Origin of the sequence: Qipengyuania sp., from assembly GCF_964227205.1 — a bacterium.
GTDB lineage: Bacteria > Pseudomonadota > Alphaproteobacteria > Sphingomonadales > Sphingomonadaceae > Qipengyuania.
In genome coordinates this window covers 504,950-616,667 of record NZ_CAXQVB010000002.1, presented here as the reverse complement: position 1 = coordinate 616,667, position 111,718 = coordinate 504,950, and the positions used below count along the sequence as shown (strand labels likewise).

The 111,718-nt window shown below is 63.9% G+C and carries 110 protein-coding genes and 4 tRNA genes (2 of these 114 cut by a window edge); 74 read left to right on the top strand and 40 right to left on the bottom strand.

From position 1 onward, the window contains the following. Together lon and ACEQZ0_RS04915 are read left to right on the top strand one after the other, a co-directional pair. Positions 1-2,261, top strand: the 3' portion of a protein-coding gene (lon, locus tag ACEQZ0_RS04920; RefSeq protein WP_370188951.1) for an endopeptidase La. It extends 127 nt beyond the left edge of the window; the window shows 2,261 of its 2,388 coding nt (coding positions 128-2,388); its start codon lies off the left edge, out of view; the stop codon is at positions 2,259-2,261. A gap of 254 nt (positions 2,262-2,515) precedes the next feature. Further along, positions 2,516-2,788 (top strand): HU family DNA-binding protein, encoded by a 273-nt coding sequence (locus ACEQZ0_RS04915; RefSeq protein WP_219956023.1) that lies wholly within the window; start codon positions 2,516-2,518, stop codon positions 2,786-2,788. Positions 2,789-2,890: 102 nt separating this feature from the next. Here ACEQZ0_RS04915 and ACEQZ0_RS04910 read toward each other — a convergent pair whose 3' ends face one another. Both ACEQZ0_RS04910 and rlmB read right to left on the bottom strand, forming a co-directional pair. Next, positions 2,891-3,730, bottom strand: coding sequence for a hypothetical protein (locus ACEQZ0_RS04910; protein WP_370188949.1), 840 nt, complete (start codon positions 3,728-3,730; stop codon positions 2,891-2,893). Between the two features lie 31 nt (positions 3,731-3,761). After that, entirely contained in the window at positions 3,762-4,550 is a 789-nt protein-coding gene (gene rlmB / locus ACEQZ0_RS04905; protein WP_370188947.1) for a 23S rRNA (guanosine(2251)-2'-O)-methyltransferase RlmB, read from the bottom strand. 142 nt (positions 4,551-4,692) lie between these two features. On the opposite strand from rlmB, the gene ACEQZ0_RS04900 reads away from it, so the two are divergent. Next, positions 4,693-4,778, top strand: a tRNA-Tyr gene (locus ACEQZ0_RS04900). A gap of 189 nt (positions 4,779-4,967) precedes the next feature. On the opposite strand, the gene ACEQZ0_RS04895 is transcribed toward ACEQZ0_RS04900, so the two are convergent. Beyond that, a complete protein-coding gene (locus ACEQZ0_RS04895) occupies positions 4,968-5,678 on the bottom strand; it encodes a Crp/Fnr family transcriptional regulator (protein WP_370188945.1) in 711 nt (236 codons plus the stop codon). A gap of 99 nt (positions 5,679-5,777) precedes the next feature. On the opposite strand from ACEQZ0_RS04895, the gene ACEQZ0_RS04890 reads away from it, so the two are divergent. From ACEQZ0_RS04890 to ACEQZ0_RS04880, 3 genes are read left to right on the top strand one after another with little or no spacing between them, the layout of a single operon-like run. Beyond that, positions 5,778-6,920: a beta-ketoacyl-ACP synthase III gene (locus tag ACEQZ0_RS04890; protein WP_370188943.1), complete on the top strand. Its 1,143-nt coding sequence runs from the start codon at positions 5,778-5,780 to the stop codon at positions 6,918-6,920. A 39-nt stretch (positions 6,921-6,959) separates the two neighbouring features. Next, positions 6,960-7,712, top strand: coding sequence for a phosphatidylserine decarboxylase (locus ACEQZ0_RS04885; protein WP_370188942.1), 753 nt, complete (start codon positions 6,960-6,962; stop codon positions 7,710-7,712). After that, positions 7,709-8,521, top strand: a complete 813-nt coding sequence (locus ACEQZ0_RS04880) for a phosphatidylcholine/phosphatidylserine synthase (protein ID WP_370188940.1) — start codon at positions 7,709-7,711, stop codon at positions 8,519-8,521. The genes ACEQZ0_RS04885 and ACEQZ0_RS04880 overlap by 4 nt, the downstream gene beginning before the upstream one ends. Here the strand turns inward: ACEQZ0_RS04880 and ACEQZ0_RS04875 are convergent. After that, positions 8,505-9,044 carry a hypothetical protein gene (locus ACEQZ0_RS04875; protein WP_370221224.1) on the bottom strand — a complete coding sequence of 180 codons (540 nt, stop codon included), beginning with the start codon at positions 9,042-9,044 and terminating at the stop codon, positions 8,505-8,507. The two genes, ACEQZ0_RS04880 and ACEQZ0_RS04875, sit on opposite strands and share 17 nt — an antisense overlap. A 53-nt stretch (positions 9,045-9,097) precedes the next feature. Here ACEQZ0_RS04875 and rpsB point away from each other — a divergent pair, with 53 nt between their 5' ends. The 12 genes from rpsB (at position 9,098) to rpmE (ending at position 20,428) form a co-directional block, all read left to right on the top strand. Then, positions 9,098-9,850 (top strand): 30S ribosomal protein S2, encoded by a 753-nt coding sequence (gene rpsB / locus ACEQZ0_RS04870; RefSeq protein ID WP_370188937.1) that lies wholly within the window; start codon positions 9,098-9,100, stop codon positions 9,848-9,850. A gap of 116 nt (positions 9,851-9,966) precedes the next feature. Further along, positions 9,967-10,893, top strand: a complete 927-nt coding sequence (gene tsf / locus ACEQZ0_RS04865; RefSeq protein ID WP_370188935.1) for a translation elongation factor Ts — start codon at positions 9,967-9,969, stop codon at positions 10,891-10,893. Positions 10,894-11,088: 195 nt separating this feature from the next. Further along, positions 11,089-11,814: a UMP kinase gene (gene pyrH / locus ACEQZ0_RS04860; protein WP_370188933.1), complete on the top strand. Its 726-nt coding sequence runs from the start codon at positions 11,089-11,091 to the stop codon at positions 11,812-11,814. 12 nt (positions 11,815-11,826) lie between these two features. Continuing rightward, entirely contained in the window at positions 11,827-12,384 is a 558-nt protein-coding gene (gene frr / locus ACEQZ0_RS04855) for a ribosome recycling factor (RefSeq protein ID WP_370188931.1), read from the top strand. Between the two features lie 25 nt (positions 12,385-12,409). Beyond that, positions 12,410-13,093, top strand: coding sequence for a polyprenyl diphosphate synthase (gene uppS, locus ACEQZ0_RS04850; protein ID WP_370188929.1), 684 nt, complete (start codon positions 12,410-12,412; stop codon positions 13,091-13,093). Next, positions 13,080-13,793, top strand: a complete 714-nt coding sequence (locus ACEQZ0_RS04845) for a phosphatidate cytidylyltransferase (protein ID WP_370188928.1) — start codon at positions 13,080-13,082, stop codon at positions 13,791-13,793. Before uppS ends, ACEQZ0_RS04845 begins: the two co-directional genes overlap by 14 nt. Further along, entirely contained in the window at positions 13,793-14,941 is a 1,149-nt protein-coding gene (gene dxr, locus ACEQZ0_RS04840; protein WP_370188926.1) for a 1-deoxy-D-xylulose-5-phosphate reductoisomerase, read from the top strand. Before ACEQZ0_RS04845 ends, dxr begins: the two co-directional genes overlap by 1 nt. An 8-nt stretch (positions 14,942-14,949) precedes the next feature. Next, positions 14,950-16,086 (top strand): RIP metalloprotease RseP, encoded by a 1,137-nt coding sequence (gene rseP / locus ACEQZ0_RS04835; protein ID WP_370188925.1) that lies wholly within the window; start codon positions 14,950-14,952, stop codon positions 16,084-16,086. 171 nt (positions 16,087-16,257) lie between these two features. Continuing rightward, a complete protein-coding gene (bamA, locus tag ACEQZ0_RS04830; protein ID WP_370188923.1) occupies positions 16,258-18,960 on the top strand; it encodes an outer membrane protein assembly factor BamA in 2,703 nt (900 codons plus the stop codon). Continuing rightward, a complete protein-coding gene (locus ACEQZ0_RS04825) occupies positions 18,960-19,631 on the top strand; it encodes an OmpH family outer membrane protein (RefSeq protein ID WP_370188920.1) in 672 nt (223 codons plus the stop codon). The genes bamA and ACEQZ0_RS04825 overlap by 1 nt, the downstream gene beginning before the upstream one ends. Positions 19,632-19,653: 22 nt before the next feature. After that, complete coding sequence (gene fabZ, locus ACEQZ0_RS04820) at positions 19,654-20,106, top strand: 3-hydroxyacyl-ACP dehydratase FabZ (protein WP_370188919.1); 453 nt, start codon at positions 19,654-19,656, stop codon at positions 20,104-20,106. Between the two features lie 94 nt (positions 20,107-20,200). Continuing rightward, positions 20,201-20,428 (top strand): 50S ribosomal protein L31, encoded by a 228-nt coding sequence (gene rpmE / locus ACEQZ0_RS04815; protein ID WP_370188917.1) that lies wholly within the window; start codon positions 20,201-20,203, stop codon positions 20,426-20,428. A 65-nt stretch (positions 20,429-20,493) separates the two neighbouring features. Here the strand turns inward: rpmE and ACEQZ0_RS04810 are convergent, their stop codons facing one another. The 3 genes from ACEQZ0_RS04810 to ACEQZ0_RS04800 form a co-directional block, all read right to left on the bottom strand. Further along, positions 20,494-20,811: a TraR/DksA family transcriptional regulator gene (locus ACEQZ0_RS04810; RefSeq protein ID WP_370188915.1), complete on the bottom strand. Its 318-nt coding sequence runs from the start codon at positions 20,809-20,811 to the stop codon at positions 20,494-20,496. Between the two features lie 76 nt (positions 20,812-20,887). Then, positions 20,888-21,304, bottom strand: coding sequence for a GFA family protein (locus tag ACEQZ0_RS04805; protein ID WP_370188913.1), 417 nt, complete (start codon positions 21,302-21,304; stop codon positions 20,888-20,890). A gap of 1 nt (position 21,305) precedes the next feature. After that, positions 21,306-21,941 carry a prolyl hydroxylase family protein gene (locus ACEQZ0_RS04800; protein WP_370188911.1) on the bottom strand — a complete coding sequence of 212 codons (636 nt, stop codon included), beginning with the start codon at positions 21,939-21,941 and terminating at the stop codon, positions 21,306-21,308. Positions 21,942-22,133: 192 nt separating this feature from the next. Here ACEQZ0_RS04800 and ACEQZ0_RS04795 point away from each other — a divergent pair. From ACEQZ0_RS04795 to ACEQZ0_RS04750, 10 genes are all read left to right on the top strand, one after another. After that, a tRNA-His gene (locus tag ACEQZ0_RS04795) sits at positions 22,134-22,210 on the top strand. A 53-nt stretch (positions 22,211-22,263) separates the two neighbouring features. Beyond that, positions 22,264-23,328 (top strand): Leu/Phe/Val dehydrogenase, encoded by a 1,065-nt coding sequence (locus ACEQZ0_RS04790; protein ID WP_370188909.1) that lies wholly within the window; start codon positions 22,264-22,266, stop codon positions 23,326-23,328. Positions 23,329-23,386: 58 nt separating this feature from the next. After that, positions 23,387-24,109, top strand: a complete 723-nt coding sequence (gene ccmC, locus ACEQZ0_RS04785) for a heme ABC transporter permease CcmC (RefSeq protein WP_370188907.1) — start codon at positions 23,387-23,389, stop codon at positions 24,107-24,109. Further along, the gene (locus ACEQZ0_RS04780; RefSeq protein WP_370188905.1) at positions 24,109-24,249 is read left to right on the top strand and encodes a hypothetical protein; all 141 of its coding nucleotides are present in this window, start codon (positions 24,109-24,111) and stop codon (positions 24,247-24,249) included. The genes ccmC and ACEQZ0_RS04780 overlap by 1 nt, the downstream gene beginning before the upstream one ends. Next, positions 24,246-24,716: a cytochrome c maturation protein CcmE gene (gene ccmE / locus ACEQZ0_RS04775; RefSeq protein ID WP_370188903.1), complete on the top strand. Its 471-nt coding sequence runs from the start codon at positions 24,246-24,248 to the stop codon at positions 24,714-24,716. The genes ACEQZ0_RS04780 and ccmE overlap by 4 nt, the downstream gene beginning before the upstream one ends. Continuing rightward, entirely contained in the window at positions 24,713-26,668 is a 1,956-nt protein-coding gene (locus tag ACEQZ0_RS04770) for a heme lyase CcmF/NrfE family subunit (protein WP_370188901.1), read from the top strand. The genes ccmE and ACEQZ0_RS04770 overlap by 4 nt, the downstream gene beginning before the upstream one ends. Beyond that, a complete protein-coding gene (locus ACEQZ0_RS04765; RefSeq protein ID WP_370188899.1) occupies positions 26,665-27,189 on the top strand; it encodes a redoxin family protein in 525 nt (174 codons plus the stop codon). The genes ACEQZ0_RS04770 and ACEQZ0_RS04765 overlap by 4 nt, the downstream gene beginning before the upstream one ends. Next, a complete protein-coding gene (locus ACEQZ0_RS04760; RefSeq protein WP_370188897.1) occupies positions 27,186-27,593 on the top strand; it encodes a cytochrome c-type biogenesis protein in 408 nt (135 codons plus the stop codon). The genes ACEQZ0_RS04765 and ACEQZ0_RS04760 overlap by 4 nt, the downstream gene beginning before the upstream one ends. Beyond that, positions 27,590-28,240: a tetratricopeptide repeat protein gene (locus tag ACEQZ0_RS04755; RefSeq protein ID WP_370188895.1), complete on the top strand. Its 651-nt coding sequence runs from the start codon at positions 27,590-27,592 to the stop codon at positions 28,238-28,240. Before ACEQZ0_RS04760 ends, ACEQZ0_RS04755 begins: the two co-directional genes overlap by 4 nt. 104 nt (positions 28,241-28,344) lie before the next feature. Continuing rightward, positions 28,345-30,291 carry a potassium transporter Kup gene (locus ACEQZ0_RS04750; RefSeq protein WP_370188893.1) on the top strand — a complete coding sequence of 649 codons (1,947 nt, stop codon included), beginning with the start codon at positions 28,345-28,347 and terminating at the stop codon, positions 30,289-30,291. Here ACEQZ0_RS04750 and ACEQZ0_RS04745 read toward each other — a convergent pair. From ACEQZ0_RS04745 to ACEQZ0_RS04715, 7 genes are all read right to left on the bottom strand, one after another. Then, complete coding sequence (locus ACEQZ0_RS04745) at positions 30,288-30,737, bottom strand: SRPBCC domain-containing protein (protein ID WP_370188891.1); 450 nt, start codon at positions 30,735-30,737, stop codon at positions 30,288-30,290. The genes ACEQZ0_RS04750 and ACEQZ0_RS04745 overlap by 4 nt on opposite strands. 56 nt (positions 30,738-30,793) lie before the next feature. Then, complete coding sequence (locus ACEQZ0_RS04740) at positions 30,794-31,099, bottom strand: GNAT family N-acetyltransferase (protein WP_370188889.1); 306 nt, start codon at positions 31,097-31,099, stop codon at positions 30,794-30,796. Between the two features lie 187 nt (positions 31,100-31,286). Continuing rightward, complete coding sequence (locus ACEQZ0_RS04735; RefSeq protein ID WP_370188887.1) at positions 31,287-31,934, bottom strand: inner membrane-spanning protein YciB; 648 nt, start codon at positions 31,932-31,934, stop codon at positions 31,287-31,289. After that, entirely contained in the window at positions 31,934-32,860 is a 927-nt protein-coding gene (gene ftsY / locus ACEQZ0_RS04730) for a signal recognition particle-docking protein FtsY (protein ID WP_370188885.1), read from the bottom strand. The genes ACEQZ0_RS04735 and ftsY overlap by 1 nt, the downstream gene beginning before the upstream one ends. Continuing rightward, positions 32,857-34,032, bottom strand: a complete 1,176-nt coding sequence (locus ACEQZ0_RS04725; protein ID WP_370188883.1) for a MiaB/RimO family radical SAM methylthiotransferase — start codon at positions 34,030-34,032, stop codon at positions 32,857-32,859. The genes ftsY and ACEQZ0_RS04725 overlap by 4 nt, the downstream gene beginning before the upstream one ends. Beyond that, positions 34,029-34,838 carry a diaminopimelate epimerase gene (gene dapF, locus ACEQZ0_RS04720; RefSeq protein ID WP_370188881.1) on the bottom strand — a complete coding sequence of 270 codons (810 nt, stop codon included), beginning with the start codon at positions 34,836-34,838 and terminating at the stop codon, positions 34,029-34,031. Before dapF ends, ACEQZ0_RS04725 begins: the two co-directional genes overlap by 4 nt. 47 nt (positions 34,839-34,885) lie before the next feature. Continuing rightward, positions 34,886-36,577 (bottom strand): putative bifunctional diguanylate cyclase/phosphodiesterase, encoded by a 1,692-nt coding sequence (locus ACEQZ0_RS04715; protein ID WP_370188879.1) that lies wholly within the window; start codon positions 36,575-36,577, stop codon positions 34,886-34,888. A 147-nt stretch (positions 36,578-36,724) separates the two neighbouring features. Between ACEQZ0_RS04715 and ACEQZ0_RS04710 the strand changes: the two genes are divergently transcribed. Both ACEQZ0_RS04710 and ACEQZ0_RS04705 read left to right on the top strand, forming a co-directional pair. Beyond that, on the top strand, positions 36,725-37,132 hold the full coding sequence (locus ACEQZ0_RS04710) for an EVE domain-containing protein (RefSeq protein WP_370188877.1): 408 nt from the start codon (positions 36,725-36,727) through the stop codon (positions 37,130-37,132). 117 nt (positions 37,133-37,249) lie between these two features. Continuing rightward, positions 37,250-37,432 carry a CsbD family protein gene (locus ACEQZ0_RS04705; RefSeq protein ID WP_370188875.1) on the top strand — a complete coding sequence of 61 codons (183 nt, stop codon included), beginning with the start codon at positions 37,250-37,252 and terminating at the stop codon, positions 37,430-37,432. A gap of 71 nt (positions 37,433-37,503) precedes the next feature. Here ACEQZ0_RS04705 and ACEQZ0_RS04700 read toward each other — a convergent pair whose 3' ends face one another. Next, positions 37,504-39,171, bottom strand: a complete 1,668-nt coding sequence (locus tag ACEQZ0_RS04700; RefSeq protein WP_370188873.1) for a thiamine pyrophosphate-binding protein — start codon at positions 39,169-39,171, stop codon at positions 37,504-37,506. Positions 39,172-39,286: 115 nt separating this feature from the next. On the opposite strand from ACEQZ0_RS04700, the gene ACEQZ0_RS04695 reads away from it, so the two are divergent. Next, positions 39,287-39,505: a hypothetical protein gene (locus ACEQZ0_RS04695; protein WP_370188871.1), complete on the top strand. Its 219-nt coding sequence runs from the start codon at positions 39,287-39,289 to the stop codon at positions 39,503-39,505. A 3-nt stretch (positions 39,506-39,508) separates the two neighbouring features. Here ACEQZ0_RS04695 and ACEQZ0_RS04690 read toward each other — a convergent pair whose 3' ends face one another. Next, complete coding sequence (locus ACEQZ0_RS04690) at positions 39,509-40,846, bottom strand: MFS transporter (protein ID WP_370188869.1); 1,338 nt, start codon at positions 40,844-40,846, stop codon at positions 39,509-39,511. A 114-nt stretch (positions 40,847-40,960) separates the two neighbouring features. On the opposite strand from ACEQZ0_RS04690, the gene pgsA reads away from it, so the two are divergent. Continuing rightward, positions 40,961-41,554 (top strand): CDP-diacylglycerol--glycerol-3-phosphate 3-phosphatidyltransferase, encoded by a 594-nt coding sequence (gene pgsA / locus ACEQZ0_RS04685; RefSeq protein WP_370188867.1) that lies wholly within the window; start codon positions 40,961-40,963, stop codon positions 41,552-41,554. Positions 41,555-42,450: 896 nt separating this feature from the next. Continuing rightward, complete coding sequence (locus tag ACEQZ0_RS04680; RefSeq protein ID WP_372529833.1) at positions 42,451-44,352, top strand: putative bifunctional diguanylate cyclase/phosphodiesterase; 1,902 nt, start codon at positions 42,451-42,453, stop codon at positions 44,350-44,352. Positions 44,353-44,431: 79 nt separating this feature from the next. Here the strand turns inward: ACEQZ0_RS04680 and ACEQZ0_RS04675 are convergent, their stop codons facing one another. After that, positions 44,432-45,328 carry a LysR substrate-binding domain-containing protein gene (locus tag ACEQZ0_RS04675; RefSeq protein WP_370188862.1) on the bottom strand — a complete coding sequence of 299 codons (897 nt, stop codon included), beginning with the start codon at positions 45,326-45,328 and terminating at the stop codon, positions 44,432-44,434. 145 nt (positions 45,329-45,473) lie between these two features. Next, a complete protein-coding gene (gene rnd / locus ACEQZ0_RS04670; protein WP_370188860.1) occupies positions 45,474-46,676 on the bottom strand; it encodes a ribonuclease D in 1,203 nt (400 codons plus the stop codon). Between the two features lie 181 nt (positions 46,677-46,857). Here rnd and aspS point away from each other — a divergent pair, with 181 nt between their 5' ends. Continuing rightward, positions 46,858-48,675, top strand: coding sequence for an aspartate--tRNA ligase (aspS, locus tag ACEQZ0_RS04665; protein WP_370188858.1), 1,818 nt, complete (start codon positions 46,858-46,860; stop codon positions 48,673-48,675). A gap of 53 nt (positions 48,676-48,728) precedes the next feature. Here aspS and ACEQZ0_RS04660 read toward each other — a convergent pair whose 3' ends face one another. Further along, a complete protein-coding gene (locus tag ACEQZ0_RS04660) occupies positions 48,729-49,160 on the bottom strand; it encodes a PA2169 family four-helix-bundle protein (RefSeq protein ID WP_370188856.1) in 432 nt (143 codons plus the stop codon). Positions 49,161-49,325: 165 nt separating this feature from the next. Here ACEQZ0_RS04660 and ACEQZ0_RS04655 point away from each other — a divergent pair, with 165 nt between their 5' ends. From ACEQZ0_RS04655 to ACEQZ0_RS04630, 6 genes are all read left to right on the top strand, one after another. Beyond that, positions 49,326-49,562 carry an acyl carrier protein gene (locus ACEQZ0_RS04655; RefSeq protein ID WP_006834437.1) on the top strand — a complete coding sequence of 79 codons (237 nt, stop codon included), beginning with the start codon at positions 49,326-49,328 and terminating at the stop codon, positions 49,560-49,562. 95 nt (positions 49,563-49,657) lie between these two features. Continuing rightward, positions 49,658-50,917, top strand: a complete 1,260-nt coding sequence (gene fabF / locus ACEQZ0_RS04650) for a beta-ketoacyl-ACP synthase II (protein WP_370188854.1) — start codon at positions 49,658-49,660, stop codon at positions 50,915-50,917. Between the two features lies 1 nt (position 50,918). Then, positions 50,919-51,890, top strand: a complete 972-nt coding sequence (gene mltG / locus ACEQZ0_RS04645) for an endolytic transglycosylase MltG (RefSeq protein ID WP_370188852.1) — start codon at positions 50,919-50,921, stop codon at positions 51,888-51,890. Further along, positions 51,887-52,417 (top strand): 2'-5' RNA ligase family protein, encoded by a 531-nt coding sequence (locus ACEQZ0_RS04640; protein ID WP_370188850.1) that lies wholly within the window; start codon positions 51,887-51,889, stop codon positions 52,415-52,417. The genes mltG and ACEQZ0_RS04640 overlap by 4 nt, the downstream gene beginning before the upstream one ends. 27 nt (positions 52,418-52,444) lie before the next feature. Beyond that, on the top strand, positions 52,445-53,128 hold the full coding sequence (locus tag ACEQZ0_RS04635) for a Crp/Fnr family transcriptional regulator (RefSeq protein WP_370188848.1): 684 nt from the start codon (positions 52,445-52,447) through the stop codon (positions 53,126-53,128). A gap of 81 nt (positions 53,129-53,209) precedes the next feature. After that, positions 53,210-53,286, top strand: a tRNA-Met gene (locus tag ACEQZ0_RS04630). 34 nt (positions 53,287-53,320) lie between these two features. Here the strand turns inward: ACEQZ0_RS04630 and ACEQZ0_RS04625 are convergent. Beyond that, positions 53,321-53,707: a winged helix-turn-helix transcriptional regulator gene (locus ACEQZ0_RS04625; RefSeq protein ID WP_370188845.1), complete on the bottom strand. Its 387-nt coding sequence runs from the start codon at positions 53,705-53,707 to the stop codon at positions 53,321-53,323. Positions 53,708-53,840: 133 nt separating this feature from the next. Here ACEQZ0_RS04625 and ACEQZ0_RS04620 point away from each other — a divergent pair, with 133 nt between their 5' ends. From ACEQZ0_RS04620 to ACEQZ0_RS04605, 4 genes are all read left to right on the top strand, one after another. Next, entirely contained in the window at positions 53,841-54,440 is a 600-nt protein-coding gene (locus ACEQZ0_RS04620; protein ID WP_370188843.1) for an NAD(P)H-dependent oxidoreductase, read from the top strand. 22 nt (positions 54,441-54,462) lie between these two features. After that, the gene (locus tag ACEQZ0_RS04615; protein WP_370188841.1) at positions 54,463-54,822 is read left to right on the top strand and encodes a cupin domain-containing protein; all 360 of its coding nucleotides are present in this window, start codon (positions 54,463-54,465) and stop codon (positions 54,820-54,822) included. After that, on the top strand, positions 54,815-55,531 hold the full coding sequence (locus ACEQZ0_RS04610; protein WP_370188839.1) for a glutathione S-transferase family protein: 717 nt from the start codon (positions 54,815-54,817) through the stop codon (positions 55,529-55,531). Before ACEQZ0_RS04615 ends, ACEQZ0_RS04610 begins: the two co-directional genes overlap by 8 nt. A gap of 66 nt (positions 55,532-55,597) precedes the next feature. Continuing rightward, a complete protein-coding gene (locus tag ACEQZ0_RS04605; protein ID WP_370188837.1) occupies positions 55,598-56,413 on the top strand; it encodes an SDR family oxidoreductase in 816 nt (271 codons plus the stop codon). 1,072 nt (positions 56,414-57,485) lie between these two features. Here ACEQZ0_RS04605 and ACEQZ0_RS04600 read toward each other — a convergent pair. The 3 genes from ACEQZ0_RS04600 to ACEQZ0_RS04590 all read right to left on the bottom strand — a co-directional run bounded on the left by ACEQZ0_RS04600 (position 57,486) and on the right by ACEQZ0_RS04590 (position 61,555). Further along, complete coding sequence (locus ACEQZ0_RS04600; RefSeq protein ID WP_370188835.1) at positions 57,486-57,917, bottom strand: response regulator; 432 nt, start codon at positions 57,915-57,917, stop codon at positions 57,486-57,488. Then, positions 57,917-60,427, bottom strand: coding sequence for a GAF domain-containing protein (locus ACEQZ0_RS04595; RefSeq protein ID WP_370188834.1), 2,511 nt, complete (start codon positions 60,425-60,427; stop codon positions 57,917-57,919). The genes ACEQZ0_RS04600 and ACEQZ0_RS04595 overlap by 1 nt, the downstream gene beginning before the upstream one ends. 324 nt (positions 60,428-60,751) lie before the next feature. Then, positions 60,752-61,555, bottom strand: a complete 804-nt coding sequence (locus tag ACEQZ0_RS04590) for a hypothetical protein (protein WP_370188832.1) — start codon at positions 61,553-61,555, stop codon at positions 60,752-60,754. A 60-nt stretch (positions 61,556-61,615) separates the two neighbouring features. On the opposite strand from ACEQZ0_RS04590, the gene ACEQZ0_RS04585 reads away from it, so the two are divergent. The 5 genes from ACEQZ0_RS04585 to ACEQZ0_RS04565 all read left to right on the top strand — a co-directional run bounded on the left by ACEQZ0_RS04585 (position 61,616) and on the right by ACEQZ0_RS04565 (position 68,453). Then, the gene (locus ACEQZ0_RS04585) at positions 61,616-62,803 is read left to right on the top strand and encodes a CaiB/BaiF CoA transferase family protein (protein WP_370188830.1); all 1,188 of its coding nucleotides are present in this window, start codon (positions 61,616-61,618) and stop codon (positions 62,801-62,803) included. Next, positions 62,800-63,666: a crotonase/enoyl-CoA hydratase family protein gene (locus tag ACEQZ0_RS04580; RefSeq protein ID WP_370188828.1), complete on the top strand. Its 867-nt coding sequence runs from the start codon at positions 62,800-62,802 to the stop codon at positions 63,664-63,666. The genes ACEQZ0_RS04585 and ACEQZ0_RS04580 overlap by 4 nt, the downstream gene beginning before the upstream one ends. Positions 63,667-63,677: 11 nt before the next feature. Continuing rightward, positions 63,678-65,303 (top strand): acyl-CoA dehydrogenase family protein, encoded by a 1,626-nt coding sequence (locus ACEQZ0_RS04575; RefSeq protein ID WP_370188826.1) that lies wholly within the window; start codon positions 63,678-63,680, stop codon positions 65,301-65,303. Continuing rightward, on the top strand, positions 65,300-66,058 hold the full coding sequence (locus ACEQZ0_RS04570; protein WP_370188824.1) for a crotonase/enoyl-CoA hydratase family protein: 759 nt from the start codon (positions 65,300-65,302) through the stop codon (positions 66,056-66,058). Before ACEQZ0_RS04575 ends, ACEQZ0_RS04570 begins: the two co-directional genes overlap by 4 nt. A gap of 307 nt (positions 66,059-66,365) precedes the next feature. Beyond that, positions 66,366-68,453, top strand: coding sequence for a putative bifunctional diguanylate cyclase/phosphodiesterase (locus tag ACEQZ0_RS04565; RefSeq protein WP_370188823.1), 2,088 nt, complete (start codon positions 66,366-66,368; stop codon positions 68,451-68,453). Between the two features lie 416 nt (positions 68,454-68,869). Here ACEQZ0_RS04565 and ACEQZ0_RS04560 read toward each other — a convergent pair whose 3' ends face one another. Beyond that, entirely contained in the window at positions 68,870-69,658 is a 789-nt protein-coding gene (locus tag ACEQZ0_RS04560) for an N-acetylmuramidase domain-containing protein (RefSeq protein WP_370188821.1), read from the bottom strand. A gap of 200 nt (positions 69,659-69,858) precedes the next feature. On the opposite strand from ACEQZ0_RS04560, the gene moaC reads away from it, so the two are divergent. Continuing rightward, entirely contained in the window at positions 69,859-70,341 is a 483-nt protein-coding gene (gene moaC / locus ACEQZ0_RS04555; protein WP_370188820.1) for a cyclic pyranopterin monophosphate synthase MoaC, read from the top strand. Between the two features lie 19 nt (positions 70,342-70,360). Here moaC and ACEQZ0_RS04550 read toward each other — a convergent pair whose 3' ends face one another. Then, positions 70,361-71,866 (bottom strand): acetyl-CoA acetyltransferase, encoded by a 1,506-nt coding sequence (locus ACEQZ0_RS04550; RefSeq protein ID WP_370188818.1) that lies wholly within the window; start codon positions 71,864-71,866, stop codon positions 70,361-70,363. 221 nt (positions 71,867-72,087) lie between these two features. On the opposite strand from ACEQZ0_RS04550, the gene ACEQZ0_RS04545 reads away from it, so the two are divergent. Then, positions 72,088-74,061 (top strand): putative bifunctional diguanylate cyclase/phosphodiesterase, encoded by a 1,974-nt coding sequence (locus ACEQZ0_RS04545; RefSeq protein WP_370221230.1) that lies wholly within the window; start codon positions 72,088-72,090, stop codon positions 74,059-74,061. A 138-nt stretch (positions 74,062-74,199) separates the two neighbouring features. Here ACEQZ0_RS04545 and ACEQZ0_RS04540 read toward each other — a convergent pair whose 3' ends face one another. Genes ACEQZ0_RS04540 through ACEQZ0_RS04530 form a run of 3 tightly spaced genes read right to left on the bottom strand, consistent with a single transcriptional unit; the run spans position 74,200 to position 77,827 of the window. After that, the gene (locus tag ACEQZ0_RS04540; protein WP_370188814.1) at positions 74,200-76,380 is read right to left on the bottom strand and encodes a thioredoxin family protein; all 2,181 of its coding nucleotides are present in this window, start codon (positions 76,378-76,380) and stop codon (positions 74,200-74,202) included. 5 nt (positions 76,381-76,385) lie between these two features. Continuing rightward, a complete protein-coding gene (locus ACEQZ0_RS04535) occupies positions 76,386-77,081 on the bottom strand; it encodes a thioredoxin domain-containing protein (protein WP_370188812.1) in 696 nt (231 codons plus the stop codon). Between the two features lie 2 nt (positions 77,082-77,083). After that, positions 77,084-77,827, bottom strand: coding sequence for a prolipoprotein diacylglyceryl transferase family protein (locus ACEQZ0_RS04530; protein ID WP_370188811.1), 744 nt, complete (start codon positions 77,825-77,827; stop codon positions 77,084-77,086). Positions 77,828-77,972: 145 nt separating this feature from the next. Here ACEQZ0_RS04530 and ACEQZ0_RS04525 point away from each other — a divergent pair, with 145 nt between their 5' ends. Next, entirely contained in the window at positions 77,973-78,644 is a 672-nt protein-coding gene (locus tag ACEQZ0_RS04525; RefSeq protein WP_370188809.1) for a response regulator, read from the top strand. Continuing rightward, the gene (locus ACEQZ0_RS04520) at positions 78,641-79,963 is read left to right on the top strand and encodes a histidine kinase dimerization/phospho-acceptor domain-containing protein (RefSeq protein ID WP_370188807.1); all 1,323 of its coding nucleotides are present in this window, start codon (positions 78,641-78,643) and stop codon (positions 79,961-79,963) included. The genes ACEQZ0_RS04525 and ACEQZ0_RS04520 overlap by 4 nt, the downstream gene beginning before the upstream one ends. 93 nt (positions 79,964-80,056) lie before the next feature. Here the strand turns inward: ACEQZ0_RS04520 and ACEQZ0_RS04515 are convergent. From ACEQZ0_RS04515 to yghU, 3 genes are all read right to left on the bottom strand, one after another. Beyond that, positions 80,057-80,131 (bottom strand) — tRNA-Gln (locus tag ACEQZ0_RS04515). 14 nt (positions 80,132-80,145) lie between these two features. Then, entirely contained in the window at positions 80,146-81,555 is a 1,410-nt protein-coding gene (locus tag ACEQZ0_RS04510; RefSeq protein WP_370188805.1) for an MFS transporter, read from the bottom strand. Positions 81,556-81,630: 75 nt separating this feature from the next. Further along, positions 81,631-82,482, bottom strand: coding sequence for a glutathione-dependent disulfide-bond oxidoreductase (yghU, locus tag ACEQZ0_RS04505; protein WP_370188803.1), 852 nt, complete (start codon positions 82,480-82,482; stop codon positions 81,631-81,633). 95 nt (positions 82,483-82,577) lie between these two features. Between yghU and ACEQZ0_RS04500 the strand changes: the two genes are divergently transcribed. From ACEQZ0_RS04500 to ACEQZ0_RS04485, 4 genes are all read left to right on the top strand, one after another. Next, the gene (locus ACEQZ0_RS04500; RefSeq protein ID WP_370188801.1) at positions 82,578-83,579 is read left to right on the top strand and encodes a DNA topoisomerase IB; all 1,002 of its coding nucleotides are present in this window, start codon (positions 82,578-82,580) and stop codon (positions 83,577-83,579) included. Positions 83,580-83,721: 142 nt separating this feature from the next. Beyond that, the gene (locus ACEQZ0_RS04495; protein WP_370188799.1) at positions 83,722-84,738 is read left to right on the top strand and encodes a sensor histidine kinase; all 1,017 of its coding nucleotides are present in this window, start codon (positions 83,722-83,724) and stop codon (positions 84,736-84,738) included. A 277-nt stretch (positions 84,739-85,015) separates the two neighbouring features. Further along, on the top strand, positions 85,016-87,085 hold the full coding sequence (locus ACEQZ0_RS04490) for an NAD(+) synthase (RefSeq protein ID WP_370189935.1): 2,070 nt from the start codon (positions 85,016-85,018) through the stop codon (positions 87,083-87,085). 2 nt (positions 87,086-87,087) lie between these two features. After that, a complete protein-coding gene (locus tag ACEQZ0_RS04485) occupies positions 87,088-87,975 on the top strand; it encodes a DMT family transporter (RefSeq protein ID WP_370188797.1) in 888 nt (295 codons plus the stop codon). On the opposite strand, the gene ACEQZ0_RS04480 is transcribed toward ACEQZ0_RS04485, so the two are convergent. Together ACEQZ0_RS04480 and ACEQZ0_RS04475 are read right to left on the bottom strand one after the other, a co-directional pair. Further along, on the bottom strand, positions 87,976-89,058 hold the full coding sequence (locus ACEQZ0_RS04480) for a branched-chain amino acid aminotransferase (RefSeq protein WP_370188795.1): 1,083 nt from the start codon (positions 89,056-89,058) through the stop codon (positions 87,976-87,978). 516 nt (positions 89,059-89,574) lie between these two features. Next, positions 89,575-90,123 carry a hypothetical protein gene (locus ACEQZ0_RS04475; RefSeq protein ID WP_370188793.1) on the bottom strand — a complete coding sequence of 183 codons (549 nt, stop codon included), beginning with the start codon at positions 90,121-90,123 and terminating at the stop codon, positions 89,575-89,577. 34 nt (positions 90,124-90,157) lie between these two features. Here ACEQZ0_RS04475 and ACEQZ0_RS04470 point away from each other — a divergent pair, with 34 nt between their 5' ends. The 11 genes from ACEQZ0_RS04470 to ACEQZ0_RS04420 all read left to right on the top strand — a co-directional run bounded on the left by ACEQZ0_RS04470 (position 90,158) and on the right by ACEQZ0_RS04420 (position 101,063). Continuing rightward, positions 90,158-90,895, top strand: coding sequence for a TlyA family RNA methyltransferase (locus ACEQZ0_RS04470; protein ID WP_370188791.1), 738 nt, complete (start codon positions 90,158-90,160; stop codon positions 90,893-90,895). A 54-nt stretch (positions 90,896-90,949) separates the two neighbouring features. Then, positions 90,950-92,482, top strand: coding sequence for an acyl-CoA carboxylase subunit beta (locus ACEQZ0_RS04465; protein ID WP_370188789.1), 1,533 nt, complete (start codon positions 90,950-90,952; stop codon positions 92,480-92,482). Then, entirely contained in the window at positions 92,482-92,760 is a 279-nt protein-coding gene (locus ACEQZ0_RS04460) for a hypothetical protein (protein WP_370221232.1), read from the top strand. Before ACEQZ0_RS04465 ends, ACEQZ0_RS04460 begins: the two co-directional genes overlap by 1 nt. Positions 92,761-92,857: 97 nt before the next feature. Continuing rightward, on the top strand, positions 92,858-93,154 hold the full coding sequence (locus ACEQZ0_RS04455) for a GIY-YIG nuclease family protein (protein WP_370188785.1): 297 nt from the start codon (positions 92,858-92,860) through the stop codon (positions 93,152-93,154). A 101-nt stretch (positions 93,155-93,255) separates the two neighbouring features. Next, entirely contained in the window at positions 93,256-93,723 is a 468-nt protein-coding gene (gene mce, locus ACEQZ0_RS04450; RefSeq protein WP_370188783.1) for a methylmalonyl-CoA epimerase, read from the top strand. A gap of 80 nt (positions 93,724-93,803) precedes the next feature. Continuing rightward, complete coding sequence (locus ACEQZ0_RS04445; RefSeq protein ID WP_370188781.1) at positions 93,804-94,433, top strand: glutathione S-transferase family protein; 630 nt, start codon at positions 93,804-93,806, stop codon at positions 94,431-94,433. Positions 94,434-94,519: 86 nt separating this feature from the next. Beyond that, positions 94,520-95,305 (top strand): enoyl-CoA hydratase-related protein, encoded by a 786-nt coding sequence (locus ACEQZ0_RS04440; RefSeq protein WP_370188779.1) that lies wholly within the window; start codon positions 94,520-94,522, stop codon positions 95,303-95,305. A gap of 177 nt (positions 95,306-95,482) precedes the next feature. Continuing rightward, positions 95,483-97,639, top strand: coding sequence for a methylmalonyl-CoA mutase (scpA, locus tag ACEQZ0_RS04435; protein ID WP_370188777.1), 2,157 nt, complete (start codon positions 95,483-95,485; stop codon positions 97,637-97,639). After that, positions 97,636-97,875: a hypothetical protein gene (locus tag ACEQZ0_RS04430; protein ID WP_370188775.1), complete on the top strand. Its 240-nt coding sequence runs from the start codon at positions 97,636-97,638 to the stop codon at positions 97,873-97,875. The genes scpA and ACEQZ0_RS04430 overlap by 4 nt, the downstream gene beginning before the upstream one ends. After that, positions 97,872-98,882 carry a biotin synthase BioB gene (gene bioB, locus ACEQZ0_RS04425; protein WP_370188773.1) on the top strand — a complete coding sequence of 337 codons (1,011 nt, stop codon included), beginning with the start codon at positions 97,872-97,874 and terminating at the stop codon, positions 98,880-98,882. Before ACEQZ0_RS04430 ends, bioB begins: the two co-directional genes overlap by 4 nt. 129 nt (positions 98,883-99,011) lie before the next feature. Further along, positions 99,012-101,063: a biotin carboxylase N-terminal domain-containing protein gene (locus tag ACEQZ0_RS04420; protein ID WP_370188771.1), complete on the top strand. Its 2,052-nt coding sequence runs from the start codon at positions 99,012-99,014 to the stop codon at positions 101,061-101,063. Positions 101,064-101,072: 9 nt separating this feature from the next. Here ACEQZ0_RS04420 and ACEQZ0_RS04415 read toward each other — a convergent pair whose 3' ends face one another. The 5 genes from ACEQZ0_RS04415 to ACEQZ0_RS04395 form a co-directional block, all read right to left on the bottom strand. Beyond that, positions 101,073-101,528 carry a GNAT family N-acetyltransferase gene (locus ACEQZ0_RS04415; protein ID WP_370188768.1) on the bottom strand — a complete coding sequence of 152 codons (456 nt, stop codon included), beginning with the start codon at positions 101,526-101,528 and terminating at the stop codon, positions 101,073-101,075. 2 nt (positions 101,529-101,530) lie between these two features. Then, positions 101,531-102,301 carry a cyclase family protein gene (locus ACEQZ0_RS04410; RefSeq protein ID WP_370188766.1) on the bottom strand — a complete coding sequence of 257 codons (771 nt, stop codon included), beginning with the start codon at positions 102,299-102,301 and terminating at the stop codon, positions 101,531-101,533. Next, the gene (locus ACEQZ0_RS04405; RefSeq protein WP_370188765.1) at positions 102,298-103,698 is read right to left on the bottom strand and encodes a peptide MFS transporter; all 1,401 of its coding nucleotides are present in this window, start codon (positions 103,696-103,698) and stop codon (positions 102,298-102,300) included. Before ACEQZ0_RS04405 ends, ACEQZ0_RS04410 begins: the two co-directional genes overlap by 4 nt. Before the next feature lie 117 nt (positions 103,699-103,815). Next, positions 103,816-104,925 carry a 3-dehydroquinate synthase gene (gene aroB / locus ACEQZ0_RS04400; RefSeq protein WP_370188763.1) on the bottom strand — a complete coding sequence of 370 codons (1,110 nt, stop codon included), beginning with the start codon at positions 104,923-104,925 and terminating at the stop codon, positions 103,816-103,818. Continuing rightward, positions 104,916-105,482 carry a shikimate kinase gene (locus ACEQZ0_RS04395; protein ID WP_370188761.1) on the bottom strand — a complete coding sequence of 189 codons (567 nt, stop codon included), beginning with the start codon at positions 105,480-105,482 and terminating at the stop codon, positions 104,916-104,918. Before ACEQZ0_RS04395 ends, aroB begins: the two co-directional genes overlap by 10 nt. A gap of 75 nt (positions 105,483-105,557) precedes the next feature. Here ACEQZ0_RS04395 and ACEQZ0_RS04390 point away from each other — a divergent pair, with 75 nt between their 5' ends. From ACEQZ0_RS04390 to ACEQZ0_RS04370, 5 genes are all read left to right on the top strand, one after another. Further along, a complete protein-coding gene (locus tag ACEQZ0_RS04390) occupies positions 105,558-105,692 on the top strand; it encodes a hypothetical protein (RefSeq protein ID WP_370188760.1) in 135 nt (44 codons plus the stop codon). After that, positions 105,689-107,545, top strand: a complete 1,857-nt coding sequence (locus ACEQZ0_RS04385) for a hypothetical protein (protein WP_370188758.1) — start codon at positions 105,689-105,691, stop codon at positions 107,543-107,545. The genes ACEQZ0_RS04390 and ACEQZ0_RS04385 overlap by 4 nt, the downstream gene beginning before the upstream one ends. Before the next feature lies 1 nt (position 107,546). Continuing rightward, the gene (locus ACEQZ0_RS04380; protein ID WP_370188756.1) at positions 107,547-108,437 is read left to right on the top strand and encodes a tyrosine recombinase; all 891 of its coding nucleotides are present in this window, start codon (positions 107,547-107,549) and stop codon (positions 108,435-108,437) included. A gap of 10 nt (positions 108,438-108,447) precedes the next feature. Further along, positions 108,448-109,392, top strand: coding sequence for an acetyl-CoA carboxylase carboxyltransferase subunit alpha (locus tag ACEQZ0_RS04375; RefSeq protein WP_370188754.1), 945 nt, complete (start codon positions 108,448-108,450; stop codon positions 109,390-109,392). 122 nt (positions 109,393-109,514) lie between these two features. Next, entirely contained in the window at positions 109,515-110,993 is a 1,479-nt protein-coding gene (locus ACEQZ0_RS04370; protein WP_370188752.1) for a M48 family metalloprotease, read from the top strand. Between the two features lie 78 nt (positions 110,994-111,071). On the opposite strand, the gene ACEQZ0_RS04365 is transcribed toward ACEQZ0_RS04370, so the two are convergent. Then, the gene (locus tag ACEQZ0_RS04365; protein WP_370188750.1) at positions 111,072-111,245 is read right to left on the bottom strand and encodes a Flp family type IVb pilin; all 174 of its coding nucleotides are present in this window, start codon (positions 111,243-111,245) and stop codon (positions 111,072-111,074) included. A 124-nt stretch (positions 111,246-111,369) separates the two neighbouring features. Beyond that, a complete protein-coding gene (locus tag ACEQZ0_RS04360; protein ID WP_370188748.1) occupies positions 111,370-111,549 on the bottom strand; it encodes a Flp family type IVb pilin in 180 nt (59 codons plus the stop codon). Between the two features lie 89 nt (positions 111,550-111,638). Here ACEQZ0_RS04360 and ACEQZ0_RS04355 point away from each other — a divergent pair, with 89 nt between their 5' ends. Next, positions 111,639-111,718, top strand: partial view of an NUDIX domain-containing protein gene (locus ACEQZ0_RS04355; RefSeq protein WP_370188746.1) — the beginning only. It continues 337 nt past the right edge of the window; 80 of the gene's 417 nt are visible here — the first part of the coding sequence; it begins with the start codon at positions 111,639-111,641; the stop codon falls past the right edge of the window.

Sequence of the window (111,718 nt, the reverse complement as noted above, 5' to 3'; positions counted from 1 at the left end):
ACATCTTCCTGCTGGCCCAGCTCGATCCCGGTTGCGACGATCCGGCGCGTGACGATCTGTATGACGTCGGCGTGATCGCGCAGGTGCTCCAGCTGCTCAAGCTGCCCGACGGCACGGTGCGGGTGCTGGTCCAGGGCACCAGCCGCGCATCGCTCGAGGAACTCACCCCGCGCGGCGTGCATGTCGAAGCCGGCGTGTCGGTCATCGAAACCGTGACCTCCTCGGGCAGCGAGGTGGTCGCCATGATGCGCCAGGTGGTCGAACAGTTTGGCGAATATGCCAAGCTCAACAAGAAGCTCGGTGAAGAAGCTGTCGAGCAATTGGGCGAAATCGACGATGCCGGCGAGCTGGCCGACGCGATCGCCGCTGCCGTGAATGCCAAGGTGTCCGACAAACAGGCGCTGCTGGTGGAGAAGGATCCGCTCAAGCGCCTCGAGATGGTTATGTCCTTCATGGAAGGCGAACTGTCGGTGCTGCAGGTGGAGCGTCGCATCCGCGGCCGCGTGAAGCGCCAGATGGAAAAGACCCAGCGCGAATATTACCTCAACGAGCAACTCAAGGCGATCCAGAACGAGCTTGGCGGCGATGAGGACGGCAGCAACGAGATTGCCGAGCTGACCGAGAAGATCGCCAAGACCAAGCTCTCCAAGGAAGCGCGCGAGAAGGCCGAGGCCGAGCTCAAGAAGCTCAAGGCGATGCAGCCGATGAGCGCCGAAGCGACCGTCATCCGCAATTATCTCGACGTGTTGCTCGGCCTGCCATGGGGTAAGAAGAGCAAGGTCAAAAAGGACATCGGTAAGGCGCAGAAGGTCCTCGACGCCGATCACTACGGACTCGAGAAGGTCAAGGACCGGATCATTGAGTACCTCGCCGTACAGGCGCGGACGCGCAAGCTGAAGGGGCCGATCCTGTGCCTCGTCGGCCCGCCGGGCGTCGGCAAGACTTCGCTTGGCAAGAGCCTCGCCAAGGCGACCGGACGCGAGTTCGTCCGCCAGTCGCTCGGCGGCGTGCGCGACGAGGCCGAAATTCGCGGCCACCGGCGGACCTATATCGGTTCGCTCCCGGGCAAGATCGTCACCAACCTCAAGAAGGCGGGCAAGATCAATCCGCTGTTCCTGCTCGACGAGATCGACAAGCTTGGCCAGGACTTCCGCGGCGATCCGGCCTCGGCGCTGCTCGAAGTGCTCGATCCCGAACAGAACTCCAAGTTTCAGGACCACTATCTCGAGCTCGATCTCGACCTGTCGGACATCATGTTCGTCACCACGGCGAACAGCCTCAACCTGCCGCAACCGCTGCTCGACCGGATGGAGATCATCCGGCTTGAAGGTTATACCGAGGACGAGAAGGTCGAGATCGCAACGCGCCACCTGCTGCCCAAGCAGATCGAGGAGCACGGCCTCAAGAAGGGCGAATTCGAGCTGACCGAGGACGCCCTGCGCGACCTCATCCGCTACTACACGCGCGAAGCGGGTGTTCGTACGCTCGAACGCGAACTGGCCCGGCTCGCACGCAAGTCGCTGCGCAAGATCCTTGAAAAGGAGGCCGAAAGCGTGCGCATCACGCCCGAAAACCTCAGCGATTTCGCCGGGGTGCGCAAGTTCAAGCACGGCATGAGCGAGGACGAGCCGCAGGTCGGTGCGGTCACCGGTCTAGCGTGGACCGAGGTGGGCGGCGAGCTGCTCAGCATCGAAAGCGTGACCACGCCGGGCAAGGGCGAGATCAAGACCACCGGCAAGCTGGGCGAGGTGATGAACGAAAGCGTCGCCGCGGCCTTCAGCTTCGTCAAGGCGCGCGCGCCGCATTACGGCATCCGGCCGAGCCTGTTCCAGCGCCGCAACATCCATATCCACCTGCCCGAAGGCGCGGTACCCAAGGATGGACCGAGCGCGGGTGTGGGCATGGTGACGTCGATCGTCTCGACGCTGAGCGGCATTCCGGTCAGGCCCGATGTCGCGATGACGGGCGAGGTCACCTTGCGTGGCCGCGTGCTGGCGATCGGCGGGCTCAAGGAAAAGCTGCTCGCCGCGCTGCGGGGCGGGATCAAGAAGGTCCTCATCCCCGAGGAGAACGTGAAGGACCTCGCCGAGATTCCCGAAAACGTGAAGGAAGGTCTCGAGATCGTGCCGGTGGCGCATGTCGACGAGGTTCTGGCGCAGGCGCTGTGCGAAGTGCCCGAACCGATCGAGTGGACCGAGGCCGACGATCTCGCCAGTCAGCCCGATCACCCGCACCAGCCGGCCTCGGCGACCGCGCATTAACAAAAGGCATGCTGCGCCGCAGCGACTCGGACGCGCTGAAGCAGTGTTGCGGCGCGGCGGTCGGCGTTGTGCGAGCGGTCAGTGCAGGGTGAATGGTCGCTTCACCCTGATTTTCACCCCGCCCGCGCCAAAATCCGCCGAAATTCGCCGAATTTGCCTTTGACACTGCTTCCAAAAAACTCTCAATTCGTGCGCCTTCACCGAGGCGATTCAGCCAATATCACCAGACGATAAGAACAAGGGGGTTTTCCATAATGAACAAGAACGACCTGATCAGCGCGGTTGCCGATTCCAGCGGCCTTTCCAAGAGCGATGCCTCGAGCGCCGTCGAAGGCGTCTTCGATGCCATCACCAAGGCCCTGTCGAGCGGCGATGAAGTGCGCCTGGTCGGCTTCGGCACGTTCTCCGTCGCCAAGCGCAAGGCCTCGACCGGCCGCAACCCGCGCACCGGCGAACCGATGACCATCAAGGCATCGAACCAGCCTAAGTTCAAGGCCGGCAAGGGCCTCAAGGACGCGGTCAACTAAGCCGGTTTCCCACTGGCGCACCGCCACGCCTCGCGGTGCGATGCCGGGATCGACCTTCGCCGCGCTCTCCATTCCGGAAAGCGCGGCGTTTTCGTATCGGCGTCAGTCGAAGGCGATAAGCGCCGTCGGGGCCTGTTCGGTCCGGGGCGTGATGGTCCAGCCGAGCGCCTGTCCCCTCGCATGGCGCTGCGGGCCCTCGTCGGTATTGTTGGCGAGGATGCGACCATCGGTCACGATCGTGAACTTCCCATCGGGAACCGCGATGCGGGGCAACTCGCTTGTTTCCTCCCCCTCGGACATGGCCGCCATGGCGGCGAGCGGTAGCCCCCCGAACATGGGATTTGCATCCTTCTGCCCCGCAAAACCTGGCGCATCGATGCGCACCTGCCCCCCGTCGCGCAGGATCACGCTGACGAAGCTGTTCGCCATCGCCATCTTCTCGACGGTCGGAAAGGTGAAGTCGTGGGTTAGTTGTCCCGAGATCGAAAAGTCGACGTCGAACAGTCCGTCGCCCTTGTACTCGACCGTCTTCCAGCCGCGCTGCCGCTGGAGCATGGCGGCGAGTTCCCTCGCTGCCTCCGGGTCCGAGGGATCGATCCCGCCGAGGAAGGCCTTCATCTGTTCGGCCTCCTGCTCCTTCTTGGCGCGACGCGTCTCCGCTTCGGCCTCCCACTGGCTCTTCTGCTCGGCCACCTCGGCGGGCGAGCAGTCGCGGGATTCGAAATCCTCGTCCCAGCATTCGGCCTCGAACGTCTCGTCGACCTTGCCGCCCATCTCGGCCAGCTTGCTCAGCGCCAGCATCTGGATCTCGCCGTCATAGACGAAGGCGAAGCTGCCGTCCTGCATCAGGTCGAGCTGGCTGGTGAACTGCCCTGGCGACAGCAGACACCCCGACAACGTCAGCGCGCTGGCACCCGCCATGGCTGCTGCGCGAAGCTTCATTGCAATCATGTTTCCCTCCCCACTGGTGTTCCTAGCGTGTCGCGACCGCATAGAGCGCGATCGCGCCGGCGTTGGACACATTCAGGCTTTCGATCTGGTCGCCGATCGGCAGTTTGGCCAGCGCGTCGCAATGCGATTCGATATTCTGCCGCATACCTTCGCCCTCGGCGCCGAGCACGAGCGCGACTGGTCCTTCCGGAAGCGCTTCGGCCAGAGTCGCCTCGGCGGCACCGGTCAGGCCGATTCGCCAATAGCCCGCCTCGGCCATCTGCTCGAGCGCGCGGGCCAGATTGACCACGCGGACCCAGGGCAGCACCTCGAGCGCGCCCGAGGCGGCCTTGCCGATCACGCCGCCCTCGGGCGGAGCGTGGCGATCCTGCGTGACCAGAGCGGCGGCACCGAAGGCCGCGGCCGAACGCATGATCGCCCCCACATTGTGCGGATCGGTGACCTGATCGAGCACGACGATCGGGCGTGCCGGATCGGCATCGAGCACCTCGTCGAGATGAATATCCTCGAGCGGTGCGCATTCGAGCACGAGGCCCTGATGCGGGGCATCCTTGGCAACGAGGCGCGCGAGATCCTGCACGTCGGCATATTCGAGCGGGAAATCCTGCGGCAATTCACCATCGAGCGATTCGACGCCTTCGCGCGTCGCCCATAGCTTGCGATGCACACGATCTGGGTTCTTCAGCGCCGCCTCGACCGCGTGGCGGCCCCACAGCCGGACCTGCCCGGCGCCGGCGCGGCCACTGCCGCGTCCGCCCTTCATCCGGCCTGCCCGTCCCCTGAGTGCGCGCTTGCGTTCGCCTTTTGCCATCGAATTCGTCCTGTCAGAAACTTTGGTCCCGGCCTGTGCCAGCGAGGGCATTGACAGGCAAGGCTCGCTTCGCCAAAGGGGCGCCTCTCGGCACGGGATCGGCTTTGCGATCCCTCGATTTCCTGAGCGAAATGGCCCGTGTGGACAGGTGGCCGAGTGGTTAAAGGCAGCAGACTGTAAATCTGCCCGCGCAAGCGTACGCTGGTTCGAATCCAGCCCTGTCCACCACCGCCATCCCAAGCATATAGACGGGACATTTTGTCCGCAGACGGCTTGCCGAACCAGCGGCCAGCGCGGAGCGACGGTGCGTTCGTTTGGATTTGGAGCCGCGAAACGGTGGAGATCGCCGCAGGCCAGTCCAGCTCGATCCGGCACCGCCCCTCTAAACGTGGTCCGACAAAAGCTGGTGTGGCCGGCCTAGCCCGCGCGCGCCTCGAGGTCGGCCGGATCCCGCAGAACGACCTCACGCCGCGAGGGCAGTTCGATCGCGCCTTCGTTGCGCAGGCGGGTAAGTTGGCGACTAACGGTCTCGATCGTAAGGCCGAGGACATCTGCGATCTGCTGGCGTGACAGGGGCAGAGTGAAGCGCATCGGCCCGCCTGCCGTCCGCAACCCGAGCCGGTCGGCCATCTCGAGCAGGAAGCTGGCGACCTTCTGTTCGGCATTCATGCGCCCCAACAGCACCATCCAGCGCCGGGTCCGGTCGAGTTCGCCCAAGGTTCGCTCGAGCAATTTGTGCTCGAGGCGCGGGTGTTCGCGGGCGAAGCGGTCGAAATCCGAGCGTTCGAACACGCAGATATGCGCATCGGTGATCGCCTCGACGCCATAGGGCGTGGTCTGGCCGAAGGGACGCCCGAGGAAGTCCGAAGGATAGACCAGGCCGAGGATCTGCTCCTTGCCGTCGGCGGAATGCGAGGACAGCTTGAGTACGCCCTCGATGACATTGGCGACCAGGACCGCCTCGTCGCCCTCCCACATCAGCTGTTCGCCGGCGGCAAGGTCGCGGCGTCGCCCGATGCCGTTGAGCAGGCCGATTTCCCGATCGTCGAGATCGGCACAGATGGCCCGGTTGCGGATCGCACAGGCGTCGCAAAAACTGGCGGGGCGGGAAATCGGCGTGTCCTGCATCGGAATTCCAGTATCGGTTGGGCGGGGCAATGCCAAGGGCGAGTCGCGTGAAGCGTGCCGGCGCTTGCGAGAGAACCGATCGCGGCCTAACCAGCCGGCATGAGCCAAGCCACACGTCCGACGGGCCGCCCTGTCATTTCCTCAACCGGGCTGTTCACACCGCCCGAGACCATTACCAACGAAGAACTGGTCGAGAGCTTCAACAGCTACGTCGATCGCTTCAACGCCGCGAATGCCGAGGCGATCGCTGCGGGCACGGTCGAGCCGCTGCAGCCGAGCTCGGTCGAATTCATCGAGAAGGCGAGCGGGATCAAGGCGCGCCACGTGATGGCCAAAGCGCCGATCCTCGATCCCGAAATCATGGCTCCGCGCTGGCCCGAGCGTTCGAACGAGGATCTGTCGGTGCTCGCCGAGATCGGCGTGAAGGCCGCGCGCGACGCGCTCGAGCGGGCCGGGCGCGAAGTCGCCGATGTCGATGCGGTTCTGTGTGCCGCCTCGAACATGGAGCGCCCCTATCCGGCGATGGCCGTCGAAATCCAGCAGGAGCTGGGGATCGACGGTTTCGGTTTCGACATGAACGTCGCCTGCTCTTCGGCCACCTTCGGGATCCAGACGGCGGCCGACTATATCCGTTCGGGCAGCGCCAAAAGCGTGCTGGTCGTGAGCCCGGAAATCACCAGCGGCCATCTGAACTGGCGCGATCGCGACAGCCATTTCATCTTCGGCGATGTCGCTACGGCAGTGCTGGTCGAGGATGCCGCAATCGCCCCGGCGGAGCATTGGGATATTCTCGGCACGCGGCTCAAGACCGTATTCTCGAACAATATCCGCAACAATTTCGGCTTCCTCAACCGCGCCTCGCCCGAGGGTGAGGGCAAGGCGGACAAGCTTTTCGTCCAGGAAGGACGCAAGGTGTTCAAGGAAGTCGTCCCGATGGTCGCCGAACTGATCGTCGCCGAGGCCGAGGGGCTGGGGCTCGACCCGCAGGCTCTGCGGCGGCTGTGGCTGCACCAGGCCAATGCCGGGATGAACCGGCTGATCGCGCAGCGCGTGCTCGGTCACGAAGCCAGCGCCGACGAGAGCCCGACCGTGCTCGACACTTATGCCAACACCTCGAGCGCGGGATCGATCATTGCCTTCCACAAGCATAGCGAGGACCTCGCGTCGGGAGATACCGGGCTTATCTGCAGCTTCGGCGCGGGCTATTCGGTCGGTGCGGTGTTCGTGCGCAAGGTGGCATAACCGCTTGTGACGGCTCGCCACAGCGCCTAGGTGGCCGGAATGGCAGGTGATCTTCTCGACAATCGCGGCCGCGGTGACGTCCGCTGGTCATGGCCCCCAATCCATCCCGAAGGCCGAAAGTTCGGCGTCGTTGCAGTGCTTGTCAGCCTCGTGTTCCTGCTCGGTCTCGACTGGGAAATCGTCGGCTGGCCGCTGCTGCTGCTGTCGCTCGGCGTGTTCGCCTTCTTCCGCGATCCCGAACGCGTCGTTCCGCAGGACGAGCGGATGATCGTCGCTCCGGCCGACGGGCTCGTGTCGCTGATCGCCGAAGTCGAACCCCCGGCGGAAATGATGGTCGACGATGGGTCGGAACATGCTGGGCTGGCGCCGGGCAAGGTGACGCGGATCTCGATCTTCATGTCGGTGTTCGACGTGCACATCAACCGTGCGCCGATCGCCGGCACCGTGCGCCGCGTCGTCTATATTCCCGGCAGCTTCGTCGACGCCGGGCTCGACAAGGCGAGCGACGAGAACGAACGCCAGCATATCCTGATCGAACGGACCGATGGGCTCAAGATCGGCTTCACCCAGATCGCCGGTCTCGTTGCTCGGCGGATCGTGCCCTTCGTCAAGCCGGGCGACACCGTCGGCGTCGGCCAGCGCGTTGGCCTGATCCGATTCGGCAGCAGGGTCGATGTCTACCTGCCCGCCGGAACAGATTCTAAGGTTCTGCTCGGCCAGCGCTGCATCGCGGGCGAGACGGTCCTTGCGGAGATCGGGCAGCAGAAGCTGATCGAGGGCGTTGCGCAGTGAACCTGTCGCCCAACGAACACGATGCGGGGTTGCGGATCGGGCCCAAGGCAACCGAGGACGAACCGCCGGCCGTCGTGCGGGCGCGGGCGCTGACATTGCGGGCAATGATCCCCAATGCGGTGACCGCAGCGGCGCTGTGTTCGGGGCTGACCGGGATCCGCTTCGCGGTCGACGGGAAATGGGAAGCCGCTGCAGTGGCGGTTATCGTCGCGGGTCTGCTCGACGGGATGGACGGTCGCATCGCGCGCGCGCTGAAAGCCCAGTCGCGCTTCGGTGCAGAGCTCGACAGTCTTGCCGATTCGCTCAGCTTCGGGACGGCGCCTGCCATTATCCTCTATCTCTGGTCGCTGGCGGCAGAACCCCGCTGGGGCTGGTTCGCCGCGCTGGCGCTGGCGATCTGCTGCGCGCTGCGCCTCGCGCGTTTCAATGCGCAGATCGATGTCGAGGACCAGCCACACAAATCGCTCGGATTCCTGACCGGCGTTCCCGCACCGATGGGGGCGGGGTTGGCCTTCATGCCATTCTATCTCTGGGCCGCGACCGATCTCGAAATTTTCCGCGAGCCCTTGCTGGTCGCACCATGGCTGGTTGTGACCGCCCTGCTGATGATTTCGAGCATGGCGACACCGAGCTGGACCTCGCTCCGCCCGCGTCGGGGTATTCGCTTGTGGGTGCTGGCCTTCGTCGGCCTGTTGTTCGCCGCGCTGTTGCAGGAACCATGGTGGACGCTCAGCGTGATCGGGATCGGCTACTTGCTGCTTCTTCCGGCAACCCTGCTTCGCTATGCGCGGATCAAGCGACGCGGCTGATTTCGCCCTTGTCGGTGCGAACCGTGCCCCAGCGACCGAATGCCGAATAGCCGCCAGCGGTAACCGCCGGACGCAAGGTCGGTAGCAACGGGACCGTTTCACCTTTCAGTTCACGCCGGAGCGCGCCGAAAGCGGACCACCAGCGCAGTCCGCTATCGGCAAGCACGCCTGCTACAACCACTGCGGTGACGGTGAGCAGGGCAATGAGGAACAGTGCGAACATTTCGAAATCTCCTGCCCCGATGCTTCGACAAGTCTGTTGACACGCCCGGGGAAATCCTGTGGAAAACCCGTATTGCCCGCCGGTGGTTCCGGCGATGAGAACAATGTTCTCTTTTTGTTCTCGCAAGTCAAGCGCTTTTTGCGCCCGGATTCCCTTTTTCAGCGGTGAATTGAGTCTGGATTTATCCGGAAAGCGGCGATAAAGGCGCGCGGTCCGCAACGGATTCGGTTGATTTCCGACTTTGCCGAAGCGGGCAAATCCACATGGAAGGCGCACATACCGGTGCCCGCCGCGGGACATGACCGCATTTGGGTTCCAGCTTTCCAGAGGCATAACCGGAAAGGAATTTACCTATGGCGGCTCCTACCGTCACCATGCAGCAATTGATCGAGGCCGGCGCACACTTCGGCCACCAGACCCACCGTTGGAACCCGCGCATGAAGCCGTATATCTTCGGCGCGCGCAACGGCATCCACATCATCGACCTGTCGCAGACCGTGCCGCTGTTCGCGCGCGCGCTCGACTTCGTGCAGCAGACTGCCCGTTCGGGCGGCAAGGTATTGTTCGTCGGCACCAAGCGCCAGGCGCAGGACGCGATCCGCGAAGCGGCGCTTGCTTCGGGCCAGCACTACGTCAACCACCGTTGGCTCGGCGGCATGCTGACCAATTGGAAGACCATCAGCGAGCGTATTAAGTACCTCAAGACGCTCGACGAGCGCCTTGCCGGTGACACCGCGGGCCTGACCAAGAAGGAAGTTCTCGACCTCACGCGCAAGCGGGACAAGCTCGAAATGTCGCTCGGCGGCATCCGCAACATGGGCGGCATTCCCGATGTGATGTTCGTGATCGACGCCAACATGGAAGACCTGGCGATCAAGGAAGCCAATGTCCTCGGCATCCCGGTCGTCGCCGTGCTCGACACCAATGTCGATCCCGAGGGCATCGCATTCCCCATCCCGGGCAATGACGACGCTGCGCGCGCCATCCGTCTCTACTGCGATGCAGTCGCCAATGCTGCCAAGAGTGGCAAGGGCGAAGGCGTACAGGATTCGGGTGCCGACGTCGGCGCCATGGAAAACCCGCCCGAGGAAACCGCGGCGGCCTGAGGCCCGGATTTCGTGAGCGGGGGGCGCAATCTCCCCGTCACACAAGCGATCTATGCGCCGGGCCGCCTGCCAGGGCAGGCCCGGTGCCCGCACACTACCAGATGAAGGAATTGATCATGGCTGCATTCACTGCTGCTGACGTGAAGGCCCTGCGCGAGAAGACCGGCGCGGGCATGATGGACGCCAAGAAGGCGCTTGAAGCCGCGAACGGCGATATCGAAGCCGCGGTCGACGCGCTGCGCGCCAAGGGCCTCGCCACCGCCCAGAAGAAATCGAGCCGCACCGCGGCCGAAGGCCTGGTCGGCGTTGCCGTCGAAGGTACCAAGGGCGTGGCCGTCGAAGTCAACTCGGAAACCGACTTCGTCGCCAAGAACGACAAGTTCCAGGACTTCGTCCGCAAGACCACCCAGGTCGCGCTGACCGTTTCGGCAGATGACGTCGAAGCGCTCAAGGCCGCTGCCTATCCCGACGGTGGCAGCGTTGCCGACAAGCTGACCGACAACGTCGCGACCATCGGTGAAAACCAGCAGGTCCGTCGCATGAAGACCGTTTCGGTATCGAACGGCGTGATCGTGCCCTACATCCACAACGCCGTCGCGCCCGACCTCGGCAAGATCGGCGTGCTCGTCGCACTCGAGAGCGAAGGCGACACGGCCAAGCTCGAAGAACTCGGCAAGAAGCTGGCGATGCACATCGCCGCGGCGTTCCCGCAGGCGCTGACCGCCGAGGGCCTCGACGCCGAAGTGCTCGACCGCGAACGCAAGATCGCTGCGGAAAAGGCTGCGGAAAGCGGCAAGCCCGCCGAAGTCCAGGCCAAGATGGTCGAAGGCGCAGTCAACAAGTATGCCAAGGAAAACGCCCTGCTCAGCCAGGTCTTCGTGATGGACAACAAGACCCCCATCGCGCAGGTCGTGGAAGCTGCCGGCAAGGATGCGGGCGCCAAGGTCGAACTGGTCGACTATGTCCGCTTCCAGCTCGGCGAAGGCATCGAGAAGGAAGAGAGCGACTTCGCCGCCGAAGTGGCCGCCGCTGTCGCAGGATAATCTGTGCAGCGAAGCGCTAAGGTTCTGGAAATCCCGAGCCTTGTGTGACTAGCTATACGCGCTCGCATTTGCGGGCCGCCTGTTTTCGGGAACGGTCGTCGAGCTTGGGCTCGGCGGCCGTTTTCGCTTGCGCACCACTTGGCAGCGGGCGCCATGCGCTCTAAGGCCGCGCAAACTTCTGCCGAGCGAGAATCCATGCCCCTATCGTCGATGAAACGTGTCCTCCTGAAGCTCTCGGGCGAAGTCCTGATGGGCGACCAGCAGTTCGGGATCGATCCGGCCTTCGTCATGGAACTGGCCAAGGAAGTGAAGGCGGCCAAGGACACGGGGCTCGAGATCTGTCTCGTCATCGGGGGCGGCAACATCTTTCGCGGCATGGCCGGTGCGGCGCAGGGGATGGACCGGGCGCAGGCGGATTACATGGGCATGCTGGCCACGGTGATGAACGCGCTGGCGATGCAGAACGCGCTCGAACAGCTCGGCGTGCAGACCCGCGTGCAGAGCGCGGTGCAGATGGACCAAGTGTGCGAGCCGGTGATCCGCCGCCGCGCCGAACGCCATCTCGAGAAGGGCCGCGTGGTGATCTTCGCCGCCGGGGTGGGGGCACCCTATTTCACCACCGACAGCGGTGCCGCGCTGCGCGCAGCCGAAATGCGCTGCGATGCGCTGCTCAAGGGCACCAGCGTCGACGGGGTCTATGACAGTGACCCCAAGAAGAACGCGGATGCAAAGCGTTTCGATACGGTGACTTACAGCAAGGTGCTGGCCGATGACTTGAAAGTCATGGATGCCAGTGCCGTCGCGCTTTGTCGCGACAACGACATCCCGATCGTCGTTTTCTCGATCCGCGAGAAGGGCAATCTTGCCCGGGTCATTGCGGGCGAGGGCACACAGACGATCGTCACGAACGAGAAGAAGTAAGAGGAAGCCGCCATGGCCAAGTACGACAAAGCCGATATCGAGCGCCGCATGAAGGGCGCCGTCGAAAGCCTCAAGGGCGACCTCGCGGGCCTGCGCACCGGTCGCGCGAACACTAGCCTGCTCGATCCCGTGGTGGTCGAGGTCTACGGTTCGATGATGCCGCTGAACCAGGTTGCCACCGTCAGCGCACCCGAACCGCGCATGCTCAGCGTGCAGGTGTGGGACAAGGCCAATGTCACCGCGGTCGAAAAGGGCATCGCCAAGGCCAATCTCGGCCTCAACCCGATGATCGACGGACAGAACGTACGCCTGCCGATGCCCGATCTGACCGAGGAACGCCGCAAGGAGCTTGCCAAGCTGGCTGGCAATTATTCGGAACAGGCCAAGATCGCCATCCGCAACGTCCGCCGCGACGGCATGGAAGCGCTCAAGGAAGACGAGAAGAAGAAAGAAATCTCCGAAGACGAGCGCAAGCGCAGCGAGGATGAAGTGCAGAAGCTGACCGACAAATATGTCGCCGAATGCGATGCCGCCGCCGCGCAGAAGGAAAAGGAAATCCTGACGCAGTGAGCGCGGCGGGGCCCGGAGTGAAAGGATGACAACCGAAGGGCAGCAGGCCCGGCATGTCGCCATCATCATGGATGGCAATGGTCGCTGGGCCAAGCGGCGGCACTTGCCGCGCGCCATGGGCCATCGCAAGGGCGTGGAAGCGGTGCGCGAACTGGTGCGCAGCCTCAAGCACACCTCGGTCGAGTGCCTGACGCTCTATGCCTTCAGCAGCGAAAACTGGAAGCGGCCCGAAGAAGAGGTCGACGATTTGATGAACCTGATGCGCAAGTTCATCAAATCGGACCTGCCCGAATTCATCGCCAATGACGTGAAGCTCCACATCCTCGGCGATTGGCAGGGCCTCGCGCCCGACATCGTCGCAATGCTCGAGGATGCGCTGGAGAAGACTTCCGGCGGATCGCGCACGCTGGCCGTTGCGCTCAATTACGGCGCCCATGCGGAGATAACGCGCGCGGCGAAACTGGCCGCCGCGGAGGGTGAGGTGAGCGAGGAGGCGATCGAACGCCACTTGTTCAGCGCCGGCCTGCCGCCGCTCGACCTGCTGATCCGGACCAGCGGCGAAGTGCGACTGTCGAATTTCCTCTTGTGGCAGGCGGCCTACGCGGAGATGCTATTCACCGACGTGCTGTGGCCGGACTTTACGCCCGACCACTTCAAGCATGCACTGGCCGATTTCGCGGAGAGGGAGAGGCGATTTGGCGGACGTTGAAAACCCGGCGGCCGAGCCTGCCGCCAAGAACCCGGACCTGCCCGTGCGGATCGTCTCGGCCGTGGTCATGATCGTGCTGGCAGTGGGCGCGCTGTGGGCGGGGGATCCCTGGTTTGGCTGGTTCATCCTCGCAGTGGTGCTGGCGGCGCTGGTCGAATTCGTACTGCTGGTGGTCAAGGCGACGCCGAACGTGCCTTTTCGCCTCGCGGGCATTCTGGCCGGCACGATCTACATAGCGCTGGCTGGCTACATGTTGTCGCGCTTCCCGCTGCCGATCGTCGTCGGCGTGGTGGGTGCGGTGGTGTTCGTCGACACCTTTGCCTACTTCTTCGGGCGCACTCTCGGTGGCCCGAAGATCGCGCCGAAGATCAGCCCGTCGAAGACCTGGGCAGGGCTGCTCGGCGGAATCGTCGGCGCCACTGTCTGGATTGCGGGGTGGATATATGTGGTGGCCCGCGCGACCTCGGGCGACACGACGATGTTCTTCGATCTCTCCGAAGCGGGGCAGATCCTCGGCCTCGGGGCAATGACCGCCGTGGCTGCGCAGGCGGGCGATTTCTTCGAAAGCTGGCTCAAGCGCAAGGCCGGGGTGAAGGATTCCTCCAGGCTCATCCCCGGCCATGGTGGCGTGTTCGACCGAATCGACGGCATGATCCCGGTAATCATCCTTGCCGGCGTCCTGCTGGGCGCGGCACGCTGATGCGCTCGATTTCCATCCTCGGCGCGACGGGATCGGTGGGCGAGCAAACGATCGATCTCATCCGCCGCAATGCCGCTGACTGGAAGGTCGTCGCACTGACGGCCAATTCGAATGTTGCGGGGCTGGCTGCTGCCGCGCGCGAATTCGGCGCGCAAGTCGCGGTCGTGGCCGACGAGCGTCGCCTCGGGGACCTGCGGGAGGCGCTTGCGGGCAGCGGCATCGAGGCGGCCGCGGGGCGTGCCGCCTTGTGCGAAGCGGCCGCGCGCCCGGTCGACATGACGGTCGCTGCCATCGTCGGTTGCGCCGGCCTCGGCCCCGTCATGGCGGCGATCGAGCAGGGCGGGACGATCGCGCTCGCCAACAAGGAAGCGTTGGTTTCGGCCGGCGAGGTCATGACCGCTGCCGTCGCCCGGCACGGTGCGACGCTGCTGCCGACCGATAGCGAGCACAACGCGATCTTTCAGTGTCTCCAGGGCGGCAGGATCGGCGATGTGCGCTCGATCACGCTGACCGCCAGCGGCGGCCCGCTGCGGTTGGTGGAAGACCTCTCCTCCGTCACCCCCGAACAGGCCGTCGCGCACCCCAATTGGGACATGGGCGCCAAGATCAGCGTCGACAGCGCGACGATGTTCAACAAGGGTCTCGAGCTGATCGAGGCGCATCACCTGTTTCCCGTCGGGCTCGACCGGATCCGCATTGTCGTTCATCCGCAGAGCGTAATCCATTCGATGGTCGAATATCGCGACGGCTCGACGCTGGCGCAGCTAGGGCCTTCCGACATGCGCGTGCCCATCGCCTCGTGCCTCGCGTGGCCGGCGCGGATGGATACGCCGATGGCGCCGCTCGACCTGCCCGCGATCGGCGAACTGTCCTTCTTCCGGCCAGACGAGGCCCGGTTCCCGGCGACGCGACTCGCGCGCGAGGCGGCACAGGCAGGCGGGGCGGCCCCGGCGGTGCTCAACGCCGCCAACGAGGTCGCAGTGGCGGCCTTTCTCGATCGTAAGATTGCGTTCAGCAGGATCGCGGTATTGGTCGAAAGCGTTCTCGACCAAGGTGAATTGCCTGCTGCACCGCGAACCCTCGAAGAGGTCCTGCGCGTTGACGAGGATGCACGACGCCGTGCCACCCGCATTCTGGAGCCCGCCTGACCTTGGAATTGAACCTGCCCCTCTGGCTGTACTACGTGATCGGCTTCCCGCTGCTGCTGGGGCCGCTGGTCACCATTCACGAGCTTGGCCACTATCTCGTCGGTCGCTGGTTCGGCGTCCACGCAGAAGCGTTTTCGGTGGGTTTCGGCAAGGAAGTCTGGGGCTTCACCGACAAACGTGGCACGCGCTGGAAGCTTTCGGCGCTGCCGCTCGGCGGCTATGTCCAGTTCAAGGGCGACATGAACCCCGCGAGCATTCCCGATGCCGACGCAGTTGCCCAAGCGAGCGCGGAGGAACGATCCGAGAGCTTTCACCACGCCGCGCTCTGGAAACGCGCGCTGATCGTTTTCGCGGGGCCCGCGACCAATATCCTGCTGACGCTGGCAATTTTTGCCAGTTTCTTCGCCTTCTACGGCAAGCCCGTCCCCGCCGAAGCCGACACGCAATTGGAAGTGGCGGGATTTGCCGAGATTTCCCCTGCGCGCGCGGCGGGCATCGAGGTCGGCGACCGGATCGTTGCCATCGAGGGCGAGCGGGTGGACGATTTCCGCGATGTGCAGGATTCGATCATGCTCTATCCGGGGCGCACGCTGGCCATCACCGTCGAGCGCAATGGGGCCGAGCGTCGTTTCGACGTGCCGGTCCGCGGCGTCGAAATGACCGATCGCTTCGGCAATGTCTCGAAAATCGGAATGATCGGCATCGCTTCGGGCGCTGCGGGATTTGCCTTCGAGCCGCAGAGTCTGCCGTCCGCACTCGGCCTTGCGGTCGATCATTCGCTCGGCATCGTCGACATGATGGTCACCGGTATCGGCCAGATTTTCACTGGCGAACGCTCGGTCCAGGAACTCGGCGGGCCGGTCAAGATCGCCAAGTTTTCGGGCGAGCAACTTAGCCTGGGCGCACTGGCTTTCGTCCAGTTCGCCGCCCTGATCTCGCTTAATTTGGCATTCATCAACCTCCTGCCAATCCCGGCGCTCGACGGCGGGCACCTGGCTTTCTACGCGGCCGAAGCGGTCCGCCGGAAGCCGGTCGGCCCCCGTGGAACCGAAGTGGCGTATCGCGCCGGCGTGGCCCTCGTGCTTATGCTGATGGTGTTCGTCACGATCAACGACCTGGTCAGTCTCCCGGTATTCGGGAAATAGCCGGGGAAAGGGAGCGGGATACCGGCAATTCACCGCAGCAAAGCTTGATTGGCGAAGGCGCATGGGGCAGGGGACGGCTGGGCTGGCCCGCACAGTGCGGCTCAACGCCGGATCGGGGCTGCGAGAGCCGGGTCTGCTGGATGTGTAACGAGGACGGGAATCTCCTTGTCGATGACTGATTTTGCTTCTGCCGCCGCGCGACGCCGCAAACCCGCCGCGCGGCTGGCGATCGGCCTGCTCGCCGGAACCATGCTTGCCGGCGTCCCGGGGGCTGCGTTCGCTCAGGAAGAGGCTGCCCAAACTCCAGCACCGGCGCCGTCGGTGCAGCAGGATGTCGTGCGCAGCATCGCGGTCAGCGGTGCGCAGCGGCTCGAGCCGCAGACGATCCTGTCCTACATCAAGCTGCGTCCGGGCGATGTCTGGACCCAGGCCGCCGGCGACGCGGTGCTCAAGGATCTCTACGCCACCGAGTTGTTTTCCAGCGCCAGCGTGGTCAACAACAATGGCGAAGTGGTGATCACGCTCGTCGAGAACCCGGTCATCAACCGCATTATTCTCGAGGGTAACCGCCGGATCAAGAACGACAAGATCCTGCCCGAGATCAAGCTCTCGCCGCGTCAGATCTTCACCCGGTCCAAGGTCCGCGCCGACGTCGCGCGCATCATCGAACTCTACAAGCGCCAGGGCCGCTTTGCCGCTACGGTCGAGCCGAAGATGGTCGAGCTGAGCCAGAACCGCGTCGATATCGTGTTCGAGATCAGCGAAGGACCCAAGTCGAAGGTTCGCCAGATCAACATCATCGGCAACGATGCCTTTTCCGACGGGAAGTTGCGCGGCGAGATGCTGACCAAGCAGGCGCGGTTGACGAGCTTCCTCAGCTCGAACACCAGCTACGATCCCGATCGTCTGGCCTTCGACCAGCAGAAGCTGCGCCAGTTCTACCTCACCGAAGGCTATGCCGACTTCCGCGTGGTTTCCGCAGTCGCCGAGCTTACTCCCGACAAGCGCGACTTCATCATCACCTATGTCGTCGAAGAGGGCGAGCGCTACAAATTCGGCGATGTCGCGGTGGATTCGCAGATTCGCGATTTCAACGACGAGGCCATGACCGCGCGCCTGCCGATGACCGGCGGCGACTGGTACGATGCCAAGCTGGTCGAGGATACGGTCGAACAGCTGACCGAGTTGGCCGGGACCTTCGGCTATGCCTTCGCCGATGTCTCGCCGCAGTTCACGCGCAACCAGGAAACGCTGACGATGGACGTCACGTTCGTCCTGCGCGAGGCGCCGCGCGTCTATGTCGAGCGGATCGACGTCAACGGCAATACGCTGACCCAGGACAAGGTCGTGCGCCGCGAGTTCCGCCTTGCCGAAGGCGATGCCTTCAATTCGCTGTCGGTTGCGCGTTCGACTGCGCGCATCAATTCGCTCGGCTATTTCCAGGAAAACTTCGAGATCAATCAGGTCGAGGGTAGCGCCCCGGACCGGATCGTTCTCGAAGCCAATGTCGAGGAACAGGCGACCGGCGAGTTGCAGCTCTCGGCAGGCTTCTCGAGCATCGAGAATTTCATTCTCGCCGGGTCGATCCGCCAGCGCAATTTCCGCGGCCGTGGCCAGACGATCGGCCTCAGCCTGAATTATTCGCGCTACTCGAAATCGGCACAGGTCAGCTTCACCGAGCCTTATGTGTTCGATCGCAACATATCGGCCGGTGTGGACATCTATCGGCGCGATCTCAACAGCTTCAATTTCCGCAACAACCAGCGCAATACTACGTTCCAGCAGTCTACCACGGGCGCTTCGCTGCGCGCAGGCGTGCCGCTGACCGAGTATGTCTCCGCCGTCGGAAGCTACACCTTCAACTATGACGATGTTTCGCTCGACGAAGGGATCTATTTCTCCGACCGCGACGGCGACGGAGTGCGGACCTGCGACCCGCTGCTCGCCAGCCGCTATCTGTGCGAGGCCATCGGCCAGCGAGCGAGTTCGATCCTGGGCCTGACGTTCAATTACAACACGCTCGACAGCCGCCTGCGGCCGACGCGCGGGGAGACGTTGAGCTGGACGACCGAATTCGCCGGTCTCGGCGGCGACGTCAAATATATCCGCTCGCGCGCGCGGGCGGGGAAGTACTGGCCGGTTGGCGGCGGTTTCATCTTCTCGGTTACGGGCGAAGGTGGCTGGATCCGCAGCCTGGAAGACAAGAACATTGCCGGGCAGGACGACATCCGCCTGACCGATCGCTTCTTTCTCGGCGAACCGCAGATGCGCGGCTTCGACATCCGCGGTGTCGGCCCACGTATCGTCCGGCTGCAATATCTCGACGATGACAATGACAGCGAGACACCGCGCGTCCCGCAGACGATCGAGGAGGCACTCGCCAGCGACCGGCGCGTCGACGACGCATTGGGCGGCAAGGCCTATTATCTCGGCAGGGCCGAGCTCGAAATTCCGCTCGGCAGCGGTGCGCGTGAGATGGGCATCCGTCCGTCGGTATTCGTCGATGTCGGCTCGCTGTTCAGCGTCACGCGTCCCATCCTGCAGGATTATCCCGACGGGCTGCAGGCGACCGATGCCGATGGCAACCCGCTGTATCTCCAACCGGGAGTCGACGATGAAGGCAACGACATCATCGAATCGGTCCCCAATCGCTTTGCCCCCGACGGCTCGGAAAATGCCCGCAGCGTCATCCCGGGGACTTATTTCAAGGAAGTGTTCGTCGGCGACAGTCCGGCACCGCGCATCTCGGTGGGCATCGGCGTCAACTGGAACTCGCCCTTCGGTCCGTTCAGGATCGATGTATCTCACGTGCTCAAGAAGCAGGTCGGCGACGACGACAAGACCTTTTCCTTCAACGTAGGAACGCAATTCTGATGAAACTTTTTGCAAAGACCATCGCAGCGGCGGCTCTCGCCGGCACTGCAGCTATCGCCACGCCTGCTGCCGCGCAGGTCGCCGGCATCGCCACAAGCAGCCCCGAAGCCGTTCTTTTCGGTAGCAAGGCGCGGATCGAGGCCTACAGGCAGATCGATACGCAATACGCGACTCAGATCTCCCAGCTGCGCACGCTGCGTCAGGAAATGCAGACGCTGCAGCAGAGCCTCGACACCGACAAGAACGGACAGCTGACCCAGGCCGAGGCCCAGGCTAACCCGGCAGTCGTGCAGCAGATCCAGCAGAAAGAACAGCAGCTTGGCCAGGTGTCGCAGCCTATCGTGCTGGCGCAGACCTATGTTCTGGAACAGCTGATCAACGACTACCAGAACGTCCAGCAACAGGTCGTGCAGCAGAAGAAGATTCAGCTCCTGCTCAATCCCGACGCCATTCAGTGGGCTCCGGCAGCGGTCAACGTTACCAATGATCTCGTTGCCGTGCTCGACCAGCGCGTGCCGAGCGTGCAGATTACGCCGCCAGCGGGCTGGCGCCCACGGCAGGAATCGCTTGCGGCACAGCAAACCGTCTCGCAGATCCTGCTTGGCGTTGCGCAGCAGCAGGCAGCTCAGCAGGCTGCGCAGCAGCCGGCCCAGCAGCCGACCGGCCGCTGAGATCGAGCCAGGGAGCAGGGTGATGGGCGAGACCGGTTTCGACGTCGTCGAGGTGCTTAAGCGCCTGCCGCATCGCTATCCCCTGCTGCTGGTCGACCGGGTCGCGGAGCTGATCCCCGACGAGCGTATCCACGCGGTCAAGGCGGTTAGTTTCAACGAAGACTTTTTCCAGGGCCATTTTCCCGGCGCGCCGATCATGCCGGGCGTGCTCCAGATCGAGGCGTTGGCGCAGGCTGCCGGCGTGCTTGCGGTCGAAAGCCTCGGACTCGCAGGTTCTGGTAAGCTCGTCTATTTCATGGCGATCGAGAAGGCCAAGTTCCGCAGCCCCGTGACGCCCGGTGTTCTGCTCGACCTCAAGGCCAGCTTCACCCAGAAGCGCGCGCGGGTGTGCAAGTTCGCGGGCGAGGCCTCGGTCGACGGCAAGGTGACCTGCGAAGTCAGCTTCACCGCAATGATCGACGACGCGCCCGAATAAGGTTGCCAATTCCGGCGCTCGCCGCTATGCGCGCGCCTTTCCCATTCACAGCTGGACCGGTCGGAACCGTTCCGAAGCTCAAAGGACGACTATCATGAAGGCCGAAGGGCACCCCGATTACCACATGATCACGATCAAGATGACCGATGGTACCGAGTTCCAGACGCGCTCCACCTGGGGCAGCGAAGGCGATACGCTGTCGCTCGACATCGATCCGACCAGCCACCCAGCCTGGACCGGCGGCACCAAGCAGATTCAGGAAGGCGGCCGCGTCGCAGCCTTCAACAAGCGGTTCGGCGGCCTGTCGCTCAAGAAGAACTGAGCGCGCCTGCGATACGAATTGATGGAAGGGCGGTCCTGCGGGGCCGCCCTTTTTCGTTGGCTCCGTCATTCGGCGCAGGCGATGCAGCGCGTCGCGATGGGGCGGGCCTGGAGACGCTTGCGATCGATCGCCTTCCCGCATCGGCTGCAAGTACCATAGGTGCCGTTCGCGATCCGCAGCAGTGCCATGCGGACCTGCGCGATTTCCTGTCGCAGAATATCATCGACTCCTTCGAGCGCCTCGTCATCGGCAAGATCGACCGCTTGTTCGCTCGAATCGGCATCGAGCGGGTGGCGCAGATCGTCTTCGATCACCTCTGCGCGCTCGAGCAGGTCCGCCAGCCGCTTCTCGAGTTGCTCGCGGATTTCGCCATAGTCGGTCATCGATCGCTCCTCGTCGGTTGGGTGTCGGCACCAGTCTAACACGAAGCGTCCCGGAGGAGGTTGCTTCGGCTCGATCTCAAGACCGTTCGAAACGCATCACGCCGACATATCCATACTCGCCACCGTCGGCGGGATGGTTTTGCCCGTCGAAGACGGGCACCTCGGGTAAGTCGTAGATCGTCAGCCCGTCGATGCAGGCGAGGTTGAGGCCGTAGTGGTCGGGTTCTGAGCGCAGCTGGTGGAGGGGATGGATGCCGCATCTCGAGCAGAAGCGATGCGTGGCCTCGCCGCTGCCGAAAGTGTACAGTGTCAGCACCTCCTCGCCCGCCGTGATCGCGCAATCGGCCATCGGAACATCGAGCATCACCACGCCCTTCATCGCGCAGAACGTGCAGTTGCAGCGCCGGATCACGGGATCGACGGGCATGGTAAAGCGGAATCGCACCGCACCGCAGTGGCAGCCCCCTTCGTAGATTCGTCCGGCCTCGATCATCTCACCATCCCCATGGCTTTTCGCGATACCATTTGGTGATCACGTATTTGAGCCCCTTGCGGACTTTCATGCCGTGATGGAGCGTGTTGGGATTCTCGCGCCGGTCCGGCCGGCGATTGTTCCAGCACACCAGCTTGCCCGCCTCGGGCTGGAAAGTCTTGCCCACCGCCTTGAAGCGTGTCGCGCCGCCTGCTTCGACCTCGTTGAGGTAGATCATGAAGGTCCAGGTGCGCTGGCCGGCGACCGAGCAATATTTCGCCCAGTCCTGGCCCCCCGGATTGAAATAGTCGCAGTGTGGCTTGAATTCCTGGCCGACGTCGTAGCGTTGACCCTGCAGCGGCTCGCCATGCGCGGGATCGATACCGTTAAGATCGAACAGGAGGTCTTCGAGCGCACGGACGGCTGGCTCTTCCCCGTTCAGGTCGCAGGTTTCGCTCGTTCGGAAATAGCGGTCGTCGCCGGCGTCGGCGAGAGTGGAGGGACGGCGATCCTGTTCGATCAGGCGGATCAGCTCATCGCGCAGATCGGCGGGCACGAAGTCGCGCAGCTGGAAGAGGTCGAGCTTGTCGCTTGGCACGCGTTGAAGCCCGTCGCGTTCCAGCAGCCTTTCAGGTGAAGATTCGCCCGGGTCCGTCATCGCCGTGAGGATAGCGTGCGCGGGACTCCTCGCAACCACGAAAGATAATTGCGCACATTCGTGGGGAATGCGATTTTCGCTTCCCAATTCCCACTCATTGTGCAACAGGCACGCGCCGTTGCGCAGGGCGGCTTGACGCTGGTCCGCTCATGCGTATCAGGCCCCCTTCCCGGGCGGAACCGGGGGCATGTGGCGATCGTAGCTCAGTTGGTTAGAGCGCCGGTTTGTGGTACCGGAGGTCGCGGGTTCGAACCCCGTCGATCGCCCCATTTTCTCCCCCATATCGAAGCCGTCCTTCACAGCTCTCTGGGGGCACAGACGCATGACGGCATTCTGGACCGAAGCGGATTTCGACGACCATGAACTGGTTCAGGTGGTGCGAGATGCGAAGAGTGGGCTGACCGCCATTATTGCACTCCATTCGACCCACCTCGGGCCGGGCGCCGGTGGCACGCGTTTCTGGCACTATGCCGAAGCTTCGGACGCGATGCGCGATGCGCTGCGTCTGTCGCGCGGGATGAGCTACAAGAACGCCATGGCCGGACTGCCGATGGGTGGCGGCAAGGCGGTGATCCTCGCCGACAAGGACAAGACCAAAACCCCCGAAATGCTCGCCGCTTTCGCCGATGCGGTCGATGCGCTGGCCGGTCGCTATGTGACCGCCGAGGATGTCGGCATTTCGGAAGCCGACATGGCGGCGGTGGCGCAGCGCACGCAGTTCGTCTCGGGCCTTCCGGTCGAGGGCGAGGATGCTGCCGGCGGCGACCCGGGACCCTTCACCGCGCTCGGCATCTTCCTCGGTATAAAGGCCGCGGTGCAGCACAGGCTCGGCAAGGACAGTGTCGAGGGCGTGCATGTCGCGCTGCAGGGCACCGGCAGCGTCGGCGGCGGAGTCGCCCGGCTGCTGGCGCGCGATGGCGCGAAGCTGACCCTGTCCGACATCCACATGGACCGCGCCGAAGCGCTCGCCGCCGAACTCGGTGCCGACACTGCGGCGCCCGATACGATCATGTCGGTTGCCTGCGATGTCTTCAGTCCCAATGCGCTCGGCGCGATCCTCGACGATGAAGGCATTGCCCGGCTCGACTGCCAGATCGTGGCGGGCGGCGCGAACAACCAGTTGAAGCGCCCCGAGCACGGGCCGATGCTGGCTAAGCGCGGCATCCTCTACGCCCCCGACTACGTCATCAACGCAGGAGGCATAATCTCGGTCACGCTCGAATATCTGTGCCGCAACGACAAGGCGCCCTGCGACATCAACGAGGTGCGCAAGCGCATCGCACTGATCCCGGGCCGGCTCGAGCAGATTTGGCAGGAAAGCGACAAGACCGGTGTTTCGCCCGATCAGGTTGCCGACCGCATGGCGCAGGAACTGATCGGTCGCTAATTGCGCCCTTGCGAGGCCGGGTGAGCGCTGCCAAAGCGGAGCCGGACGGTAATTTTCGATGCATGGCTTCGCCAATCCCAAGCGCTTCCTGTCGCTCGCAAACTGGCTGACACCGCTGCTGCTCGGCAGCGGCCTGCTGGTGAGCGCGGGCGCGCTTCTCTGGGGGCTGCTTTGCGTCGCGCCCGACCGGTTGATGGGCGAGACGGTTCGTATCCTGTTTCTCCACGTGCCCACGGCTTGGCTCGGCATGGGCGGCTGGAGCGCGATTGCGATCTCGAGCCTCGTCTTCCTTGTCTGGCGCCATCCGCTGGCTGCCTTGGCTGCGCGCGCTGCCGCGGTCCCCGGGTTCGTCTTTACCGTGATCTGCCTTGCCACCGGATCGATCTGGGGGCGTCCGACCTGGGGGACCTGGTGGGTGTGGGACGGACGGCTGACGAGCATGCTGGTTCTGGCTTTCCTCTACCTCGCCTACATCGCGCTGGCGCAGGCCGCCGAGCGCGAAGGCGTTTCACCGCGCATTCCGGCGATTTTCGGCCTGTTGGGCGCGGTCAACATCCCGATCATCAACCGCAGCGTGGTATGGTGGAATTCGCTCCACCAGCCGCCCAGTATCACAATGGGCAAGAGCGCGATCGATGCCGAATTCCTAGTTCCCCTACTGGTGGCCGTGCTCGGCTTCTCGCTTCTTTTCGGTGGCGTGGTGCTGGCGCGGATGCGCGCGCTGCTGGCCGATATCCAGGCCGAGGCGCGGCTGCGGCGCCGCGCGATGGAGGCCGCGTGATGCGCGAGGCGCTCGACCAGTGGGATTTTGTAATTGCCGCCTATGCGGTGGGTGTGATCGGCACGCTCGGCATGGTCGCCTGGGCGTGGTTCGACATGAAGCGGGCCGAGCGGCGCCGCGAGGAGAGCAGGCGCAAATGAGCGCATGGAAACCCAAGCACCAGCGGCTCGTGCTGGTCGCGCTCGCGTTGGTGGCGCTGGTCGGGGCGGGGCTTCTCGCCGCCTATGCGCTGCGGAACCAGGCGAGCTATTTCTATCTGCCCGAGCAGATGCTGTCCGATCCGCCCGCCGCGGGTCAGGCGGTGCGTCTGGGCGGGATGGTCGAGAATGGGTCGCTCGAGACCGCGGCCGACGGCGTGACGCTGACGTTCGCGGTCACCGGCAAGGACGGTGCGCGCGTGCCCGTGCGCTTCAGCGGTATCGCGCCCGATCTCTTCGTCGAAGGCTCTGGTGTGGTGGCGGAAGGGCGCCTCGGCCCCGACGGGACCTTCATCGCCGACAACCTCCTCGCCAAGCATGACGAGAATTACGTCCCGCGCGAATTGCAGGACATGGACGAACACCAGGCCGCGAAAATGGCCGAGGAAACCACGGTCGGTATCGAATGATCGCCGAACTCGGTCTCGCCGCCCTGTGGCTCGCCGCCGCGCTTGCCGCGCTGCAAATGGTGACCGGCTTCCTTGCGCTGCGCGATGACGGGGCGGGCGAACTTGCCAGGCTGATCCGTCCGGCGGCGATGGTTCAGGGCGTGCTGGTAACCCTGTCTTTCCTTGCGCTCGTCTGGCTCTTTGCCGTCACCGACCTCTCTGTGAAGCTGGTCGCGGCAAATTCGCATTCGATGAAGCCGCTGATCTTCAAGCTTTCGGGTACCTGGGGCAATCATGAAGGCTCGATGCTGCTGTGGGTCATGGTGATGGGACTCGCCGGCGCGCTGATCGCCGCGGTCGAACGCCGCCTGCCCGAGCGCACGATGAACGCGACGCTCGCGGCGCAGGGCGTTGTCAGCCTCGGTTTCTATGCTTTTCTCCTGCTCAGTTCGAACCCGTTCGAGCGCCTGCCCGTGCCAGCTGCCGAAGGCATGGGGCTTAATCCGCTGCTGCAGGATATCGGCCTCGCCTTCCACCCGCCCACGCTCTATCTCGGCTATGTCGGCCTCTCGGTCGCATTCAGCTTTGCCGTCGGCGCGCTGCTGACACGGCAAGTGACCCCCGAATTCGCCCGCGCGATGCGTCCCTGGGTGCTCGGCGCCTGGGTGCTGCTCACGATCGGCATCACGGCGGGCAGCTATTGGGCCTATTACGAACTCGGCTGGGGCGGCTGGTGGTTCTGGGACCCGGTCGAGAATGCGTCGCTGATGCCCTGGCTCGCCGCGACCGCGCTGCTCCATTCGGTCAGCGTTCTCGCCAGCCGCGACGCTCTGCGCACCTGGACCATCATGCTCGGCGTGGTTGCCTTTTCGATGAGCATGGTCGGCACCTTCCTCGTGCGGTCGGGCATCCTCACCAGCGTCCATGCCTTCGCGGTCGATCCCGAACGCGGGACCTTCATCCTCGCCCTTCTCGGCCTGTTCATCGGTGGCGCGCTGCTGCTCTTCGCGCTGCGTGCCAGCACCATCAGCGAGGGCGAGCGCTTCGCCATATCCAGCCGCGAAGGTGCGCTGGTATTCAACAATGTGATGCTCAGCGCGATCCTCGCGATCGTGCTGCTCGGCACGCTCTACCCGCTACTGACCGAGGCCTTCGACGTGCGTGTGTCGGTCGGGCCGCCCTATTTCAATCCGGTGGGGGCGATCTTCACCGTGCCGATGCTGCTGGTCATGGCGGTTGGCCCGCTGCTGCGCTGGCGGCGCGACCGGATCGAGCGGATCGGCAAGGAGGCAGCGCTGTTCGCCGCGCTGGTGCTTGCGGCGCTGCTGCTGTTCGGCCTGCTGGCCGATGTCGCGCTGCTGCCGCTGCTCGGCCTCGCGCTGGGATTCGGTCTCGCCGTTGCCAGCCTGCTGCCACTGCGCCGACGCAAGCTGGGTCGCACGCCGCTGGCGACGTGGGGAATGGTCAGTGCCCATTTCGGCATCGCGGTGGCGCTGCTGGGCATGGCGAGCGAGAGCGCCTTTTCGGTCGAGCGGCTGGCCGCGGTGGGCGAGGGCGACAGCACCACGGTCGGGCCGTGGACGGTCGTGCTGCAGGCGGTCGAACCGGTTGCCGGCCCCAACTGGACGGCGCTGCAGGGCCGTATGGCGGCGAGTTATCAGGGCGGAACGCCGACAACGATCGCCCCGCAGGCGCGCAATTTCTGGGCTCCGCCGCAACAGACTACCGAGAGTGCGCTCGTCACGCGCTGGAACGGTCAGCTCTACGCGGTGATCGGCGATCGCGCGCCCGATGGGCGCTGGCAGCTGCGCCTGTGGTGGAAGCCCTTCGTGCCCTTGATTTGGCTGGGCGGGTTGCTCGTCGCGCTGGGCGGCGTCCTCGCACTGCTCGGCCGGGTGCTGACCGATTTCAGGCATCGTCGGCTCGCCGCGCGTATCGCCGAGCGCCGCGCCGAGCGGGAGGCCCTCGCATGAGCTGGCGCCTGTGGCTTCCCCTGCTCGCCTTCGCGGGCTTCCTGGGGCTTGCAGCCTATCAGCTGACGCAGCCCAAGGACGAGTTCGTCGAAAGCCGGATGATCGGCCAGGAACTGCCCTATTTCGATCTTCCGCCCGCGATGGAAGGCGTGGAAGGCGCTTCCAGCGCGAGTTTCGCGGACGGCAAGCCGCGGCTGCTCAACATCTGGGCAAGCTGGTGCCTGCCCTGCATCGCGGAAGCGCCGCAGCTCGAAAGTCTCAAGCGGCAGGGCGCGGAAATCGTCGGTATCGCGATTCGCGACCGGCCCGCCGACGTTGCACGCTTCCTTGCACAGAAACCCAATCCCTATGCCCGCATCGCACGCGACGACCTGTCCGAGGTGCAGCTTGCCATCGGGTCCTCGGGCGTGCCCGAAACCTTCGTTATCGATGGCAAGGGTGTGATCCGATACCAGCATATCGGCGATATTCGCGCTGACGATGTGCCGGTGCTGCTCGAAAAGCTGGAGGAGGCCCGATGATTCGCGCCCTCGTCGCCTTGCTGCTTCTGTCGCTCTCGCTACCGCTCGCCGCCCAGCAGAACATGCCGCCGGCGCCCTATGCCTATCGCCAGCTCGACGATCCGGCGCAGGAAGCGGCGGCGCAGGACCTGATGGAAACGCTGCGCTGCCTCAAGTGCCAGTCGCAGTCGATCGCCGATAGCGATGCACCGATGGCTGGCGACATGCGTCACCAGGTCCGCCTGCGTATCGCAGCGGGCGAGGACCCCGAGGCGATCCGCGCTTGGTTGATGCAGCGTTATGGCGATTACGTCAGCTACAAGCCCGAGGTGAGCGCGACCACTTGGCCGCTGTTCGCCGTGCCGTTGCTTTTGGTGCTGGTGGCGGGCGCGCTGCTGCTGCGCCGCTTGCGGAGGCGCGCATGACCTGGCTGCCCATCATCGTACTGGCAGTACTGACCTTTGCGCTGGCCGTATTCGCGCTCAAACTGCCACGGACATTGTGGATGCTTTTCGGGTCGGCGTTGCTGTTCGGTCTCGCCGGCTATGCTCTGCAGGGGCAGCCGGGGCTGGCAGGATCGCCTGCCGCCGCGGTCGAACAGGAAGACGCCGGGACCGGCGAGCTTCTGGTTTCGGCGCGGCGCGAGTTCTATACCGGTGGAGCCATGCCCTCGCGCTTCGTGGTCACCGCCGATGCCTTCACCCGGCGGGGCCAGCACGAGCAGGCTGCCAATTTCCTGCGCAATGCGGTGGAAGATAATCCCAGCGATGGCGAGGCCTGGCTGGCACTGGGCAATGCGCTGGTCGAACATGCCGACGGCCGACTGACAGCCGCCGCCCTCTATGCCTACTCGGAGGCCGAGAAGGTCGATCCGGCCAATCCCGCACCGACCTATTTCCTGGGCCTGGCTTTCCTGCGGGCGGGTGAGCCCGACAAGACGCTGGCCCTGTGGGACGAGCTGCTCGATCAGGCGCCCGAAGACGCCGACTGGCGTGCCCCCCTCGAGGCGCGGCTGGAAAGGCTGAAGGCGCTTCTCGGAATGGGTCCGACGGCACCAGCGGACGAGGACTAGGCGCTTGCAGGCGCGACGTGTTGCGGGCGAGCGGGCTTGCTGCTAATCGCCGCGACTTCGCCATACAGGCCGAATGACACGATGCTGTCGGAACCCAATCCCGCATGACCGAAACGCAACCCGCGCCGCCCCCGCTCAACGATGGCATACCGCCTGCGGATTCGCATGGCGGCCACGGCACAAGCGGGTCGCGTACCGCACTTGCTGTCGGGGCGATCGGCATCGTTTTCGGCGATATCGGTACCAGCCCCCTCTACGCCTTCCGTGAAACCTTTGCCGGTACGGCCAGCATCGCGATCGACCGCATGCACGTGCTGGGCGTGGTCAGCCTGATCTTCTGGTCGATGCTGATCGTGGTGGCCCTGCAATATGTCACCATCCTGATGCGGGCCGACAACAAGGGGCAGGGCGGAAGCCTCGCGCTGGTCGCGCTGCTGAGCCGGCATATGGGTCGGTCGAGCTATGGCTGGCTGGTCGTGCTGCTTGGGGTTTTCGCGACATCGCTGTTTTACGGCGACAGTATGATCACCCCCGCCATTTCGGTCCTTTCGGCGGTCGAAGGCCTGACCGTGGTCAATCCCGGGCTCGATCCGCTGGTCATTCCGATCGCGTTGGTCCTGCTGATCTTCCTGTTCTTCCTCCAGAGTCGCGGCACGGCCAAGGTCGGCGCGCTCTTCGCGCCGGTAATGATTGTCTATTTCGTGACCATCGCCGGTCTCGGCTTGAACCAGATCATCCAAAACCCCGACATCCTGTGGGCGCTCAATCCGTGGTACGCGGTCCAGTTCTTCATCACGGATGGCGCGATTGCCTTCTTCGCACTCGGAGCTGTGGTGCTCGCCGTGACCGGTTCCGAGGCACTTTATTCGGACATGGGCCATTTCGGACGCGGGCCGATGCGTCTTTCCTGGTTCGGTTTCGTCATGCCGTGCCTGCTGCTCAACTATTTCGGGCAGGGCGCGATGATCGCCGGACTTCCACCTGAACAGGCCGCCGAAGTGGTGCGCAATCCCTTTTTCCTGCTCGCATCCGAAGAATTCCGCCTTCCGCTGGTGATCCTCGCGACAATGGCGACCTTCATCGCCAGCCAGGCGGTGATCTCGGGCGCGTTCAGCATCACCCACCAAGCGATGCAGCTGGGCTTCATGCCGCGCCTGACGATCAGCCACACCAGCGAGACCGAGGCCGGTCAGATCTACATCCCGGTGATCAACTGGGCGCTGATGTGCGCGGTGATCCTGCTTGTGCTCACCTTCCAGAATTCGTCCAGCCTCGCCAGCGCCTATGGAATCGCGGTGACTGGCGCGGTGACGATCGACACGCTGCTGATGGGGGTCCTGTTCGTCGGTGTTTGGAAGTGGAAATGGTTCCTCGCGCTGCCCGTGGTGGCATTCTTCCTGTTCGTTGACGGCGCCTATTTCGCGGCCAATCTGGTCAAGGTGCCCGATGGCGGCTGGTTCCCGCTTCTTATCGGACTGATCGCCTTCACCCTGCTCACGACCTGGGCGCGCGGGCGTAAGCTGATGCGCGACCGGATGAGCGAAACCGCGCTGCCGATCGAGATCTTCGCCAAGAGCGCCAAGAACTCGGCCACCCGCGTACCAGGTACGGCGATCTTCATGGCCAGCCAGACCGCCGGCGTGCCCTCCGCCCTGCTGCACAACATCAAGCACAACAAGGTGCTCCACGAACGCGTAGTGATCCTGACCGTCCTGATCGCCGATACGCCCTATGTCGATGCCGACAAGCGCTGCGAGATCCATGATTTGGGTGACGGTTTCTACCGCGCCGTGCTGCATTACGGTTTCATGGAGGAAACCAACGTGCCGCTGGGGCTCAAGCAGATGTCGGCCTGCGGCGGCGATTTCGACATGATGCACACCAGTTTCTTCCTCAGTCGTCAGACGCTTCTCGCCAGCGACAAGCCGGGCATGCCTCTCTGGCGCGAGAAGATCTTCGCCTGGATGCTCCGGAATGCGGCGACGGCGATGGACTTCTTCCGGCTCCCGACCAACCGCGTGGTCGAACTGGGCAGCCAGGTGGAAATCTAGGCCAGCGCCTCGTCGAGGATCTTGAGCGCCAGCGGCCAGTTCTCGGCGTGATCGTCACAGGATGCCTGCGACACGAAGCCTTCGTGCGTCAGCAGCACACGCCTTGCATCGTCCACTGGCTCTAGCTCGACGCGCAGGATGGTTTCGGCTCCCTGAGTGCCGACTTCGGTTCCATTGCCCGTGATCCAAGTCATTTCGACCAGCTCGCCATTTTTCAGGTCCAGTATCCGGCCGTAATGTGGATCGCGGCCCCATTCATCCCGGTTGTAGAAGAAATAGGGCTGGCCCGGCTCCGCTGACAGGAAGAGCGTGCCGGGCTGGGCGAACCAGCGATCAAGGCGGCTGGTGAAGGCGCCAAATACCTCTTCTGCGGAAGCCCGAATGACGTGTTCGCAGGTCATCCGGAAGGGACGGTTCGAATGGTCGGGGCGGGGTATTGCGGCCATGTGCGCCTCCTTGCGTCATTGCGGCGTTTGATCGACCCTTTCCCCGACAGGGTGCGCTACGCAGTCGCCGGGGGCTCTCCGGTCGATACTTCGTCGGACTGGCCCAGCCTCTTGCGCAGGTAATGGGATGCATGACTTGCCGGCCTTCCTTCCAGCGTGGCCATCAGCATATAGCCATTTTTCTCGTAGGACGGTTTGGCCTGCCAGCTAGTTGTCTCGACCAAGGCGAGTTCACAGCCCTGCGCCATGGCAAAAGCTTCAGCTCGCTCGATGAGCTGCACGCCGATCCCGGCTCCGCGCGCATCCTCGGAAAGCCACAGCAGTTCGATGTGCAGCGTGTTCCAGTAGCACGTCCCGCGCAAGCCCCCCCATGACTCGCTCCGCGCCGTCCGATGCGACCACGTGGAAACGAACCTCGTCTTCGTTCGGCTCGAGATCGGGGATCGTGGTGCGATTGAAGTTGGCGATGCCGTCGCTCAATGCTTTCGCAACGGATTCAGGCGGGTTCAGGTAAACTTCAATCGACATTGAAGTATGTCCTCGTGACGCTCACGCCGTCGGCGGTTCGTCCTTTATCACCTCGTCCTTTTCCTCCAGCGCGAGGCCATGCTTCAGCAGCATCGGGATCTGGGTGAAAGTGAACAGGAAACTGAGCGGCATGAATACCCAGAGTTTTGCCCACAGCCAGTCCTCGAAGTCGAGCTGCGCGCGGAGAACCTCGTTAAGCGCGGCGAGCGCAATGAAGAACAGGCCCCAGTTGCGCGACAGCTTGAGCCAACCCTGCGCGTCCACCCCTTCGAACGCCGCCTCGAGCAGCACCTGAAGCAGCGCCTTGCCGCGCAGCCATCCGCCCAGCAGCAATGCGCCGAAAAGCAAATAGATCGCGGTCGGCTTGATCTGGATGAACCGTTCGTCTTGCAACCAGATGGTCAGTCCACCGAAACCGACGATCAGTGCGGTCGAGAGGATCAGCATCGGGCTGACATGGCCGAACTTGAGCTTGCTGAAGACCAGCGCCGCCACCGCCGCGATCATGAAGGCGATCGTGCCGTAGATCACCGCCGCGATCTCCCCGAAGGTCGAGGTCTCGGGCGGCTGGTAGAACTTGTAAACGCCGAGGAAGACCAGCAGCGGGCCGTAGTCGACGAGGATGTTGAGCCATCCGGACTTGGATTTGGGCTTCATTTCGTCGGTCATCAGGCTACCCCCGCAATCACGCGCGCTACAAGGTCCGGATCGAAGGGGCGCAGATCGTCGATCTTCTCGCCCACGCCGATGGCGTGGATCGGCAGTCCGTATTGTTCGGCTGCCTGCACCAGAACGCCGCCGCGCGCCGTTCCGTCGAGCTTGGTCATCACGAGGCCGGTGACGCCGGCGACTTCCTTGAACACGTCGATCTGGCTGAGCGCGTTCTGGCCGTTGGTCGCATCGAGCACAAGCACAACGTCGTGCGGCGCCTCGGGATTGAGCCGGCCGAGGACTTTGCGGATCTTGGCCAGCTCGTCCATCAGCTCGCGCTTGTTCTGGAGCCGGCCCGCCGTGTCGACGATCAGCACGTCGGTGCCGATCTCGGTTGCCTGCTTGACCGCATCGAAGACGATCGAGGCGGGATCGCCGCCCTCCGGGCCGCGCACGATCGGTACGCCAACGCGGTCGGCCCAGGTGGCGAGTTGACCGATCGCCGCGGCGCGGAAGGTGTCGCCTGCCGCCAGCATCACCGCGTAATCGTCTTCCTGGAACAGGTGCGCGAGCTTGGCGATGGTTGTCGTCTTGCCGCTGCCATTGACGCCGATCACCAGCAGCACCTGCGGACGCGGGAAGGCGGTGATCTCGAGCGGCTTGGCCACCGGGCGCAGGATCGCGGCGATTTCCTCGGCCACGGCTTCCTTCAATTCGCGCTTGGAAATCTCGAGCCCGAAGCGCTTGTCGCGCAGCTTCTCGCGGATGCGCGCGGCAGCCGCGGGGCCGAGGTCCGAGAGGATCAGCGCATCCTCGACATCGTCGAGCGTCGCATCGTCGAGTTTGGCGGTCCCGACCACTTCGGTGAGATTGGTCGTCAGTTTCTCGGAGGTCTTGCGAAACCCTCCGAACAGCCGGTCGGTCCAGCTTTGCTTGTCACTCATTGCAGAAGGCCATTCTCGAATGCGGTCGGCGTCACGGTGAGGATGTCACCGGCGGGCGTGCCCTCGGGCAGCGAAACCCTGGCGAAATGAGGCGTGTAGCCCGTCCCGTCGCGCTCGGCGAGAACCGCGTGCGGCTTATCGACGAGCGACGCCAGCCACCCGTCGCGCGTCGCGGTTGCGGCGGCGCGCAGTTCGGCGGCGCGGCGCTTCACTTCGGCGCGCTCGACCTGCGGCATGCGGGCCGCCGGGGTGCCGGGCCGGGGCGAGTAGGGAAAGATATGCGCGTGGACGATCTTCAATTGGCGGATGACCGCAAGGTTCGCGGCATGGTGCTCCTCCGTCTCGGTCGGAAAACCGGCAATGAGATCGGAGCCCACTGCAGTCTCGGGACGCAGCTCAGCAATGCGCTCCACAAGTTCTATCGCGTCGCGTGTCAGATGCCGCCGCTTCATGCGCTTGAGGATCAAATCGTGCCCATGCTGCAGCGAAAGGTGAAGATGCGGCATCAGCCGCTGCTCATGCCCAAACAGTTCGAGCAGGAGTGGATCGATTTCGATCCCGTCGAGCGAGGACATCCGCAGGCGTCGGAGCTGCGGGAAGGTGTCGAGCACAGCGCGCACCAGCTCGCCAAGTGGAGGGGTGCCGGGGAGGTCGTGGCCCCACGAGGTCACGTCGACGCCCGTCAGCACCACCTCGGGCGCGCCATGATCGAGATGGCGTTCCACCTCGGCCAGGACCTGCGCAATGGTCAGCGAACGACTGGAGCCGCGTCCCTGCGGGATGACGCAGAAGGTGCAGGCATGATCGCAGCCGTTCTGCACCGCGATGAAGGCGCGTGTGCGATCCTGGGGGGCGGGCGGGGCCTCGGCGGGTACATTCCAGGCGCGCGCGTCAAGCTTGGCGGTGTTGGCGACGAGGCCGTCGACCTCGGGCATGGCCGCGAGCTGGTCGCGTTCGATATCGGCGGCGCAGCCGGTGACCAGCAGGCGGGCATCGGGATTGGCACGGCGCGCGCGGCGGATCGCCTGCCGCGTCTGGCGCACCGCCTCGCTGGTGACCGCGCAGCTGTTGACGACCACGAGATCGCGCTCCTGCGCCAACATGGCGCGGATCTGCTCGCTTTCGGAAATGTTGAGCCGGCAGCCGAGCGAGATGACCTGCGCTTCGTTCACGCGAAGTCGCTCCATTCGAAGCTACCGCGAAAGGCCTCGGTTGCGGGGCCGGTCATGGCGATACGGTTGTCTTCGCCCCATCCGATGATGAGGTCGCCGCCCGGCAGCGTCACCCGCACCTCGCGTTCGACCAGCCCACGGCGCATGGCGTGGACGGCGGTGGCGCAAGCCCCGGTTCCACATGCCCGGGTCAGCCCGGCGCCGCGCTCCCAGACGCGCAAGCGAACATGCGTGCGGCTCTCGATCGTCGCGACATTTACGTTGACCCGCTCGGGGAAGAGCGGGTCGTTCTCGATTTCCGGCCCGATCGTATCGAGCGGCACCGCGTCCGTGTCGGTGACGAAAAAGATCACATGCGGGTTGCCGACATTGACGGCGCCCGGCTGGTCGAGGCCATCCCAGCCGACCGGCATGGCGGCCGTGTCCATGGCATAGGCGAGGGGGATCGCATCCCAGTCGAAGCGCGGTTCGCCCATGTCGACGCTTGCGCCGTCATCGCGCGGCTCGACGCGGATCACGCCGCCCGCTGTCTCGACGCTCGCGGCAGAGCCATGCAGCAGCGCGACCGCGCGGCTGGCATTGCCGCAGGCCCCGACTTCGCCGCCGTCAGGATTGAAGATCCGCATACGGAAGTCCGCAGCCTCGCTCGGCTCGAGCAGGATCAACTGGTCGCAACCGATTCCGGTGCGTCGGTCGGCCAAGGCGCGGGCAGTGGCCTGATCGATGGCGGGCAGTTCGCGCACGCGCGCGTCGAGCACGACGAAGTCGTTGCCTAATCCGTGCATCTTGGTGAAATCGACGCGCATTGCGCCGCCGCATCTATGCACTCGTCGGCGCAGCGTCCAGTGTCGTGTCAGCCGGCGCGTTGATCCCCGCCATGGCGCGTGTCATGCGCGGCGAAATCGATCTCGGTAACGTTGTCGAGCTTGTCCTTGGCCAGTAGATCCTGGCGCTCGAGCCGTTCGAGCACCTGTGCGGCGGGTTCGGGGCGGCCATAGTGGTAGCCCTGACCCTTCATCTTGCCCATTCGCTTGAGCGTCTCGAGCACGAGCTCGTTCTCGATCCCTTCCGCGGTCACCGGCAGGTTCAGGCCATCGCTCATTGTCAGGATCGCATCGACCAGCTTGGCTCCATGCTCCTCCTGCTTGAGCTCGGCGATGAAGGCGCGATCGATCTTGAGCCGGTCGAAGGGTAGGCTGCGGAGCTGCGACAGGCTGGAATATCCGGTGCCGAAATCGTCGAGACTGACGCGCACGCCCTGGTTGCGCAGGCTGCTGATCATGGTGCGAACCATGCCGACATTCTCGTGCAGGCAGCTTTCGGTGATTTCGATATCGAGCCGGTTGGGTGGGAAATTGTGGCGCACCAGCAGCTTGAGCAGCTTCTGGGCGAACCACGGATCGCGCATCTGTACGGGAGAAATATTGACCGAGAGCGTCAGGTCCGAGTCCCATTGCTTCGCATCCTCGAAGGCCTGCGCCACGAGCGCTTCGCTCATTTCGCTGATGACGCCGATTTCCTCGGCGATGGGGATGAAGATATCGGGACCGACCACGCCCATTTCGGGTGATTCCCAGCGTGCGAGCATTTCGAAGCCGACCAGCTGACCCGTTTCGATGTCGATCTGCTGTTCGTAATAGGGACGAAATTCGCCCGCCGCGATGCCGCGGCGGATGCCCGCCTCGAGCTCGTTGCGGAAGCGCAACTCGTTTTCCATTTGCGGCTCGAACCAATAGAAGCGGTTCTTGCCCTGCTTCTTGGCGTGATACATGGCGATATCCGCCTTGTGCATCAGTTTTTGCGCCGAGGCGGTGCCGTCGCGCATGTCTTCCATTTGCGTGCTCGATGCGATGCCGATGGACATGGTCACATCGACTGGCGTGCCGGCATATTCCACCGGGCGCGCGACATGTTCGATCATCCGCGCGGCGAGCTGGTCGACACGGTCGGGTACCTGCGGGTGGTAGGGGACCACGCAGACGAACTCATCGCCGCCGAGCCGTGCAAGGATGCCGCCGTCGGGCAACAGCCGCTGGATGCGCTCGGCCGTGGAGCGCAGCACCTCGTCGCCGGCCTGATGGCCATGCAGATCGTTGACCTGCTTGAAGTTGTCCAGATCCACCGCGATCGCGGCAAGGGCCTGTTCGCGACGTTCGAGATCGATCAGCAAATCCCCCAGCGCGGCAGTGAAGCTGCGGCGGTTGTGGCAGCCGGTCAGGTGGTCGATATCGGCCAGACGACGCGCTTCCGCCTCGGATTCGCGGCGGGTGGCTAGTTCCTCGGTCAGCGCCTTGTAGCGGTGCCAGCCCAGCAGGATCAGGGCAATGTTGAGCAGCAGCGCGTTAGTGAGTGCGGCGTCGGGCGAGGCGCCTTGGCCATTCCAGGCCTTGATGAGGCTGGGCAGGACGACTCCAGCCGTTCCGACGAACAGGATGATCGCGGCAAACGCTATACCCAGCGTGACGATATCGCATTCGTGGCGCCCGAGCTTCGGACTCGGGCGTTCGCGTCGGCGTTGGTGGGTCTTGGCACTCTTCGCGGTCAATCCCGCCCCCTGGGTTGTTGTCTGCCATTTCGGCATAGGCCGTGACGCCTAAAAACAGGTTAACCGTGGGCTCGCTGGGGTGGTCACCCGGGCAGCCACAGGCTAGGCGCGCATCTTCCGAGGCAATGTGACGGAGATATGTCCCCGATGCGCTACTGGCTGATGAAATCCGAACCCTTCAAGTACAGCTGGGACGATCTCGTCGCCGAAGGCGAAGGGACCTGGGACGGCGTCCGTAACCATCGGGCCAAAAACAATCTCGCGGCGATGGAAGTGGGCGACCAGGCTTTCTTCTACCACTCGCGCGAGGGGCTCGAGATCGTTGGCATCTGCGAGGTGAGCGTGGCGGGCATCACCGACCCTACCGATCCGGAGGGCAGGTGGGCGGCGGTCAAGGTCAAGCCCAAGACCAAGCTGCCACATCCGGTCACGCTCAAGCAGATCAAGGCCGAGCCCAAGCTGGCCGATTGCGAACTGGTCAAGCTGTCGCGCCTGTCGGTAGCCGAGATCAAACCCGAGGAATGGTCGGTGATTTGCTCGATGGCGGGGATCTGACCTTCGTCGCAAGCCGCCACCACTTGGTCGCTACCACCGGAACGGGGTCACCCATCTGCCAGTTATCCTGCTGTAACCACGCGATAATCTGCGTGTGTCAACGAAAGGAGACGTCTCATGGGCGAACTGACAGAAAAGATCAAAGGCAACGCCAACGAAGCGACCGGCAACACCAAGCAGGCCGTCGGCGAAATGACCGACAACGAAAGCCTCAACCGCGAAGGCGAACGCCAGGAGCGCAAGGGCGAGGCCCAGCAGCTCAAGGGCGAAATCGAAGGCGCGCTCGGCGACGATATCTAAGCAAGTCGAACGCCGATTACAGCGAGGAAGGGCCGTCTCTCCGCGGGGAGGCGGCCCTTTCGCTTGTCTAACTAGCGGTTGCGTAATCCGCTGATGCTGGCACCGCTGGCGGCGAGCTGTTCGATATCTATGGCGCAGTGGATCAGTCGCAGGCCGCTGCGGGCCTTGGCGTCGACCAGCGCTACCTCGAACTCCTCACTGGTTGCAGCTCGTGCCGACCATCCGCCGAACGCCTCGGCCAACGCGGCAAAATCGGGGTTCGCAAGCCGTGTCGCGCTGATCCGCTCCTCGCCCGGGAATTCGCGTTCCTGGTGCATGCGGATTGTCCCGTAGGCGGAATTGTCGACCACGATCACGATCAGGTTGGCGCCGTGCTGGACGGCAGTCGCCAATTCCTGCCCGTTCATCAGGAAGTCGCCGTCACCGGCAACGGCGACTACCGTGCGCTCTGGATGACGCAGCGCGGCCGCGACCGCTGCGGGCACGCCATAGCCCATGGCGCCGCAAGTCGGGGCGAGCTGAGTCGGATAACCTTCATAGCGCCAATAGCGGTGCCACCAGCCCGAGAAATTGCCCGCGCCGTTGCAGATGATCGTGTCGCTGGGGAGCGTATCGCGCATGAACTGGACGGCCTGCCCCATGTCGAGCGCATGGCCGTTGGGATGCGCGGTCGCCCACGCCTGCCACTCGGCGTTGGCTTCGCGTCCGGCGTCGAAATCGAGCACCTCGCCCTCGTCCCACAGCGCGGCGCTCTCGGCGAACTCGTCCATGCTCGCGCAGATCGCGAGATCGGCGTGGTAGACGCGGCCCAGCTCGTCGGGGTCGGGATGGACATGGACCAGCTTGCGCTCGGGCGCGGTAAGCGGGGGCACTGTGTATCCATCGGTTGTCGCCTCGCCCAATCGCGCGCCCACCGCGAGGATGAGGTCGGCCTGCTTGACTCGCTCGACCAGCTTCGGATTGGGGCCATAGCCAAGATTGCCGGCATAAACCTCACTTGAACTTGCAATCGCATCCTGTCGCCGAAAGGCGGTCGCAACGGGGATTCCGAGCCGTTCGGCGAAGAGCTGGAAGTGCGCGCGCGCCTTGGCGTTCCAGCCAGCGCCGCCGATGATCGCGACCGGCGCGGCGGCATCGGCGATCAACGCCATCATCGCCTGTATTGCATCGGGGCAGGGGGCCTGAGCGGGCCGTTCGACACGCGGTCGCGGGGTGGCAGTCGTCGCACGGCTCAGCATGTCTTCGGGCAGCGCCAGGACGACCGGGCCGGGGCGGCCGGAGATCGCGGTGGCATAGGCGCGGGCGACATATTCGGGGATGCGGTCGGCCGAATCGATCCGCGCCGCCCATTTGGCGATCGGTCCGAAGAAGGCGGCGAAATCGACCTCCTGAAAGCCCTCGCGGTCGCGCATCTCGCTGTCCACGTCGCCGACGAATAGGATCATCGGCTGCGAATCCTGCATTGCGACATGAACGCCGATGCTGGCGTTGGTCGCCCCGGGGCCGCGCGTGACGAAGCCCACGCCCGGCCGCCCGGTCATTGCCCCATCGGCGCAGGCCATGAAGCCGACGCCGCCTTCCTGCCGGCAGGTCACCACCTCGATCGAGTCCTGCCGGGCCAGGCCGTCGAGCACCTGGAGGAAGCTCTCGCCGGGGACGGTAAAGATGCGGTCGCAGCCCTGCTCGATCAGGCAGTCGACGAGGAGTTGGGCGGCTTGGGGCGTATCGGGCGCTGTCATGTCCGGCGGTTAGCCCGGCTGAACGGGCGGTGCAATCGCGCTGATCCGTGCCAAATGGGGACAGGCCAAGCGGGCGAGGATAGTCAAAGGTTAAAAAAGCGTTAACGTGGGTGCCATGAGACGCTCCCTGGTCCTGACCACCGAATCCGCCCGCCACTGGTTTCGCGCCAGCCTGCCCCAGCGCCGCAGCGCTTTCGCCGACCTTCCCGCAAGCAAGGCAATCGACTGGCCTGCGAGCGGGGCCTTCGATTGGCGCCTGACCGCCGCGGACGTGCGCGGTGTTGCGACGACCTATTTCGCGACGCTGGCGGCGGTTCTCGCCTTCATACTCTAGGCCTCACGCCCCGGCAGCCGCGGCAAGGTCTGCGGCGGCGTTCTCGGCAGCGATCAGGCGCCGGGCCAGCCAGGCCGAGAACAGGCACATGGCCGCGCAAAGCAGCAGCTGTTCGGTGATCGGCACGCTCGCCGCGCTCAACGCCATTGCTGCCAAAGATCCGCCGACCATCGCCCCCGAATTGACGATATTGTTCGCCGCGATCGTACGCGAGGCCTTGTCGGGCGAGACGCGCGTGGTGAGGAAGGCGTAGAGCGGCACGACAAACATCCCGCCCGACACCGAGATCCCCAGCAGGCACAGCAGCAGCATCGCGGCCATCGGCCAGGCGATGAACTCGCTCACGCCGAGCAGGCTGGTCGGCTGGTCGGCCTCCCACAGCTTGGCGACGACATAGAAGGCGACCACGAACAGTCCCATGACGATCACCGAGATCGGCGAGTAGCGCGCCGAGACGCGCCCCTTGAGCAGCGCGTTGACGGCGACCGAGCCGATCGCCACGCCGACCGAGAACACCACCAGGAACAGGCTCGCGACTTCGGGGCTGGCCATGATCGTGTTCTTCGCCAACGGCGGGAACTGGATGAACAGCACCGCGCCGATGGTCCAGAAGAAGCTGATCGCGAGGATGGCGTAATAGACCTCCGGATTGTGCATCGTGTCGCGCACCAGCTTCACCGAGGCGCGCCATATGTGCCAGTCGAGCTTTTCCGGTTCGCCGAGCGGCGGCGCGGGGGGCACCTGGCGGCTGACGAGATAGCCGATGCAGGCGGTCAGCAGGATGCCCACCGTGGCCCATCCGGTGTGCTTCACCGCCAGCGGCCCGGCGAGGATCGTACCCGCGAGGATGGCGATATAGGTGCCCGCCTCGACCCAACCGGTGCCGGCGAGCACTTCGTCCTTCTCGAGATGCTGTGGCAGGATCGCGTATTTGATCGGCCCGAAGAAGGTCGAATGCACCCCCATCGCGAACAGCGCGACGAGCAGCAGCGGGATCGCGAAAACGTGCACCGCCACCCCCTTCCACGCCAGCGTCAGCCCCACCGCGCCGACGCCCATGATTGCGATCTCGCAGAGCTTGATGATGCGGATGATCCTGGCCTTGTCGCGCATGTCGGCGAGCTGGCCCGCCAGCGCGGATAGGAGGAAGAAGGGCAGGATGAACAGGCCCGAGGCGAGGCCGCTGAACGCCGCCTCCGTACTCTCGTCGCTGTAGACGGCATAGACCACGAACAGGACCATGGTCGTCTTGTAGAGATTGTCGTTGAAGGCGTTGAACAGCTGCGTGACGAACAGCGGCAGGAACCGCCGGGTGCGCAGCAAGTGCATCGATGTAAGCATGACCCCCCGGGCAGAAACCCATTCTCGCGGCCGAGTCTAGTGCCATCGCCATGGCGGACAAGGGCAATCGGCGGCTTTTGCGACGGGGCGATTGCGGCTAGGCATGCGGCCAGCATGCTTACCCTGCCCAACATCCTCACCCTGTCGCGCATCGTCGCGATCCCGCTGCTGGCCTGGTTCCTGTGGTGGCCGGGCTGGGCGACTGGCTATCTGCTCGCCTTCGGGCTCTACTGCCTGATGGGCGTGACCGACTATTTCGACGGCTATCTCGCGCGCACCAGCGGGACGGTGTCGAAGCTCGGCATCTTCCTCGATCCGATCGCCGACAAGATCATGGTCGCCGCGGTGATCCTGGTGCTCGCGGCGCAGGGCGTGCTGACCGGCCCCTATGTCGGCGATGCGCATGTGATCGCCGGGCTGGTGATCCTGATGCGCGAGATCGCGGTCAGCGGCCTGCGCGAATTCCTCGGCCCGCTGCAGGTCTCGGTCCCGGTATCCAAGCTCGCCAAGTGGAAGACGACCTTCCAGATGGTCGCACTCGGGTCGCTGATCCTGGGTGAGGGGCTGCCGCAATGGACCACCATGTTCGGCGCAGTCGAGGCCAATGTCCCGCACACCGTGGGCCTCACCACGCTCTGGGCGGCGGCGGTGCTAACGGTGGTGACCGGCTGGGATTACCTTCGCGTCGGCCTCAAGCACATGGATTAGGATTCGCCCTCGGCCATTCTGTAGACATGGACCGGGTGTTACACGGTCCAAGCGGGAAAAACGCGGGGGCGCGAGGGGCGGAATTCGGCTGGTTCGACGGCGAGAAAGAGCGCGCGGATTTTAGCGCGTCGGGCGCGTGTAGGAAATGTCCGGAATGGGCTGCTAGCTGACCGTCTGCTATCGGCAGAACTTACTGGAAAGCGGCAATTCGGCTGGCGACCCAATTGTCCCGAGATGTCCGAGCCTTAAGAGGCTTGGGTATAAGCCGGTTTGGATAGGTGGCGCTGGAAATTGGTAGTTGATTCCTCCGTTTAGCGCTTGGGAACGGCTCGCGGCGGTGCATCTTCCACTTAACCCGTCGATGGCTGAGCGGTCGCAATCCGCTTCCCCTGCAACCGAACTCACCCACAACCCGTTGCGTTCATTCACCTTCCCTTAGCTGTCTGACAGTATGGGATGCGCAAGAGGACTTCACTTTCTTTGGCTTCCGGGGGGACTCGATTTTGATGGGGTTGATACTCAGCCGGAGTGACAAGGATTTGCCACTCCCGCTGTACAGCCAGCTGGTAAGTGGGCTTCACCAGACGCCTCGGGCCGTGATGGTAGGATCGGGCTGCTGTATAGGGTCACTTGGCGGACTGCTCGCGTTCCGCGCTCAAGATGTTGGGTTAACCGCTCTCACCATATTAGCGGTCATGTGTGTGCTCTTGGGGCTATTGAAGCGACCACGGAGTTTGGCGCGAGCATCTTTCAAGGAAGTCTACTACTCTGAGGTGGTCTTCTGGGTCGCAGCTTTGGGATCTTCGGCCGCTGTCGGAGCACTCAGCGCTCGCGCGATAATCGTGAGCAACCTACCCATTGTCCACTTGCTCGCCCTCGCCCTCGCGATGGCCACCATGGCTGTAGCGCAGCGCAATTATCATCGCCCCCGCTTGGTCGCTGCGCAGTTACTGTCTGTCGCACTCCCGGGGGCATTCGCATTATTTTCCCATGGTGGGCTCGAGTACGGCGTTATGGCGGTGGGCGCACTTGTTTTAACTTTCATGATTTGGCGGACAGCGCTCGCTCACTGCCTCGACGTTCAAGAGGGTATCCGTAAAGACCAGGCGCTAAACGCTCAAAATCAGCGGTTCGACGCCGCGCTGAACAACATGGCGCAGGGCTTATGTATGTTCGATGGGGATGGGCGCCTCCTTGTCTGCAATCGAAAATATATCGAACTTTACGGATTTTCCGACGATGTGGTTCGGCCTGGCATCGAGTTTATTGACCTGCTTCGGCATAGTGTGGAGGTCGGCAATCACTCGGTGGCGGACTTTGATCCCTTGCACGATAAATTCGTGGAGAAGATGGTCTCGTGTGAATCCTCGACCTTTCTGAATGAACTCAATGATGGGCGGACCATCGCGCTTTCTCATCAGGTGATGAGTTCTGGGGGATGGGTAACTACTCACGAAGACGTTACCGAACGTAGGCATGCAGAGGCGCGGATCGCACACATGGCTCGCCACGATGCACTAACGGACTTACCCAATCGCGCTTTCTTTCAGGAGCGGCTGAGAGAAGCCCTCGTACGCATTCCTGCTCGCAAGCAAGTGGCAGTTCTTTGCTTGGACTTGGATCGATTCAAGCCGGTAAACGATACCCTTGGTCATTCGGTAGGGGATTCAATTCTTCAGCAAGTTGCGGAAAGATTGAAAGAATGCGTGCGCGAGAATGACACCGTCGCGCGGATTGGGGGTGACGAGTTTGCAATCATTCAATCTGCCACCTTCCAACCAGAAGCCGGAAAGGCGCTAGCAGAACGGATCGTCTCGGCTCTAGGCGAGCCCTTCTATGTTGGTAATCAGCAAATCAGTATCGGGGCGAGCGTAGGAATATCCCTCGGGCCGCAGGACAGCCTTGATGCTAATCAATTGTTGGTCAATGCAGATCTGGCATTGTATCAAGCAAAAGCGCAGGGTCGGGGTCGCTACAGCTTTTTCGTTCCCGCGATGGACCAGCAAATGCAGGCGAGGCGTGAGCTTGAAGAAGATCTGCGGCGCGCCGTGGTCAACGGTGAGTTCGAGGTGTTTTATCAGCCGGTGATAAACACTCACAATGAAAAGATAGCTTCCTTCGAGGCGCTCCTACGTTGGAACCACCCCAGCAAAGGAATGATCCTACCAGGCAATTTTATCGCGGCCGCCGAAGATATTGGTTTGATTGTGCCCGTAGGGGAATGGACCTTGCGGCAAGCTTGCCTCGAGGCGGCCGCTTGGCCCAAAAACATTGGAATTTCGGTCAATCTCTCTCCTATCCAGTTTAGGGTGGGCGGTGACCTCGTGCGTTCGGTTGCCGATGCGCTCGTGGTATCGGGTATCGATCCAGAGCGCCTCGAATTTGAAATCACAGAGGGGGTCTTGTTGGACGAGACCCTCGAAACACAGACGATCTTAGGTGAGCTTCGAAAGCTTGGCGTGCGGTTCGCATTGGACGACTTCGGAACCGGATATTCCAGCTTGAGCTATTTGCGTTCGTTTCCCTTCAACAGAATCAAGATTGACCAATCTTTTATTCGAGACATCGATACCCGGTCTCATGCGCTGTCGATCATCCGCGCCGTGGCCGATCTGGGAACCAACCTCGGCATGTCTATCACGGCAGAAGGAATCGAAACTGCCGAGCAGCTAGAGCATGTTCGTTCCGAAGGATGTTCCCAAGCCCAAGGGTACCACGTGGGATTGCCGATGGACGCTGAAGCCACTTCGCGACTTCTGGAAAAATCCTTCCCCGCTGATGATCGAGAGGCAGCATGATAAGCGATGGACGCAATCGAAGGAGCCATACCGGCAATCCCCAATGGAGCCCGTTTGAGACAGCACGGGTGATCGTCCGCTAACCCGCCCGCAATTCCTCGGCCAGCAGTTCAAAATCGGCGCGCCTTGGCGAATTCTTGCGCCAGATCAGCGCGATTTCGCGGGTGGCGGTCTTGCTCTTGAGCGGGCGCGCGACGACTTCGGTGCCGTCGAGAATCCCTGCGTCGACCGCCATCTTGGGCAGCATGGTCAGGCCGAGGTCGTTGTCGACCATCTGCACCAGCGTGTGCAGGCTGGTGCCGATCATCGTCGCGCTGGCGCGCAGTTCGGGGCGGTTGCAGGCGGCCAGCGCATGGTCCTTGAGACAGTGCCCGTCCTCGAGCAGCAGTAGCCGGCCCTCGTCGATCATACTCGGCGGGATGAGGTCGGGCGGGTCGCGCGGATCGTCCTTGGGAAAGGCGACATAGAGCTCGTCGTCGGCAATATGCGCCTTTTCGACCTCGCCGGTGGCGAAGGGCAGGGCGAGCAGCACGCAATCGACGCGCCCGTGCTGGAGCGATTCGACCGCGTCGTGGCTGGTCTCCTCGCGCAGGAAAAGCTCGAGGTCGGGGCGTTCCTTGCGCAGCCGCGGCAGAAAGCGCGGGATCAGGAAGGGGGCGATCGTGGGGATCACGCTCATGCGCAATTGCCCGGCGAGTGGCTTGCCCGCGGCCTGGACCAGGTCGGCCAGTTCCTCTGCCTCGCGCAGGATGCGATGCGCCTTCTCGACCACCTGGTTGCCGAGCGCGGTGAAGCGGACCACGCGGCGGCTGCGTTCGACCAGCGTCACGCCGAGCAGCGATTCGAGCTCGCGGATGCCCGCCGAGAGGGTCGATTGCGAGACGAAGCTCGCCTCCGCCGCGCGGCCGAAATGGCCGTGCTCGTGCAGCGCGACGAGATATTGCAGCTGCTTCAGCGTGGGGAGGTAGGTGGACATCAGTATCCTCCCGCGTCGGGGGAGGGGGACCGCGCGGAGCGGGGTGGAGGGGCACTATCGGCGGTTCGGAGCCTGTCTACGTGCCCCACCACCATCCTGCGGATGGTCCCCCTCCCCGTGGCGGGGAGGATATCTGCCGCGTGTGTCACTCCGCGGCCTGCGCTTCGACCATGCCCGCGTGGAGATCGTCGACATGGGTCATCAGCAGGCGCCCGTCCTTGACCGCGAAGGCGAGCCGCCCCTCGACCAGTTCGAGCGCATCCTTGCCGAAGACGTCGTAGCGCCAGCCTTCGAGGATCTTGAGGTCGCGTACGCCCGCGGCGAGCGCTTCCATCTCGTCAGCCTTGGTCAGCAGGCGCGCGGCGACGTCGATTTCGCGCGCGCGGATCTTGAGCAGCAGCTTGAGCAGGTCGGCGACCAGCGCGCCTTCCTTGCCCAGCGGGGCGCCGCGCTTGGGCTTGTCGGGCATTTCGTCCTTGGGCAGCGGTTCGGCCTTTTCGAGCACCTTCATCAGCCGCTTGCCGATATCATTATCTTTCCACGCGTTGGACAGGCCGCGTACCTTGGTGAGATCGGCCTGTTTCTTGGGCGGATGGCTGGCGATGTCGGCCAGCGTCTCGTCGCGCATGATCCGGCCGCGCGGGATATTCTTGTGCTGCGCCTCGCTCTCGCGCCAGGCGGCGAGCGCCTTCAGGCGCCCGAGTACCGCCGGATTGCGCCCCGGCGAGCGGATGCGCTGCCAGGCGGTGCCGGCGTCGTTGGCGTAATTTTCGGGATCGGCGAGCTTGTCCATCTCGGCATCGAGCCAGGCCCCGCGTCCGGTCTTGATCAGCTTCTTGAGGATGCGCGGGAAGATCTCGGCGAGGTGGGTAACGTCGCCGATGGCATATTCGATCTGCCGCTCGGTCAGCGGGCGGCGGCTCCAGTCGGTGAAGCGCGCGCCCTTGTCGATCGTCAGGCCGAGCCAGCTTTCGACGAGATTGGCATAGCCGATCTGTTCGGACTGGCTGATCGCCATCATCGCGATCTGCGTGTCGAAGATCGGGTGCGGCGTCTTGCCGGTGAAATTGTAGACGATTTCGACGTCCTGGCCGCCCGCGTGGAAGACCTTGAGCACGTCCTCGTTGTCGCACAGCAGGTCCCACAGCGGGGTAAGGTCGATGCCGTCGGCCAGCGGATCGATCGCCGCGGCTTCTTCCTCATTGCCGATCTGCACCAGGCAGAGTTCGGGCCAATAGGTGTTCTCGCGCATGAATTCGGTGTCGACGCAGACGAATTCGCTTTGCGCCAGCCGCTCGCACAGGTTCGCCAGCGGTTCGGTCTCGGTAATCAGCTCGTGTATTTTCATCGTATCTTTTCGTTTCTGTCGGGCGGAGTACCGCCCACGGGCCGGCGAGGCCCCAATTCAACCGGGCGCGAGTGAACTTGACAAAAGTCCGTCCGTGCCCTGTTAGCGCGCGCGATTCCTGCTAGAGGAGCGCGACGCTCGCGCCCCTAGCGTTATAGCTCCGAAAATGGAAAGATTTTAGATGCACGCCTATCGTACCCACACCTGCGCACAGCTGACCAAGGAAAACGTCGGCGAAACCGTTCGCCTGTCGGGCTGGGTGCACAACAAGCGCGACCATGGCGGCGTGCTGTTCGTCGACCTGCGCGACCACTATGGCATCACGCAGATCGTGGCGGACGAGGACAGCCCGGCGCTCCCGGTGCTCGACAAGATCAAGTTGGAATCGGTCGTCACCATCGATGGCGTGGTCAAGGCGCGCGCCGACGTGGCAGTGAACACAAACCTTCCCACCGGCGAGATCGAGGTTTTCGCGCGCGAAGTCAGCGTCCAGAGCCGCGCCGAAGAGCTGCCGCTGATCGTGAACTCGGCAGAAGACTATCCCGAGGAAACGCGCCTAAAATACCGGTTCGTCGACCTGCGTCGCGAGCGCGTGCACAACAACATCATGCTGCGCAACCAGGTCATCACCTCGCTGCGCCGCCGCATGACCGACCAGGGCTTCAGCGAATTCCAGACGCCGATCCTCGGTGCATCCTCGCCCGAAGGTGCGCGCGACTACCTCGTGCCCAGCCGCCTCCACCCGGGCCGCTTCTATGCGCTTCCGCAGGCACCGCAGATGTTCAAGCAGCTGCTCATGGTCGCCGGTTTCGACCGCTACTTCCAGATCGCGCCTTGCTTTCGCGACGAAGACCTGCGCGCCGACCGCAGCCCCGAATTCTACCAGCTCGACTTCGAGATGAGCTTCGTCACGCAAGAAGACGTCTTCCAGGCGATCGAGCCGGTGCTCGCGGGCGTGTTCGAGGAATTCGCGAACGGCAAGACGGTGACCCCGGCGGGTGAATTCCCGCGCATCCCCTATGCCGAAGCGATGCTGAAATACGGCACCGACAAGCCCGATTTGCGCAACCCGCTGCTCATCAGCGACGTGACCGAGCATTTCACCACCAGCGGTTTCGGCCTGTTCGAGAAGATCGTCGGTTCGGGCGGCCGCGTGCGCGTCGTCCCCGCGCCGAACACGCATGAGAAAAGCCGCAAGTTCTTCGACGAGATGAACGACTGGGCGCGGCGCGAAGGCTTTGCAGGCCTCGGCTACGTCACCCGCAAGGGCGGCGAGTTCGGTGGTCCGATCGCCAAGAACCACGGCACCGAGGGCATGGAAAAGCTCTATGCCGAGCTGGGGCTGGGCGAGAACGACGGGCTGTTCTTCGCCGCGGGCAAGGAAAAGGACGCCGCCAAGCTGGCAGGGGCCGCGCGCACCCGCGTCGCCGAGGAACTGGGCCTGATCGAGGAAGGCTGCTTCAAGTTCTGCTGGATCGTCGATTTCCCGATGTTCGAATACGACGAAGAGCTCAAGAAGATCGACTTCAGTCACAACCCCTTCTCGATGCCGCAGGGCGAGATGGAAGCGCTGGAAACCAAGGACCCGCTCGCGATCCTCGCGTGGCAGTACGACATCGTTTGCAATGGCTACGAGCTCAGCTCGGGCGCCATCCGTAACCACCGCCCGGACATCATGTACAAGGCGTTCGAAATCGCCGGCTACACGCAGGCCGACGTGGACGAGAATTTCTCGGGCATGATCGAGGCCTTCAAGCTCGGCGCACCGCCGCACGGCGGCTCGGCGCCGGGCATCGATCGCATCGTGATGTTGCTGGCCGACGAGCCCAACATCCGCGAGGTGATCGCCTTCCCGCTCAACCAGAAGGCGCAGGATCTGATGATGGGAGCTCCCAGCCTCGTCAGCCCGCGACAGCTGCGCGACGTGCATATCCGCACGGTCGAGCAGCCCAAGCCGGGCACGCCCGAGGCGGCGCGCGTCGACCAGATCGGCGATTGAATCGAAAAAGGGCGCGGATCGCTCCGCGCCCTTCGAATTGCGGCAGGCGGCTATCAGTCGAATTGCTTCTCGATCATGTCGCCGAACCGTTCGCCTTCGCGGATCTCGCCGAGACATTGCTGGACCACTGCGCGTTCCTGCGCCTCGAGCTGTTCACTTTCGAGCGCCTGCTCGAATTTCTTCGCAATGTAATCTTCGCCTTCCTCGATGCGCTCGGCCGCAGCCTCGTCGTTGTTCTCGAATGCCGAGGTGATGCTGGCCCAAAGCTGGTGGGCCTCACCGGTAACCGTTCCCTTCGTCACCAGCTCATCGCCTTGCTGCTGAAGCTGGGCATTCATTCGCTTGAGAGTTTCTTCGCGCTGGCTGCACCGCTGCTGCAAGGCTTGCTTGAGTTGCGGACTGTCCGCAATGTCGGCCGCCTTGCGATAGCCCTCTACCGAATCATAAGTCGTGTCAGTGAGGCTCTTGAAAACCGTGGATGTCATCGGACGCGTCCCTTCGTGTCTTGGATAGTGGTATGATCGCAACCAACGACGGATGATCACGATCCCAGGTGAGGTAGGTAATAAGGCGAGTTGCCCTTGCCTTGCGCCTCGTCGTTCATTAGGGCGCAGGGGAATTCACAACACCCTAGTTAGAGAGGGCCGTAAATGAGCGATACCGCTGACCGCGTGCAGAAGATCGTCGTCGAACATCTCGGCGTCGAAGCCGACAAGGTTACCCAGGAAGCCAGCTTCATCGACGATCTGGGCGCCGACAGCCTCGACATCGTCGAACTGGTGATGGCGTTCGAAGAGGAATTCGGCGTCGAAATCCCCGACGATGCTGCCGAGAAGATCACCACCGTCGGCGATGCGACGAAGTATATCGAAGAGCACAAGGGCTAAGGCTCGCGCTTTTCGAATCCCGTACCTATATGCGGGACCGGACAGGCCCGACCCGATAGCGGGCCGGGCCTGTTGTCTTATCTGCGGAGATTTACATGCGTCGTGTGGTCGTTACCGGACTTGGCCTCGTCACCCCGCTGGGGGGTGATGTCGAAACTACGTGGAAAAACCTGATCGCGGGCAAGAGCGGGGCGGGGGAGATCACCCGGTTCGACACCACCGGGCAGAAATGCACGATCGCCTGCGAGGTGAAGCCCAAGGACCACGAATGGGGTTTCGATCCCGACAAGCGCGTCGACCACAAGGTTCAGCGCCAGGTCGATCCCTTCATCGTCTACGGCATCGATGCCGCAGGCCAGGCACTCGAAGATGCCGGGCTGGCTGACATGGACGACGATCTCAAGCTGCGTACAGGCGTTTCGATCGGTTCGGGCATTGGCGGCCTGCCGGGGATCGAGAGCGAGAGCATCGTGCTGCACGAGCGCGGACCGGGCCGCGTCAGCCCGCACTTCGTCCACGGGCGCCTGATCAACCTGATCAGCGGCCAGGTCTCGATCAAATACGGGCTGATGGGTCCCAACCACGCCGTGGTTACCGCCTGCTCGACCGGTGCGCATTCGATCGGCGATGCCGCGCGCATGATCAAGGACGGCGACGCCGACGTCATGCTCGCAGGCGGTGCGGAATCGACGATCAACCCGCTCGGCGTGGCCGGTTTCGCGCAGGCGCGCGCGCTCAACATGAGCATGAACGATCGCCCGACCGAGGCCAGCCGTCCCTACGACAAGGACCGCGACGGCTTCGTCATGGGCGAGGGCGCGGGCGTGGTCGTACTCGAGGAATACGAGCATGCCAAGGCGCGCGGCGCGAAGATCTATGCCGAAGTGGTCGGATACGGCCTGTCGGGCGACGCCTATCACGTCACCGCGCCGCACCCCGAAGGCAAGGGCGCCGAGCTCGCCATGAACATGGCCCTGCGCAAGGCCGGGATGGGGGCGAGCGATATCGACTATGTCAATGCGCACGGTACCTCGACCATGGCCGACACGATCGAACTTGGCGCGGTGAAGCGCGTGCTCGGCGACGATCTCGGCGGCGCATCGATGAGTTCGACCAAATCGGCGATCGGCCATCTGCTCGGCGGTGCCGGCGCGGTCGAGGCGATCTTCTGCATCCTTGCCATCCGCGACCAGATCGTCCCGCCCACACTCAACCTCGACAATCCCGACGAGGGTACCGAGGGCGTCGACCTGGTCCCGAAGCAGGCCAAGAAGCGCGCGGTTACGGCCGCGCTCAACAATAGCTTCGGCTTCGGCGGCACCAATGCATCGCTGATCGTCAAGAAGGTCGACTGAGGTGAAAAAGGCCGGGTGCCTGCTGGCGGGCGTCCTCTCGCTGGTCCTCGCGATCGGCGCGATCTGGTTCCTGTCGGGCTGGTGGGGCGGCGCGAACGTCGAGGAGGACACCAATTTCATTGTCCCCTCGGGCGCGAGTCTGACCACGGTCGCCGAAAAGCTCGCCGACGAGGGCCTGATCGGCGATGCCGACGGGTTCCTTCTGCGCGCCAAGATCTTCGGCTCCTCCGATCCGATCATGGCGGGCGAATTCCTGCTCCCTGCAGGTGCCAGCAATGCCACCATCCTCGACACCTTCCAGCACGGCGAGGTGATCCGCCGCTTCGTCACCATTCCCGAAGGCATGCCCTCGATCATGGTGCACGAGCGGCTGATGGCGGAGGAAAACCTGACGGGCGAGATACCGGTTCCCGTCGAAGGATCGGTGCTACCCGATACCTATGATTTCGAACGTGGCGAGGCGCGCAGCGCCGTGCTGGCGCGGATGCAGGCGGCGATGCAGAACTATCTCGCCGAAGCCTGGCCCAAGCGCGCCAAGGATATCGCGGTCGACAATGTGAAGGATGCGGTCATCCTTGCCTCGATCGTCGAGAAGGAGACCGGCAAGCCGAGCGAGCGGCGCATGGTCGCGGGGCTCTATTCGAACCGGGTCAAGGACGGCATGCTGCTGCAGGCCGATCCGACGATCATCTATCCGATCACCCGGGGCAAGCCGCTCGGTCGCCGGATCAAGCAGTCCGAGATCGCTGCGATCAACGATTACAACACCTATACCATGGTCGGCTTGCCCAAGGGCCCGATCACCAATCCGGGGCGCGAGGCGATCGCCGCTGTGCTCAATCCCGCCAAGACGACCGCACGCTATATGGTCGCCGATGGCAGTGGCGGGCACGCCTTTGCCGATACGCTCGACGAGCACAATCGCAACGTCGCCAAATGGTTCGAAATCCGTCGCCAGCGCGGGGAAATGTGAGCGGGGCAGGCGACGCCCCGCTGATCGCGACTGCGCTCTTGCCGCGCGACCTGCAAGCCCGTTTCACCGCGCTCAGAACCGAGCATTTTCCGCCCGAACGCAATTATCTCGAGGCGCATGTCACGCTGTTCCACGCCTTGCCTGCGATGTGCGAGGGCGAGGCGCTGACCTATCTCAAGCGCGTCGCCGGGGAGTTCGCCCCGGTCGATGCATGGGTCGAAGGGCTGATGCCGCTTGGCGGCGGGACTGCGATCAAGCTCTCCAGCCCTGACATGCTGGCCCTGCGCGAAATGATCGCCGACCATTTCCGCGGCATGCTGACGCAGCAGGACCAGCACCGTCCCCGGCTTCACGTGACGATCCAGAACAAGGTCTCCGGCAAGGAGGCAAAAGCGCTGCAAGCGGCGCTGGCCGGGACGATCGATCCGCACCCGTTTTCCTTTCGCGGGCTGGCGCTGCATCGCTATCGCGGCGGGCCGTGGGAAATGATAAAGGAATTTGCATTCCGGGGGCGGGGCACGGCATAAGGAGCCCCTGATACAGGGGGATCGGATATGTCCGGAATTGCCAGTATCTTGGCCTATGGTGCGGCGTTGCTCGCCGTGGTCGCCATGGCGGCGACGACGATCAGGCACTTGCGCTACGCGATGCTCGTCGCCGGACTGGGGGCGCTTGGACATTTCGCCTTGACGGGCCAGGTCGGCTGGGCGGTGGTCGCGCTCGTCTTCGCTGCCGTCAACGCGGTGCAGATATCGGTCCTGCGGCGCAGGGCCCGACGCGGGTCGATGTTGGAAGAGGAATCCAGCCTGTTCGGCCGTCTGCTCGGGGTCGAGGATCCCGGTCGCCAGCAGCACCTGCGCGATCTCATGACGTGGCTGGACGTCGAAGAGGGGGAAGTGCTGATGCGCCAGGACCAGCCAGACCCGCCGCTGATCTATGTTGCACGCGGGGGCGTGCGGGTCGAATGCGACGGCCGGATCGTCGGTACCTGCGGGCCCGAGGAATTCCTCGGCGAAATGAGCCTGGTATCGGGCCAGACCGCATCGGCCACGGTGATCGTTGCCGAGCGATCGCGCGTGGCGACTTTCGATCGCGATGCATTGGCGCATTACGCGCGCGCGGTGCCCGAGGTCGATACGGCGCTCACCCACGCGCTCAACCGTGGTCTCGCGGCCAAGGTCAGGCGGATGAACGAGGCCGCCGCACAGGGCTTCGCAGAAAACGCGCGCGAGGCGTAAATGCGCGGTTGACCGCGTGCTCCGACCACCCTAAATGCGCCGCCTGCCGAGCGGGTACTTGCCCCGGCAGGCCTCTTCTGGGGCGGAGTAGCTCAGGTGGTTAGAGCAGCGGAATCATAATCCGCGTGTCGGGGGTTCGAGTCCCTCCTCCGCTACCATTCCAAGTAATCTTCCAGGACAAGTAAAGGCGGCTCAGCCTGTCCTTCGCTTTTGCTGCGTTCGCTCTGTGGGGACGTTCTCGCTCCATTGGCGGAGCTCGTCGAGAATACAGATCGCGGTACTTCCGAAGTCGGTAATTTCGTATTCGACAGACACTGGAGATGTCGCAACGACCTCGCGTTTGATCATCCCGTGATCTTCGAGATGGCGCAGGCGTTCGGTGATCATCTTCTTGCTCGCCCCGCCTACCATACGTGCGAGGTCATTAAAGCGCACGGGGCCATCCTTGAGATGATAAAGGATTGAGCCCGTCCACTTGCCGCCGATGATCCGCATTCCGCGCTCGATCGCACACGGTTCGGTGCAAGCTTCCACCGCCACGCGGCGCCCGTTTTCACTCTCGATGACCTTTGCGCGCATTGGCGCCTCCTTGCAAAACTGATTAGCAGGTTACTAAAAGGTAACTGGTTGAAGTTCGGAACCTGCTTCCCTTATTTCGCCTCCACACGCCGAATCGTCAAGGGTCGGCGACAAGTCAGCAAGGAGCGAAACCATGAAAGTCCTGATCCTTAACGGTCACCAGCCTTACGAATTTGCTAAGGGCGAACTCAACGCAGCGTTTGCCAACAAGGCTCGCGAGTTCTTCGAGGCGCGTGGCGATGAAGTGCGCCTCACCAAGGTTTCCGACGGCTATGACGTCGATGAAGAAGTCGAGAACCACCGCTGGGCCGACCTCGTCTTCATGCAGTTTCCGGTGAACTGGATGGGCGTTCCCTGGTCGTTCAAGAAATACATGGACGAGGTCTACACCGCCGGGATGGACGGACGACTGACGGTTGGCGACGGTCGCGCGCCCGAGGCCCCCAAGGCCAATTACGGCATGGGCGGCACGCTCGCCGGCACCAAGTATATGATTTCGACAACGCTCAATGCGCCAGCGGAATCGCTCGACGATCCCAGCGAGCCGTTTTTCGAAGGCATGTCGCTCGATGATCTCCTGCGCCCCGTCCATCTCAACGCCAAGTTCTTCGCCATGGAGCCGTTGCCGACCTTCGGAGCCTTCGATGTGATGAAGAACGCGGAAGTCGAAAAGGACTTCGCCCGCTTCGATGCGCACCTGAAAGCCGCCTTCGCAGCCGCAGAAGCCGCGTGACCGCAGCGAGAGGAGTAGCACGATGACCAAGCAAGCTCTCGTCGAGCCGGGCACCATCGCCCCGCTGGCTGACCAGGCATCGCCCGACATGTATGCCGAGCTCGTCAACACCGGCACAACGCGCCTCGTGCGCATGGTCATGCCTCCCGGCGCGACCGACGCGCCTCACCGTCATCCCGAAGAGATCGTCTATTTCGTCCGCGGAGGGTCGCTCTCGATCCGGCTCGAAGACGGAACGACGGTCGAAAAGGAAGTGGCCGATGGCGAGGTCATGCACAACGGGCCGTGGACCCACCAGGTAACCAACGCTGGTGAGAGCGAAGTTGAAGCGATCATCTTCGAGCGCCTCGACAACGATGTCGAAGGAGCTGACCATGGCTGACATCCACCTCTACACCGCTGCAACGATGAACGGATACAAGCCGGTCATCTTTCTCGAAGAGGCGGGTGTCCCCTACGATCTGACCCTTATCGATTTCGCCAAGCAGGAGCAGAAGGCACCCGAATACCTGAAGCTCAATCCGAATGGCAAGATCCCGACCATCGTGGACCGGTCCGAAGACCGCCCGATATTCGAATCCGGCGCGATCCTTTGGCATCTGGCGGAGAAGTACGGGCAGTTCCTGCCTGACCATCCGGTCGAACGATCAGAAGTGATGCAATGGCTGTTCTTCCAAGTCGGCCATATCGGCCCGATGATGGGACAGGCGATGTATTTCCAGCATATTGCCGCGCCCAACGGGCACGAAGAACCATTTTCGATCAAGCGCTATGTCGACGAAAGCCGTCGCTTGCTCGAAGTGCTCGACACGCATCTGGAGGGCAGCGAATGGATCGCGGCCGACCAATACACGATCGCCGACATGATGATTTATCCCTGGGCACGCGCCTACGTCTGGGCACGAGTGTCGGTAGAAGGCCTCGATAATCTCAAAGGCTGGTTCGATCGCATCGACGCCCGCCCGGCCGTGCAGAAGGCGCTGACCATTCCCAAGGCCAACCCGCAATTCTGGGATGAGAGGGCCGATGCCAGCGCCTTTGCGAAAGAAAACGCCGCCCGCTTCGCATCCGACGTGAAATCGGATCGCTGAACGGCTGGCTCCACGAGCAATCAGGAAGGTGGATGCCTTCCGCCTGCCCATTCAAAGGACAAATCTATGTCTAAGACCATCCTTATAACCGGATCCGCGACCGGCCTCGGCAAAGGAACCGCCATTGGCCTGGCCAAGGCCGGTCACAATGTGATCGCCACGGTCGAGAACTGGCCGCAGGTCACGCAGCTACAGCAGGACGCGGCAGACGCCGGCGTCGAATTGACCGTCGAGAAGCTCGACTACCTCGAACCCGACGATCACGACACGGTGCTGCGCAAATACGGCGACAAGGTCGATATCGTCGTTCTCAATGCCGCTACTGGACAGACCGGCCCCGTCGCGGAAGTGCCGGTCGATTGGATCCGAAAGGTGTTCGAGGTCAATGTTTTCACCACTCTCGAACTGGCGCAGCGCTTTGCCAAAAGCTTCGTAAAACGTGGCGACGGGAAGATCGTGTTCGTGTCGTCGATCGCTGGCTTCTGGATACTGCCCTATCTGGCGCCCTACGTCGCGTCGAAGCACGCGCTCGAAGGGATCGCTCAGATTATGCGGCATGAGCTGGATGGCACCGGCGTCAAGGTTGCGACCATCAATCCCGGTCCGTTCCGCACAGGCTTCAACGATCGCATGTATGATACGGTCGATCAGTGGTTCGAGGCGGGAGTGAACTTCAGCGATGAGGCACCGCTGCGCGAAATGCAGGCGCAAATGGCAGGCGACGATCTTCAGCTCGATCCGCAACCGATGATCGATTTCATGGTCGATCTCATCCCGCAGGACGAACACAAGTTCCGTAGCGTCTATCCCGAGCAATTCGTCGATGATGTCCGCCAGTACCAGGAAGGTCTCTGGACGCAGCCGATGACGCAGGCAGCATAGCGGCCGCTTGGCTCTGATTCTTGTCGGCGAACTTAAACCGGAACCCATTGGAAAATGGGTTCCGGTCAATCACCAGTGCGGCGTTCGCGGTTTACACGCCGACAAAGATCGATCAGTCCAATCTACGCGGTAACGTAGACGCGTCTACGCTCGTTTCCGTTGGAATCATAATCCGCGTGTCGGGGGTTCGAGTCCCTCCTCCGCTACCATTTCCCGGAATTCTGCTATCGCAATCGCGGGCCGGCATGGTGCGCTGCCGTGCCATGCCTGAGCGAGTACGTCGCCAGCGCGCTGCCAAATCCAAACAATTGGACGAATTCGGGAAATTTGGTGGAAACCGAATGGCTTTCCAGACGTCTCGCCTGTCTATGACGCAGTATCGCTACATCGCGCGGGGCCGCCGCGGTAAATGGTATCCAAGCCTAGGTGAAGCCCAATTTCACGCCAACAGGATTGGGGCAGGCTTCTTGGACCCGACGGGAAATTTCGTCGCCTATCGCGGCACAGTGCTCGAGTTTCGCGATTAGGGGCAGCGTCGTAGGTTCACACGGTCGTCGACTATTCCGGTCGGACGGGATCCAACGATCTCACTCAGCGTATTGGGGGCTCCAGTCCCCCCTCCGCACCAATATTCGTATCGAGCGCCATGCTGCGTCGCTTGAGCGCTGGCCGCACGAACCCCCACCAGACCGCATTGTATGCAGCACCGGAATAGAGAACGATCTCTTCAGTCAGATACGGAAGGTCAGGAAGCGCGAGAAACTTTGCGTAGAGCGCACAGCCGAAGGCGAACCATATTGCGCCGACCGCCGAGAATGTGCGCCTGTACCGTCGGGATAACCGCAGGAAAATGTCAGTCAAAGGCTTCACTCCGCTAGGCTGGCAGGACTGCGGTTGGTCTCCTCACGGAAAGGCGAGAGATAACACCAGAAGTGCGTTTGCGAAATGCCGGCATGTTATCGACACTCGGAACCTCTGAGACGTCACCATCGAAGCTTGCGCGCCCGCGACCGGAGTCACGGTCTAAGACCACCGGCCCATTGCTCCGCTACCCGGTCTCGGGCGGTCACGGTCAGTAAAAGTGTACCGACGAGGGCAGTTGCGGAACGGGACGTCCTCCAATCTTCGCTTCGGCTGCCCGGAGCGCGGCTCGCAGGGTGCGTTCGACAATCGGTTTATGCATACATCCGATTGCCAATGAACGCCCGATCTCGCCAGGGCAATTCCCGGTCGAGAAGAGCACTGGAATTCCGTGATCCTTCAATCGCTCCGCCACCTGAAGCCCACTTTCTCCAAAGGCCAGTTGAATGTCCACCAATGCAAGATCGGGCCGATCTACCTCCACTGCCCTGAGCGCCGATTCGAGGCTGTCCGCGTGCGCGAAGGGAAGGTGGCCTTCTTCCTCGAGCATATATTCCAGGTCCATCGCAACAAGCGCCTCATCCTCGACGATCAATACGCTTAGTCCGCCTTTATCTCTCGATGTGCGGGTGGAGTTACCCATTATTCTTCCTTCTTCCGAACCGGTATTCTGATGTCGAACTGGGCGCCCTTGGATCTAGGCGGCACCGACAGTTCTCCCCTGACCTGACGCAAGAGCGAGGTGACAATCTTCATGCCAAGTCCCTCGGACCTTGTCGGCTCGAAACCCTCTGGCAGACCGACACCCTCGTCACTAATGCAAATGGTAACGTCTTCACCCTCGTCATCAAGCCCGATGAAAATCTCCCCACCTTTGTCAGCCGGGTAGGCGTACTTGATTGCATTCGTGATAAGTTCGCTGACCACAAGTGCCAGTGGCACCGCTTGCCTCAAGTTCATAACGATCCCCCGATCGATAGCGGTGCGCAGCTTGATATGCTCGCGCGACCCCATCGATTGCATGGCTTCGTCGGCAAGGTCGGCGAGATAGTCTCCGAAGTCGACATGGTCGTGATCGCTTGTCGCATAAAGGCGCTGGTGCATGGCGGCGATAACGGCAACCCGGTTACGCGCCTCCTGCAGGCTCTTGGCCAAGCGCTGGTCCTCCGCCTTGCGCGCTTGCAGGGTCAGCAAAGAGGTCACCACCTGCAAGCTGTTCTTCACGCGATGGTTTACTTCGTGCAGCAAGATATCCTTCACCTTCAACGCCTCGGCAAGCTCAGCTGCGCGTTCCCTTTCGGCTGTTATGTTCTGGACCTCTATAATCGTCCCGATGGTCTTTGATCCCTCGTCGCGGATCGGCGATGCGGTAAAGTGAACAGGGTAAAACGAGCCGTCGCGATGAACGAAAACTTCCTCTCCTTCAGTCTGGGCATTCTCGGGGAACGCACGGTCGATTGGGCATTCTTGGAGAGGATAATGCGATCCATCAGGTCGTGTGTGATGGATGACGTCATGCAGGGCCTTCCCTTGCAATTCCTGGAAGGAATAGCCGGTAAGATCTTCAGCGGCCGCATTCGCGTAGATGCAGAACTGCCTTTCATCCATGAGAAACACAGCCATGCGGGTATTGTTGAGCACGGCATCAAACCGTCTACTAATGTCCCGGAATGCCTCTTCGGTCTGTTTGCGTTCCTTAATTTCAGTCTGAGCTGCCCGATAAAGACGCGCATTGTCGATAGCCACGGCAGCTTGTGCGGCTAAGCCGACGATAAGGCGTTCGTGGCGCTCGCTGAACTGGGCCTTCGCAGAGTGGCCGAAGAACAGTCCTCCAATCACCTCGCCTGAGCGCGATTTGACCGGCACTGCCAAATAGCTGGTAACTGGCAAGTGGCCTTCCGGCATACCGTTATGTGGGGCATTGCGTCCATAACGCTGGTCGGTCGTGATGTCGTCTGATCGCACGACGCCGTCCCCGTCGAATGTAGGCGCAAAGATTTCGGTTTTGCGAGGCATCGGGAATTGATCGAATGCGGCACGATCGACACCTGAGAGGGTGTAAAGCATGTATGACGCCCCATCGGGTTCGTTCACATTGTAGAAGAATGCGCCAAACTCCGCGCCCGTGAGCTCGACCCCCGCATCAGTCACCTGCTGGACAACTTGACCCAAATCTAGCTCACCTGCGATTGCTTCGCCGGTTTTGTTGAGCATTTCGAGCGTCTTGCGCTCTTCTTCCAGAGCCATTTCAGCTTTTTTGCGCTCGATGATCACGGCAGCAGTGCGGATCACGAAATCGACAAGTTCGATATCGGCGGCCAGCGGTTCCCTAGGCTGCCTATGATACATCGCGAAGGTGCCGAGCACGTCACCGCCAGACGAGATGATAGGTATCGACCAACAGGCGAGCAGGCCGTGTTCAATGGCGAGGTCCCTGAAGGCGGCCCATTTAGGGTCATTCCGCACATCGGACACGAACACGGCTTGCCGGCTGAACGCCGCTGTTCCACAAGATCCGACTTCCGGACCAATCTCGATGCCATGTATCGCGTCATTATAGGGCGCGGGGAGACTTGGCCCCGCACCGTGAAGAAGCCGCTTGCGATCTTCATCCAGGAGTAGGATGGATCCGAGGACTTCGGCTTGTGCTTCCTCTTCGACCGCAAGAATGAGCATGCTCAGAAGATCAGGCAGGCTTTTATCCTGAAAGGCCGATTCCAGAAGTTTGCTTTGAGTCGCTTGAAGTCGTTCGGCTCTTGTTCGACCGGTAACATCAGTGCCTTGGATGAAGATACCGGAAACTCTGCCGGCCTCATCGAAGATCGGCTGGTTTACGAAGTCGACGTACACGGGGTCCTTGCGATTTTGCAGACGGACTTCCATGCTTTTGCCTGTGTAGGCCTCGCCAGTCCGGAAGACCTCGTCCAGAATCGCAATAAACCCTTGTTCTACAGCCTCAGGAGCCACGGCGCAGGCGGGTTTGCCGATAATGTCCCGCTGTCCGATCAGCTCACGGTATGCGGGATTGGCCAACTCGAAGACATGTTCCGGGCCACGGAGCACAGCCATAAAGCCAGGAGCATGCTCGAACATATTGGCAAGAAAATTCGTGTCGATTGCCAGTGCAGATTCCGCATTCAACTGTTGGTGCATGATCGACCAGTCCCCTCACCGTCCGGCTGAACAGCCGCAGCTTGCTATAAGTGGGCGATAGAACGCGTGGTCAAGGTATTCGTTTCCTGCCAAGATTCTTGAGTGGGGTGCTTGTGAAATAACCGAAGCGCTTCGGCCCTGATAAGCTCAAGGGACAGGCGCACTGACGCACCCGGCTCGCTGGGATCGCGATCCGCGTATTGGGGGTTCGAGTCTCTCCTCCGCTGCAACTTGTCAGCCATAAACCCCAGAACGATCCGGGACTGGCGGCTTCGGAATTTCCGGTTCGCTCGATGCTGGAGGCCGATCGAGCTTGGGGACCGCTCACGCCGCCAGGTAGTCGCGCCATACGCGCTTCCCGATCCGGTCGTAGACGATCATCGCGTCGACGAGGCGGGTGAGGTCGTCGGAAGGACCGAGCTCCTCCGGTAGCAATGGGTCGCGCGTTATTCTGCGGATTGCCTGACGCCCCAGGGTCAGCGTTTCCGCAGCGGCGGCGGACAGGTCCATGTCCGCAATGCTGGCCGCGCTGCGTTCTAGACTGGCGGCAAGCGCACGGTGTTGTGCGCGAAGTTCGTCGACTTGCCATAGGTCGCGAAACCGCGCCTCGCGCTCTGCGTCCAGATCGCGGGCTTCGACCAGCAACAGGGTTGGGGCCGCCTCGAGCCATGCCAGGCGATCGCGTGCACCTGCAGCTCCTCCGGCAAGATTGTCGGGACGGGCCCAGAGGTTGGTTTCGGCCTCTGCAAACCCCTCGAGCTCCAGGGCGCGGAGGGTCCTGCGCCAGGTTGTGCGATCGGCGCGTTCCGGCGGCCCGGCAACGGCAAGGAGCCAATGCCCATCCCAATCCCGGCGACCGGCGAGGCGCGTGCGCCAGCCGAGAATTCGCTGCTTTAGCGGCTCGGCATTGGCGCCGATCTCGTAGCGGCCGCGGGCTATGGCGCGAACCCGGCCTTCGGCTTTCAGTCGCGTCAGCGCTGTGCGGATACCCGGCGCCTCGATCCCGAAGGCGGCGCCTGCGCGAACGAGTTCGGCAACCGAGAAATCGGGCGGATCGCCGGTATCGAACAGGTCTAGGATGAGCGTGCGCGCGCTCATCACGGGGGCATCGCTTTCCGTCAATCGCATATTGCGCATTAAGTCCGATCCTGACAATATATGCAACATATAGGGAGTGAAGGAAGAGAGATGCTGCCGCTCGAAGGCATTACCGTAATCGATCTGACCAGCGTTGTCGCGGGGCCGCTTGCGACGCAGATCATGGCCCAGCAGGGCGCGCGCGTGTGGAAGGTCGAACCGCCCGAAGGTGACCGGTCGCGCTCGCTCGGCGCGGTCGCCGCGCCCGGGTTCAGTTCGGCGCACGTCACGCTCAACGCGGGCAAGCAGTCGGTCGGTATCGATCTCGCCCGCGCTGAGGGGCGGGCGCTGCTTCGTCGCCTCGTGCCGCAGGCCGATCTGCTCATCCATAATTTCCGTCCCGGCGTGATGGAGCGGATGGGGCTTGGCATCGATGCCCTGCGGGCCCTGCGCGAAGATATCGTCATCGCGCGGATCAGTGGCTTCGGGCAGGAAGGGCCGATGTCCGGCGCTCGCGCCTACGACCCGATCGTCCAAGCGGAATCGGGCATGGTCAGCTGGAGCGACGAGGGACCGGTGCTCGCTCCGCAATGGATCTGCGACAAGAATGCCGGGCTCTATGCGGCCCAAGCCGCTACGGCAGCGCTCTTCGCACGCGAGCGCAGCGGCAAGGGTGCGGTGATCGACATCTCCATGATGGAGGCGGCGGTCGCCTATGGCTGGATCGACCTGCATGGCGACCTCGCCTTTCCCGACAGCGCCTCGCGCATGCCCGATATCGCCGCGGTCTATCGCCCCTGGGCGACCGAGGATGGCTGGATCGTCGTCGTCATGCTGTCGCAGGCCGAGTTCGAGGGCTGGGTGCGCGTTATCGGGGCGCCAGAACTGCTCGACGATCAACGCTATGCCGACATGACCCGGCGCTTTCTCAACTGGGACGATCTGCGCGCATTCTGCGCACCGCGCATTGCCGCTCTTTCGACCGCGGAAGCGGTGGATCGATTGATCGAGGCGGGTGTCCCCTGCGGCGTGGTGAACCGGTCGCCCGCGCTCCCCGACCATCCGCAACTTGTGCATGACGGGTTCGTGGCAGTTACCGATCACCCGCAGGCCGGACGCGTTCGCCGCACCCGCGCCGTGGCGCGCTTCGATGGTGTACGATCCGGGCTCGACGCGCATGCGGCGCGCGTGGGCGAACACAGCCGCGCGGTGCTCGCCGATGCCGGGCTCGGGCCCGACGAGATTTCCTCCGCCTTGACCGGCGGCACCGCTCATGCACCGCAGGATGCCAATCTATGACCTTCCAGACCCTGTCCTATGCCACCGACGATCGCGTCGCGACCATCACGCTCGATCGACCGGAGCATTTCAATGCGATTGCGCATGGCATGCCGCGCGAAATTCGCGCCGCGGTCGAACAGGCGGAGGCCGATCCCGACGTCCATGTCATCGTTCTGCGCGGTGCCGGCCCGGGCTTCTGCGGCGGCTACGACCTCAAGCACTATGCCGAGCGCAAAGGGGCGGTCAGCGGATCGCAGGACATGCCGTGGGACCCGACGCTCGATTTCCAGATGATGTGGCGCAACACGCAGGACTTCATGGCCTTGTGGCGTGCGACCAAGCCGACGATCGCGCGGGTTCATGGCGCGGCTGTCGCCGGGGGCTCGGACATCGCGCTGTGCTGCGACTTCCTGATCATGGCCGAGGATGCGCGCATCGGCTATCCTCCCGCACGGGTCTGGGGCGTTCCGACCCCGGCGATGTGGGTCTATCGCCTGGGACCGCAGAGGGCCAAGCGGATGATGATGACCGGCGACCTGATCGATGGGTGCGAGGCCGAACGCATCGGGCTTGCGCTCGAGGCCGTACCCGAGGCCGAGCTCGACGCTGCCGTCGAGCGGCTCGTGGGGCGGCTGCGCGGCGTGCCCAAGAACCAGCTCATGATGACCAAGACCGTGGTCAACCAGGCCTATGAAAACATGGGTCTCACCACGACCCAGATGTTCGCCACGCTGTTCGATGGGGTCTCGCGCCATTCACCCGAGGGTATCTGGTTTCGAGAGCGCGCGCAGGAGGTGGGCTTCAGGCAGGCGGTCGCCGAGCGCGACAGTGGCGACCCGATAGCGAGCCAGGTGTCGAAGCGCCTGCCCGCCGACGATTGAGGAGAAACAGGATGACCGCGATCCAGCCGCTCGACAGGCTCGACACGCACGATGTGTTCAACCAGCCGCCACCGCTCGAAAACCTGAACCTGTTCACCGGTGACCGTGCGCTGGTCGAGGCGGTGACGCAGGCCGGTGCGGCAGATCATCGCGTCCGGCTCAGGGCGCTCGGCGAGCGTTGCGGTTCGGCCGAAGCGATCGAATGGGGTGTCGAGGCGAACCGTCAGACGCCGGTGCTCGAGAACTACGACCGCTACGGTCACCGCATCGACGAGGTGCGCTTCCACCCGGCCTATCACGAACTGATGCGCCTCGGCCTCGACAGCGGCTTCGCGGCAGCGGCATGGGACGGCACGGCACATGGCCATGTGCTCCACGCAGCGATCCTGTTCCTCACCGGGCAGGTCGATTCGGGCACGAGCTGTCCGATGACGATGACCTATGCGGCTGTGCCCGCGCTACGCTCAGATACCGCTGTCGCCGATAGCTGGGTGCCGCGCATCACCGCGGGGCGCTACGATCCGGCTTCCCGTCCAGCCTCGGATAAGGCCGGGGTGACCATCGGTATGGCGATGACCGAAAAGCAGGGCGGCAGTGACGTGCGCGCGAACACCACGCGTGCCGAGCCGACGGGCGAAGACGGCTGGTACAGCCTGACCGGCCACAAATGGTTCTGTTCGGCACCGATGTGCGACGCCTTCCTGACGCTGGCCCAGGCGGAGGGCGGGCTAACCTGCTTCCTCGTCCCCCGCTGGCTCCCCGATGGGACGCGCAATGCCGGCTTTCGCGTCATGCGGCTCAAGGACAAGCTCGGCGATCGTTCGAATGCCTCGTCGGAAATCGAATACCATGGCGCGCTCGCGCAGCGCCTCGGCCCCGAGGGGCGCGGGGTGGCGACGATCATCCAGATGGTCCAGCACACCCGCCTCGATTGCGTGATCGGCTCGGCGCAGCAGATGCGCGGCGCGGTGGCGCAGGCATTGTGGCATACGGCGCACCGGTCGGCATTCCAGAAGCGGCTGGTCGACCAGCCCGCGATGGCTGCCGTACTTGCCGATCTGGCTGTCGAAAGCGAGGCCGCGACCGCGCTCGGTTTTCGTCTGGCGCAGGCCTTCGACGAGGGCGATGCGCTGGCCCGCCTGCTCACCCCGATCGCCAAGTACTGGGTATGCAAGCGCGCACCCGGCCTGGTCTACGAGGCGATGGAGGCGCATGGCGGCGCCGGTTATGTCGAGGCGGGGCCGATGCCCCGGTTGTTCCGCCAGTCGCCGCTCAACGCGATCTGGGAAGGCTCGGGCAATGTCATCGCGCTCGACGTCCTGCGCGCGATCGCGCGCGAGCCCGAGGGGGTGGAGGCGCTGCAAGGCTTTCTTGGCGCGCAGCGCGGTCGGAGCGCCGCCTACGACGACTGGGTCGACGCGACCGATCTCAAGCAGTTGGCGCGCGAGGACACGGCTCGTCTGCTGGTCGAGCGCCTCGCGCTCGCGGCGCAGGCGGCAGTGCTGCTCGGGCAGGACAATCCGCTGGCGGAGGCCTTCTGTCGCTTGCGGCTCGGGCCCCGCGGGGCCGCCTATGGCGCGTTCGATGGCGCGATCGACACGCGCATGATCCTCGACCGTGCGATGCCCGCATCATGAGCGTGTGCATCACCGATGAAGACGCGGTCCGCACGGTCACGATCGATCGGCCCGATTGCCGCAATGCCGTCGACCCGGCAACCGCCGATGCCTTGCGAGAGGCGTTCGTCGATTTCGAGGCGGACGATTCCCTGGTTGCGGCGGTACTGACCGGTTCCGGCGGACATTTTTGCGCGGGTTTCGACCTGAAGGCGGTGGGGCAGGGCGATGCTCCCTACGAACCCGAGGGCGTCGGATCGATGGGACCGACGCGCATGCTGGCATCGAAACCCGTGATCGCCGCGGTCGAGGGCTATGCGGTGGCAGGAGGCCTCGAACTCGCCTTGTGGTGCGATTTGCGCGTCGCCTCGCACAGCGCCGTTTTCGGGGTGTTCTGCCGCCGCTGGGGCGTGCCGCTGATCGATGGCGGAACGGTGCGCCTGCCGCGGGTGGTCGGCCAGGGCAGGGCACTCGACATGATCCTGACCGGACGCCCGGTCGACGCGTGGGAAGCGCTGTCGATGGGACTCGCCAACCGCGTGGTCGAAGAGGGCAGTGCGTTGGCATCGGCCCAGGCTTTGGCGGCGGAAATCGCCCGCTTTCCCTCGCGGTGCATGCGCACCGACCGCATGTCGGCCTATCGGCAGTGGGATTTCGATCTCGCCAAAGCCCTGCGCTTTGAGGGACGCGAAGGCGCCGAACCGTTGCGCTCGGAGGCGGTGCTAGGGGCCAGCCGTTTCGCCGATGGTGCAGGCCGCGGCGGCCGGTTCGACTGAGCGAGACAGTAATCCGAAAGACATGGGTGGTCTAATTCGCGGGGTTTCGTGGCGTACGCCCACTTCGCACCATTAGGGGCCCGTAATCCCGGGAGTGGGCGTCTCGAAAGAGACGCCGCCCGCCTACGCCCATCGCGCGCCGATCGACTGTGGTAGCCCTACCTAAGTGATTTGCCGACTTGAGGCCGTTGAAGAGTTATGAGCAGATAGGTCAAGACCCAGGCCAATGGTAACAGTATTTTTACTGATGCCCCATTAACCATAGCTTTGCTTCGGAGTGGCATTTACTGGCCTAGTGGAGGCAAAAGTGGATTTTTGGCAGCGCATTGACAGGATGATCGGGTTCGAATCCGACAACGAAGTCAATGTTGCTTTCAGTCGTGAACGGGTCAAGTCGGTCCGCGCCGTCATCCACCTCTATTACCTTACCATTCTCGCCTCATTTGCCGGCTTTGCCTGGATCTATCGCGATCTGACTGTCACAAAGATCGTCGGAGCCATTATTGCTGTTGCGGTCCTCTTACGCTTTCGGCACTGGACCGCGCCACCAGCCGAAGGGACGACTGAAGACGTCAATCCGGTCGCTGCGAGGCTCACCGGGCTCATGGTCGTTCTTTTGTCGATCACGCAGGCCACCTTCTACGTCATTTTGGCACTTGCCGAAGCAGAACGCTTTCCCGGTGATCTGCGGTGGGGGCCAGTCCTTGCAATCGGTGTGTTGACTGCCCTCATTCAGGGCGCCGCATTGACGGGGATAATTTTTGCGTCGCGCGTGATTTTCTTTCTTTTCGTCCTGCCGCTTGTCCTGACCGTCCTTTATCTCTTCGCCGGCGAGAACTTGCCTGCATCACTTGCGGTAGTCCTGCTGGCCGCCGTCAGCCTCTATCTGAGTGAGGTCAGCCACCGCATCCAGCTGCGCCTGTTCAAGGCGCAATACGATGCCGACCAGGCGCTCGTCAGCATGGAGAAGACCAATCTCGAACTGGTCAATGCCCGCCGCCAGGCCCAGCGCCAGGCGGAAACCGACGGGCTGACCGGCGTTCGAAGCAGGTTCGCCTTCATCCGCGATGTCGAGGCAAAACTCGCCGGCGGGCAATCGGGCCTGTTGGCAGTGATCGACCTCGATCGTTTCAAACCCATCAACGATCTTTATGGTCATCATGCGGGCGATGTCGTCCTGCGCCATGTCGCCCGGCGACTACGGCGCTCATTGCCTCAGGGGGCGGTCGTCGGTCGCCTGGGTGGGGACGAATTTGGCCTGTTCCTGGCAGGCGTGTCATCCTCCGAAAAGATCGGTGAGTTGGTGGCGCGGTGCGATCACGCCCTTGCCCAGCTGCGCAAGCCGATGCGTTTGGCGAATGCCCTGGTCAGCATTGGGGGCACGGCCGGAGCACGCGTACTGGGGAGCGATGCGGCCGACGTCGGGCGGGCCCTGCGCGATGCAGACGCCGCGCTATATGTCGCGAAGCGCGAGGAGCGAGAAACCACCAAGCTGTTCGACGATGAAATCCGCGGGGAAACCGCCCGGCTCCGGAGTATCGAAGCCGATCTCATGAAGATCGGGACGATCGAGCAGATGTCGCTTGCCTACCAGCCGATCGTCAACCTGCGGACCGGCGAACTGTCCTCGTTCGAGGCGCTGGCGCGATGGCATCATCCTACCGATGGTGAAATCCCGCCTTCGCTATTCATTCCTGCAGCGGAAAGGCTGGGGCAGATCAGCGAAATTACCCTCGCACTTCTGGAAAGGGCACTCGAGTTCGCCGCCGACTGGGAGCCGCCGTGTCGTCTGTCCTTCAATCTCAGTGCCGCGCACATCTGTAGCGAAGAGGCCGCTCGAGACATTGTCGAAGTCATCGACCGCTGCCAGTTTCCGCCTCATCGGCTACAGTTCGAAATTACCGAAACGGCGATGATGGTGAATTTCGAAGTGGCGCGCGCGAACATCGAGGTTCTTCGGGAAGCCGGCTGCCGGATCGTGCTCGACGATTTCGGCGCCGGCTTCGCCTCATTGATCTACCTGCGGGAAATCAAGTTCGACAAGGTGAAGATCGATGGCTCGCTAGTCCGCAATGCTCGCGAGCAGCAGGGCCGCGACATGCTACGCGGCGTAATCCGGATGATCGAAGCGATGAAACTGGAATGCGTGGCAGAGTTCATCGAAACGCTTGCCGACCGCGATGCAGCCCTCGAGCTCGGTGCGGAATTGGGTCAGGGGTTCTATCTTGGCCGCCCACTCGACCGGCAGGGTGTCCTTGAATTATTGAAGCGACATCGCGAACCGCAATCGAAAAATGTTCGCAGCCTGATTACCCGACAACTCGGCAATGAAGACAATCAGGCCAAGGCGTTGTTCGATCATCCGCGGCCCAACTCGGGGACCGGTCGAAGTTGAACCCGAAAGGGTTTCGTTTGGATCGGCCGCCTTTCGCTTCGCGAGGCGATCCCGGCGGTTATTACGAGAAATAGCTGGCTTCATGGACTTTGGCATGAAGCCCATTTGGTCAAGGACGACCTAGCGCAGCGATGAACCTTGATTGCATTGTCCGCGTCGAGTGTCGAGATGCGCAGTGCAAAGGTCCCCGAGAGGCCGTTTATCGCGCGTTCAGCCGGAGTTTGACCATGGATCGGCCGTGCCGGTCGCGGTCACGGCTCGGCCGTGGCTCCATCTATGATCTAGGTAAACTGAACTTTAGTTTCTGTTTTCACCATGCTCGCTCCTTATGCCCTGAGGACATTGGACTACGCCCCGGGGGCGGCATTGAAAAGTCAGCTCCGCTCAGGAAACGAGACCAGGCAGAGGCCGCCATCTCAGTCGGGTGCCAGCGCAGCCCAGGTGTTCTTGCCCACGATGCCGTCGGCATAGAGTTTCTTCGATTTCTGGAAATTGACCACCGCCTGTTTGGTCTTCGGGCCGAAATCGCCGTCCGCAACCACACCGAGCAGCGCCTGCAGTTCCTTGACCGCGTCGCCACGATCGCCCTGGCGCAGCAGGGGACGCGGCGAAAGAACGTGCGATCCGCCCGCTGCATGGAAGCGATAGGCCGCCTCTAGCTTGTCGTCATATTTGTTTGCGCGGTAGGCGGGTCCGTTATAGCCCCGCGCGAAACCCGCCCAGTCGCGACGGATCAGCTCGTCGTCGAGGTTGTTCTTCTTCACGAAGGCGACGAAGGCATCGAGCTGCGCGGGCTCGCCCGAGACCATGGCGGCCACGAAATCCTCGACATTCCGAAATCCGCAGACGCGATAGTTGTCGCCCATGATCTGGAAGGCACCCCAGCTCGCAGAACGCAGGGCCGCGTCGCGATCGAGCGCGATCGCTTCGCCCAGACGATCGTATTCGGCTTCCCTGCCCCTGTATCCACCCCATTTCCGGTTTGAGATCGCCGGGTGGGTCGCGTCGTGCTTGTGGCCTGTAAGGCGCGAGAAATAGTGCCGTTCGAACAGGATCTTGGGACGCTTGTCCGCCAGGAAACCGCCGCGGCTCTCCACGTCGATGACCGCACGCACCGCGGCCACCTGGCAGCCGATCTTCCTGGCGGCATTCTCGATCGCCTCGTCGTCCAGCGGCGTGGCCGGGCCTGCAAACTCCAGTGGCATGTCTCGTCTCCCCCGATCCATCCCCCGCGCGGAGATGGAAATGCGCCCCTCCGGTGCCGGATTGCCGACATGGGCGCTGCTCTAGCCGGGCCCCGAGGCAGGGTATAGGACGCCTACGCCATCGCCCGGCGCCCCGTCATGGCGCTCGACATCGGTGTAGGAAAATGCTTCCACGCGCGGCGAGGCATGGGGATCGGTAATTGGCTGAACTTTCGCATATCGACGGGCAGGGCCGGGCGCGGATGGTGGATGTGGGCGACAAGCCGGTCACCTCGCGACGCGCCGTGGCTTTTGGCGAACTCGTCTGCTCGGCGGATACCCTCGCCATGGTCCGCCGCGGGGATGCGCCCAAGGGCAGCGTGATCGCAACGGCGGAACTTGCCGGTGTGATGGCTGCCAAGCGTACCGCCGATCTCATCCCCTTGTGTCATCCGCTGCCGATCTCGCACATCGAGGTCACGATCCGCATCGACGAGGCGCTGCCCGGTTTCGCGGTCGAAGCTACGGTGCGGACCGAGGGGCGAACAGGGGTGGAAATGGAAGCGCTGACAGCGGTTTCGATCGCCTGCCTGACGCTTTTCGACATGCTCAAGGCCGTCGACAAGTCGATGACGATCGGTTGTGTGCGCGTGATCGACAAGGAAGGCGGACGGAACGGAGGCTGGCGCGCGCCGACTGGCTGAACCGCCGATCGCGAGTGAATCAGCGGCGGCGCCAGACCGCGAGCGCGTCGCCTTCGCGAATGACAGAGCCCTCCGTGCCAACTGGTTCCTGCGCCCCCCCGGTGAGGAAAGCGACCATCTCGGTATCTTCGGCCGACACGCTGGCGAGCGTCCGTGCACCGGCCGGCGTCCGTGCGACGATGACACCCGATTGCGCAGAACCGTCGCGGCCATAATACATGGTGTAGCTTTCGATCGTCGCAGGACCGGTGTAGCCCTCGTCGAGCGGGGGAACCTCGCCGCGGCGGGCATCGGCATCCGCCTGATAGTCGAAGTCCTGCGGGAAGGCGGCTCCGGTCGATACCCCGGATAGCAGGATCGTATGGTTGTGCGTGGCATAGCCGCCGTTGGCGAACAACAGGCCCTTGTCTTTGGTCGCGCGCAGCTTCCGAACCATCGCGACGACCGCGTGACTCATGTAGTTTCCGATCGGACCGCCGCCGAAGGTGAGGCCGCCGAAAACGGTGGCGGGCCTGTCGAGCGGCCAGCCGAGAACGCGGCGGGCCATCTTGGGCACACAGGGAAAGCAGCTGTAGAGTTCGACATGGGCAAGATCGCTGGTGGCAACGCGGTTCAATTCCATCGTCCATTCTATCGACGTCGCGAGGCTGGGCGAGGCGTCGTAACGGTCGCGGGCAAGGAAATTGCCGCTCTCGTGCGCGGCGGCCCCGTGGCCGATCCAGACCATGCGATCCTCCGCAATGCCACGTCGTCGTGCCTCGGCGAGCGAGGTGACGATGAAGCCGGCCCCTTGATTGACCGAGGAATTGGCCACCTGCAACTTGGTGTAGGGAAAGGCGATGGGGCGGTTGCTGTCGGAGGGGGAGGTGATTTCCGCAGCACTGACGGGTGTGCGAATCCAGGCTCCCTCGCTGGCGGCAGCAACTTCGCTCATCAGCGCCCAGATGGCGCCGCTCTCGGCCTGTCCCTCGGCAAGTGTCTGGCCATAGGCCGCGCGCCCCGCGTTTTCGTAGAGCGGGTAGACGTCGGTCGGCACGACCAGGCCGTAGCTTTGTGCATAGCCCCGACGCACGCGATGGGTGGCGTCGCGCAGCGCGTTGGGCCTTTCGCCGTCGCGGCGTTTCTTGAGCGCCGCGAGCTGCCCTGCGTTCCGCAGCGCCTCGCCACCGGTGATGGCGCAGATGAGCGCTTCACCCCGCCCGATCCGGTTCGCCGCCTCGTGCAGGAGCAAGATCGGACTGTCGCCATTCGGCATTGCGGTCTGCATGCAGTGTGAAGGCGCAATTCCAAGCCGCTCTGCCACAGTGCCATCGACGGGATTGAGCTGAGGCCACGCGAGCTGCGCCACGACGGAAAGCGAGTCGCAATCCTCCAGCAAGCCGCCGCCGGCATCGGTGTCTGCGCGGCGCAGGGCCTCGACCATCAAGCCGACCGGATCGAGCCCGTCTCCCGCTTGTTCAGGTCTGTCGTTGATCTGGCCGACGCCGACGATGACCGGGATGTGTTCCGGGGACGGTCCGCTCACGCATTTCTCCTCTCGCCAGTCAGGCTTAGCGATCGAGTTTCATGCCGCAACCCAAATTCGGGTGTGCGGGCCTGATGCTTCCGCATCGCCGCGCCGGATAGCAAGAACTTGAGAGTCGTGGCGTGTGGTCTGTCAGTGGCAGGCCGTTCAGCTTGCTTTTTGTGTAAATGCCGCAGGGAGGCATTTACCAAGCTGTGAGACTGATCGCCTATGGCCGAATCATGCGATGGGCCCTGCGCTTCCTCTTTCCGGCGAAAAACATGCGCGAGCAGCGCGAGCAGGTCCTCAGGACGTTTGAGAACCTGCGCAAACAGATTCCGCTGCTCTACGCCGTCACGTTGGTCAATGCGGTTGGAGTGCACCTGGCGACAGGCGGGAACGCCTTCGAATGGTTTTCACCGTTAACGCTGCTTGGCGCCCTTCTCTTGTGGCGGATGATCTTCTGGATCGTTTTTCAGCGGCCGACGCACGAATTCCGTGTGGCGCGGCGCGAGCTGGTCAAGATGGTCTGCTTCACCGCCTTGCTGGGTGTGGGCTTTTCCTTGTGGGTACAGTCGCTTCTGACCCAGTATCCGGACAAGTCGCTGACCATACTGCTCTATAGCCTGCTGGCCGCTCTGGGCGCTGCTTACGGGCTCAGCAGTTTCCCGAGAGCTGCGCTTCTGCCGCTCATCATCATGGGTTTCCCGCTGGCCGTCCGCGTGTTCCTGATGGAAGGGCATGCCGCGAAGGGCATCGGCGTCAGCCTGGTTCTCGTGTTGGGCCTCTTTACATGGCTCTTGCAGGTGCACAGCCGCGCGCTCACCGGCCTTGTCAGCGGACAGATAGCTCTCGGTCGTGAACGCAACCGCGCGGTCGCTGCCGAACTCGAGGCAGTCAAACGGGCCGACGAAGATGCCCTGACTGGACTGGCGAACCGGGGGAGGCTGGTGCGCGAAATTCGCGACCACCTTGTGCGGGGACCGGGTCCGGGCGGGGGCAGCGTTCTGGCTATCTGCGATCTGGATGGATTCAAATCGGCGAACGATGCTTTCGGCCATGCTGCCGGTGACCAGATCCTCAAGGAATTCGCTACTCGCCTGCAGCGTGAATTTGCCGACCGGGCTCTCGTCGCGCGTCTGGGCGGCGACGAGTTTTCGATCTTCTGGAAGGATGGTCTGTCGGGCGACCAGATCGAGGAAGTCGGCAGCCGGGTCTGCGAACTCGCGAGCAAGCCGGTTGCCTGGGACGGGAAGGAACTGTCGGTTGGCGCCTCCTGCGGACTGACCGAGGCCGGGCCTTACACCTCGTCCGAAAGCGAGTTCTTCCGCCAGGCGGATTCGGCCCTCTACAAGGCGAAAGCCTCGCTACGCGGGCATTGGCATCTTTACGACCAGCCGCAGTTCGAGGCTGACCAGCGAAGAGCAAACATCGAGAAACTGATCCTTTCCGGCAGCGCGGCCGAGCAGATGTACGTCGTGTTCCAGCCGATTTTCTGCGTCGAGACGGGTCAGCCTGTCTTTGCCGAAGCGCTGGCGCGATGGGACAGCCCCGATCTGGGCCTCGTCGCACCCGACGAATTCATTCGCATTGCCGAGAAACTGGGTGTGATCGACCGGCTGAACGAAGATCTCCTCGACAAGGCTCTCACCTCGGTTGCCGATTGGCCGACAAACCTTGCATTATCGTTCAATCTCAGTGCGATGCAACTCGGCCGTTCTGCTTCCGCCGAACGGATCCGGGATATCGTCAGGGCTCATTCCCTGCCTCCCGAACGCGTCCAGTTCGAGATTACCGAAACCGCGCTTCTGACCGATCTCGAACATGCGGCGAAGGAGCTCAAGAAGCTTTCGGGCTTCGGCTTCACGATCGCACTCGACGACTTCGGATCGGGCTATGCTTCGGTTTCCTATCTGACCGAACTGTCGTTCGAAACGATCAAGCTCGACGGCTCGCTGATCGACAATGTGCTCGAAAACGAACGCGCGCGGCAGATTCTCCTCGGGCTCGTAGACTTGTGCCATGCTGCGGGCGCACAATGCGTCGCAGAACACATCGAAACCGCCGACCAGTACCGGCTGGCGCGCGCAATGGGCTGCGACTTCGTGCAGGGTTTTTGCCTGGGCAAGCCGACGACGAGCGAAAAGATGCTCGAAGCGCTGGGACTGGAAGGCGGGCCGTCGCGATCGCCCCTGGGGCGCGCGACAAAGGACTGATCGGGACCTCGAGGACCTCGTTGTGGCGTCAAATTGGAGCGGCGTTCGACGAAATTGGTCTGCGCGCTGGCCCTTCTCTTGTACCTGGCGGCACTATCCGGCGTTGTCGGTCGAACAGGACCGGCTCGTCCGCCCTCCTTAGCCGCGCGGGGACGCGAACGCTTGGGTCGCCTTGTCCTGCAGGGTTTGCGGCGTGAGGACCTGCGGCAGGATTTCCGCCTCCTCGCCCGGCATGTAGAAGAGATAGAACGGGATAGAGTTCCGCCCGTGGCTCGCCAGGAAGCGCGTGATTTCCGGATCCTGCCGTGTCCAGTCGCCAGTCAGCGTTACCACGCCGCTTTTCGCGAAGGCCGCCCTCGTGGCGTCGGTATCGATGGCCACGCGTTCGTTGACCTTGCAGACCAGGCACCAGTCGGCCGTGAAATCGACGAACACCGGCTTGCCCTCGCTACGCAGCTGCGCCAGTCGCGCGGCACTGAAGGGTTCATGTCCCGCCGTCCGGGCGACGTCCGCCGCTGCGGTAGCGGGCGGCGCCGGGAAGCCGTATCCGAGCAAGGCGGCAAGCGCGACCATCGCCGGGACGAACGCCGCCCAGCCACGCTGTCCGCGTCTTTGCCGGGATCCGAACCACCAGAACGAAATTGCAAACAGCGTGGCGACAGCGAGACCAAGCGCCATGCCATCCACGCCGGTCTGTCGTCCGAGGATCCAGACGAGCGCCAAGGCAGTCGCGAACATCGGAATCGAGAGGACCTTGCGCAGCGTGTTCATCCATGCGCCGGGCTTCGGCAAGCGCCGCCGCGCCGCGGGCACGAGCGCGATCACGAGGAAGGGTAGCGCCATGCCGAAGCCCAGCATCGCGAACACGCCAAGGGCAGCGGCGGCAGGGAGAACCAGTGCTGCGCCGAGCGCTCCGGCCATGAACGGGCCACTGCACGGCATCCCGATGACCGCGGCCAGCGCCCCGGTCGAAAAGCCGCCCAGCCAGCCGCCCCTGTGCGTACTGCCCGCGACGAAAGCTGGAACCGGCAGCTCGAACAAGCCCGCGAGGTTGAGCGCAATCGCGGCCGTCAACACGATCAGCACCAGAATGATCCCTGGCGACTGGAGCTGGAACGACCAGCCGATCTCCATCCCCAGTGCGCGCAGGCCGATCAGCAGGGCACCGAGCGCCACCGCCGTGAATATCGTGCCTGCGGCATAACCAAGGCCTTCCAGCTTGGCCGCCTGTGAGCTTGCTCCACTCTTCGCCAGGGACAGCGCCTTGAGGCTCAGGATGGGGAATACGCAGGGCATGAGGTTTAGCAGCAACCCACCGATGAGCGCGCCCATCAACGCAACGCGGATAACGCTTGTGGAGGGAGTATCGGGGCCTCCCTCACTCGCCGGATCGACCGCCGGAACCACCTTATTCGGCGCCTGAATTGCGGCCGCTTCCCCGGCCGGGATCTGTTCCTGCGCTGCCGGTTCGGATACGGTCGCACTGGGTGCGGGTTCGCCGACAGGCGCAACCTCGCCGCGTCGGGCCGAGATCGCGTAGCTTGTCCCGCCGCGCGCGGACACGACGCCGTTGAACGTGCTGCGCGGAGCCTCGCCTGCTGCGGGGACCCGAACCAGCGTCCGGCCTCCTGCGTTGCTTACCTTCTGAGGGGCGTCGCTGGCGAACCATCCGTCGTCGGCCGGAAAGAGATGGGCCGAAGCCGATGCTCTGATCGGCAGCGAAAAAATCCAGTCCGAACCCGCACGCCTATAGCTGGCGCCGCCCACCGTCTGCGGCAGGGCACTGCGGCCGGCTGCCACCACCTGGGCGCCGGCCTTGTCCCTGGCTCCGTCGCCAACCACCAGTTCGGCGGAGAGGGTGGCACGTTCGGGCACGCACAAGGTGTCGGAACAGACCAGCCAGTCGAGCGCAACGCTGATTGGAATCGCCGTCCCTCGCGCCAGCGTTTCGGGGACGCGCATCGTCGTCAGCAATGTGAAGGGGCCATGGTGCACATAGCTCGCGATGCCCTGGACATCGAGTAGCTGCGGGGCCGGATGCCGCAATCCGGTGAAAGTCACGCCTTCGGGTGCCTGCCACTTCGCCGTAACCGGCAGGCCTGCCTCGCCCGGATTGGACCAGTACCCATGCCAGCCGCGTTCGGGACGCATCCGGATCGCCACCGTGACCGCTTCACCCGGTCCGGGAGACCGCGTCTCGAACGCCAGTGAGGGTTCGATCTTGCGCCGATCCTGTGCCTGTGCAGAGCCGGCTGCGACGCCCGTGACGCTGGTCAGCAGGACCGCCAGAACGACGATGAAACGATACACGATGGCCATGCGGATCAACGCCCCGCGTGCTTCGCGTTGAACTCTCGGGCGAGCGCTACCCCCTTGGTCAGACCGGAGTAATCGATTGCGCCGGGCACGAAGTAGGGGCCGATCAGCAGGGCGGGGGTGCCCTGCAGGCCCATCTGCGCCGCCTGCATGCCGGTGCGCCCAATCACGGAATCGATATCGCTTTCATGCGCTTCGAGATCGCGCTGCAAGCGGGCCCAATCGACGCCTGCGCGATCGGCGGCAGCGCGGATCTTCGCCGAGTCCAGCCTGCCTTCGATGCGCATCAGCTGATCGTTGAATTCGGCATGCTTGCCCTGCCATTGCGAGGCGATGGCGGCACGCGCCGCCTCTTCCGACGCGGCGCCGAAGATCGGCCAGTCGCGATAGACGATGCGGACCTTGCCATCCTCTTTGGCCAGTCGCTCCAGTTCAGGGTGGACCTTCCGGCAGTACGGGCATTGGTAGTCGGCATAGCTTATGATCGTGACGTCGTAGTCCGCCGGTTCGAACTTCGGGGCGATCGGATCATCGGCAATCGCGGCGCGGGCGGCCATGGCCTCGCTGCTCGCGGCGGCATCCTGTTCGGCCTGGCTGTGATCGGTGTCTCCAGTGCCCTGCGCTTCGCCGGTTTGGGCAACAACGAGGACTCCAGCGCCCAGCAACGCGGCCGAAATTGTCGCTATCAGCGGCCATTTGGCCATGGTCATTCTCCTTCCAGATCGTTGATCTGCGCCGCCAGTGCGGCGCGTGAAATCTCACCGACATGCGTCGCGACCAGCTGGCCCGAGGCGTCAATGAAAAGCGTGGTCGGCAGTGCGGCATTGCCCAAGGCACGCGTCGCCGATGCGGGTGGATCGAGCAAGACAGCGGAACCGGGCACCCCATTCGCAAGCAGATAGTTGCGCACCAATTCACCGTCTTCACCCTGATTTATCAGCAGGATCGGAACGTCCGAATCTTCCGCCGCTTCGGCCAGCATCGGCAACTCGCGGCGGCAGGGAGGACACCAGGTCGCCCAGAGATTGATGACCACGGGGCCATCGGCAAGCTCGTCGATCGTCACCTGCCTACCGTCGAGGCGGGCAAGCGACGGCAAGTCCGGCAGGGGCCGCGGGTCCTGCTGCAGCAAGGCGGAGCCGGCAAACCAGGCGGTACCGAACAGTGCCAGGGCCGCGAGGCTTCGGTGCATCACTGCCGCAGGTCGTGCCTTCCAGATCAGGACCACCGCAGCCGCGAGGAACCCGGCCCAGGCATTGAAGCCGCCCTGCCAGAACGCAAAGGCGGAGGCCCAGTCGCGGGCGAAGAGATCGCGGTACGTCAAAACGAATGCCACGCGTGCGACGACGAGCCCTGCCAGGATTGCCAATCCGGTAGCGGGGCGAACCCGGCCTGATGCCTGTGCTGCAATGCGATCCATCGCGAACACGAATCCGACCAGCAGCGCCACTGCCAGCAGGCGATCGGTCGCAAAGGCCAAGGGTCCGAGATTTACGATACCGTCCATGTACAGGCTTTCTTGTCCAGCCAGCTTAAGTCTGCCTTACGTGCGTCCTTAAGCCTGTCCTAAGCTAGCGGGACAAAGGAGGTCGACCATGCGAATCCTGGTGATCGAGGACGACGAGATTTTGCGCGAGGGGCTCACGGAGGGTCTCGCGCTCGAAGGGCATACCGTTGATGCAGTCGCAAGCTGCGGCGACGCGCGCGAGGCGGCTGCCGGCTTCGCGCATGATGCGATCGTGCTCGACATCGGATTGCCCGACGGTTCCGGCCTCGACCTGCTGCGTGAATGGCGCAGGGCGGGGCACGACACCCCGGTGCTCCTGCTGACCGCCCGCAACATGACCGAGGATCGCATCCAGGGGCTCGATCTGGGCGCAGACGATTACATGGGCAAGCCCTTCGATCTCGCCGAACTGGCTGCGCGCCTGCGTGCCATGGCGCGGCGCGGTGGGGGGCGCGCGGAAGCAATCCTGCGGTTCGGTAAGCTTGAGATCGATCCCGCCGCCCGCAGGACCACGCTCGACGCGGTTCCGATCAACCTTTCGCGGCGCGAGTTCGCGGTTCTCGAAACGCTGGCCCGCAGGCCGGGCCAGATCGTCTCCCGAAGCCGGATCGAAGAGGCGATTTACGGCTGGCAGGAAGAGGTCGGCTCCAACGCCGTCGAAGTCCACATCCACAAGCTTCGCGGCAAGCTGGGGGCGGATACGATCGAGACCGTGCGAGGGCTGGGCTACCGGCTTCGTTCGGATGGATCGGCGTCATGAGGTCGCTGCGATGGCGCCTGTTCCTGCTGGTCGCGGCGGCGACCGTGCTCGTCTGGTCGCTGGCCGCGGGCTGGACCGTGCTGAGCGCACGCGCCGATGTGGAGCGGGTGCTCGACCGCCGGCTGCAAGAGGCGGCGGTCATGGTCGCGTCGTTGGGCTTTGCCGATCGCCCGACCGAGGCAGTCCTCGCCGATCCCTCGCCATTGCCGATCCCCACCTACGAGCGGCAGCTTTCCTGCCAGGTGTGGTCGCTTTCCGGTCGCCTTCTGGGTCTGTCCGAAAGTGCCCCGGCACAGGCTTTGTCGAGCGGAAAACCGGGCTTCAGCGAGCCAGTCATCGATGGCACGGCCTGGCGCGTCTATACCTATGTGGATCCCGAATCGGGCGTCCGGGTGATGGTCGGCGATACACAGGTCATGCGCCGCCGCCTCATCGCCAATCTGCTGAAGGGGCTCATAATTCCGGCGATGGCCGGGCTTGCCGCGCTGGCGGCGCTATTGTGGATCGGCCTGGGCAGTGGGCTCGCGCCGGTCCGCCGGATCGCCTTTGCCATCGCCGCGCGTGAACCCGACGACCAGCGCCCGCTGGATGTCGATGACGTCCCGCAGGAGCTGCTGCCGCTGACGCAGGAAATTGACGAGCTCTTCGCCCGCATCGCTCGATTGCGCGAGGGGGAGAAGCGGTTTCTGGCGAGTGCCGCGCACGAGATGCAGACGCCGCTTGCCGGGCTGCGCATGCATGCCGACCTTGCCCTGCGCGCGCCCGACGAGGAGACCCGGCAGCGCGCGCTTGAACGCATCCGCCAATCGGTCGATCGCACCGCCCGGCTGGTGCGGCAATTGCTCGATCTGTCACGGCAGGAATCGGGCCGCGCCCCGCAACCCGCAAATTCGCTGCTCGGTCCCGCAGTGGATATCGTTTCGGAAGAGCTGGCACACCTTCTCGAACGGCGTGGCATTACCCTCGACCTGTCCGAGGAGGCGCGCGAACTTGCTGTCCCCATCGATCAGGAAGCGCTGATCCTGGCCTTGCGCAATCTGATCGAGAATGCCGCGCTCCACGGCCCGGAAAACTCCAGGGTGGCGATCGGCCGGGATGGGGGCGGCTTTTTTGTTGCGGACGAAGGAAGCGGGATCGCACCCGAGGATGTCGAGGCCATGCTCGAACCCTTCGCGCGGGGCAACGACACCGGTCTGCCGGGCAGCGGCCTCGGCCTGGCAATCGCCGCCTCGGCCCTCGCTCCCGAGATGGAGCTGGAGTTCGACCGGACCGACGACGGATTTCGTGTCCGCGCCCGCACCGTCATGCCAGCGGATTGATCGCCGGCGATTACCGGACTGGAAGCGGGAAACCTCATCCGCAGGCGCCAATTCCGCGAAAATTCCGACCGATTGTGCGGGGCTGGGACGGAATGGCTGGGGTGGCAGGGATCGAACCTGCGAATGTCGGTACCAAAAACCGATGCCTTACCACTTGGCTACACCCCAGCAGGTGCGCGCCCCTATAACGCGTCCCGCGCGGAAGGGAAGGGGGTGGGGGCAGTTTGCATTCGCCGTGTCGCGAGATCGCTTTCCAGCTCGGCAATGGTTGCCCGGTCGAGCCGGTAGAACAGCATGGCGACGCCTGCGGGTATGATCATCAGCGCCGGGACTATCGCAAAGGCAAGGTCGATGCCGAATTTCGCGCTCTCGGTCTGGACTGCGCCAGCCTCGAAGCCTGTCAGGGCGAACAGCATGCCCGGCAATGCGGCACCCAGGGCGATCCCGGTCTTGATCGCGAAAACCGCGCCCGACACGGCGAGGCCGGTCATTTGGCGGCCGGTCTGCCATTCGATGTATTCGGCGATATCAGTAAACATCGAATAGGCCAGCAGCATAATCATGCCGAGGCCGACCCCGACGAACACCTGGGCGATTGTCTGCGGCCAGATTGCATCGAGCGGCATGACATAGAAGATGCCGATGGCGCAGACCTTGAGCGCTCCGGCGAAGATCACGAGGTGCCCCTTGTCGAACCGCCGGGCCAGGGCGCCGGCAAGGAGAACGCCCGCGAGCTGTCCCAGGGCAAACGCCGTGTAGAAGAGCCCGATGCGGTCGAGGAACAGGAAGACCGGGCCACCGTCGTCGCCCGCGACGTAGCGGAACCAGAACAGCGCGCTGCCTGCCCGCGCAGCGAGAGCGACTGGCGTGAGCACTGCGGCAATGGCTACCGCGATCCATGCCGGGGTGCGTACGAGCAGCTTCACGTCGTCGCGGATGCGGCCATTGGTTTTCGCCGGGGGAATGCGTTCGCGACTGAAGGCGAAGGCGGAGAGCAACGCCAGCGTGCCGCCGCTGGCCAGAAGAAACATCGTCAGCATGATCCCGCGGCGTTCGTCACCCGCGCCAAGCTCGCGCACGAGCGTGGTGGCGACGATGGCGACAGCGACTACCGCCAGGGCGGAAAAGACCATGCGATACGCCGCCACCGAGGCGCGCGTGTCTGCGTTCGGCGAAATCACCCCCATCAACGCGGAATAGGGGACGTTGGTGGCGGTGAAGGCGATCATCGTCAGCGTGTAGGTGACGTAGGCCCAGACCAGCATGCCCGATGGCGACAGGGCGGGGGCGGCGAAAATCGCCGCGCCGGTAAGGCCGAAGGGAACCGCGCCCCACAACAGATAGGGGCGGTATCGGCCCCAGCGGCTGCGCGTGCGGTCGCCGATCGCCCCCATCACAGGATCGGTCACCGCGTCGAAGAATTTGGTCAGCAGCAACATCAGGCCCATCGCCGCGGGACCCACGCCGCCCAGCTCGACGAAAAAATAGAGCAGGTAGATGTTGAAGAAATTGATGTAGAAGGACGAGGCGAGGTCGCCCACGCCATAGCCGAACTTTTCCAGCCGCGAGACGGGCGGATGCGCGTCAGCCAATCGGATGTCCTCTCCTCACGGCGGTGAAGAAAGGACAGGGCCCGATGCAAGTCAAGCGTCGCTACGCGCGGTGCGCTAGTATTTCTTGCCCGCGAAATCCGCCGCCGAGTGGCGTTCGAGCAGTTGTTCGTCTTCCTCGCCCCAGGCCTTGTTGACGATGCGCCCGCGGCGCACGGCCGGGCGTGCGGCGATCTGCTGCACCCACCGTTCGACGTTTTCGTATTCGTGAATCGACAGGAATGTGCGCGCTTCGCCGTAGATTCCGCCGAACACGAAGGGCGCGAGCCAGGGGAAGGTTGCGATATCGGCGATCGTGTAATCCTGGCCGCCCAGAAATTCGGTCTGGGCGAGACGTTGGTCGGCGACGTCGAACAGCCGCTTGGTTTCCATCGCATAGCGATTGATCGGATATTCGTATTTCTCGGGCGCATAGGCGTAGAAATGGCCGAAGCCGCCGCCGATGAAGGGGGCGCTGCCGACCTGCCAGAACAGCCAGCTGAGCACCTCGGCACGCGAGTGATCGGTGGGCAGGAAGGCGCCGAATTTCTCGGCGAGATGCATCAGGATGGCCCCGCTTTCGAACACCCGGACGGGTTCTTTCCCGCTGCGATCGAGCAGCGTCGGAATCTTGGAATTGGGATTGAGATCGACGAAACCCGATCCGAACTGATGTCCTTCGCCGATGTTGATCGTCCAGGCATCGTATTCCGCATCCGCGTATCCCGCCTCGAGCAGTTCCTCGAACATGACCGTGGCCTTCACGCCGTTCGGCGTTGCCAGCGAATAGAGCTGGAAGTCGTGCTCGCCGACCGGCAGCTGCTGCTGCTCGCGCGCGCCGGCAGTGGGGCGATTGATGTTGGCGAAGCGCCCGCCATTCTCTGCGTCGTGAGTCCAGACTTCTGGCGGGGTATAGGTTGCGTCGGCCAAGCTCGTTCTCCTCTGGGCGGGGCTGGCTAATCCACCCTGCCATTCGTCGCAAGGTGGGGAACCGTAACGCCAATCCCACGGTTCTTGCCTTCGCCATGACGAAGCTCATCTATGTCGACGACGACCTGCCCGGGATCACACGCAAGGGGGCAGGCAGGGGATGGGCTTATTACGATCCCGAAGGCAGTCTCATCACCGATCCGGCGGAAAAACGGCGCCTCAACGCAATCGCCCTGCCGCCCGCCTATACCGATGCCTGGTTCTGTCCTGCACCCAACGGCCACATCCTTGCCACCGGCATCGACGCCAGGGGGCGCAAGCAATATCGGTATCACCCCGAGTTTCGCGCCGCGCGCGAGGGCGAGAAATTCGACAGCTGCATCACCTTCGGCAGCCTGCTCCCGCTGGTGCGCAAGCGCGTCGAGGAGGATCTGCGTGGTCGCAAGCTGACGCGCGAGCGGGCCATCGCCAGCGTGGTTCGGCTGCTCGATCTGGGCGCGGTGCGGGTGGGCAACGAAGGCTACGCGAAGGCCAACAAGAGTTTCGGCGCGACGACGCTGCGCAAGCGCCATGCCGAACTGACCGGCAAAACGCTGCGCCTGCGTTACCAGGGCAAGGGCGGGAAGTTGCGCGAGGTGACGCTGTCCGACGGCAGCCTGGCTCGGATGGTCCGCAAGATGCAGGACCTGCCGGGCCAGAACCTGTTCAAATATGTCGACGAGGAGGGCGAGCATCATGCGGTCTGCTCGTCCGAGGTCAACGACTACCTTCGCGAGGCCATGGGACAGGACTTCACCGCGAAGCATTTCCGGACCTGGCATGCCAGCGTCAAGGCCCTGACGTGCCTGATCGAGGGCGAGGAAGATATGCCGATGAAGGCGCTGCTCGAATGCGTTTCCGAGCACCTCGGCAACACCCCTGCAGTGGCGCGCAAGAGCTATATTCACCCGGCAGTCTTCGAACTGCTCGAAAATCAGAAGGATTGGCGCGCGAAATTGCGCCTGCCGCGCGCGACGCGTTGGCTTACGCGAGAAGAACGCGCGTTGATCGATTTGCTGCAAGAAAGTCCTCGGGCCAAGGACTTGCTCGCCGCGTAGTCCTTGCCTTGCTTTCCCGGCTTCTGTTCGGGACCGTCCTATGGTAGGACTACGCTGTCGATGGAGCGGAGCCGTCGATCGCCCGTGTCGTGTAGTCGCGCATGACCAGGCATCTGTCTTCCGCGGGAAGGTCGCCCCCCTCATGCATCGGCTTACCAATTTCGACGTCAGTCGCGCGTTTCTCACGCGCCGGACGCAATTCGCTGCACAATTGGTTTTCGGGGCCATGTGCGCCGGTGCGATGATCGGCTTGCGTACGGCGGTCGATGTCTGGGCTCCCGCCTCGGGACCATTTGCATTGACTTATCCGACCGTCCTGCTCGCCACTCTCTACGGTCACTGGCGCGCGGGGGTCGTGGCCTTTCTTCTGACCTTTTTCTGGGCGTGGTTCGTCATCCTGCCGCCGGCGAAATCATTGCTGTTCGCGGATCCGACCGATCCGGCGCGCGTGCTGCTCAATGCGGCGGCCGCGCTGGTGGTCATCGTGTTTGCCGAAGCCTTCCGCCGCGCTGCGCATGCCACGATGGATGAAATCCGCGAGCGGGCCGACCGGCGCCTAACCCTGCTGGCCGAGCTCGAGCATCGCACCAAGAACAATTTCGCTCTCGTCGCCAGCATGCTCGAGCTGCAGAAGCGCCGCCTCGCACAGCACGAGCTACATGCCCCGCTCGAGGAAGCCGTCGGCCGTGTGCGGACCTTCGCCGATGCCTATTCTGCCTTGGCGATGTCCCAGTCGGACGAGCCCAATGTCGAGATGAAACCCTATCTCGAATTCCTGCTCGATCGGATCGAGGGCACGAGCCTGCCCCCCGGCGTGCGGCTGTTCCGCGAGATCGACGCGGCCACGCTGACGCGCGAGGAGGCGGTGGCGATCGGCCTCTATCTGAATGAAGCGGTGGCCAATGCCTGCAAATATGCTTTCCCCGGCGGGCGCAAGGGGACCATCGCCGTATTCTTCCATGTCCGTGGCGATGGCTGGCGGTTCACGATCGAGGACGATGGGGTTGGCGCCGATGCCTCGGTCGATCCCGATGGTGGGCTTGGCAGCCAGTTGCTTGCAGCCTTCGCCACGCAGGCCGGGGGGACGCACCATGCCGGTCCCGTCCTCAACGGTTACCGCAGCGAGATGCGCAAGGAAGAGCAATCGGCTGTTGCCTAGGGTAGCCTAAAAGGATACCGGCTTGGGCATGCATCTGGCCGGTTTCAAGATTCGCCAGTGGCGCGAGGCGCAGGATCCCCCGCTCAGCGCGGAGGAGTTCGGCGCACGTTTCGGACAGCCCACGCCCTGGCCCAGCCGGACGGTCTATGGCTGGGAAGCGAAGGGCAAGATCGCCCGTGCTTCGGTGCAGAGACGGCTTGCCGAACTCGGCGTGTGCCAACCGGCCGACTGGATCGAACCGGCCCCGCCATCCTCCGACGAGAAAGGCCTTGCCCCTATGAGCGGCAGCGACGCACACCCGTTTTACGATATGCATACGCATGGCTTCGTCCGCCTGGCGACGGCAACGCCGAAGCTGCGCACGGCGGACATAGCATTCAATGCCGCAGGGATCATCGAATGCGCCCGTCACGCGGCGGCTGAGCATGTCGACCTGTTGCTCTATCCCGAGCTCGCGCTGTCTTCCTACGCGCTCGACGATCTGCATTTGCAGGCGGCGGTGCTCGATGCGGTAGAAGCGCAGGTCGAGGACTTTCTGACGGCTTCACGCGATCTTGCCACCGTGCTCGTTTTCGGCGCACCGCTGCGTCGCAATGGGCGGATCTACAATTGCGCCCTGGTCGCCGCGCGAGGCGAACTGCTCGGGGTGGTGCCGAAGAGCTTCCTGCCCAACTATCGCGAGTATTACGAGAAACGCTGGTTCGCCCACGGGCGCGAATGCATCGGGCTTGAGATCGCCTGCGCCGGGCGCGAGGTGCCATTCGGGACCGATCTCGTCTTTTCCGCCCGGGACCTGCCCGGTTTCACCTTCGGGATCGAAATCTGCGAGGATTTCTGGTCGCCCATCCCGCCGGGGACGATGGCTGCGCTCGCCGGTGCGACGATCGTGCTCAACCTGTCGGCCTCGAACATCACCATCGGCAAGGCCGACGAGCGGCATCTACTCAGTCGCGCGAGTTCGAGTCGTGCAGTGTGCGCCTATGCCTATTCGGCGAGCGGTCATGGCGAGAGCACGACCGACCTCGCCTGGGACGGGCAGGGGATGATCTATGAACTCGGCGAGCTGCTGGTCGAAAGCGAGCGGTTCGATCTCGCCCCCGAACTCTGCGTGGCGGATGTGGATACGCAGCGCATCCTGGCAGAGCGCATGCGGATGCAGACCTTCAACGATGCCGCCGAGGCGGTAGGACGGCCCGAAGACCGCTATCGCAGGATTGCCTTCGAACATGCCGCTCCCCGCGCCGACATCGGCTTGCAGCGTCCCGTGCGCCGCTTCCCCTTCGTGCCGAACCGCGCGCACAAGCTCGACGAGGATTGCTACGAGGCTTTCAACATCCAGGTTGATGCGTTGATGCGCCGTATCGAGGCGACCCTGCCCGAATGCCTTGTCATCGGCATTTCGGGCGGACTCGACAGCACGCATGCGCTGATCGTCGCCGCCAAGGCGATGGACCGGCTGGGCCGGCCCCGCAGCGATATCCGCGGCTACACCATGCCAGGATTCGCCACGTCCGAGGGAACGAAGAGCAATGCCTGGCGGCTGATGGAGGCCTTCGGCGTCACCGCCGAGGAAATCGACATCAAGCCGACTGCGAACCTGATGCTGGAGAACATCGGCCATGCTTTCGCAGATGGCGAACCCGTCTACGATACGACGTTCGAAAACGTGCAAGCCGGGCTTCGGACAGACTACCTTTTCCGCCTTGCAGGCCAGCATGGCGGCTGGGTGGTCGGGACGGGCGATCTCTCCGAGCTTGCGCTCGGCTGGTGTACCTATGGCGTGGGCGACCACATGAGCCATTACGGGGTCAATGCGGGGGTGCCCAAGACGCTGATCCAGTACCTCATCCGCTGGACCATCCAGACCGGGCAATTCGACTCCGGCGTCGACGCGGTGCTGAACGATGTGCTCGACACCGAAATCAGCCCCGAACTGGTGCCCGCGGGGGCGGAGGGCCAGATCCAGAGCACGCAATCGATCATCGGGCCTTACGAGCTCAACGACTTCTTTCTCCATTATGTCATTCGCTGGGGACACAAGCCCAGCCATGTCGCATTCCTCGCCTGGCATGCCTGGAGGGACGCGAAATCGGGGCTTTGGCCGATCGACTTTCCGGATGATGCGAAGAACGAATACGATCTCGCAACGATCGCCGGATGGCTCGAGAAGTTCCTCCAGCGCTTCTTCGGGTTCAGCCAGTTCAAGCGCAGCGCGCTGCCCAATGGGCCCAAGGTCTCGGCCGGCGGTGCACTGAGCCCGCGGGGAGACTGGCGGGCGCCGAGCGATGCGGTGGCGGATACCTGGCTCGCCGAACTTGCAGCTGCCTTGCCACCGCTGGACGCCTGATCGTGCCCGCGCGTGCGCTCGTTATCATGATGGCGTGCAACATCGTCTGGGCGCTCAACGTCGTGGTGAGCAAGATCGCCATCGCCGATCTCGGCGCGCCGCCGCTGTTCTACGCGTTCCTGCGATCGGTGATCGTCGCGCTGGTGCTGATCCCGTTGCTGCGCCCGCTTCCGGCACGATTGTGGCAGGTGCTGGTGATCGGACTGGCGATCAGCGGAGGGTCCTTCGCCCTGCTGTTCATGGGGCTGGCCACGGCAAGCCCTTCGGCGGCGGGGGTGGTGAGCCTCACCGGCGCGCCGATGACCGTGCTCTTCGCGATCCTTTTCCTTGGCGAGCGGGTGCGCTGGCGGCGCGGCATGGGCATCGGTCTCGCCTTTGGCGGCGTGCTCTTTGCCATGGCCGGGGACAACCAGATGGAAACGAGCAGCGGCCTGCTGCTGGTGTTCCTATCGGCGCTGGTCGGTGCATTGGGGTCGGTGTTCGTCAAGCGCCTTGCACTGCCCTCGATCCGCATCCAGGCCTGGGCTGCGGTTGCCTCGATCGCGGTGCTGTTCCCGCTCACGGCGACGATGGAGAGCGGTCAGGTCGCGTCACTTGCCGATGCGCCCCTTGCACTGGCCGGTTGCCTTTTCTTCGCTTCGGTCGTCGTCTCGGTCGGCGCGCATACGGCCTATTATCGGCTGTTGCAGGAGCACGATGCCAATCTAATCGTGCCGCTGACGCTGTTCACGCCGATCCTGACGATCGCCTTCGGCGCCTGGTTGACAGGGGATGCCATCGGCGCCCGCCTGCTGGTGGGAGGCGCCATCGCCCTGCTGGGCGTCGCCATCATCGTCCTGCGTCCAAGCGCGACCTTCACCCGCCGCTTCCTCGTGCGCCCGCGCTTCTGATCAGTCGAGCGTGACCGTCCAGCCGTACGTGTCCTCGACGGCGCCCTTCTGGATGCCGACGAGCTTCTCGCGGATCTTGGTGGTCATCTGTCCGGTGCCGCCACTGCCGATGGTGAATTCGCCGTCGGGGCCGAGCACGGTGCCGACAGGCGTGACCACCGCCGCGGTGCCGCAGGCCATCGTCTCGAGCAGCTTTCCGCTGGTCGCGTCGGCGCGCCACTGGTCGATGCTGTAAGGCTCCTCGCGCACCTGCAGGCCTTCCTCGCGCAGCAGCTGGATCAGGCTGTCGCGGGTGATCCCGGGCAGGATCGTGCCGGTGAGCGGCGGGGTGACGACGCTGCCATCGTCGAAGACGAAGAACAAGTTCATCCCGCCCAGTTCCTCGACCCATTTCTTGTCGACAGCATCGAGGAAGACCACCTGGTCGCAGCCGTTTGCGATCCCCTCGGCTTGCGGCACGAGCGATGCCGCGTAATTGCCGCCGGTCTTGGCCGCGCCGGTGCCGCCTGGGGCTGCGCGGGTGTAGTTGCGGCTGACCCAGATCTTCACCGGCTTGGCGCCGCCTTTGAAATAGGGGCCCACTGGGCTGGCGATGAGGATATATTTGTACTGCCGCGCCGGGCGCACGCCGAGGAAGGCTTCCGAGGCGAACATGAAAGGGCGGAGGTAGAGCGAGCCGTCGGGATCGCCCGGCACCCAGTCGCGGTCCTTGGCGACCAGTTGGCGGATCGATTCGAGGAACAGATCTTCGGGCAGGTCGGGCATCGCCATCCGTCGCGCGCTCTCGTTGAAACGGCGCGCATTCTGTTCGGGGCGGAACAGGGCGAGCGAACCGTCCTCGCGCTTGTAGGCCTTCATGCCTTCGAAGATTTCCTGCGCGTAATGCAGCACCGCTGCGGCGGGATCGAGGCTGATCGGTTCGCGCGGGCCCAGCGTCGCCTTGTGCCAGCCGCCCTTGTCGGCATCGTAGTCGATCACGACCATGTGATCGGTGAAGAGCTTGCCGAAGCCGGGGTCCTGCAGCGCCTGCTGGCGCGTCTCGCCGGGAACCGGGGCGGGGTGAGGGAGATGCTCGAAATCCATGGATGCGCGGGTAATCGCATGGACGACGGCATGCAAGGGAGTGAGTCCTTGCCGAGTGTGCCGTCGGCCTCCGTCCAAGGCTTGGTGCACCGGCCCAAGGGCCGGACCGATGTCGGGCACGCACGCACCACACACAATGAGAAGGGCAGCGCCACCCGGGGGGTGATGCTGCCCTTCGCATGGTCAGCGGCGGGAAGTGCCGCTCACGAAGTCTCTATCGGCTCTGCTTACCGATAGTACCCCGCGCGGAAACTTGCCGACCTCTCTGCTGAACCATGAGACATCGGATCACCTCCTTTCGCGCTGTTAAGAGCCAAAGTACCCCGTCTCCGGGGACAAGACCGCGTTTCGCCGCTGATCTTGGTGATATATTTGAGTCTTCCGCGCCCTCAAAACAACCCTTGAAAAAAAGTTTTCCCACGTCAGAATTGTCGTTTGTGGCCCGGATCGGATTCCGGGCCTTTTCATGCCTGCCCACCACCTGCATCGCGGAGGCAGCCGCCAGCGCGACTCCGGTCAGCGGCAATCCTCGATCACGCGCGTCACCTCGGCCCAAGGCGGCAGGTAAAGTGTGGACAAGCCCGATGTTTCCACAGCGAATCGCCCGCGAGTCACCGCCATCGCATCGAGCAGCGGGTCGCGGGCGGCAAGCGTCGCGGTCACCGATGCCTCCCCTTGTGTCGAGCCACTGGCTGGCAGTGCCCGGTCGACCGTCTCGGTGCGGACGGTCATCGTCGTGGCCCTTGCCCCGCGCCCGGCCCGCGTCAGAGTGATCTTCCCTTCGCGGCGATCGCAGCCGATGGCGAACAGCGGCTCGCCCCCCCGCTCACCATAGAGTGCGGCGCTTCCGCCGGCTTGCGCGCGATAGCTCCAGTCGCCCGGCGTGCGCGGATTGTCGATCCAGTTTTCGGCAGGCGGAGGGGCCGGAGGTGCCGGAGGTGGCGCGGCGGGCGCAATCGTGGGCGACGGCGTAGGTGCGGGCGTCGAATCGGGCGCGGGTACGCAGGCGGCGATGGTGAAGCTGAGCGCGAGGGCGCCGCCGAGATGGCAATAGATCGGTTTCATGCGGAGACAATGATCGCTAACGCGCATGTTTCCAATGGCAAAGAAGAAGCGCCTCGATCAGATGCTGGTGGACCGCGGGCTCGTCGAGAGCCGGACGCGGGCGCAGGCGCTGGTCATGGCGGGGCTGGTCTTCTCGGGCGAAACCAAGCTTGCCAAGCCGGGGCAGCAGCTGGCCGAGGACGCCCCGCTGGATGTGCGCGGGCGCGATCATCCGTGGGTTTCGCGAGGGGGAATCAAACTCGCGCATGCGATCGAGCATTTCGGGCTCGACCCCACCGGCGTCACCGCGATGGATATCGGCAGCTCGACCGGCGGCTTCACCGACGTGCTGCTGCAGGGCGGGGCGGAGCACGTTTTCGCGGTCGACTCCGGCACCAACCAGCTCGCCTGGAAACTGCGGCAGGACCCTCGCGTCACGGTGCTCGAACAGACCAGCGCGCGCACCCTTAGCCGCGAGATGATCGACCGCCCCGTGACATGGGTGGTGTGCGACGCGAGCTTCATCGGCCTCGCAAAGGTGCTCGAAGTGCCGTTACAATTGGCTCAATCGCGCTGCCGCCTCGTCGCGCTGATCAAACCGCAGTTCGAAGTCGGCCGCGAAGAGGTCGGCAAGAAGGGCGTGGTCAGCGATCCGGCGCTCCACCAGCGCGTGTGCGGCGAAGTCCGTGCATGGGTCGAGGGAACAGGCTTCGTGGTCCAGGGGATCGTCGAAAGCCCGATCAAGGGGCCCGAGGGCAATGTCGAATTCCTGATTTCGGCGCTGCGCGATTGACGCTGCGGCGGTGCGCTCGCTAGGCGCTCGTGCAAACGTATTTACGGAGAGAGCATGTCCGCCAATATCGCCGAAATGGAACGCCGTCGCGCCGCCGCTCGCATGGGTGGGGGCGAGAAGCGCATCGCCGCGCAGCACGCCAAGGGCAAGCTGACCGCGCGCGAGCGGCTCGACGTACTGCTCGACGAGGGCAGCTTCGAGGAGCTCGACACTTATGTCGAGCATGACTGCGTCGATTTCGGGATGCAGGACCAGAAGATCCCCGGCGACGGCGTGGTCACCGGCAGCGGCACGATCAATGGCCGCCTCGTCTATGTTTTCAGCCAGGATTTCACCGTCTTCGGCGGCTCGCTGTCGAAGCGGCATGCGGAGAAGATCTGCAAGGTGATGGACACCGCGATGAAGGTCGGCGCGCCCGTGATCGGGCTCAACGACAGCGGCGGCGCACGCATCCAGGAAGGCGTCGCCTCGCTCGGCGGCTATGCCGAGGTGTTCCAGCGCAATGTGCTCGCATCGGGCGTGGTGCCGCAGATCAGCCTCATCATGGGGCCGTGCGCCGGCGGGGCGGTCTATTCGCCCGCGATGACCGACTTCATCTTCATGGTCGAGGACAGCTCCTACATGTTCGTGACCGGCCCCGACGTGGTGAAGACGGTGACCAACGAGGTGGTGACGCAGGAGGAACTTGGCGGGGCGAAAACGCACACCACCAAGACCAGCGTCGCCGACAACAGCTTCGAAAACGACATCGAGACGCTGCTCGCGACGCGCGACTTTTTCGATTTCCTCCCGCTCTCGAACCGCGAGGAAGTGCCCGAGCGTCCGACCTCGGATGCCTGGGACCGCGAGGAGCCGAGCCTCGACACGCTGATCCCCGACAATGCCAACCAGCCCTATGATATGCACGAGGTCATCAGGAAGACGCTGGACGAGGGCGATTTCTTCGAAATCCAGCCGAACCATGCCGCCAACATCATCTGCGGCTTCGGCCGGGTCGAAGGGCGCACGGTGGGCGTGGTGGCAAACCAGCCGATGGTGCTCGCCGGCGTGCTCGACATCAATTCCTCGAAAAAGGCCGCGCGCTTCGTGCGCTTCTGCGATGCCTTCGAAATCCCGATCCTGACCTTCGTCGACGTGCCCGGCTTCCTTCCCGGCACCGCGCAGGAGCACAATGGCATCATCAAGCACGGCGCCAAGCTGCTGTTCGCCTATGCCGAGGCGACCGTGCCAAAGATCACCGTGATCACCCGCAAGGCCTATGGCGGCGCCTATGACGTGATGGCGAGCAAGCACCTGCGGGGCGACTTGAACTACGCCTGGCCCACCGCCGAGATCGCGGTGATGGGCGCCAAGGGCGCGGTCGAGATCATCTTCCGCCAGGACCGCGACGATCCCGACAAGATCGCCGAAAAGACCAAGGAATACGAAGATCGCTTCGCCAACCCCTTCGTGGCAGCGCAGCGCGGCTATATCGACGAGGTGATCTACCCGCACTCGACCCGCCGCCGTATCGCGCTGGGTCTAAGGAAGCTGCGCACGAAGCAGCTCGAGAACCCGTGGAAGAAGCATGACAACATTCCGCTGTGATGGATAGCGACGAACTCATTTCGATTGCTGAGAAATTGGAAGCGGGCGCTTTCGAGGATAACGTCCGCTTTCGCTTTCGCCACATCGTCCACTCTGATGGAATGATCGAGATTGAAGGGGACCAAGGCGGGCTTCGGGAATTTGCGGGGCAAATATTGCGGCTGATTGCGAAGCCCTACGTTGACGGTGCTCACATCCACTTTGATGAAGCAGCGTCTTCCGACCAAGGATCTCAGCCAATGATCGTATCGCGTAAGGAAGGGAGCGGAGATCAATGAAACTCGGCCGTCTCAACCGTCATTGCGAGCGAAGCGAAGCAATCCAGAGTGGTGCGCGGATCGCTCTGGATTACCGCGGCGACTGCGTCGCTTCGCAATGACGAGGGAACCGTGCGTCTACATCATGGCGAGCAGGCGCAATGGCACGATCTATACGGGTGTCACTTCGAACCTGCCGCAGCGTGCATGGCAGCATCGCGAGGGCGTCGCGGACGGGTTTACCAAGCGTTATGGCTGCAAATTGCTGGTCTGGTTCGAACGCCATGAAACGATGGAATCGGCTATTCTGCGCGAAAAGCAGATCAAGGCGGGGAGCCGCACAGCCAAGCTCGCCTTGGTCGAGGCGGAAAATCCGACGTGGCGCGACTTGTATGCTGAGATTGCGCATGCCTAGCCAAGCCGTCATTGCGAGCGTAGCGAAGCAATCTAGAGCGGATCGCGTTCCGCTCTGGATTGCCGCGCCGCTTCGCGGCTCGCAATGACGAAGGATGCAAAATGAAACTCGGCCGTCTCAACCATATCGGCGTCGCCACGCCCTCGATCGCGGAATCGCTGCGCTATTATCGCGATGTGATGGGCGCGACGATCACGCATGAGCCCTTCGATCTCGAGGCGCAGGGGGTGAAGGTCTGCTTCATCGACACGCCGGGTCCTTCGACAGGCTCAGAAAGAGCGGAGTTGAATGGCACGCAGATCGAGCTGATCGAGCCGCTGAGCGAGAACTCGACGCTGACCGGCTTCCTCGCCAAGAACCCCGCCGGGGGGCAGCACCATTTGTGCTACGAGGTCGAGGATATCGAGGAAGCGCGCAGCTGGTTCGAGGGGCTGGGCAAGCGCATTCTCGGCCCGACGCGCATCGGCGCGCATGGCACGCCGATCTTCTTCCTTCACCCCAAGGACATGATGGGCCAGCTGACCGAGATCATGGAGACGCCCAAGGGCGACGCGCACTGGTCGAACTGATCCAGGCCGTCATCCCAGCGAAAGCTGGGATCTGCCTGCGAACTCGCGCGACGTCGACAGCGATCCCGGCTTTCGCCGGGATGACGAAGGAGTTGATGATGCTCTTCTACGACAGCCCGAACCCGGCGCCCAATCCGCGCCGCGTGCGCATCTTTGCTGCCGAGAAGGGCATCGAGATGCCCAGCTGCGAAATCTCGATCCCCAAGCGCGAGCAGAAGGCGCCCGAATTCACCGCCAAGAACCCGCGCGGGCAGACGCCGATCCTCGAACTCGACGATGGTACGGTGATCGCCGAGAGCGTGGCGATCATGCGCTATCTCGAGGCCGAGCATCCCGAGCCGCCGCTGTTCGGCACCACGGCGCGCGAGATCGCCGAAATCGAGATGTGGAACCGCCGCGTCGAAATGATCCTGATGCCGCCGGTCGGCGCGGTGTGGGTGCACACGCATCCCTTCACCGCCGCGCTGCCCGGTCGCAATGCCGAGTGGGGCGAATCCAACCGCCCGCGCGTCGCCGAGGCGATGCGCTTCTTCGACGAGTCGCTCGAGGGCCACGAGTATCTTGCCGGCGATGCCTATTCCGCTGCCGATATCCTGCTGCTGACGACGGTCGATTTCGTCAAGTTCGTCGGGCTGGAGATGCCCGAGGAGTGCGGCAACCTCGCCGCCTGGCACGAGCGCGTTTCAGCACGGCCCAGCGCCGCGGCCTGATTTCCGCAGCGCGCCGTAACGGACTTGCGCCGCGCCCTGTTCGCAGCCACTCTCGGTTGCGAAAGAAAACGCTTGGAGAGAGACGCGTGAGCTACGAAACCATCATCGTCGAGAAAACCGGCCCGCTGACCACGATCACGCTCAACCGGCCCGACCGGCTGAACGCGATGCCGCCGCAGATGGCGGACGAGATCGGCGCGGCCTTCTACGACCTCGGCGACAGCCGCGCAGTGCTGATCACCGGCGCGGGCAAGGGGTTCTGCTCGGGTGCCGATCTCGCCGCGCGGGGCGAGGGCAGCGCGCTGCAGAACAAAGGCGGCAGCCACCGCGCGCTGCAGAACCACTACAACCCGGCGGTGAACATGGTGCTGCGCGCACCGGTGCCGGTGATCTGCGCGGTCAACGGTCCTGCGGCGGGCGTCGGCTGCTCGCTCGCCCTGGCCGGAGACTTCGTCCTTGCCGGACGCTCTGCCTATTTCCTCCAGGCCTTCGTCAATATCGGCTTGGTGCCCGACGGCGGATCGACCTGGCTGCTCAGCCGCGCGATCGGCCGTGCGCGCGCGACGCGCATGATGATGCTGGGCGAGAAGATCGGTGCCGAGCAGGCGGAAGACTGGGGCCTGATCTACAAGGCGTGCGACGACGATGCGCTGATGGACGAGGCGAAGGCGCTGGCCGAGAAGCTCGCCAACGGCCCGACGCTTGCCTACGCGACGATGAAGAAGAACATCGCCACCGCGATGGACGGCACGCTGACCGAAGTGTTCCTCGCCGAGGCCGAGGGCCAGCGGCTGGCGGGCGCAAGCAAGGATGCGATGGAGGGCGGCATGGCCTTCCTCCAGAAGCGCAAGCCCGCCTTCAAGGGCGAGTAAAAGGCGACCTCGCTTTCAAACAATCGTCATTCCCGCGCAGGCGGGAATCCATCCAACTTGGCGATCGATAGCAAGCGTATCTGGACCCCCGCCTACGCGGGGGTGACGACCGTAGGTGGGCGGATAGAGCCACGCCCGCTCTTCCCCTGTGCATACGATTGTGTTTAGGGGCAGGGCATGACCGACAAGCCCACATACGACGACTGGAAGCCCCTCGCCGACAAGGAGGTGAAGGGGCGCGACCTCACCTGGCACACGCCCGAGGGCATTGCGGTGAAGCCGCTGTATACCAGCGAGGACACCAAGGATATCGACCCGGGCGTGCCCGGAATCGCGCCGTTTACGCGCGGACCCTATGCCTCGATGTACACCGGCCGTCCGTGGACCATCCGCCAATATGCGGGCTTCTCGACCGCCGAAGAATCGAACGCCTTCTACCGCCGCAACCTTGCCGCGGGGCAGAAGGGGCTTTCGGTCGCCTTCGATCTCGCCACCCACCGCGGCTACGACTCCGATCATCCGCGCGTCGTGGGCGATGTCGGCAAGGCGGGCGTGGCGATCGACACCGTGCGCGACATGGAAATCCTGTTCGACCAGATCCCGCTCGACCAGATGAGCGTGTCGATGACGATGAACGGCGCGGTGATCCCGGTGATGGCGTTCTACATCGTCGCGGCGGAGCGGCAGGGCGTTGCGCAGGACAAGCTTTCGGGGACCATCCAGAACGACATCCTCAAGGAGTTCATGGTCCGCAACACCTATATCTACCCGCCCGAACCGAGCATGCGGATCGTCTCCGACATCATCGCATATACCTCGGCCAACATGCCGAAATTCAACAGCATTTCGATCTCGGGCTATCACATGCACGAGGCCGGGGCGACTGCGGTGCAGGAACTCGCCTTCACCATCGCCGACGGCAAGGAATACGCCAAGCGCGCGATGGAGGCGGGGCTCGATATCGACGCCTTCGCGCCGCGCCTGTCCTTCTTCTGGGGCATCGGCATGAACTTCTTCATGGAGATCGCCAAGATGCGCGCTGCGCGTCATTTGTGGCACGATGTCATGACCGATCTGGGCGCGCAGAACCCTAAGTCGAAGATGCTACGCACGCACTGTCAGACCTCGGGCGTCTCGCTGCAGGAACAGGACCCGTACAACAACGTCATCCGCACCACGGTGGAGGCGATGGCGGCGGTGCTGGGCGGCACGCAGTCGCTCCACACCAATGCGCTGGACGAAGCGATCGCGCTGCCGACCGATTTCAGCGCCCGCATCGCGCGCAACACGCAGCTGGTGATCCAGGAAGAGACCGGTATCACCAATGTCGCCGATCCGCTGGGCGGCAGCTACTACATCGAAAGCCTCACCGCCGCGCTGGTCGAGGAAGCCCACAAGCTGCTCGACGAGGTCGAGGCCGCGGGCGGGATGACCGAATATGTCGCAAGCGGCAAACCCAAGGCGCAGATCGAAATGGCCGCCGCGGCCAAGCAGGCAAGCGTCGACAAGGGCGAGACGGTGATCGTCGGCGTCAACAAGTACCGCCTGCCCGAAGAAGCCGAGATCGACACGCTCGATATCGACAACCATGCCGTCCGCCAGAGCCAGATCGCGCGGCTCGAAAAGGTTCGTGCAGGTCGCGACGAATTCGCCTGCAAGGCAGCGCTCGATGCGCTGGCGCGCGGTGCGGCGCAGCGCGAGGGCAATCTCCTCGAGCTCGCGGTCGAGGCCGCGCGCCACGATGCGACGCTGGGCGAAATCAGCCAGGCGATGGAAGACGCCTATGGCCGCTACGACACCATGCCCAAGCCGGTGCGCGGGGTGTACTCGCAGGCCTATTCGGAAGACACCCGCTACCAGCAGGTAGTTGCGGGCGTAAAGGCGGTCGAACGCCGCCTTGGCCGCGCGCCCAAGCTGATGGTCGCCAAGATGGGTCAGGATGGGCACGACCGCGGCGCCAATGTGATCGCCTCGGCCTTTGCCGACATGGGCTTCGAGGTCGTCTCGGGTCCGCTGTTCCAGACGCCTGCGGAAACCCGCGACATGGCGCTCGAAAACGATGTCGACGCCATCGGCGCGAGCAGCCTCGCGGCGGGCCACAAGACGCTGATCCCCGAACTGATCGACCTGCTCAAGGAGGCGGGTCGCGCCGACATCAAGGTGATCGCCGGCGGCGTGATCCCGCAGAAGGATTACGACTTCCTGCGCGATGCCGGGGTGCAGGGCATCTACGGCCCGGGCAGCAATGTCGTCGAGTGCGCAGCGGACGTGCTGCGGCTGCTCGGCCACAACATGCCGCCTGCGGGAGAGGATTTGGACGAGGCGGCGGAGTGAGTTTCAGCGAAACGTCTGGACTTACAGTTCCGCAAAAGCTTAGCTGTGCGGCGTATGCTGTTTTTGGCGGACTGATTTCGTTCTATCTGATGGTCGGCGCTGCACTTGCCGATTGCACATCGGAGAATGACTGCATCAGCGAAGCTACTCGAGCGATAATGTTCTTTGGAGCGCCTCTCCTCACTTTGGCTGGTGGCGTGTTCCTCACCCGATACTTCATGCGAGACAAAGATTGATCCAAATCCGCACCGACTGGACCCGCGAGGAAATCGCGGAGCTGTTCGACCTTCCGTTCACCGAGCTGCTGTTCCGCGCGGCGAGCGTCCATCGCGCAAACCATCCGCCCGAGCAGATCCAGCTCTGCACGCTGCTCTCGATCAAGACCGGCGGGTGTCCGGAAGATTGCGGTTATTGTTCGCAGTCGGTGAAGGCCGATAGCGGCGTCGAGGCGACCAAGTTGATGGAGGTGCAATCGGTCCTCCAGCGCGCGGCGCAGGCGAAGGATGCAGGTTCGCAGCGCTTCTGCATGGGCGCGGCCTGGCGCAACCCCAAGGACCGCGACATGCCCGCGATCGTCGAGATCGTGAAGGGCGTGCGCGCGATGGGGTTGGAGACCTGCATGACCCTGGGCATGCTGACGCCGAAGCAGGCGGAGATGCTCAAGGAAGCCGGGCTCGACTATTACAATCACAATATCGACAGCAGCCCCGAATATTACGAGCGCGTGATTTCCACCCGCAAGATGGGCGACCGGCTCGATACGCTGCAGAACGTGCGCGATGCGGGCATCAATGTGTGCAGCGGCGGGATCGTCGGCATGGGCGAAACGCGCGAGGACCGGGTGGGCTTCGTCCACACGCTCGCCACGCTCGAACGCCATCCCGAAAGTGTGCCGGTCAACGCGCTGGTGCCTGTGAAGGGCACGGTGCTGGGCGACATGCTCGCCGATACGCCGCTCGCCAAGATCGACGATATCGAATTCGTGCGCACCGTGGCGGTCGCGCGCATCACGATGCCGATGAGCATGGTGCGCCTGTCCGCAGGGCGCGAGTCCATGTCCGAAGCCACGCAGGCTCTGTGCTTCCTCGCCGGGGCGAACTCGATCTTCACCGGCGACAAGCTGCTGACCGCGCCCAATGCGGGCGACGACAGCGACGCGGCGCTGTTCGCGAAGCTGGGGATGACGGCGCTCCAGCAGGAAGAGCCGTTGCGCGCATGCAAAAACCTCGAGCCTGCCGAGTGACTTCACACCCTGACCGTCACCCCGGACTTGATCCGGAGGCACACTTCACCTTAGGCGCAGCGCCAAAAGTAGCGGGATGCCGGATCAGGTCCGGTATGACGGGATTGGATAGTCGGTAAAGGCCACACAATGTTCACAAAAATCCTCATCGCCAACCGCGGCGAAATCGCCTGCCGGGTTATCAAGACGGCCAAGCGGATGGGTATCGCCACCGTCGCAGTCTATTCCGACGCCGATGCGCGGGCGCCCTTCGTGCGTATGGCCGACGAGGCGGTGCATATCGGCCCCGCGCCTGCGGCCGAGAGCTATCTGATTGCCGACAAGATCATCGCCGCCTGCAAGCAGACCGGCGCCGAGGCGGTCCATCCGGGCTATGGTTTCCTCTCCGAACGCGCGAGCTTCGTCGAGGCGCTGGCGAAGGAGAACATCGCTTTCATCGGTCCGCCGGCCAAGGCGATCGCGGCGATGGGCGACAAGATCGAATCGAAGAAGATCGCGCGCGAGGCGGGGGTGAATGTCGTCCCTGGCTTCGTCGGCGAAATCCGCGATACCGACCATGCCGTCGAGATTTCGAACGACATCGGCTACCCGGTGATGATGAAAGCCAGCGCGGGCGGCGGCGGCAAGGGCATGCGCCTCGCCTACTCGGAAAAGGACGTCCGCGAGGGCTTCGAAAGCGTAAAGCGCGAGGGGCTGAATAGCTTCGGCGACGACCGCGTCTTCATCGAGAAGTTCATCGAGGATCCGCGCCATATCGAGATCCAGATCCTCGGCGACACGCATGGCAATGTGATCTACCTCAACGAGCGCGAATGCTCGATCCAGCGCCGCCACCAGAAGGTGGTCGAGGAAGCCCCGTCGCCCTTCGTCACCCCGCAGATGCGCAAGGCCATGGGCGAGCAATGCGTCGCGCTGTCGAAGGCAGTCGGCTATCACAGCGCGGGCACGGTCGAGCTGATCGTCAGCGGCGCGGACAAGACCGGCGAGAGCTTCTACTTCCTCGAAATGAACACCCGCCTGCAGGTGGAACACCCGGTGACCGAGGCGATCACCGGCGTCGACCTGGTCGAACAGATGATCCGGGTCGCGGCGGGCGAGAAGCTCGAAATCGCGCAGGACGATGTGAGAATCGACGGATGGGCGATCGAAAATCGGGTCTATGCCGAAGATCCCTATCGCGGCTTCCTGCCCTCGACGGGCCGCCTGGTGCGCTACCAGCCGCCGGTCGAACCCTGGGCCGATGACGGCGCGGAGAACGGCCGCCGCGGTGTGGACGGTGTGCGTGTCGACGACGGCGTGTTCGAAGGCGGCGAGGTGTCGATGTTCTACGACCCGATGATCGCCAAGCTGGTCACCTGGGGCGAAACGCGCGACGAAGCCGCCGACCTCCAGATCGCGGCGCTCGACGCCTTCCGCATCGAGGGGCTGGGGCACAATGTCGATTTCCTCAGCGCAATCATGCAGCATCCGCGCTTCCGCTCGGGCGAACTGACCACCGGCTTCATCGCCGAGGAGTATCCCGAAGGGTTCACGGGCGCCGCCACCTCCGAGCGCACGATCGGCGTACTCGCCGCGGTCGCAGGGCTCGTTTCGACCGCCGACGCCGACCGGTCGCGCCGGATCGAGGGCCAGCTCAACGGTCCGCTACTGCCGCCGGGCGACTGGACGGTCCGCATCGACGGCGAGGACCATGCAGTCGTGCTCGAGGAAGACGGCGTTTATGTCGACGGCGACCAGGTGACGCTGGCCTTCGAATACACGCCGGGCGATCGCTTTATCGCGGTCGAACTGTTCGACAATGGTGCGGAGGAGGATGACGCGGCGATCGAAAGCTACGGCATCCAGATCGAACGCACGCGCAGCGGCTATCGCATGACCACGCGCGGGGCCAAGCACGAGCTGCGCATCCTGCCGAGCCGCATCGCCCATCTCGCTTCGCACATGTTCGAGAAGGAGCCGCCCGACCTTTCCAAGATGCTCATCTGCCCGATGCCCGGCTTGCTGGTGAAGCTGCATGTGGGCGAGGGCGAGGAGGTCCAGCCGGGCCAGCCGTTAGCCACGGTCGAGGCGATGAAGATGGAAAACATCCTCCGCGCCGAAAAGCAGGCGACCGTGGGCAAGATCAACGCCGCAGAAGGCGACAGCCTCGCGGTGGACGCGGTGATCCTCGAGCTGGAGTAACTTCGCGCGCTAGAGCGCGAGGTGATAGCACTGGTTGTGCGGGCCGTTTTCATAGCCCGCAAAGCCCTCGCCGGGCTTGAACCCGCGCTTTGCATATAGCTCTACTGCCGGAACGAAGGTCTCGTTGGTGCCTGTTTCGAGGCTGATCCGGCGCAGCGAGCGGCTTCGCGCGACCTCGAGGATATGATCGAGCACGGCCTGCGCGGCGCCCCGGCGAAGGTGGTCGGGATGCGTGCGCATCGACTTGATTTCCGCCTGATCGGCGGACAGCTGCTTGAGCGCGCCGACTGCCAACAGCGTATCGCCATCCCAGGCACCGAAGATCGAGATGTCGGGGCTCGAGAGCCCGGTAAGGTCGAGCGCGAATGATGTGCCCGGTGGCGATGCCTCGTGCATGCCGCGCTGATGCGCTTCGAGCAGGTCGCGCACCTGCCGATCCTCCAGCGATACCGGTCCCACACGCATAGTCATTCCTCCAATATGGCCACTGCGCGGATCCAGCCCGCGCTGGCGCGTTCGATCTTCACCGGGAAACAGCTGAACGTGAAGCCGTGGCTGGGCAGGCTGGCGAGATTGGTGAGCTTTTCGATCTGGTAATAGGGGCGGATGCGCCCGGCCTTGTGGCCTTCCCAGATGATCGACGGGTCTTTCGTCTCGGCCCAGCGTTTCGCGGTGTGGCTGAAGGGCGCATCCCAGCTCCACGCATCGGTCCCCACTACCTCGACGCCGCGCGTCGTCAGCCACAGCGTCGCCTCGGCGCCAAACCCGACGCCCTGATCGGTGAAATTTGCGGTCCCGTAGACCGCGCCCGACTGGACGAGCACGATGTCGAGCGGCTGGAGATCGTAACCGATGGTATCGAACGCCTCCTCGACCTCCGCCGCGCTCACCACGTGGCCATGCGGCAGGTGGCTGAAATCGAGTTTGACGCCCGGGCGCAAGAACCGGTCGAGCGGGGCCTCGTCGATGCTCGGGGCGGGGCGCGCGCCTCCATCCGTGGTCGAGTGATAATGCCACGGCGCGTCCATATGCGTGCCGTTGTGCGTCGAGAGTTCGAGCATCTCGACCGCCCAGCCTTCGCCATCGGGAAGATCGTCCTTCTCGAGGCCGGGAAAGAACATGGCGATCTGCTGCCACGTGCTTTCGTGGGTCATGTACTGGATATTCGGCCGCATCACTTCCGGGTCGGAGATCACCTCGTTGGTGATCGGGATCGAAAGGTCGATGAAGCGGGTCATGCGAGCGCGGCGTCCTCCGGATGCGCATCATGCATCAGGCGCGGTGCGAGGAGAAGCTTGAACAGCACGAACACCGCGCCCGCACCTGCGGCAAAGCCCATGTGCATCAGCCAGAACTGCGTCACCGGCATGTCCTCGAACCAGCCGCCGACCCAGCCGACCAGCGAATTGCCGGCGAAAAAGGCGAGGTAGTAGAGGCCGATCACCGTGGCGTTGATCTGCTTGGGCGCGAGGCGCGCGAACAGCGCCAGGCTGACGGGCAGCATATGCGCGAAGCCGATCGAGTTCACGATATGGAACATGACCGGCCAGAACAGTCCGATCTTCTCGCCTGCAGGTGTGGTCGCGGCGGCCATGTAGAGGCAGGCCATCCCGCCGATCGAGAACAGCGATCCGATGATGATCTTGGTCAGCTCGTCGGGCTCGGTCCATCTGGTCTTCCACCAGCGATAGAAGCCAGCGACGATGGCGAGGAAACTGACCGAGACGATGGCATCGAGCGTCACCAGCCAACCGGTCGGCAGAACCGTATCGCCCCATTGCAGCGCGAAGTCGCGGTCGCCCCAGACGAGATAGGCATTGAAGATCTGGTTGTTGGGCACGATTGCCACCGCGAGTACGGGGATCAGCAGCAATAGCGCCGCAGTCGCCAGCCAGTCCTGCCGCGACATCGGCATCTTGGCTGCGGGCGTCGACGAGGGCACATCGAAATGTTCCTTGGGCAGGTATTTCTGGCCTGCGAGATAGATGCCGAGTCCGAGCAGCATGCCAACGCCTGCCGCGCCGAAGCCATAGTGCCAGCCGACCTTCTCGCCCAATGTGCTCACGACAAGCGGGCTCGCGATGACACCTGCGTTGATGGCAAGGTAGAAGATCTGGAAAGCATCGGCGCGGCGCAGGTCCTCGGGCTTGTAGAGGCTGCCCACCTGGCTCGCGATATTGCCCTTGAACATGCCCGAGCCGAGGATCAGGCACAGCAGCGCGAGGAGGAAGGTGACGTTGAAGGCCATCAGGAAATGGCCCACCGCCATCGTCACAGCGCCGAGCAGCACGGTCCGCCGCTTGCCCAGAACCTTGTCCGCCACCCAGCCGCCGAAGATCGGTGTCAGATAGACGCTGGCGGCATAGGTTCCGAAGATCGCACTGGCGAACTTCTGTCCGTCGATCCCGCCATAGAGGGCGCGCAACTGCTCGATGCCCGCAACCTGTTCGACACTGCCCGGCAGCAGCAGGCTGTGGACCATATAGAGCACCAGCAGCGTCTGCATGCCGTAGAAACTGAAGCGCTCCCATGCCTCGGTGAAGGCGAGGTAGCCGAGCCCCTTGGGATGACCGAGGAAGCTGCGGTCCTCGGCTTCGGAAAAACGGGGTTCGGGGGTCGCTTCGGCGACGGTCATGGGCGCTTCCTCTCCTGTCCGGTGCGAGGGATAGCGTTACGTCGCATCCCTGTCGCGCAATATTCGAAGTCGCCGGTGGAAAAATGCTGCGCGGGCCTGCGCGGCCCGGTCATGGCGTCAATGCGCCTGCAACTGTCCGTCGAGGAAAGCGGCGACGTCGGCGAGATCGACATCGCGCGCGAGATGCGCCTCGCCGATGCCACGCAACAGGATGAAGGGCAGCGTGCCCGCATCCATTTTCTTGTCGTGGAGCATATGCGCGGTGAGCCTTGCGCCGTCGCACTCGAGGCCGAGCGCGGAAATTTCCGACGGCAGCCCGGCGGCCTCGACCGCGCGCGTAACCCGTTCGGCTTCGTCGAGGGTGAGGGCGCCGCGGCGCGCTGAATAGCGCGCGGCGAGCACCATGCCGAGCGCAACGCCTTCGCCGTGGAGCAGCCTGTCCGAAAAGCCGGTCTCGGCCTCGAGCGCATGGCCGAAGGTGTGCCCGAGATTGAGCAGTGCGCGCGCTCCGCTGGTCTCGCGCTCGTCCTCGGCGACGATCCGCGCCTTGGCCGCGACGCTGGTGGCGACCGCGTGTTCGACTGCATCGGCCTCCAGCGCGAGCACCGCCGCGCCGTTTTCCGCGAGCCAGTCGAAGAACTGCGCGTCGCCGAGGACGCCGTATTTGAGCACTTCGGCATAGCCGGCGCGCAATTCGCGGGCCGGCAGCGTGGCGAGCGAGTCGAGATCGGCGAGCACCAACGCGGGCTGGTGGAAGGCCCCGACGAGGTTCTTGCCCGCCGCCGTGTTGATCGCGGTCTTGCCCCCGACCGAGCTGTCGACCTGTGCCAGCAGCGTGGTGGGCAATTGCACGAATCCGCAGCCGCGCTTGAGGATGGCGCAGGCGACTCCGGTGAGGTCGCCGACCACCCCGCCGCCGAGCGCGAAGACGTGGTCGCCGCGCTCGACGCCCTGTGCGAGCAGCCAGTCGGTCAGCCGCGCGAGGCTGTCCCAGCTCTTCGAACCCTCGCCCGGGGCAATATCGTACCAGCGCGGCTCGATTCCGGCTGCCGCGAAAGAGCGTGCCACCGCCGTCCCCCAATGCGCGCGGGCATTGGCATCGGCAACGATGCAGGCGTGGGGCTTGCGCAGGAAGGGCGCCGCCTCGCGCGCGATATCCGCGAGCAGGCCGCCGGCCACGCGCACGTCATAGCCGCGCCCGGCCAGCTCGACGGGAATCACAGCCATGCGTCGATCGCCTCCAATATCCGCTGTACGGTTTCTCCATGCGGGCCGTTGTCGGTCACGACGTGGATCGGCGCCTCGGCATAGAAGGCGCCGCGCCGCTGCTTGAGATCGGCGAGGATCGCGCGCGGATCGCCGGTGCGCAGCAGCGGACGGTTGTCGCGCCGCCCGGTGCGTTCGACCAGCGTCTCGACGTCGCAATCGAGCCACACCGCGATGCCGTGTTCGAGGATCAGCGCGCGCGTGTCGGGATCGACGAAGGCGCCGCCGCCGGTGGCGATGACGCCGTGGCGTTCTTCCAGCAGCCGCGCGATGACGCGGCGCTCGCCGTCACGGAAATAGTCCTCGCCATGCGCCGCGAAGATCTCGCTCACCGTGCGGTCGGCCGCGCGCTCGATTTCCTCGTCGGCATCGACGAAATCGGTCTCCAATATCGCGGCCAGCCGGCGGCCCACGGTGGACTTGCCCACGCCCATCAGCCCGACCAGCACCACCGGGCGGTCGATCCGCCGCGCGATGCCGCCGATCTCGGCCGGGGTGAGGGTGGTCGCATGGGTCATTGCCGCCGTGCCTAGAACTGGGCTAGGGCGCGGGCAAGGTATCAGCACTTGAAGCGGGACGCGAAAAACTTGGCGATGAGCGGCAGGAAGATGGGCGGTGCACTGGCGGCGATCGTCGTGGCAGTGCTGGTCGCGGCGCTGGTCGATGGCGGCGAGGAACCACTTCGCCCGATCGAACAAGCCGTCGAACTGCCGGAGGCCGCACGATGAAATATGCCTGGCTGATCGGCGGGGCCACGCTGGCGCTGACGTCCGCGATGGTTCTGGCGCAGGAAGCGCCGGTCGACCTGCTTCCGCCGGGCTTCGACAAGCCCGCGCCGACGCCTACACCGACACCGGCGCCGCGCGCGACCCAATCTCCGGCGCCCGGCCCGGCACCGGTGCAGCCGGGCACGCCGCAGGCGGTGCCCTCGCAAGCGGGCGAGGTGGTCCAGCCGCTGCCCCCGGCGCCGCTGCCGGCGGCTGCCGATCTCGACCTGTCGAACCTGCCGACCATCGAAGAGCTCGAGGCGATGTCGACCGACGAGCTCGACGAGCTTCTCGGGCTCAAGCCCAAATACGATATTCCCCCCGCCGCGCGCCGCTCGATGGAGCGCGTCGGCGTGCTTGGAGCAGGGGAAGGCGGGATGCCCTCGGCCTCGCTCGCACGCCAGCCGGCCGGGCTGGTCCGCGCCGTGCTTGCGGGAACCAGGGGGCCGCTGGTCTCGCGCTGGGGCCACATCCTCCTGCGCCGCACACTCGCCAGCCGCCTCGAGACGCCCGAGGGCATGAACCCGGTCGAATTCGCGGCCCTGCGCGCACAGGCGCTCAACGCCATGGGCGAATATGTCGTCGCCCGCGCGCTGGTGCAGGATGTCGACACGGGCAATTATACGCCCGCGCTGACCGACGCCGCAATCGAGGCCTATGTCGCCAGCGCGGATATCGTGGGGGCCTGCCCCGCCGTACGGCTGGCCGATGGCGGGCGCAACGATGCCCAGTGGCAGATGCTCACCGGTATCTGCAGTGCCTATGCGGGGGAGGAAACGCGCGCGCAGAACGACCTTCGCCGCCTGCTCAACCGGACCGAGGACGACCGCATCGATGTTCTCCTGGCGCAGCGTTTTGCCGGCGCCGCGGGCAATGGCCGGCGCGCGGTGACGATCGAGTGGGACGGGATCGACTCGCTCTCGCCCTGGCGCTTCGGCCTGGCCAATGCGCTGGGCGAACCGATTCCGGAAAGGTTGCTCGACAAGGCCGGGCCCGAACTGCTGCGCCGTTCCGCGCTGATCCCGGCGCTGACGCCGCTCCAGCGCGCGCAAGGGGCGGGGATCGCGGCTGCGGGGGGGATTCTTTCCTCCGCCGCCATGGTCGATCTCTACAGCCAGATCTTCGCCGAGGAAGGCGCCGAGGGCGACGCGATGCAGACCGCCGCGCGCCTGCGCGAGGCCTATGTCGGCGCCCCGGCGGCGCGGCTCGCGGCGATCAAGGATATCTGGGCAGGCGGTGGCGACTATGCCTATGGCCGGATGGTACTGACCGCCTATGCCGCAGCGCGAATGCCCGCCGACGAAGCCTATGCCGACGATGCCGCAGGGCTGATCGCCTCCATGCTCGCCGCGGGGCTCGACCGCGACGCCATGCGCTGGGCGGGCGTGGTCGACGATGGCAGCGAGGCGGCAATGCTGCTCGCGCTCGCCGCGCCCACTCGCTCGCAGGCGGTGACCGACGGCGAATTGGACAGTTTCAGCGATGACGACGATTCCACCGGCCAGCGCAAGTCTCGCATGCTGCTCGCCGGCCTGGCGGGGCTCGGTCGGGTGGGTGATGCGGAGATCGCCGAATACAGCGACCGACTGGGCATCGACCTGTCGGCACCGACGCGCTGGACGCGGATGATCGACAGGGCGGCCGAGGTCGATAACCGCACGCTCGTCGCCATGCTGGCCGGGCTCGGCATGCAGGGTTCCGGCTGGGACCGGATGACCGCGCGCCATCTTTATCACATCGTTGCCGCGCTGCGCCGCGTCGGCCTCGAAGCGGAAGCCCGGATGATCGCCGCGGAGGCGGTCGCCCGCGCCTGAGGTGAGCGCGCCGGGCACCTCGATCGACGATTTCCTGGCTATGCTCGCTGCCGAACGCGGGGCGGCACGCAACACCATTCTCGCTTATGGCCGCGATCTCGAGCAGGCCGAGGCCATGCTCGGCGGCGCGCTTGCCCACGCCAGCTCCGCACACCTCGCCAGGATCGCGCAAGGCTGGTCGGCGCTCGCTCCGTCGACGGTGGCGCGCAAGGTCTCGGCGCTGAGGCAATTCTTCGGTTTCCTGGTCGACGAGGGGCTGCGTGCGGACGATCCGACTCATGCGCTGCCGCGACCTGCGGCGCGGCGACCGTTGCCCAAGATCCTTTCGCATGGCGAGATCGAGACGTTGTTCGCCGCCGCGGAAGACCGGGCGAGCGGCAATACTCCGCAGGCGGTCCGGCTGCTGGCGCTGCTCGAAATGCTCTATGGCTCGGGCCTGCGCGCGAGCGAACTCGTGTCATTGCCGCTCTCCGCCGTGCCTCGCGACGCCCCTTTCCTGACGGTTGTGGGGAAGGGCGGCCAGGCGCGCATGGTCCCCGTGAGCCAGCGCGCGCGCGCCGCATTGACGCGCTGGCTGGCCTTGCGCGAGCCGGCATCGCCATGGCTGTTCCCCTCGCGCAAGGGGCATATTTCGCGCGTTCGCCTGTTCCAGCTGCTCAAGGACTTCGCGGTCCACGCCGGGCTGCCGCCGGAAAAACTCAGCCCGCATGTCCTGCGCCACGCCTTCGCCACCCATCTGCTCGAGGGCGGGGCGGACCTGCGCGCGCTGCAGACGCTGCTCGGTCATGCCGATATTTCGACCACGCAGATATACACCCATGTCGATGCCGCGCGGCTGGTCAGACTGGTCAACGAACGCCACCCGCTTGCGCGACCGCGATCTTCGGACTAGCGCGGGCGCCATGATTTCCTACCTCGAATTCGAGAAGCCGGTTGCCGAGCTCGAACAGCGTATCGCCGAACTGCGCAACGCAGCCGAGGGCGACGACGTCGATATTTCCACCGAGCTCCAGCGGCTCGAGCAGAAGAGCGCCACCCTGTTGGCGAGCACCTACGAATCGCTCAGCCCGTGGCAGAAGACGCAGGTCGCCCGGCATCCCTCGCGCCCGCACTTCCGCGACTATGTCGAACAGGCCTTCGAGGAATTCGTCCCGCTCGGCGGCGATCGCTGCTATGGCGACGACGAGGCGATCCTCGGCGGCTTCGCCAAGCTCGATGGCCGAAAGGTGGTGCTGATCGGCCATGAAAAGGGCAATGATACCGCCAGCCGCATCCGGCACAATTTCGGCATGGGCAAGCCCGAGGGCTATCGCAAGGCGATCCGCCTGATGGAAATGGCCGGACAGTTCGGCCTCCCGGTGGTGACCCTGGTCGATACTTCGGGCGCGTTTCCCGGGGTTGAGGCCGAAGAGCGCGGCCAGGCCGAAGCCATTGCGCGATCGACCGAAGCCTGTCTCGCGCTGCCTGTCCCGATGGTCGCGGCGATCGTCGGCGAGGGCGGTTCGGGCGGCGCGGTGGCGCTCGCCAGTGCCGAACGCGTGCTGATGATGGAACACGCGGTCTATTCGGTGATCTCGCCCGAAGGCTGCGCCTCGATCCTGTGGCGCACCGCCGAAAAGGCGCCCGATGCCGCCGAAGCGATGAAGGTTACCGCACAGGACCTCGCCAAGCTCGGCGTGATCGACCGGATCGTGCCCGAACCGGTTGGCGGTGCGCATCGCGACCCGCGGCTGGCGGCGACGACGCTGGGGGCGGCGATCGGCGAGGAACTCGACAAGCTCGGCCGTTTCGCCCCGCACGAGCTCAAGCGCCTGCGCGAAGAGCGCTTCCTGGCGATCGCCGGATAAGTGCCGGAAAAGGCTGGCGGGAACCAAGCACCGCCGGTCGCTGTTCTCCCTAGCGTAGTCAGATACGGCCCGTGGCTCGCCTGGTGCGGGCCATGACGGTCGCCAATCGGGGAGAGCCCTTCATGTCGCGCTTCAAACTTGCCGCCGCTTCGTCCGTCACCGCGCTATCGCTGGCCCTGGCCGGCTGTATGGGCACGGGCAACATTCCCAGCGCCTCGGCGCCGATCACGCAGAGCGAAGCGCAGATGGGGGCCGAGGCCCACCCGCAGCTGCTGGCTGAATTCGGCGGCGCGATGAGCGGCAGCCAGGCGCAGTATGTCGAGCAGGTGGGCAAGAACATCGCGGTCCACTCGGGGCTTGGCAACGCGCGTGAATCCTTCACCGTTTCGTTGCTCAACAGCCCGGTCAACAACGCTTTCGCGATCCCCGGCGGTTATATCTACACCACTCGCCAGCTGGTCGCGCTGATGAACAACGAGGCCGAACTGGCCGGTGTTCTGGGGCACGAGGTCGGCCACGTCGCCGCGCGTCACTCGCAACGCCGCCAGGCAGCCGCCCAGCGCAACACGCTGCTCGGTGCGGCGGGTGCGATCCTGTCGGGTATCCTCCTCGGCAATAGCGGCCTCGGCCAGCAGCTCGGCCAGGCCGCGCTGCAGGGTTCGCAATTGCTGACTCTCAAGTTCTCGCGCTCGCAGGAACTCGAGGCGGACGGGCTCGGCATCCGCTATCTGGTCGACGCCGGGTACGATCCGCGTGCGATGGCGACCGTGCTGAAGAGCCTCGCGATGCAGAATGCGCTCGATGCCCGGGTCCAGGGGCGCGACAATGCGAATATTCCCGAATGGGCTTCGACTCACCCCGATCCCGCCAGCCGCGTCCAGTCGGCGCTGGCCACGGCACAGGCGACAGGCGCCACGGGCGGTGTCACCAATCGCGACACCTTCCTCACCCGGATCGACGGTCTTACCTATGGTGACGATCCCAAGCAGGGTGTGGTCGAGGGTCGCCAGTTCATCCATCCCGATCTGCGGCTCGCCTTTACCGCGCCGCAGGGCTTCTACATGATCAACGGCACCCGCGCGGTCACCATCAACGGGCAAAGCGGCCAGGCGCAGTTCTCGATGGCGCCCTATAACGGCAATCTCGACAGTTACGTCACCAGCGTCTTCGCAGGGCTGAGCAAGCAGCAGCAGATCCGCCCGCAATCGGTCCAGAGGACCACGGTGAACGGCCTGCCGGCGGCCTATGGGACGGCGCGCGTCTCGTCGAGCAACGGGCAGGTCGACGTGACCGTCTTCGCTTATGAATTCGCCAACGACCGGGCCTATCATTTCCTCGCGATAACCCCCGCGGGGCGGGCTTCGCCCTTTACCCAGATGTTCGGTTCGATGCGGCGGATCGATGCCCAGACCGCAGCCAATGTCATTCCGCGCGTGATCGACGTGGTCACCGTGCGGAACGGCGATACGGTCGCCTCGCTGGCGAGCCGCATGGCCTATTCGGACAACCAGGTCGAACGCTTCCGCGTGCTCAACGGGCTCGATTCGAACGACGGGCTGAGCGCGGGCCAGAAGGTCAAGATCGTCGTCCGCGGGCGCTAGCGGCCAGAACCTCTGGCGCGCATAGAAAAAGGGCGGCGGGATCAACCCGCCGCCCTCTTCGTTTCGACCGGCCTGCGATTAGGCGTTCGACGTGCTCATCGTGGTCGAGACCTTGTTGAAGGTCGTGCTCAGCTCGTTGCCGAGGCTCTGCATCGCGGTGATCGCGGCGACGGCGATCAGGGCAGCGATGAGGCCGTATTCGATGGCGGTTGCACCTTCTTCGTTGCGGCGCAGCTTGCGGAAAAACTTCATCTGTCGTCTCCTGGTTCAGTCTTCGTACCCGGCCCGTTCCGACAATCCTGGTTCGGGCGACTTTGCTTTCTGCAGCGAAGTGGTTGAGAATTTCCTAACCGCTTCGTCCGTACCGGCCCGTTCCTCAGACGCTCGTCACTGCGACGACGGAGGTTTCGATATTCGACCACATCGTCGTCGCCGAAGTACCGAATGCCTGGATCCCGCCAACCATGGCGAGAAAGACCAGAGCGAGGATCAGTCCGTATTCGACAGCCGTGGCACCGCGGGTATCGCGTCCCAAATTGCGCAGGAATTTGCCCATTCTCTTTTGCCCCAATCGTCGCTTGCCTTGGCTGACCGCAGGGGCATACGGGCTACTCGGTTAAGGAAACGTTGAAGGATCGGGCGGACTTGGAAAATTTTCCGACATGGACCTGTGTCGTGGCGCTGGCGCTGGCGGATGGCGAAGGGCGCTGGCTGATGCATCGGCG

Coding starts and splice junctions, on each gene's coding strand:
- ACEQZ0_RS04915 (WP_219956023.1), top strand. CDS start 2,516: ATGAACAAGAACGACCTGATCAGCGCGGTTGCCGATTCCAGCGGCCTT.
- ACEQZ0_RS04910 (WP_370188949.1), bottom strand. CDS start 3,730: ATGAAGCTTCGCGCAGCAGCCATGGCGGGTGCCAGCGCGCTGACGTTG.
- rlmB (WP_370188947.1), bottom strand. CDS start 4,550: ATGGCAAAAGGCGAACGCAAGCGCGCACTCAGGGGACGGGCAGGCCGG.
- ACEQZ0_RS04895 (WP_370188945.1), bottom strand. CDS start 5,678: ATGCAGGACACGCCGATTTCCCGCCCCGCCAGTTTTTGCGACGCCTGT.
- ACEQZ0_RS04890 (WP_370188943.1), top strand. CDS start 5,778: ATGAGCCAAGCCACACGTCCGACGGGCCGCCCTGTCATTTCCTCAACC.
- ACEQZ0_RS04885 (WP_370188942.1), top strand. CDS start 6,960: ATGGCAGGTGATCTTCTCGACAATCGCGGCCGCGGTGACGTCCGCTGG.
- ACEQZ0_RS04875 (WP_370221224.1), bottom strand. CDS start 9,044: ATGTCCCGCGGCGGGCACCGGTATGTGCGCCTTCCATGTGGATTTGCC.
- rpsB (WP_370188937.1), top strand. CDS start 9,098: ATGGCGGCTCCTACCGTCACCATGCAGCAATTGATCGAGGCCGGCGCA.
- tsf (WP_370188935.1), top strand. CDS start 9,967: ATGGCTGCATTCACTGCTGCTGACGTGAAGGCCCTGCGCGAGAAGACC.
- pyrH (WP_370188933.1), top strand. CDS start 11,089: ATGCCCCTATCGTCGATGAAACGTGTCCTCCTGAAGCTCTCGGGCGAA.
- frr (WP_370188931.1), top strand. CDS start 11,827: ATGGCCAAGTACGACAAAGCCGATATCGAGCGCCGCATGAAGGGCGCC.
- uppS (WP_370188929.1), top strand. CDS start 12,410: ATGACAACCGAAGGGCAGCAGGCCCGGCATGTCGCCATCATCATGGAT.
- dxr (WP_370188926.1), top strand. CDS start 13,793: ATGCGCTCGATTTCCATCCTCGGCGCGACGGGATCGGTGGGCGAGCAA.
- bamA (WP_370188923.1), top strand. CDS start 16,258: ATGACTGATTTTGCTTCTGCCGCCGCGCGACGCCGCAAACCCGCCGCG.
- ACEQZ0_RS04825 (WP_370188920.1), top strand. CDS start 18,960: ATGAAACTTTTTGCAAAGACCATCGCAGCGGCGGCTCTCGCCGGCACT.
- fabZ (WP_370188919.1), top strand. CDS start 19,654: ATGGGCGAGACCGGTTTCGACGTCGTCGAGGTGCTTAAGCGCCTGCCG.
- rpmE (WP_370188917.1), top strand. CDS start 20,201: ATGAAGGCCGAAGGGCACCCCGATTACCACATGATCACGATCAAGATG.
- ACEQZ0_RS04810 (WP_370188915.1), bottom strand. CDS start 20,811: ATGACCGACTATGGCGAAATCCGCGAGCAACTCGAGAAGCGGCTGGCG.
- ACEQZ0_RS04805 (WP_370188913.1), bottom strand. CDS start 21,304: ATGATCGAGGCCGGACGAATCTACGAAGGGGGCTGCCACTGCGGTGCG.
- ACEQZ0_RS04800 (WP_370188911.1), bottom strand. CDS start 21,941: ATGACGGACCCGGGCGAATCTTCACCTGAAAGGCTGCTGGAACGCGAC.
- ACEQZ0_RS04790 (WP_370188909.1), top strand. CDS start 22,264: ATGACGGCATTCTGGACCGAAGCGGATTTCGACGACCATGAACTGGTT.
- ccmC (WP_370188907.1), top strand. CDS start 23,387: ATGCATGGCTTCGCCAATCCCAAGCGCTTCCTGTCGCTCGCAAACTGG.
- ACEQZ0_RS04780 (WP_370188905.1), top strand. CDS start 24,109: ATGCGCGAGGCGCTCGACCAGTGGGATTTTGTAATTGCCGCCTATGCG.
- ccmE (WP_370188903.1), top strand. CDS start 24,246: ATGAGCGCATGGAAACCCAAGCACCAGCGGCTCGTGCTGGTCGCGCTC.
- ACEQZ0_RS04770 (WP_370188901.1), top strand. CDS start 24,713: ATGATCGCCGAACTCGGTCTCGCCGCCCTGTGGCTCGCCGCCGCGCTT.
- ACEQZ0_RS04765 (WP_370188899.1), top strand. CDS start 26,665: ATGAGCTGGCGCCTGTGGCTTCCCCTGCTCGCCTTCGCGGGCTTCCTG.
- ACEQZ0_RS04760 (WP_370188897.1), top strand. CDS start 27,186: ATGATTCGCGCCCTCGTCGCCTTGCTGCTTCTGTCGCTCTCGCTACCG.
- ACEQZ0_RS04755 (WP_370188895.1), top strand. CDS start 27,590: ATGACCTGGCTGCCCATCATCGTACTGGCAGTACTGACCTTTGCGCTG.
- ACEQZ0_RS04750 (WP_370188893.1), top strand. CDS start 28,345: ATGACCGAAACGCAACCCGCGCCGCCCCCGCTCAACGATGGCATACCG.
- ACEQZ0_RS04745 (WP_370188891.1), bottom strand. CDS start 30,737: ATGGCCGCAATACCCCGCCCCGACCATTCGAACCGTCCCTTCCGGATG.
- ACEQZ0_RS04735 (WP_370188887.1), bottom strand. CDS start 31,934: ATGACCGACGAAATGAAGCCCAAATCCAAGTCCGGATGGCTCAACATC.
- ftsY (WP_370188885.1), bottom strand. CDS start 32,860: ATGAGTGACAAGCAAAGCTGGACCGACCGGCTGTTCGGAGGGTTTCGC.
- dapF (WP_370188881.1), bottom strand. CDS start 34,838: ATGCGCGTCGATTTCACCAAGATGCACGGATTAGGCAACGACTTCGTC.
- ACEQZ0_RS04710 (WP_370188877.1), top strand. CDS start 36,725: ATGCGCTACTGGCTGATGAAATCCGAACCCTTCAAGTACAGCTGGGAC.
- ACEQZ0_RS04705 (WP_370188875.1), top strand. CDS start 37,250: ATGGGCGAACTGACAGAAAAGATCAAAGGCAACGCCAACGAAGCGACC.
- ACEQZ0_RS04700 (WP_370188873.1), bottom strand. CDS start 39,171: ATGACAGCGCCCGATACGCCCCAAGCCGCCCAACTCCTCGTCGACTGC.
- ACEQZ0_RS04695 (WP_370188871.1), top strand. CDS start 39,287: ATGAGACGCTCCCTGGTCCTGACCACCGAATCCGCCCGCCACTGGTTT.
- ACEQZ0_RS04690 (WP_370188869.1), bottom strand. CDS start 40,846: ATGCTTACATCGATGCACTTGCTGCGCACCCGGCGGTTCCTGCCGCTG.
- pgsA (WP_370188867.1), top strand. CDS start 40,961: ATGCTTACCCTGCCCAACATCCTCACCCTGTCGCGCATCGTCGCGATC.
- ACEQZ0_RS04680 (WP_372529833.1), top strand. CDS start 42,451: ATGGCTGTAGCGCAGCGCAATTATCATCGCCCCCGCTTGGTCGCTGCG.
- ACEQZ0_RS04675 (WP_370188862.1), bottom strand. CDS start 45,328: ATGTCCACCTACCTCCCCACGCTGAAGCAGCTGCAATATCTCGTCGCG.
- rnd (WP_370188860.1), bottom strand. CDS start 46,676: ATGAAAATACACGAGCTGATTACCGAGACCGAACCGCTGGCGAACCTG.
- aspS (WP_370188858.1), top strand. CDS start 46,858: ATGCACGCCTATCGTACCCACACCTGCGCACAGCTGACCAAGGAAAAC.
- ACEQZ0_RS04660 (WP_370188856.1), bottom strand. CDS start 49,160: ATGACATCCACGGTTTTCAAGAGCCTCACTGACACGACTTATGATTCG.
- ACEQZ0_RS04655 (WP_006834437.1), top strand. CDS start 49,326: ATGAGCGATACCGCTGACCGCGTGCAGAAGATCGTCGTCGAACATCTC.
- fabF (WP_370188854.1), top strand. CDS start 49,658: ATGCGTCGTGTGGTCGTTACCGGACTTGGCCTCGTCACCCCGCTGGGG.
- ACEQZ0_RS04635 (WP_370188848.1), top strand. CDS start 52,445: ATGTCCGGAATTGCCAGTATCTTGGCCTATGGTGCGGCGTTGCTCGCC.
- ACEQZ0_RS04625 (WP_370188845.1), bottom strand. CDS start 53,707: ATGCGCGCAAAGGTCATCGAGAGTGAAAACGGGCGCCGCGTGGCGGTG.
- ACEQZ0_RS04620 (WP_370188843.1), top strand. CDS start 53,841: ATGAAAGTCCTGATCCTTAACGGTCACCAGCCTTACGAATTTGCTAAG.
- ACEQZ0_RS04615 (WP_370188841.1), top strand. CDS start 54,463: ATGACCAAGCAAGCTCTCGTCGAGCCGGGCACCATCGCCCCGCTGGCT.
- ACEQZ0_RS04610 (WP_370188839.1), top strand. CDS start 54,815: ATGGCTGACATCCACCTCTACACCGCTGCAACGATGAACGGATACAAG.
- ACEQZ0_RS04605 (WP_370188837.1), top strand. CDS start 55,598: ATGTCTAAGACCATCCTTATAACCGGATCCGCGACCGGCCTCGGCAAA.
- ACEQZ0_RS04600 (WP_370188835.1), bottom strand. CDS start 57,917: ATGGGTAACTCCACCCGCACATCGAGAGATAAAGGCGGACTAAGCGTA.
- ACEQZ0_RS04595 (WP_370188834.1), bottom strand. CDS start 60,427: ATGCACCAACAGTTGAATGCGGAATCTGCACTGGCAATCGACACGAAT.
- ACEQZ0_RS04590 (WP_370188832.1), bottom strand. CDS start 61,555: ATGCGATTGACGGAAAGCGATGCCCCCGTGATGAGCGCGCGCACGCTC.
- ACEQZ0_RS04585 (WP_370188830.1), top strand. CDS start 61,616: ATGCTGCCGCTCGAAGGCATTACCGTAATCGATCTGACCAGCGTTGTC.
- ACEQZ0_RS04580 (WP_370188828.1), top strand. CDS start 62,800: ATGACCTTCCAGACCCTGTCCTATGCCACCGACGATCGCGTCGCGACC.
- ACEQZ0_RS04575 (WP_370188826.1), top strand. CDS start 63,678: ATGACCGCGATCCAGCCGCTCGACAGGCTCGACACGCACGATGTGTTC.
- ACEQZ0_RS04570 (WP_370188824.1), top strand. CDS start 65,300: ATGAGCGTGTGCATCACCGATGAAGACGCGGTCCGCACGGTCACGATC.
- ACEQZ0_RS04560 (WP_370188821.1), bottom strand. CDS start 69,658: ATGCCACTGGAGTTTGCAGGCCCGGCCACGCCGCTGGACGACGAGGCG.
- ACEQZ0_RS04545 (WP_370221230.1), top strand. CDS start 72,088: ATGCGATGGGCCCTGCGCTTCCTCTTTCCGGCGAAAAACATGCGCGAG.
- ACEQZ0_RS04540 (WP_370188814.1), bottom strand. CDS start 76,380: ATGGCCATCGTGTATCGTTTCATCGTCGTTCTGGCGGTCCTGCTGACC.
- ACEQZ0_RS04535 (WP_370188812.1), bottom strand. CDS start 77,081: ATGGCCAAATGGCCGCTGATAGCGACAATTTCGGCCGCGTTGCTGGGC.
- ACEQZ0_RS04525 (WP_370188809.1), top strand. CDS start 77,973: ATGCGAATCCTGGTGATCGAGGACGACGAGATTTTGCGCGAGGGGCTC.
- ACEQZ0_RS04520 (WP_370188807.1), top strand. CDS start 78,641: ATGAGGTCGCTGCGATGGCGCCTGTTCCTGCTGGTCGCGGCGGCGACC.
- ACEQZ0_RS04500 (WP_370188801.1), top strand. CDS start 82,578: ATGACGAAGCTCATCTATGTCGACGACGACCTGCCCGGGATCACACGC.
- ACEQZ0_RS04495 (WP_370188799.1), top strand. CDS start 83,722: ATGCATCGGCTTACCAATTTCGACGTCAGTCGCGCGTTTCTCACGCGC.
- ACEQZ0_RS04490 (WP_370189935.1), top strand. CDS start 85,016: ATGAGCGGCAGCGACGCACACCCGTTTTACGATATGCATACGCATGGC.
- ACEQZ0_RS04480 (WP_370188795.1), bottom strand. CDS start 89,058: ATGGATTTCGAGCATCTCCCTCACCCCGCCCCGGTTCCCGGCGAGACG.
- ACEQZ0_RS04475 (WP_370188793.1), bottom strand. CDS start 90,123: ATGAAACCGATCTATTGCCATCTCGGCGGCGCCCTCGCGCTCAGCTTC.
- ACEQZ0_RS04470 (WP_370188791.1), top strand. CDS start 90,158: ATGGCAAAGAAGAAGCGCCTCGATCAGATGCTGGTGGACCGCGGGCTC.
- ACEQZ0_RS04465 (WP_370188789.1), top strand. CDS start 90,950: ATGTCCGCCAATATCGCCGAAATGGAACGCCGTCGCGCCGCCGCTCGC.
- ACEQZ0_RS04460 (WP_370221232.1), top strand. CDS start 92,482: ATGGATAGCGACGAACTCATTTCGATTGCTGAGAAATTGGAAGCGGGC.
- ACEQZ0_RS04455 (WP_370188785.1), top strand. CDS start 92,858: ATGACGAGGGAACCGTGCGTCTACATCATGGCGAGCAGGCGCAATGGC.
- mce (WP_370188783.1), top strand. CDS start 93,256: ATGAAACTCGGCCGTCTCAACCATATCGGCGTCGCCACGCCCTCGATC.
- ACEQZ0_RS04445 (WP_370188781.1), top strand. CDS start 93,804: ATGACGAAGGAGTTGATGATGCTCTTCTACGACAGCCCGAACCCGGCG.
- scpA (WP_370188777.1), top strand. CDS start 95,483: ATGACCGACAAGCCCACATACGACGACTGGAAGCCCCTCGCCGACAAG.
- ACEQZ0_RS04420 (WP_370188771.1), top strand. CDS start 99,012: ATGTTCACAAAAATCCTCATCGCCAACCGCGGCGAAATCGCCTGCCGG.
- ACEQZ0_RS04415 (WP_370188768.1), bottom strand. CDS start 101,528: ATGCGTGTGGGACCGGTATCGCTGGAGGATCGGCAGGTGCGCGACCTG.
- ACEQZ0_RS04410 (WP_370188766.1), bottom strand. CDS start 102,301: ATGACCCGCTTCATCGACCTTTCGATCCCGATCACCAACGAGGTGATC.
- ACEQZ0_RS04405 (WP_370188765.1), bottom strand. CDS start 103,698: ATGACCGTCGCCGAAGCGACCCCCGAACCCCGTTTTTCCGAAGCCGAG.
- aroB (WP_370188763.1), bottom strand. CDS start 104,925: ATGGCTGTGATTCCCGTCGAGCTGGCCGGGCGCGGCTATGACGTGCGC.
- ACEQZ0_RS04395 (WP_370188761.1), bottom strand. CDS start 105,482: ATGACCCATGCGACCACCCTCACCCCGGCCGAGATCGGCGGCATCGCG.
- ACEQZ0_RS04390 (WP_370188760.1), top strand. CDS start 105,558: ATGAGCGGCAGGAAGATGGGCGGTGCACTGGCGGCGATCGTCGTGGCA.
- ACEQZ0_RS04385 (WP_370188758.1), top strand. CDS start 105,689: ATGAAATATGCCTGGCTGATCGGCGGGGCCACGCTGGCGCTGACGTCC.
- ACEQZ0_RS04375 (WP_370188754.1), top strand. CDS start 108,448: ATGATTTCCTACCTCGAATTCGAGAAGCCGGTTGCCGAGCTCGAACAG.
- ACEQZ0_RS04370 (WP_370188752.1), top strand. CDS start 109,515: ATGTCGCGCTTCAAACTTGCCGCCGCTTCGTCCGTCACCGCGCTATCG.
- ACEQZ0_RS04365 (WP_370188750.1), bottom strand. CDS start 111,245: ATGAAGTTTTTCCGCAAGCTGCGCCGCAACGAAGAAGGTGCAACCGCC.
- ACEQZ0_RS04360 (WP_370188748.1), bottom strand. CDS start 111,549: ATGGGCAAATTCCTGCGCAATTTGGGACGCGATACCCGCGGTGCCACG.